The organism is Streptomyces malaysiense (assembly GCF_000980885.2).
GTDB classification, from domain to species: domain Bacteria; phylum Actinomycetota; class Actinomycetes; order Streptomycetales; family Streptomycetaceae; genus Streptomyces; species Streptomyces malaysiense.
In genome coordinates this window covers 1-95,042 of record NZ_LBDA02000086.1, presented here as the reverse complement: position 1 = coordinate 95,042, position 95,042 = coordinate 1, and the positions used below count along the sequence as shown (strand labels likewise).

Genomic DNA, 95,042 nt, shown 5'->3' with positions numbered 1-95,042 from the left:
GTCCGCACCCCCTACTACCGCCACAGCGAACAGCCCGAGCACTACCAGCAGTTCAACCGCGACCACGCCCGGCTCCGAGCCCCCGGCGAACGCGCCTTTGCCCGGCTCAAGTCCTGGCGCATCATGCGCAGAGCACGCTGCTCCACCCGCCGCATCAGCCGCACCGTCCAAGCCATCCACGTACTACTGACCTGCGACTATTCAGGATGAAAGAGGCTCACTGAGACAACTCTGAACTACAACTACTTCCGCTACTACGATCCGGAAGTCGCCCGGTACCTCAGTCCCGACCCGCTTGGGCTCGACGCCGCTCCCGATCACCACGCCTACGTCGACGCGCCGCTGCTGCTGGTCGACCCGCTTGGCCTGAAGTGCGAAGACGTAGTTCCCACACGCCGAACTGGGGTCAAGGGGCTCATCAAGGACGCTCAGCTCCCCCACGCGGGACGCATCCGCTTTGTCCCGGACAAGAGAGTGTCGGTCAGTACGGGCCTGCCTCGCGGCGCTCGGAAGGGTTACATCGACCGATTCGGTAACGAATGGATCAAGGGGCCATCTAGGACCGCCGGACAGCCGTTCGAGTGGGACGTTCAGCTCAGCAAGCTGGGCAAGGCCAAGATGGGATGGCTCAGCAGGGACGGTAGCCGCCTTAATGTGTCCCTCGACGGCGAGATCACCCATAAGTGATCGGAAAGGACTGACTCCAAGATGGCGGACACCCTCCCGTTCTACGGAGAAGTGCGCGTGCTCCGGGCCTCCGACAGACCCGCTCTGGAGGGCAGGGTCGGAGGCATCCTCGGTATCACTGAGCCGCCCGACGAAGCGACTCCGCCTGCCTACGCCGTGCTGATCGACGGAGAGGAGGAGGTGTACACGTTCCTCCGCGAGGAGATCGAGCCCACGGGGCATATGCGAAAGCAGGAGGACTGCTACTGGCGATCGTCGCCGACGGTCCGGGCGTCATTGTCCACGACACGGGTCTGCGGTGACGCCTGAGAAGCATGGCGTTGTCGCTCGGACGGCGAATCCTGGACCAGCTTCCGCGGTGTTGCACGCGGCGGAGGTCCTTGGCCGCAGTCCCGAAAGACAAGGTCGTATTCGGTCGGGGGGTGCTTGCTGAGTTCCGTTCCTCGTACTGGACCAGGACTTTGAATCAGCCCTGGGCCTGGAGCCGGCAGCTTGAATGATCCCCACAGCCCGAGGCCGGCATTCTGGCGCTCTGGTCTTGCGCACGTGGTTGTTGTCCGCCGACCGCCGGAGAGCACTGTCGGCTGGCGCGAGTTCTCTTCTGTCTAGAAGGCCGAGTGGGTGAACCAGTGGGTGAGCAGGTCTTGGTCGCCGAGCAGCCGGAGGGTGTCGTTCCGGCGGTCCAGACGGCCGTAGATGAGCAGGAGCAAGTCCGTTGCGGTTGCCTGGACCGTGGCGTCCGCGGTGCGGGACTCGGTGTCGGCAGGCATCAGCCCGAAGCCGTCGGGGCGCAGGCCGATCACCCAGTCGTCGCCGCTGTCCGTACAGCTGAATCGAATGGTCCGGTCCGGGCCGCGGAGTTCGGCGGTGAGCGGCGCGAAGGGAGATGCGAACGGCAGGTTGGTGAGGAACTCGTCGATGCCGTCGACCGCCAAAGCGCGGTCGATGTGCGGTGAGAGGCCGAGCGCGAGCTCGGCGTCTGCCCGGTGGACCAGGGTCTCGCAGAGCATGCGACGGACCCAGAACCGGGCGTGCTGGTCGAGTCCCCAGGCCCACATGGGTGCGTTCAGGTCGGTGGCGGCGAATACCTCGGTGGCCTCCGTGGCGCTCTCGGCGAGCCAGTCCGGGTAGCCGTCTGCGTGTTCCGGCAGGTGCAGTTCCACGTCACGGCTGGTCGGTGGGTGCTGGATACGTCGGCGGAGCAGTTCGGTGAACCAGCGCTGCACCTGGCCTGTGTGCTGCGTGAGGTCGGCCAGGGTCCAGCCCGGACAGGTGGGCGCGGGGGTGGAGAGGTCGGCCGTCTTGACCGTCGCGACGAACCTGGCGGTCTCGGCCGCGACGGCCGCGACGTGTTGTGCGGAATTCATATCGGATGTCCTTGTGGTGATGCCGCTGCGGGTGCCCAGGGCCTGAGAGGTGGGCACCGGGCTGGGTGCCGCGGTCCTGGAGACGACGAGCCGCTCGGCGAAGTCGGCCCACGGGGCGGAGCGGCCTCTCGGCATTGCCGAACGGGGTCATCCGGCGTCCGTCGGCGGGCGGCGGCTGCCGACGCGCAACGCGGAAGTCGTGACGCGTCCGGACTAATATTTAAGTGTCTAGATGATTCATGCGCTGAAGTAGTGTGGAGAAGGTAAACCTCAATGGTTGAGGATGTCAACTGATCCGGCATGCGGTGATGTGCGACCGGACGACCTGTCGGGAGCGCACGATGAGCGCCGTCGCGTCTCCTGCCCGCCGGGTGATCGCAGGAAGCCGACCGCTCCTGCGGCTGCGCGAGTGAGCCGCCCGTCCCGCTCCTCGCACGGAGCACCCGGCGGTTCGCGCAAGGCGTGTGGATCACGCCCGTGATCAACAGCGGAGTCCCGGACACCTCACACACTGTGAACCCCTCGGACGCGATTTCGGGTCGCTCCGCCTGTCCGCATGGTCGCTTCCGGTGTCCCGCGGGTCTGTTCGGGCGCAGGAAGTCGGCGGAACGAAAAGCCAGGCCGCGATCGGGTGCGGCCAGTGGTGAGCCCCTGGCCACGCGACTGTGGCGGGGGTGTGGGTCGGAAGGGGCTGGTGCCGGGTGCGCCGCGGTGGGCGACGTGGAGCTGATTGTGGAAGACGGCCAAGGCCGGGCTGGGCCGATCCGCGGTGCGGAGGCGGGGCGAATCTGAAGCCGCGTGCCCAGGTGCGGTCAGGGTTGTCCTGGTGCGGTTCGGAGTGGGCCGGCTGCCGCGGGTCAGGCCGTCACGGCCTCGCCGGAGCGGTGGCGGAAGGATGGGCAGACGGCCGGCGCCATGGGCGGGCACATCATCGAATGGGCGGACGGCTGGGAGGTGTCCGGCGCCACCGTCCTGATGGCCCACCCGAAGTCCGGTCCGTGGATCCGTGCAGGCTTTCCCCGTCGACCGCCGGAACGGCCGGCGGGTGCCGGACCCCGTGAGGATCGCGTGGATCGGATACCTGAGTGAGGCGCTCCGTCGGCTCTGGCGCCTCTTCCGGAGTGACTCCGGGATGCTCGCGGAGCTGGGCAAGGGCAGGCGGGATCGGGGGTGACGCGTCGGTGGGCACTCTTCCGGGCAGGTCACAGGGTGTCGAGAACTCCGTGATCTTGAAAGCCGGGCCTGTGCTGCTTCCCCGGCTGGATCAACCTGGCTCATCGTCGTGAACCGGGCGGCCGAGTGCTATGCCGAAGGTCAAGGCGGCGGCACCGTCCTTCCAGCAGGGTGCCATCGATCTGGGCGAGGCCCTGACCACTCTCATCAAGACGCTGGACGGTCTCGGTGAGCCCTGGCGGCATGACAAGCAGGGCAATCAGTTCGGTGGTGTCTGCAAGCCGCACCAGACGTCGGTCGAGAGTGCGGCGGGCGTCCTGGTGCTGGGGCTGACGACATTCACGAGGCCGTGGTGGACATGTCGGACGGTCACGTGGACGACGACGAGCTCATCGCGGCATGTTCACTGAAGTGAAGACCCTCAAGCAGGGGACGGTGCCGGTGAGCGTTGAGTCCAAGGCCCGCCACATCCTCCTCGACATGGGCCTGCGGTGCCGGAGGCCGACTCCGGCAAGCTGCGGGGCGCGGCGAAGGCGTGGCGTGCGTTCGCCGACTCGGTGGACGAGGTCCGTTCCCCGGTGCACCGCAGCGCGTCCGGGATCATCCACAACAACACGGGCGAGTCGATCGAGGCGTTCCACAAGTTCTGGGGCCGCTAAGCCCAGGAGCAATTGTCAAGCCCCGTGGATCGCTGAGGAACCCGCTGCCACCGCAGCAATTACACGCCGTAGGCGGGAAATGCCGCGGCTTCCTCGTGGAGTTCAGTGGCCTTGGCGGCGGTGTGCGTCGAAGCGGAGCAGTACCGACACCAGACGCCATATCCCGGCAGCCGCGCCGACCAGCGCACCTCCCATCAGCATGGCCTTCCTCGTCGGCGCAGACGCACCGAGGAGCAGTGCCGGGATCAATGCCACCGCAAACACGGCCGCGGCCAGCAGGGTGCCCGTCACGAGGGCGAAGACGATCTCCACCGTCATTGCGTCCTTCTCCCCGCGTGACTCCCGGCCCATGTCCATGCCACAAGTCTCACACGATGCGCATCCGCAACCGAGCAGTTGCACCGCGGCACTAATGGCCTTCTGGGTCATCAGGTCCACCCAGCTGAGCTGAGCGCTGTGATCACTTTGAGGAGTATGCGGTCGCCTGGGGGCCAACTTCGCCGAGGTCCGGTTCGCCGCGCCGGCGGAAGAACGAGCGGTGGGGATCGGCTGGCCACCAGTCTCTTGGAACTCGACCCGTCCCGGGAGGTGTCTGCCGGTGGCAGCGCGCGAACCGGATCAGTTCAACTGCGGCGGGACCCAGGTGTGGTGCCGAAGGATCATGCGTGTGGCCACGCGGGACGGTGTCAGCCGCATCGCCGTGTTCCGCAGGCTGACGGCCAATGGATGGGAGAGCTGCCGGCCCATGCGCCCGGCCTGCCGGGCAGCCTGCGCGACGGCTTGGCTGCGAGGCCGGCGCTCGGCGTCGTAGCGGGCGAGCGCGGTCTCGACGGTGGGCTCGGTGCCCAGGGCGACGGTCAGGGTGACCGCGTCCTCCAGTGCCTGGCAGGCGCCCTGTCCAAGGTTGGGCGTCATCGCGTGTGCGGCGTCGCCGAGCAGCGCGATCCGTCCGACCGTGTACGAGGGGAGTGGTGTGCGGAGTTCGTCGACGTCGTGGTGCAGGACGGCGTCGGGCCGGGTCGCGTCGAGCAGGGCGGGGATGGGGTCGTGCCAGCCGTGGAACCGTCGGCGTAGTTCGGCCAGTGGGTCGGCGAATCGCGTTCCGGCGGGGAGGTCGAGGACGGCGTGCCACTCGGCCCGCCCGTCCAGGAAGGCGATGTGTCCGAACTCCGCGCCTCGGCCCCAGGTCAGCTCGAAGTCGGTGCGCATTTCGACCGCGTGCTCGGTGATGGCGCGCAGCACCGTCGAGCCGCTGTGGACCGGGCCGGGGTGGTCCGGAAAGAGATTGCTGCGGACTTTGCTGCCGATTCCGTCGGCCGCCACCACCAGATCGGCGTCCAGGACCGTGCCGCCGCAGCCGACTTGAACCGTTCCGGGGTCGATCTGCTCGACCGAGGCCACCTCGGAGCCCGTCAGCAGTGATTCGGCAGGCAGGGAGTCGCGAAGCAGCCGATGCAAGGTGGAGCGGGGGATACCCATGATCGGCGTGCCCACCGCCTTCTCCAGCGCTGAACCGTCCATCCGGGTCAGCCAACCACCCCGGGGCGTGCGAGTTCCGCCGCTGTACTGGCCCCGCGAGGCATCTCGTACCGGCCCGCCAGCGCCGAGTTCGTCCAGTGCTCGCAGGCCGTTGGCGGCCAGTGAGATGCCCGCCCCGGCGTCCTCGAGTCTGGACGCACGCTCGACCACGGTCACGTCCCATCCGATTCGGCGCAGGCCGATCGCGGCGGCAAGCCCGCCGATGCCCCCTCCGACCACCACTGCCGTGCCGTCCATGCCGAAGCTCCGATTCTTCTACAGTTGTAGAAGATGATCCTATCCGAGTATCTACAGGTGTAGAAAGGGGCATGGCTTTGGATCGGCGCACACTCCTCGCAGACTCGGCTATCGACGTACTCGCCGACGAAGGGATCCGCGGCCTGACCCACCGCGCGGTCGACCGCAAGGCCGCCATGCCGCCCGGCACCACCTCGGCCTACTTCCGCACCCGAGCCGCTCTGCTCACCGCACTGGTCACACGCCTGGTCCAACTCGACCAAGCGGAACTGCAAGCGATGCCGGAGGAACTGCCACCCCTGCGTACCGTCGAGGAACTGGTGAACGGCATGGCACTGCTCACCCGGCAACGCCTCACCGGCGAAGGGCGTCGCCGCTCCCTCGCCCGCTACGCCTGCGCTGTCGAGAGCGTGCGCGACCCGGAACTGCGCGAGATCCTCCTCCCGCGCGAGAACGCCGGCCGCGAGGCCGTCCGGCTGTTTCTCGCCGCGCACGGCGTCACTGACGTCGAGAACCGCACCCACACCCTGCTGAGCTGCATCGACGGACTGGTCTTCGACGGGCTGGTGAGCGGCGGCGAGGTACCGCGCGAGGCCCTCGAAGGCCTGGTCGTCGCCGCCCTTCGCTAGGCCCCGCTCGAACTGGCTCCGAACTCTTCGGCCCGAATGAGGGAGCTGAGGCCGCGCCTCGTCGGCGCGGTTGGCTGGTGGATCGCTTGCCTGGCCGACCCTCAGGGCCGCCTGATAGGCGTCTGATGGACACGAACAAGGACAATCCCGAGCGTCAAGTGCGGCTGGGCTTCCTGGGCTGAAGCAGGTGTCGGGGCCGGCGCCTCGAATTCCGGCGTGAATGGATCAAGGGACGGTCCAGGACCGTCGGGCGGCGGGTCGGGTGGGATGTCCAGGTGAGTGACCTCGGCGGCATCCTCGGCATCAGCGGAGGCAGAGAGGTTGCTGCTGAGGGCGGACGGACCAGCCGGCGTTGTCGCCCCGGGAGGGGGGCACCGCGGCCCCGGCGCCAGTGCGTGCCCGGAAGCCGGTCGGGCTGGGTTGCCTCGGTGGAGGTCGGTGGATGCCGTAGGCGGCGGTTTCGCCGGACGGGTGCGGGTTCGTTTTCCGGGCGGTTCCGGGACGGCCGGGGGCGTCCGTCTTTGCCGTGGGGCGAACAAATGCTCAATCACGTACGGTGTGGTGGACGCAGCAAGCCGGGCTCGCCGCGACAGGAGTGGTTGCGCAGTACGCGGCAGTCCCGGTCCGTCCAGGCCGGGAGAGGAAGCATGAGAATACGCGTCCGGCAGCGGCCCAGGAGTCGCCGCACAGCCTTGCGCACCGGGGTTCCGCTGGCCACTCTGGCGCTCGCCGTCGCCGGGTGCGGGGCATCGGTCACGCCCGGGGCGACCACGAGTTCCCTGCGCACCTCCGCCGTTCCCCAGGGCACACAGACCCCGGGCACCGCGAGCCCCACGCCTAGCGGCACCGGCACGGCCACCGCGCACACCTCCCCGATGGCGACCGCCACCACCTGCACCGACCGGACCCTGGCCGGGATGACCACGGCTCAGCGGGTCGGGCAGCTCTTCATGGGCGGGATATCCGCGGCCAAGCCCGACCCGGCCCAGCTGCGCATCCTGCGGGAGAACCACGTCGGCTCCGTCATGCTGACCGGCCGCAGCTCCGCCGGTACGGCGGCGACCCGGAAGATCGTCGACGGCTTCCGGGGCCAGGCGGACCGGGTCGGCGGCACCCAGGTCGGCCTGCTGGTCGCGACGGACCAGGAGGGCGGCAAGGTGCAGGTGCTCAACGGCCCCGGCTTCTCGGCCATGCCCAGTGGTGTCGTCCAGGGCGGCAAGTCCACGACGATGCTGCGTGCCGAGGCCGCCATCTGGGCCCAGCAGCTCAAGAGGGCCGGGGTCGACCTGAACCTGGCGCCGGTCGCGGACGTGGTCCCGGCCTCGCTGGGCACCCGCAACATACCCATCGGCTCCTTCCAGCGCGAGTACGGCAACACCCCGGGCACCGTGACCTCCCACACCGGTGCCTTCGCCGCCGGCTTCAAGCAGTCCGGCGTGATGACCACGCTCAAGCACTTCCCCGGGCTCGGACAGGTGATCGGCAACACCGACACCACCGCCAATGTCGTGGACTCGGTGACGACCAGCACCAGTTCCAGCCTCGATCCGTTCAAGGCCGGGATACAGGCCGGGTCGCCCTTCGTGATGGTCTCGTCGGCCACCTACAACAAGATCGACCCCAAGCACATCGCGGCCTTCTCGCCGATCGTCATCGGTCAACTGCTGCGCGGTCAGATGGGCTTCAAGGGCGTGGTCATCTCGGACGACATCGGGAACGCGGTCGCCGTACGGTCCTTCACCCCTGCCCAGCGGGCACTGAACTTCACCTCGGCCGGCGGTGACATGATCCTCACGGTGCGGCCGGACGTCATACCCGCGATGGCGCAGGCCATCCAGACCCGGATGGGGCAGGACGCCTCGTACCGGGCCAAGGTCGACGACAGCGTGCGCCGGATACTCGACGCCAAGCACAACGCGGGCCTGCTCGAATGCGGCTGAGGCACCCAGGCACCCAGGCACCCAGGCACCCAGGCACTGAGGCGCTGAGGCGCTGAGGCGCGGGCCGGCCGCGTGGCGTGGTCAGGACGACGACCAGGCGGTCAGGCACAGGGCGCGGTCCAGTTCGCCCGTGTAATGGGCCGCGGCCAGCCAGGCGCGGGCGAAGCGCTCGGGGTCGGTGGGGCGCAGCCGGCCGAAGACGTCATGGGTGCGGTCCGACGCGGCGGAGTGCAGGTCCGTGAGGAGTTCGGCCGCCGTCGTGAGCCCGCACCCGCGCAGGCGCCGGGCGTCGGCGCGGGTGTCGCCGGGCAGCGCGAGGACCGGGCGGCCTCCCGAGACCGTCTGGTGGACGCGACGGCGCAGCAGGTGGACCGGCGCCTCGTCGGGCAGGGGTGGGGGTACGGGCTGGGCCGCCGCGCCGGCGGGCACATCGGCCCGCTGGAGCCGGTCCAGGCCGATGTCGAGACGGGTGCCGGCCCGCGTCGGATGTTCGGTGGCGAGCAGGTGGGCCCGGGGGTGCGGGGCAGGGGTCAGACGGGCCACGACGCGGAGCCGGGTGCCAGGGGCGGCGGCCAGCAGGCGCAGGTTGTCGCGGTGGGGGAGCGCGGGGTCGTCGTGCGCCGCCGTCAGGCGCAGGGGTACGCCTGCGCAGTCGGCGAGGAGGCAGTCGCCCGCCGCCTCCGTCACGGTGCCGGTGAGGGTGACGTCCAGGAACAGCAGGTCGTGGCCGCCGGTCAGGGCGCGGGTGATCTGGTCGGGCACCGGCTCCGCCCAGAGCCGGGCCACCGGGTCCTCGTGCCAGCCGGCGCCGGGGGCCCGTACGGCCCGTACCCCCGCACCCGCCCCGAGCCGGCCCGCGGGGGAGACCGTGGCGCCCGACACCGCGAGACCGGCGCGGGCCAGTTCCCGGTGGGTCAGCGCGGTGTCGCCGATGCGCACGGTACGGTCGGCCGCGCCCACCGCCCGCCCGGCGCCGCCCGGGGCCACGTCGGACACCTGGTACAGCCGGCCCGCCGCGTCGGCGGTCCAGGTCACCGTGCCCGCGTAGCCGCTCGCGGTGAGCACCGGCTCGGAGAACAGGCCGTACAGGCGCAGTGAACCGTCCGGGCGGTAGGACTGCCGCGCGGTGCCGCGCAGCGCGGCCAGTTCGCCGTCGGACGCGCTCGGCAGACGGTGCGCCACGGAGAGCGCCTCGTACAGGCCGGCGGCGAGATCGGTCAGGTGGTACGCGGGATCGGCCGCGCGGGCGGCCCGCAGGGCGGTGACCACGGAGACGGCCGCCGCCGCTGCCCGGTGCAGGCCCGCGAGCCGCGCGGTGTGCGCGGCGCGCAGCAACTCCGCCTGCAGCACGGCGCCCGCCCCGTCCGTACCGGCCTCCAGCACGGCGGAGGTGGCCAGTCGCACGGCGCGGACGGCGGTGCGCTGCTCCGGTGTGGCCGTCTCGGGGGCCTGGGCGGGTTGCTGGTCCGTGTCCGAATCGTCCGGCGGGGTGGGGGAGACGGGGTCGTCCGCGACCGGGGCCAGGGCGGCGGCCGCGGCGCGGTGCAGGCAGTCCGGTGCCAGCAGGCAGCCGCAGCGCACGGCGTCCGCCCCTCTCACCGCGCCGTCCGGGGCGTGCAGTTCGAGGTCGGTGTCGTCGTCCACGGCGATGCGTACGACACCGCCGTCGCGGACCACGGGACGGTCGGCCAGCTTGGCGACGCCGGCGTCGAGGCGTTTGCGCAACCGAGGTGAGAGCGCCGCGACGAGTTCGGCGGTCACGGCCGGGGCGACCGGGGGCAGTTGCGTGCTCATGCGATCTTCTCCCCTACCCAGCGGGCGAGTTCGAGCGGACTGAGGGCGGCTACCGGCATGCCCGCGGCGACCAGCCGGCCTGCGACACCGGTCGAGTAGCGGGGGCGGCCCGAGTCGTCGAGGCTCGCGCAGCCCAGGACGTGGCAGCCGGCGCCGACCAGGGCGCGGGCCTCTGCGAGCAGCCCGCCGAGCGGGTAGCCCTCCTCGAAGTCGCTGACGACCACGACGAGGGTGCGCGAGGGCACCGTGACCAGTTCGCGCGCGTGGCGCAGCGCGGCCGCGATATGGGTGCCGCCGCCGACCCGGACCTCCAGGAGCAGCGACAGCGGATCCTCGACATGGTCGGTCAGATCCATCACCTCGGTGGAGAACGCCAGGAAGTGCGTGGCCAGCGTGGGCACCCCCGCCAGTACGGAGGCCGTGAGCGCCGCCCAGATCGTGGACGCCTCCATGGAGCCCGACACGTCGGTGACCAGCACCAGCCGCCAGTCGGCCGCCCGCCGGGCGCGGCCGTGGAAGACGGGACGTCCGGGGACGACGAGGACCGTGCCGTCCGGGCGGCGGCGGGCCGTGGCCAGGTTCGCCCGCAGCGTACGGGGCAGGTCCAGGCCGCCGCCGGGGCGCCGGCTGGGCCGGGGCAGGGCGGTGCCGTGCAGCGCGGGGCGCAGCCGGGTCGCCAGCCGGCGGGTCAGCGCCTCGACCAGCCGGCGCACCAGCGGACGCAGCGCCGCCAGCCGGGCCTCCGGCAGCCCGCCCGCGTGCCGCAGCACCGAGCGCAGCAGGTCCACGGAGGGTCGCACGGTGTCCGGGTCCAGCTCCATGAGCACGTCCCGCCGCCCCGCGGCGGCCGCGGCGGCCAGCACTTCCTCCCGGATGCCCGGTCCGAACAGCGCGGCCAGTTCCTCGGACCACTCCCGGGCACCTGGGTACGACGCCTCGCGCCCGCCGCGTCCCGGCCCCGCCAGGTCACCCCGGCTGCCCTCGCCGCGCCCCCGGCCGTACAGCTCGTCGAGCGCGGTCGCCATGGAGCGGGTGGAGGCGGGGAGCCGGTCGCTGCGGCGGCCCAGGAGCAGACGCCAGCGGTCGGCGGGGGAAATGGCGGCGGCGGACGCCGCCGGGGCGCGGGGGCCGGTGGGGCCGGCCGTGGGGGCCGGGGCCGTGTCCTCGGTGGTGCCGTCCCCCTCGGGTCGGCCGGCCGGCAGCAGGCCCAGCCCGGCCAGCGCCTCGCGGGCCGCCAGGTCGGCGCGGGTCCAGCGGGCCAGGGCCGTGGGGTCGATGTGGCCGGTGTCGGAGGCGCGTTCGCCGCCCAGGCGGTCCTCGACGGCGGACAGGAGCCGTTCGCGGGCGGCCGGGCTGAGGGTGTCGAAGCCGCCGCGCAGGGCCGGGAGCCGGTCGAGGAAGTCGCGGTCGGACAGCTCCGAAACCCGGCTCAGCAGCGGGTCCAGCGCGGTCGCCGCCGACTCGAGCAGTGGTCCGGCCGCGGTCAGCAGTCCGGTGAGGCGGGCGGTGAGCGCCGTACGGGACTCCGGGTCGACGGCGCCGTCCACCCAGGAGGCCACGCGGTCGCCGAACGCCCGTGCCTCCTCCTGCCCCAGCAGCACCCGTACGGCCCCGGCGGCGCCGCGCATCAGCGGGGAACCGCCGGCCGCCAGCCGGGCCAGCGCGTCCACGAGCCGGATGCCGCCCAACCGGTCGGCGCGCTGGGCGAGTTCCAGCAGGGCGCGGGCGTCGGCCGGGTCCTCGGAACCGGTGAGCCCGTCGAGCTGCCGTACGGCGGCGGAGGTCAGCGCCTCGGCGGTGGTCACCGCGAGTCCGATACGCTCCCCGGCCGCGTCCAGTCCGGGGATGTGCCCGGCCCGCAGCCGGTCCGACAGCGCGAGCCCGGCGAGGAGTTCGGGCAGGGTGGCGGTGTCCGGGAGCACCTCGGCGGTCTCGGTGAGGCGCTCGTCGGCGAGGGCGGGCAGACCGCACTCGGCCGCTTCCGCCAGACCCCGCAGGATCTGCGCGGCCGTGGCGCCGCCCGCGTCCCGCTCCTGGCGCCGCCGCTCCCGCAGCACGCCCTCGGCAGCCTGGGCCGGGGTGACCCCGCGGATGCCGGCCACGCCCAGCACGGCCGCCGTGGCCGGGGTCCAGCGCACCTCCCAGCGCGAGGTGAGCGCGTCGGCGCCGCCGACGGCGGTCACCGTCCTCGGCTCGGCGTACGGCACCGAGCACACCGCGAGGCGGCGCAGCAGGAGTTCGCGGCGCCGGTCCAGGTCGGAGCGGAGCGGGTCGAGGCGCAGGTCCCGGGAGGTGCCGGGGGCCGGATCGGCGGGTCCGGGCAGATTCAGCGCGGCCAGCTCCGCCTCCACCGCGGGCACCAGTCCGCTGCGCGGCGCGGCCGGCGCGGGCCGGCCGGTACGGGTCCCGACCAGCACCTTCTCCATCGCCATCGCCACGGCCCGCCCGCGTCCGTACGGCTCGCCCTGGGCCAGTACCGTCTGCACGGCCTCGACCAGTTCGCCGCGGCCCGCCGCGGGCAGGTCCCGCAGCCGGGCCAGATCACCGGCGAGCCGTGCGATCTCGCGGGCGTCGGCGGGCCCGGACGGATGCCCCAGAGCCCGCAGTTCGGCGCAGATCCGTACGGCGGCGCCGGTCAGCGCGTCCTCCAGGGCCGCGGGATCACCGGCCGCGTCCAGCACCAGGTGCTGCCACTCCGGGTCGCGGATCCCCGCCGGGTAGCCGGAACGCGAGTCCAGGAGGGCGTAGGTGTAGGGGATGAGGGAGGTCGTCCAGGCCGGGGTCCTCCCGGGTGCGGCGCCGGCGCCCGCTTCGTCGTCATCAGCCGGTTCCAGCAGCGCCGGGGCGTGGAACGCGCCGACCACGACCGCCGCGCGCTCCCCGTGTGCCGTGGCACGGGCGAGACACGCCCGCATCCACCGCTCCCGCCGCAGATCCAGCGGGGGCACGCCGCCCGCCGCCACCGCCTCCTGCCGCAGCGCCCACCCCGTCAGCAACGCGGCCCGGCGCAGCGCCTCCGGCGGCGAACCGGGCGCTGCGGCCTCGACCAGCCGGTCCCACAGGTCGTCCCCCGGGCGCCCGGTGAGACGGGAGCGCAGCGCGGAGGCGATCCCCGGCCGGTCCGCGACGGCGTACGGCCGCGGTGCCTCGGGCGGGCCCTGGCCGGCCGACGGTCCGTCCTCCTCCGGCGCCTCCGCCCAGGCCCGGTCCGCCAACGGCAGATCACACGCGAGCACCGGGGTTCCGCGCCGCGCCGCCCACCGTACGGCCGCGAGTTCCGGGGAGAAGTCGGCGAAGGGGTAGAACGCGGGGCCGCTCGCCCCGGTCGCCGGCGCGGCGGCGAGGGCGACCGGGGCGCGGGTGTCCTCGTGGGCGAGCCAGGGCAGCCACTCCTCCAGTTCGGCGGGGAGTTCCACCAGGAGCACGTCCGGCTCGGCCGCGTCCAGCAGTTCGGGCACGGCCGCGGCCAGTGAGGGCGCGTGGTGGCGCACTCCGATGAGGCAGGGCGCCGCCGGGTCGGTCAGAGCGGCGACGGCCGCGTCCGGGGTGTCGTACGGCACCGTCCTCAGCCCTCCAGGACGGTGCGCAGGTCCCACAGGGTGCGCCAGGTGGCGGAGCCCTGTTCGGCGCGGCGCCGGACCGGGCCGTCCCAGTAGCCGCGCAGCCGTGCCGCGTCCGCCGGATCGTCCTTGCGCACGACACCGAGCAGATGGCCCGGCAGCAGGCCGAGGACGTCACGGTCGCCAGGGAAGTACGCGGCGGCCAGCCCCAGCGCGCCCGCGACGGAGACGGCCTCCGCCGTGCTCATCACCGTGGACGGCCGCTCCACCTCCCAGCCCTCCGCCGAGCGCCCCTCCCTGAGGTCGCGGAACACGGTGACCAGAGCCTCCAGGACCGCGTCGTCGACCTGGAACGGCGCGCCCGCCCGCTCCACCGCCGCCCGTGCCTGGCCGCGGACCAGCGCGGTCTCGGCGTCGAGGTCCGCGATGGGACCGACCGTCTCGAAGTTGAAGCGGCGCTTGAGGGCGGCCGACATCTCGGAGACGCCCTTGTCCCGCAGGTTGGCGGTGGCGATGAGGTTGAAGCCGGGCGCCGCGTGGGCCAACGCGTCCTCACCGCCCGCCAGTTCGGGGATCGCGATGCGCCGCTCCGAGAGCAACGACACCAGGGCGTCCTGCACTTCGGGCAGGCACCGGGTGACCTCCTCGACACGGGCGAGTGCGCCCCGGCCCATCGCGGTGAGCACCGGTGACGGCACCAGCGCGGTCCTGCTGGGGCCCTGCGCGAGCAACAGGGCGTAGTTCCAGCCGTACTTCAGCTGGTCCTCCGTCGTACCCGCGGTGCCCTGCACGACCAGCCCGCTGGTCCCGCACACGGCGGCGGACAGCAGTTCCGACAGCATGGACTTGGCCGTGCCGGGCTCGCCGACGAGCAGCAGGCCCCGCTCCCCGGCGAGCGTGACGACACAGCGCTCCACCAGCGCGCGGTCGCCGACGAACTTGCCGCCGATCTCCAGCCGCCGGGGCACGCCGTCCGGTACCGCGGCGTCCTCGGGCAGACGCAGTGCCTGCCCGCCGCTGCCCATCACGAAGGTGACCACGGCCCGGGGCGTGAGCCGCCAGGCGGGCGGCCGCGGACCGGCGTCGTAGGCCGCGAGGAACGCCAGTTCGGCGGCGTACCGGTCCTCCGGCGGGACGATCTGTCGAGTGGCGTCGGGGACGAGGACGGTGGTCATCGGAGGGAGTCCTTCGAGGGGGTTCGGGTGGGCCGGGGAGCGGAGGCGTGGGGGGAGGAAGGCGGACGCCGGGCGGTACGGACGGAGCCGGGGCGGGTCCGCCCGCGCCCCGGATCGGAGGCGGCGTGGCCGGAGAACCCCCCGGCCGCGGTCCCGCCCCAGCTCCTCACCGGCGCCTCCTCTTCCGGGTCGCTCGCGTCCGCAGCTCCTCGTAGGCCGGTGGGTCGCCCGCCCGGACGCGCTGCCACGCCCGGGCGAACAGCTCGGGCACCGGAAGCAGCGGTACCGCGGGCCGGCGCGGGGGCACCGGGTACAGGGACTCCTTCCAGGTCTCCACCGGCAGCGCCGGGGAACTCAGGTCGCGCCAGCCGCAGGGCAGGAACAACGTCCGTCCGGCGCGCGGGCGTCTGGCCTCGACCACCAGGTCCGTCGCGGCCAGTTCGGCGCGGGCCTTCTTCAGCCGGGCCGGCCGCCAGCCGGTCCAGCGGGCGCGGTTGCGGTCCGTCGGGTCGGGCAGGGCGAGCAGCTGGAGGTAGAGCGCGGCCGCGTCCTCGCCCAGCCCGTGCGTCCCGGCCACCTCGGCGACCAGCGCGGGCACACTGACCGTCGGGTCCTGCGCGTACCCCGGAGCGCCCCCGGCACCGACCGCGCGGTCCAACTCCTCGCCGAGCAGCGTGCGTACGGCGTGCAGCGGCCGCCCCTGGTGCGGTCCGACCAGCCCCGCCAGCAGCCCGAACACGGCGTCGTCGGGTCCGTCGAGCCCGGCCGGCCGGATCAGGACCGTCTCCACGTCCCGGTACCAGGGACGCAGCACGATCGCCTCGCCCAGCCGGGTCAGTCCGTGCGCGTCGGCGCCACCGGCCGCGGGCATCCCGTACGCCTTGCGCAGCTCGGCCGCGGTCGGGGCGCCCTTCTCCGTCCGTTCCACGCCGAGGCCGAGTATCAGCCCTGGGTCGGTCAGCCGGCGGCGTACGGCGGCGAGCCCGGCCGGGAGGGACGCGCGCAGCGGGTGGCCGTGAGGCAGGCCGTAGGCGAGGGAGGCGAGCCCGTCGACGGCGTTCACCAGATCGCGTCCGGACGGCACCGCGGCGGGGTCCTCGGGGACGAGGCTGCCGTCCTTGTCCGGCCGCAGGACCGTGGTGCGGCTCAGCCACGGGGTGCGGGACGGGTTGAGCACATCCTCCGCCCGTCCGGCGGGGAGCCCGGCCAGCTCCCTCCTGACGTCCTCGGGCACGCGGACCAGCGAGCCGAGCCGCTCGGCCCACACCCGGCCCGCGGCCTCCGTGTCCGGACCGGTCGCCCACAGGTCGGCCGGGTCGCCGGGCAGCAGCGCCCCGAGCAGCGCCGTGCGCGCCGCCGCGTCGAGGCCCTGCAGCAGGGCGTCGCCGAACTCGCACTGCCTGGGCTTGAGCCCGATCACGGCCAGGCCCTCGGCCTCGATGCCCTGCGGCTGCCCGGCGAGCAGGACGGTGGCCTGGGCGGGGCCGAGGCCGCCGCCGCTCGCCGCGACCAGTGCCTCGGGCGCCCCGGCCGACCAGGGCGCGGCGCCCTTCTCGCGGACCAGGCGGGTCAGCGCGGCCAGGTCCTCGGCGCCGATCGCCGGGTCGTACCGCGCCTCCCGGTCCAGCGTGAAGTGGGCGACGGCGCCGAACGCGCCGCTCGGGTCGTGGTCCAGCGCCAGCCAGTTGACGCGGCCCCGCTGGGTGTCGACGTTCTCGCAGCCGAGGATCACCACCGTGCGCCCGGCGCGGCGCAGCACCTGGCCGACGCGCCGCTGCTTGTCGTGCGGTTCGCCGAGGACCATCCGGCGCACAGTGGCGCCGGCTCCGGCGAGCGGCCCCTCGGTGAGGGCTTCGAACAGCAGGAGCAGCGGCTCCCGCCGGGCCTCGGTCAGGGCGGGCGACGCGGCCCGGTAGGCCAGCGCGCGCAGCCGGCCCAGCACCTGGGGCCACACCATGCCGATGCCCGGGACGGTGAACTCCTCGCTCTGCCAGCCGTCCGTGAGGGCGCCGAGCCGCTCCCGGTCGGGCAGCGGCGTGCCGTCGGCCGGCCGGCCGGACAGCACATGGTTCACCGAGCGGATCTGGCGCAGCGCGCTCCACATCTCGCGCTGCCACCAGCCCTGGAGGGGGCCGAGGCCGGAGACGGCCGCGTACACGCTGTGGTCGTCGCCGTGTGCCGGGTGGTGGTCGGCGAACATGCCCTCGGTCCGGTTGCGCGGCAGCCGGGGCCGCTCCGGCGGGGGAAAGGCGAACGCGGTCGCCGAGTCCGCCACGCGCAGCGCCGACCTGACCAGCGCGGCGACGCCGGTGAGCAGCCGCGCGTCGGTCAGCCCCGGCAGGACCCGGGCCACGGTTCGCCGGACGAACCGGTCCGCGCTCGGCACGGCGGCCCTGGCCTGCTCGTCGTCCCCGGCGTGGGACAGCGCCTCCTGTCGTTCGGCCAGTGCCTCGGTGGCCGAGCGCAGCATCTCGCCGGCCAGTTCGTCGGTCAGGGCGCGCAGCACGGCCGAACCCCGCACGTCGCGCGGGCGCAGGGCGTGCCAGAAGGGCAGCGGGGGCACGAACGGGGTGCCCGCGGCGAACTCCCCGCCCGGAGCCTGGGGCGAGACGCGCCCCAGCTCACCGGGGCCGAAGCCGTCGCCGCCCGGGGTCATCAGCCCGATGCCGCGGTACCGCTCCACGACGACCGGCTCGGCGCCGCCCGGCAGCCGCAGCGCGCCCACCGGGACACCGCCCGGCCGGCCGGCGGTCGCCGGCACGGACACGGTCCGCCCGTCCGGCGTACCCGCCGTCCGCAGCCTGGCGTCGCCCTCGCCCTCCGTGCGCACCCAGTGCCCGAGCACCGTCCCGTCGGTCCCGAACGGGCTGTCCTCCAGGCCGGGTCGCAGCGGCAGCACCTCGCAGCGCTCCGGCAGCAGCTCGGCGTCCTCGCGGATGCCCGCGCGCAGCAGGGCGGGCAGGGAGGCACGGCCGTGCGTCCCGGTGGCCGGGTCGTACTCCAGCCACACCGTGCGCAGGCCGTCCCTGCCCCGGCGCCACAAGGTGCTGCCGTCACCGAGGAGGCTCCGCGCCGGCGGCAGGACCGTGTCCCCGGCGTGCAGCGCCTTGCCGCCGCTCGCCCGGCCGCCGTCGGGCAGCGGGAGGGAGGGGACGACCGTCTCGTTCGGGTTCCACCAGGAGGGCAGCTGCTCGCCGCCGAGCTCGAACACGTCGGCCGGCCGGGACGACCAGTAGCCGTACTGCTTGCTGCCCTGCCGCCACATGACGAGCAACTCGCCGTCCGCGTACCGGAATCGGGGTTGCTGCCGGCGGTCCGGGTCGTGCGGCAGGCGCAGTTCGTGGTCCAGGAGCACCTCGCGCGGCCCGACCACGAGCGCCCGGTGGCCGCGCGCGACGATCAGCGCCGGCCATGCCTCGTACACGGCGATCGAGTCGGTGTGCCGATGGCCGGGTCCCTGGGCGCGGGGCTGCGCGTCCAGCACGGCCAGCGCCTCCTCCAGGGCGGGCCAGCCCAGCTCGTCCAGGATGCCGGCGCGCAGCGTGCGCGCGAGCAGCGGCGCCGCCGGGTGGGCGGCGATCCGGGCCACCGCCTCGGGGCTGACCTCGGGGGCGACCGCCCGGAAGGCGTGCAGCCGGCTCAGCGCCTCGGCGGCGCCGGGCAGGCCCACCGCGTCCGTGAAGGCGTCGGCCGCCTCGTCCAGCCACTCCCGCAGCACCTCGGAGAGGACCGGGTGCCCGGCGACCGCCCGCAGCATCTCCGTGGCTCGCGTATGGCCACCCACCGGGCCCAGGGCCGTGTGCAGCAGCCGGCGCAGCCGCGGGTCGGCCGCCACCGCGGCCAGGTCGCGCGCGCCCTCACGGGTGTCCGTCAGCCAGCCGGCCAGCGGCAGGAACATCCGCTCGCCGCTGTCCGGCACCGTGAGCGCGATGCCCTCGGTGAGACACAGGTCGAGCAGGTCGAGGTCGGCGCCCGCATGCCGGCCGCCCGCGAACAGGGCCACCGGCCGCCCGGCGGCGACCAGCCCCGGGGTCATCCGCCCGACCAGCGCGAGCGTCTCCGGCGAGCGCGGGGAGTACGACCCGCCGTGCTTGCGGAAGGACGCCCAACGGCCCAGCCAGTCCGCCGGATCGACCCCGTGCGCCGCGGCCTCCGACGGCTCGGTCAGCAGCCGCTCGGCCCCCGTCTCCGCGAGCAGCGCGAGCCAGAACCCGTCGTCCGCCACGTCCCGGCCGAGCCCGGCCGGCATGATCTCCAGCAGCCGCGTGCGGGTCTCGGGCACGCGCTCGGCGAGGACCGGCAGCACCGCGCGGTAGGCCGTCCAGAAGGACCGGGGCGCCCGCACCGCGGCCGGGGACGCGATCAGGTCGGCGAGCAGACCGCACTCCTCCGTCACCCGGTCCAGGCCCGCCGCCCTGATCAGCCCGCGCGCGTCCTGCGGCAGCGACGCGTAGGGCGGCATCCCGGCCGCGCAGCGCTCCACCGTCAGCTGCCGGAACTGCGCCCAGGCCACGGCCGGTTCGAGCCGCGCGGCGAGATCCTTCACGTACTCCTTGAGGGCCTTGACGGTCAGGGCCCCGGCGAAGGCGAACTCCAGGAACACCGCGCGCCGCCGCTCCTCGTCCACCGCCAGCGCGTGCACCCGCTCGGCCTCGCGCGCCCGGCCGAAGAACGCCGCCGCGTACGTGGTGTTCTCGTGTTCCAGGAAGACCCGCGCGGCCTGCTCGTAGAACGTCGGAAGGAAGTGCGGCACCGCCCGCCCCAGCCGCTCGCCCAGCGCCTCGAAGCCCTCCTTGGCGGTGCCCGGACGGGACTTGGCCTGCCGGGCGAGCCGCTCGACGTCCTTCACCAGGGCGAGCGCGTGGTGTCCGTTCGCCGGGTCGTGGACCAGCGGCCAGGCCGGGAAGCCCAGTGTCTCCCGGCGCACCTGCCCGACCACGGGCGACCCGGGCTCCCGGGCCAGGCCCAGGAACTCCAGCGCCAGGTCCTCGGCCTCGCCCAGCGTGTCCGGCACCAGCCGGACCACCCGGCGGCCGTCCAGCGCGGGATGCGTATAGGCGCGCAGGGTCAGACCGTCGGCGTTCTCGCGGGCCGTGCTCCCCGGCGGCAGCACGGCACCGGCGTCCAGCAGCGCGGTGACCGTGTTCTCGTCGTACGTCATGCGGCCCGCTCCTCGTCCTCGATGTCCCGCCCCGCGTACAGCGCCGCCGCCATGCGCATGCCCTCCGACCAGGCCACCGGCCCGACCTGGTCGAGCCTCAGCACCCGGCCGCCCGGCTCGGACCAGGCCAGCGGGCCGGTCTCGGTCCGCGCGTAGCCCTCGTGGTCACCGATCCAGACGCGGGCCTCGACGGTGCGGCCGTCCTCCACCACGGAGCACACCGCGTAGCCACCCCGCGCGCGGTAGCCGAGCTGGGCGGTCCGGCCGTGCAGGAAGCGCAGCTCCTTGAAGACGCCGCCGGCGTACTCCTCGATCTGGGTCGCGTTGGCGTCGAGGGCGGCCGGGCGGTGCCAGACCTCGCGGAACAGCTGCCGGGCGCGCTGCTCGACGCCCAGTTCCACCGCGAACTCCCGCAGCTCCTCGAGGTCTTCGAGGAGTACGGGGTGCGGGATGCGTACCAGGTCGGGGGAGATGCGGACGGTGTCGCCGTCCAGGTCCACGAGGCCGAGGCCGCGCTCGGGGTCGGCGTCGCGCAGGAATCCGGCGACCGCTCCGTCCGCGCCGGTGACCACGAGGTCGCGCAGCGCCGACTGCCAGGCGGGGTCCGGCCATACGCCGGTGAGGAGGGCCGGTGGTACCGGCAGCGAGCGGACCATCCACCGCTCGGCGTCGGCCAGGCACCGCGACTCGTGCCGCTCCAGCCACTCGACGAGCTGCTTCAGACCGACGACCGCGGGATCGTCCGCGATCTTCGGCGGCACCGACTTCAGCAACCGCCCGGACGCGTTGCGGCACACCACCTTCGCGCCGTCGAGGGCGACCTCGTAGTCACCGGCCGACACCCACCCCATACGTGCCTCCCGCACCGCAGTGATCAAGTGACGGGAACTCTAGGGGCGACCACTGACAACGCCCTCCGGAGGACGGAGGGCGCTGTGGGGAAGGCTGCGGGGAGGCGGGCGATCAGCTCCGGGAGGAGTCCTCGGCCGACTCCTTCTGCTGCTTCAGGTTCTTGATCCGCACCGCTTCCTTGCGGACCTCGACCTGGGTGGCCTGCTCCTTCCGGAGCCACTCGGGCCGCTCCTGCTTGAGCGCCTCGATCTGCTCCGTGGTCAGCGCCTCGGTGACGCCGCCGCGCGCCAGACCGGCGATGGACACGCCGAGCTTCGAGGCGACCACCGGACGCGGGTGCGGACCGTTGAGACGCAGCTCGCGCAGCCACTGGGGCGGGTCGGCCTGGAGCTCGTTGAGCTCGGCACGCGAGACCACACCCTCCTGGAAGGAGGCGGGGGTGGCGGGGAGGTACACACCCAGCTTCTTCGCCGCGGTCGCGGGCTTCATCGTCTGGGTGCTCTGCTGCGACTTCATGAGGACAAGGGTATCGGCCGTGCGTGCGGGAGCCGACCACGAACCGGGCGGCGGACGCGGGGGAGCCGGCCGGTGACCGTGGGCGGCGCCCGTGGCCGGTAACCTGGCCTGGTGACAGGCTCGGAGGAATCACCGTCGTTCCGGCTCGCGTACGTCCCCGGAGTGACGCCCGCCAAATGGGTGAAGGTCTGGCACGAACGCCTGCCCGACATCCCGCTCACCCTCATCCAGGTCCCCGCCGCGAAGGCGCCGGAGCTGATGCGCGCGGGCGAGGCCGACGCGGGCCTCCTGCGGCTGCCCGTCGACCGCGACCACTTCAGCGCGATCCCGCTCTACACCGAGACCAGCGTGGTCGTCGTGCCCAAGGACCACGTGATCACGGCCGCCGACGAGGTGACCCTGGAGGATCTCGCCGACGAGGTGCTCTTCCACCCCCTGGACGACGTGTTCGACTGGGACCGGCCGCCCGGCGAGGCCGCGTTCGAGCGGCCCGCGACGACCCAGGACGCCATCGAGCTGGTCGCGGCGAACGTCGGCCTCCTCGTCGTCCCGCAGTCGCTCGCCCGCCTCCACCACCGCCGCGACCTCACCTACCGCCCGGTCACCGACGCGCCCCGGTCCGGCGTCGCCCTGTCCTGGCCGGAGGCGGCCACCACCGACCTGGTCGAGGAGTTCATCGGCATCGTCCGCGGCCGCACGGTCAACAGCACCCGGGGACGCGGGGCGGCGGGGCGCCCGGCGGACGGCGGTACGGCGGGGGGTCGTACGGCCACGCCGGGGGCCAAGCCGGCGGGCAAGTCCCAGGGCGACAGGAAGTCCCGGGGCGCCGGACAGTCCGGTGCCCGGCAGCAGCCCGGGGGTGCCAAGTCCTCGGGCGCCCGGGGCGGGCGGGCCCGCGCGGGCGGGGCCAAGCCGGCGGCGAAGCGCGGGAAGCCGAGAAAGCGTTCCTGAGGTCGCGCGGTGGTGTCGGCGGGCCGTGCGGGGGCACCCGTGGACCGTCGAGGACGGCCGCCGGCCTTGGCCGCCGGCACGGTCTCAAACCGCCTGATCGTGTTCCTCCGGCCGCGCCGCATCACGCACCGCGCCCAGCGGCTCCGTCCGCCGTTCCCGCAGGTCGGCCACCGCGAGGACCAGGGCGAGGACGATGATGCCCACGGCCGTCAGCAGGCCCAGCTGGAGCGCGGTCGCCGGGCTGCCGTGGTTGGCCAGATGGGCGAAGTACACGGCGCCCACGGCGGCGATGCCGGCTGCCGAGCCGATGCGCTGCGCGGTCACCAGCACCCCGCCCGCCGCCCCGGCCCGCTGCACCGGAACGCTCGCCAGGGTGAGCGTGGTGTTGGGGGAGATGGTGATGCCCGAACCGAGGCCCGCGACCAGGAGGGGCAGCGCCGCCGCCCAGGCCACGCCCTGCCCCGGCACCAGCTGCACCGCCGCGATCACCACGAGCAGGCCCAGCGCCACCACGGCGAGCCCGGCGATCACCAGCTTGCGTCCGTGCCGCACGACGAGTCGGCCGCTCATCGCCGCGCCGATCGCCGAACCGCACGCGAACGGCAGCGAGGAGAACCCGGCGGCGAGCGCGGTGTAGCCGACGCCGTTCTGGAGGAACAGCGTGTAGACGAAGAAGAGCGTGGTGAAACCCGCGAAGTAGACCAGATTCAGCAGCACTCCGAGCGAGAAGGACCGCTGGGCGAACAGCCGCATGTCCAGCAACGGCGCCCGGCCCCACCAACCCTGCCACCGCTCCCACGCCCAGAACCCCGCCAGCAGCAGCGCGGCCACCGGCAGCAGCGCCCACTTCAGCCGGCCCGTCCACTGCTGCTCCTGCACCAGGGGCAGCATCAGCGCCAGCACGCCCGTGCCGAGGAGCAGCACACCGGGCAGGTCGACGCCCTCGCGCCTGCCGGTCGCGCGCGGGGTGCGCGGCAGCAGCCGCAGCGCGGCGCAGAAGGCGGCGACCCCGATCGGCAGGTTGACGTAGAACACCCAGCGCCAGCCGTCGTCGGTGCCGAACAGATGGATCAGCAGTCCGCCGGCGGGCGGGCCGATCGCCGTGGACAGCCCGACGACGCTGCCCAGCATGCCGAACGCCCGCGCCCGCTCGGTGCCCCGGAACATCTGCTGGATCAGCCCCGTGGTCTGCGGCGCCAGGATGCCCGAGGCCACGCCCTGCGACAGCCGGAAGAACACCAGCCAGCCGGCGTCGGTGGCCAGCCCGCACGCCGCCGAGGCCAGCGTGAACAGGGCGAGCCCGTACAGGAAGACCGTCCGGCGCCCACGCAGGTCGCCGAGCCGCCCGGCGGGCACGAGAGCGAGTCCGAAGGTGAGCGCGTAGCCCGAGACGACCCAGGACAGGGCGGCCGTGTCGGCGCCGAGGCCGCGTTCCATCGAGGGGAGGGCGACATTCACGATCGAGCTGTCGAGCAGCGTCATGAAGCCCGCCGTCAGACAGACCCAGAGCGCCTGCCAGCGGCGCCGGTCGTCGGCCGGCCGGGCCGTGTCCATGGTCATGGGGCCACGCTAAGCAGCGGCCGGGCCCTCGGCGGGTAACAGGGGAAAATCCGGCGCGTCGGTGTTTGTCCTGCCATGAGCGGCCCATATCGGGTCGTGCGCGGCGACTTACCCGGCGGCCGGTTCCCGGAGCCACGCGTACGCCGAGCGGGCCGTGAACTCCTTCTGCCCGCCGCGCAGCAGCAGGCTCGCCGTGGCGAACCCCGGATCGTCGGCCTGCCCGTCGACGTAGGGGACGGCGATGCAGCGCATCCCGGCGGCGTGCGCGGCGGCCGCGCCCGGCGCCGCGTCCTCCAGCACCACGCAGTCGTACGGATCGGCGCCGAGCCGCCGGGCGGCCTCCAGGAAGGTGTCCGGTGCCGGTTTGCCGCGCGGGACGTCGGCCGCCGAGACCACCACGCGGACCAGGGCGTCCAGGCCCGTGCCGGCGAGGACCGCGGCCATGGCCTCGGGGGAGGATCCCGAGGCCACCGCCGTCGGTACACCGTCGGCGGCCAGCAGTTCCAGCAGCGCCCGCATCTCCGGATACACGCGGGTGCGGGCGCGGGCCAGCTCCAGATAGCGCCGGTCCGCCGCGGCCAGCAGCTCCCCGGCGGGTACCCGCAGCCCGTAGCGCTCCCGCCAGAGCAGGACCGTGTCCCGGGTGCTGACGCCGACGTAGCTCTCGTGGTCCGCCCAGGTGTAGTCCGGGACGCCGTACTCGGCCAGGGTCCGGCGGCTCGCCGCGAAGTAGTTCGGCTCGCTGTCCACCAGCGTTCCATCGAGATCGAAGATGACCGCGAGGGCGCCGAGATCGCTCATGCGCTCCAGGATGCCCGGGTCAGGCGCGGGCGGCTCGGCCCACCGACGCCACCAGGGGCCCCAGCCGGTAGGGGACGCGCTCGCGCAGCGCGACCTCGGTGCGGGTGCGCACCACGCCCGGCAGACTGATCAGCTTCTGGATGACGTCCTCCAGATGGGCGTTGTCCCGGCCCACCACCCGCGCCAGCAGGTCACCCCCGCCCGTGATCGAGAACGCCTCCACGATCTCCGGCACCGCCGCCAGCGCGTCCCCGACGTCGTCCAGGTGGCCCTGGGTGACCTCGATGTGCACGAACGCCAGCACCGGGTGGTCCAGGGCGGCGGGGGACAGGGAGGGGCCCGTACCGGTGATCACGCCGTCCCGCTCCATGCGGTCGAGCCGGGCCTGGAGCGTGCCCCGGGCTATGCCGAGAATCCGGGCGTACTCGCGCACGCTGGTGCGCGGCTGCTCCAGGAGCAGCCGCAGGATGCGGGTGTCGAGCTCGTCCACGGCCATGATGTACGACTGTACCAATGGCCCAGTACCCGTTCGGCCCACTGCACCGCTCGACCTGCGCCGTTGGCGTTGCGCGATGTCCGAGAGAGGGCTCGTTGATGGACCATTGGCCCACTGGATCGGGCTTCACTTGAGCCAGTGCGGCAGGGGATGCTCTCATGGGCATGTCGATGGCGCTGCGGACCCCCGCGGCGCCTTTTGTTTTCCGGTCTTCCTTGGTCCTCCAAGGTGTCCGTCGGGAGGACGGCAGTGCTGAAGAAGGTGTTCGTGGCTCCGGACCCGGGCCGGGCGCGACCGCGCCGGGTGTCCCGGGCCGTCCTCGGTATCGGCCTCGCCGCCGCGGTCTGCCTGCTCGCCGGGCACTTCGTCGTCGGCGCGGTCGCCGGCTGCCTCGCCGTGCTGCTCGCGCTGTTCACGGTCGCCGACCCCACCGTGCGCGGGCAGGCGGTCCACCGCGCTGCTGCAGGTCGTGGGCCTGCCGGTGCTCGGCGCCGCGGCCGCGCCGCACCCGTGCCCGGTGGCCCGGGACGTCGCCTTCCCCGCCGCCGTCGGGGCCGGGGCATGGGGCGTGTTTTCGCAGACCAGGCGCGGTTTTCTTGGCGTCGCTCGATGTGCGAGGGCGGGCATGTTCGGCAGTCCGTGGGTGGACGGATGCCGACCTTTTGCCGACCTTCCTGACTGTGTGTCGGTTTCGTGGATTGATCGTTTTGGGCGTCGGGGAGATGTCGTGTTGAAGCGGGTGTTCGTCGCGCCGGATCCGGGGCGGCTGAGGTTGCGCAGTGCCGCGCGGGGTGTCCTGGGTGTCGGTCTGGCGGTGACGGTGTCGGATCTGGCGACGCGGTCGCTGCCGGCGGCGATCGCCGGCGGGCTTGCCGCACTGCTCGCCTTGTTCACGGTGGCCGATGGTTCGGTGCGGGGGCAGGCGGTCACCACGGTTCTCCTGCCGGCGGCGGGTTTCCCGGTGCTGGCTCTCGCGGCGGTGCTGCACGAATACGCGTGGGCGCGGGACGTGGCCTTTGTCGCCGTCCTCGGCGCGGGGATGTACGCCCGCCGGTGGGGGCCGCGGGGCCACGCGCTGGGGACTTTCGCGTTCATGATGTTTTTCGCGGCGCAGTTCCTGCGTGCGGTGACGGGCCAGTTGCCGGAGCTCTGTGCGGCGGTGGCCCTTGCCCTGCTGGCGTCCTCAGCGGTGCGCTTCGGCCTGTGGTGTTTCGAGCGGCGGCTGTCGCCGCCCGCTGTCGCGGTGGCAGGGCCGGGTGGTACGGGCTTTGCCCGGGTGACCACGCGCCACGCGATCCAAGGGATGGCGGGCGGCGCTTTCGCTCTGCTGGTGGGGCAGCTGGTGTCGCACGAGCGCTGGTACTGGGCTGTGGGCGCGGTGTGGTGGATCTTCGTGAACACCACCTCGCGGGGCGAGACCCTGGTGCGGGGCTTTCGCAGGGTTCTGGGCACGGTGATCGGTATCGCCATCGGCCTGGTGATCGCTGTGCCGCTGGATGGGGCCGGTGCTCCCACCGCGGCGCTTGTCGCGGTCTGCGTGTTCGGCATCTTCTATACGGCGGCGGTGTCGTACACGTGGATGATGCTTGCGGTGACGGTGATGGCCGGGCTGTTGTACGGCCTGTTGGGGGTGCTGAGTCCGGGGCTGCTCGCTCTGCGTGTGATGGAGACGGGAGTGGGGGCGCTCGGCGCGGGGCTCGCGGTGTTGTTGGTCCTGCCGGTGACCACGCACGCCACCACCGACGCATGGATCCAGCGAGCGCTGCACTGTGTCCATGCGTGCACTTCTGAGGCCGCGGCCCGCCTGGCCGGCTCTCCGGCTGCGGATCCGGCCCGGTACGTAGCCGAACTGGAGCTGCTGTTGGGCAGGGTGAGGCTGTCGCTGGCGCCGCTGGTGCACCCGTTCACTCCGCTGCGGGCGCGTAAGGCGCGGGCCCGTCAGGTGATCGAGCTGCTGGACCGGTGTGCCCGCGAGGTGCGTGGCCTGGCATCGGTCGCTGCTGATCCGGACGCTTCCCACGACGCGAGGCTTGCGGCGGCTTGCTGGCGGGTGGAGGCAGCGGTGGAGGCACTCATCACGCCCGGTGTCACGCCGAGCGAGGGTCATGCCGCGGTTGCGACACCACATCCTTCCGGTGGCGAACTGGCCCTGGCCCATCTGCATGGCCTGGAACAGGCACTGAAAGCGCTCGCGGTCCCGCTGCAAGGCCCCGTCACGGCCTGACGGCCGCCGCCCCGTGTCGCCCTGCAGGTGATGCGCTACGAAGGAGCTCGGCCAGGCGGGCCGCCGGCCGCGCTCGCGGAACCCTTGTGGGCGCCGGGGGATCGAGGCCGGTGGGGGCGTGATGCCCGGCGGCCGGTGAGAAATCACCGGGGCGGCAGGTGAGCGGGGTGCGGGCGTGGTCCGCCGTGGCCGGTCGCACGGCTCCCGGCGCCCCTGGGGAACCGCCGCGCCGCCGGCCGCGGCTCCGCCTCGCGGGATGCCGCACCGGAGTGAAGGACTCCCGGCCCACGCCGTCCTCTTGGTCTAGACCGACGCGGGTCGGCTGCTACCGTCGGCCCGTGACGGGCTCGACCGAGAGGGGACAGCGGTGGTGCGGAGCGGCGGCAGGGCGTTCATCGGGTCGTTCACGGCGGCCGGCGGCCCGGGGCTGGTCACCGCCGAGGTCGCGGCGGAGGGCGGCGCCCTGGCCCTCGTCGCCGCCGTCAACGACGTACCCGATCCCTCCTACCTGACCGTCTCCCCGGACGGCGCCATGCTCTACGCGGTCAGCGAGACCGCCGAAGGCGCCGTGGCCGCCTACCGCGTCGACGGCGGCCGTCCGGAACTCGCCGGACCGTCCGTGCCGGTGGACGGCAGCGGACCCACCCATCTGAGCCTGTACGCCGGGCACGTGCTGACCGCCAACTACGGCTGCGGCAGCGTCACCGCCGTACCGCTGCGCCCGGACGGCACCCTCGCCGCGAAGCCTTCCGGGCGGCTCCAGCACACCGGCTCGGGGCCGCACGACCGCCGGCAGCGCGGCCCGCACGCCCACCAGGTGCAGCCGGACCCGAGCGGCCGCTGGGCGGTGAGCGTCGACCTCGGCACCGACTCGGTGCGGGTGTGCACGCTGGAGGCCGGCGCCCCGGCGCTGCACCGCGAGTGCGCCCTGAGGCCCGGCTCCGGGCCCCGCCACCTGGCCTTCCATCCCGACGGTGAGCGCGCCTACGTCGTCAACGAACTCACCCCGACGGTGACCGTGTGCCGCTGGGACGCCTCGGCCGGCTCCCTGAAACCGCTCACCGAGGTCCCGCTGCTGCCGGGCGCCCCGGCCGGCGACGCCTACCCCTCGGGGATCGTGGTCGCCCCCGACGGCCGCTTCGTGTGGGCCGCGACCCGGGGCGAGGACGTCCTGTCGGTGCTGGCTGTCGAGGCGGACGGCCTCAGGCCGCTCGGCACCGTGCCCTGCGGCGGCCACTGGCCCCGAGCCCTGGCCGAGCGCGACGGCTTCCTGTACGTGGCGAACGAGCGCTCCGGCGACGTCAGCTGGTTCGCCGTGGACGGGGCGACGGGCGTTCCGCGCTACGACGGCTCGGTGCAGGTCGCCGCGGCTTCGTGCGTCGTCTTCGGCTGAGCGGGGCGCGCCACCGGACCCGGCACGGCGAAGGGCCCGCCCCCGTGGGGAGTGGGCCCTGCTCGTCCGGATCTCCGTGCGGTCAGCGGACCGGGGTGCCCTGCGCCTGCTGCGGCGCGATGCCCAGGGCCGTCGTGTACTTCGCGAGGGCCAGCTTGCCGATCGCCGGGTAGGCGCCCAGCGGCTCGGCCATCGAGCAGCCCGCCTCCTCGGCGGCGGCCGCGAGCAGCGTCGCGTCGATCTCCGGGCCGACCAGGTACGGTGCGAGCGCCAGCTGCTGCGAACCGGAGGAGCGCAGCTGATCGGCGACCGAGGAGATGGAACCCTCCTGGTCCAGGGCCGCCGCCATCACCGGCACGGCCAGGCGCGCGGCGAGCAGCATGCCGGTGATCCCGGCCGCCTGCACGGCCTCCTCGCCGCCCACGGAGGCGAGCACGATGCCGTCGGCGGCCGTGGCCACGGTGAACAGCCGGGCACGGTCGGCACGGGCCAGGCCCGCCTCGGACAGCCGCACGTGCAGCGCCTCGGCGAGCAGCGGGTGCGGGCCGAGGACATCGGTCAGCTCGGCCGCGACCCGGCTCTCGTTCACCGACTGGCGGATCTGCCGCAGCAGCGCGTTGTCCGGACCGGCCAGCAGCGGTACGACGACGGCGACCGGGCCGTCGGGCTCGCGAAGGCCCTCGACACCGGCGGCGACCGCCTGCTCGTAGCGGGCCGTGCGCTCCCCGGCGGCGTGCGCCAGCACCGACCGCAGGGAGGGGAACTCGGCGTCGTCACCGTCCAGGTAGCCGATCCGGGCGTCCAGGCCCGGCAGCTCGGAACGGGCGATGCTCACGACCTCCTCGGCGAGGCCACGCGTGGCAGCGCTGGGCACACCGGGCACCGCGAGGACGAGCGCGGGCGCGCCCTCGGGAGCCACCAGCGGTTCGGGCCGGCGGTGCCGTCCGGGCTGGCGGGGTCGCGGCATTCGTACTGGGAGGCCGGACTCGGGTCCAGTGGAGGAGCTCATGGCGCCGCATGTTACTGGTTTCCCGGATGGCCCTGTTCGGGGAGGGTGCAGGTGAGCGGTATCCGTCCGGTTTTGTCTGCTCGTTTACGGGCGGCGGCCGTGACGTGCAGCATCGCGGGTTCAGCCGGCAGTGAGAGCCGTCCGCTCGCCAGCTCGGCCGCGATCCGCACGGCGCCGTGCAACGGGTCACCCCCGGGCGGCACCTGGCGGGTGTGCGGCAGCCGCCGTGCCAACTCCTCGCGCAGCGGCGCGAGCAGGGCGTCGCCCATCTTCGACAGGCCACCCGTGAGCGCCACTTCGGGAGTCCCGTCCGCCGGGCACACGGCCGCCGCGGAGTCGGCCATGTGCCGCGCCGCCGTACGCAGGATGTCCGCCGCCACAGGGTCGTCGGCTGAGCAGTCGGCCACCCTGGGCGCGAACGAGGCGAGCACGGCGGGCCGGTCGGTCCTCGGGTAGAGCCGGCCCGGCAGTTCGCGTACCGGCCCGAACTGGTCCTCGGCGCACCTCAGCAGTGCGGCCGAGCCGCCCGAGCGGCCGTCGTGGGCCCGCAGCGCCGCCTCCAGACCGGCCCGGCCGATCCAGGCGCCGCCGCCGCAGTCGCCCAGCAGATGCCCCCAGCCGTCGGCCCGCCGCCAGCCGGTGAGGTCGGTGCCGATCGCGATCAGTCCGGTGCCCGCGGCGAGCACCGCGCCCGGCCGGGAACCGAGGGCCCCGGCGTACGCGGTGACGGCGTCGGCGGCGAGCGCGACCCGTCGTACCCCCAGTTCGCGGGCCAAGGCGTCCGGCAGTTCGGCGCGCAGGGCGTCGCCCAGGGTGGCGAACCCGGCGGCCCCGACGACGGCCGTACCCAGCTCGGCCACGCCCGCCTCCGCCGCAGATTCCCTCGCCAGCGGCACGAGTCGGGACATCAGATGGCCCGGGTCGATGCCGCGCGCGCCGGTGCGGACCGGCTCCCGGGTCTCCCGCTGCGCCGAGGGCGCCCGCCCCGGCACGCCGACGGCGATCCGCAGGCCGGAGCCGCCGGAGTCCACGGCGAGATACCCGGCGACGGTCACGGCAGGCGCCAGTCCACGGGCTGTCCGCCCTGCTGGATCAGCAGGTCGTTGGCCCGGCTGAAGGGACGCGAGCCGAAGAAGCCGCGGTCGGCCGACATCGGTGAGGGGTGCGACGACTCCACCGCGGGCAGACTCCCCAGCAGCGGACGCAGATTGCGCGCGTCACGGCCCCACAGGATCGACACCAGCGGTTTGCCGCGGGCCGCGAGCGCCCGGATCGCCTGTTCGGTGACCTCTTCCCAGCCCTTGCCCCGGTGGGCGCCCGGACTGCGCGGCGCGGTGGTCAGCGCCCTGTTGAGCAGCAGGACGCCCTGCCGGGTCCAGGGCGTGAGGTCGCCGTCGGACGGCTGGGGCAGCCCCAGGTCGTCGCCGAGCTCGCGGTAGATGTTGATCAGGCTCGGCGGCAGCGGTCGTACCTCGGGAGCGACCGAGAACGACAGGCCCACCGCGTGCCCGGGGGTGGGGTAGGGGTCCTGACCGACGATCAGGACCCGCACCTCGTCGAAGGGTTGCTGGAACGCGCGCAGGACGTTGCTTCCCGCCGGGAGGTAGGTACGTCCCGCGGCGATCTCCGCGCGCAGGAAGTCGCCCATCTCGGCGATCCTTCCGGCCACGGGTTCCAGGGCCTTCGCCCAGCCGGGTTCGACGATTTCATGCAAGGGTCGTGGTGCCACGGTCGTCACCCTACTGCCGTACGGCCGCCGGTGATCAACCGGTGGCCCGAACCCGGCCGGACGCCCCGTGCCCCCGGTCCTCTGGAACCGCGTCCTCCGGACACCGCTGTGCACCCCTCCCCGGTCATGCCTCTCCCTCCTGCCTCTCCGGTCCGTTCCTCAGCCGACCAACGCCGCGCGCACGCACAGCACGTCCGGCAGGTGCGCGGCCAGCTGCCGCCAGCTGTCGCCGTCGTCCGCGGAGGCGAACACCTCTCCGTTGCGGTTGCCGAAGTACACGCCCGCCGGGTCGGCGTCGTCGGTGCACAGGGCGTCGCGCAGCACCGTGCCGTAGTGGTCCCCGGTCGGCAGGCCCCGGGCCAGGGGTTCCCAGGTCCTGCCCGCGTCGGTCGTGCGGAAGACCCGGCAGCGGCGGTCGGCGGGGACCCGGTCGCTGTCCGCGTTGATCGGGAAGACGTACGCCGTGTCGCCGCGGTGCGGGTGGGCGGCGACCGCGAAGCCGAAGGTGGACGGCAGGTCCGCGCCGATGTCGCTCCAGCGCGCTCCCGCGTCGTCGCTCCGGTACACCCCCCAGTGGTTCTGGAGATACAGCCGGTCCGGGTCGGCCGCGTCCCGGGCGACCTTGTGCACGCACTGGCCGAACTCCGGGTTCGGGTCCGGCAGGAACACCGCGGCCACACCGGAGTTGGACGGCGCCCAGCTCGCCCCGCCGTCGGTGGTGCGGAACACCCCGGCCGTGGAGACGGCCACCGTCAGCGCCGCCCTGTCGCGGGCGTCGGTGAGCACCGTGTGCAGCCCCTCACCGCCGCCGCCGGGCACCCAGCGGGAGCGGGTGGGGTGCTCCCACAGCGGTCGCACCAGCTCGAAGCTCTCGCCGCGGTCCACCGAGCGGTAGAGCGCGGCCGGTTCCGTGCCCGCGTACACCACGTCGGGCTCGGCGGCGGCGGGGTGCAGCTGCCAGACGCGCTCCAGGGAGGCGCCGGTGTCCTTGGGGAACCTGACGGCCGGGCGGGGCGGTTCGGTCCAGGTGCGGCCGAGGTCGTCGGAGTGGAACACCGACGGCCCCCAGTGCGCGCTGTCGCCCCCCGCGAGCAGCCGCGGCCGCGGTCCCCGGGGGTCGATCGCGACCGAGTACACCGCCTGCGCGTTGAAGTACGGGCTCTCGTCGAACTCCCAGGGGCCGTGCCCCCGCCGCCGTCCGATGAACAGGCCCTTGCGGGTGCCCACCGCAAGCAGTACCTCGGTCATGCCGATCACCTCCGGGGCGCCAGTGCCCAGGGTCGACGTCAGATATCGGCCAGTCTGCACCCCACCACTGACAGTCTGCTCTGGAGCGCCCGTCGCCCCAGCTCAGCGGGGTGTCGCCGGCCTTCGGCGAGGATTGGCGGGGTCCGTTCCCCGATGTGCCTGCGCGAGGCGGCCCTCTCGTGCGAACGTCGAGGACGGCTTGTCATGAGCAACGGAACGATCCCTCCCCCGAGGAGGACGGTCCGGCCGGTCTTTGCGGTCGCGAGGAGGATGCCCTCGATGGCGTTCCGAGGTCCCAGGGTGTGGCTGTGGCGGTGGCGGCGCAATCCGCTCAGGCGCCGCGCGGACGTGGTGGAGGGCTGGCTGGTGCTCGGCGTCGGGCTGCTGACCGTGCTCGCCGGGGTGGTCGCCGGGCTCCTGACGGATCGCTCGGTGGCGCAGGGGCTGGCCCGCGAGCGCGCCGACCGGCGCCCCGCCGTCGCCCGTGTCGTCGCCGAGGTCCCGCAGGGGCCCGCGGGGCGTCGGCACATGTCCCACAGGGCCTGGGGCTGGGTGGAAGCGCGCTGGAGGGTGGCCGACGGTTCCGTGCGCACAGGCCGGGTCCGGGCGGCGGCCGGCAGCGGGGCCGGCACCAGGGTCACCGTCTGGACCGACTCCCGGGGCCACCTCGCCGACAGCCCCGTCACGCCCGGCCAGGCCGCCTTCCGGGCCGACCTCGTCGGGGCCCTGACGGGGCTCAGCGCCGCGCTCGTCCCCTTCGCGGGCGGATCATTGCTGCGCGCCCGGCTGGAGCGCCGCCGGATGACCGCCTGGGACACGGAATGGGCCCGGCTGGGGCCGCGGTGGGGACGCACGGTCTGAGCGGCTGTTCGCCGGCCGTTCGCCGGCCGTTCGCGGGCGAGCCGTCGATCTACCCGGTCGGCTCGTCGATGTATCCGGTCGGCTTGCCGGGCTGCCCGGTCGGCTTGTCGATGTACCTGGTCCGCTCGGTGGCTGGTCCTGCCGTGCCGCCCCCGGACGGGGCAGGACCGGGCCTGGAGTGGGGCCTGTCCGGAGCCGGCCGGGCCGGACAGGCCCCGCCGGCTTCAGCCGCGGTCGGGCAGGGCCCGCTCCAGGACGGCGTCCGGGTCCGTTCCGGAGGGCAGGGTCCCGAAGGAGTGGCCCCAGTCGCCGCCCAGACGGGTCGCGCAGAAGGCGTCCGCGACCGCCCCGGGGGCGTGGCGGACCAGGAGGGACGCCTGGAGAGCGAGGGCCATGCGCTCGACCAGGCGGCGGGCGCCGAACTGGTCGGCCCGGGGCAGTTCGGTCCGGAGGGCGGCCACGGCGGAGTCCAGGCGGGCGTCCGCGCCTCGGGCGAGGGCGAGTTCGGCGAAGAGGGCGTCGGCGGCGCCCGGTTCGCGGCCGAGGGCGCGCAGCACGTCCAGCGCGTTGACGTTGCCCGAGCCCTCCCAGATGGACAGCAGCGGGGCCTCGCGGTAGTGCCGGGGCATGCCGGAGTCCTCCACGTACCCGTTGCCGCCCAGGCATTCCAGGGCCTCGGCGGTGAACGCGGGACCCCGCTTGGTGACCCAGTACTTGCCGACGGCGGTGGCGATCCGCCGGAAGGCGCGCTCCCCTTCGTCCCCGCGCACCGCGCGGTCCGCGGCCCCGGCCAGCCGCAGGGTGAGGGTGGTCGCCGCCTCGGACTCCAGCGCGAGGTCCGCCAACACGTTGCGCATCAGCGGCTGTTCGAGCAGGCGGGCACCGAACGCGCTCCGGTGGCGGGCGTGATGACCGGCCTCGACCAGCGTCTTGCGCATCAGCGTCGCCGAGGACATCACGCAGTCCAGACGCGTGCAGTTGACCATCTCGATGATGGTCTTCACACCCCGCCCCTCGGGCCCCACCAGCCACGCGACCGTCCGGTCGAACTCCGGTTCCGACGAGGCGTTGGAACGGTTGCCCAGCTTGTCCTTCAGGCGCTGGATGCGGAAGGCGTTGCGGCTGCCGTCCGGCAGTACGCGCGGCACCAGGAAGCAGGACAGTCCGCCGGGGGCCTGCGCCAGGACGAGGAAGACGTCGGACATGGGCGCCGACGTGAACCACTTGTGCCCGCGCAGCGTGTACACCCCGGGCTCGCCGGTCGGCGTCGCCGTGGTGGTGTTGGTCCGCACGTCCGAGCCGCCCTGCTTCTCGGTCATGCCCATCCCGGCGATCAGGCCGGGCTTCTCGGCCGGCACCCGCAGTCCGGGCTCGTACTCCCGGCTGGTGAGCAACGGCTCGTACACCTTGGCCAGTTCGGGCTGCGCGCGCAGGGCGGGTACCGCGGCGTACGTCATCGACGTCGGGCAGCCGTGTCCCGCCTCGGTGTGCCCCCACACCAACCCGCCCGCGGTACGGGCCACATGGGCGCCGGGCCGCTCGTCCGCCCAGGCCGAACCGGCGAGGCCCGCCTCGACCGCGGCCCGCATCAGATGGTGCCAGCTGGGGTGGAAGTCCACCTCGTCGACACGGTTGCCGTAGCGGTCGTGGGTGCGCAGCACCGGCTCGTTCAGGTTCGCCTGCTCGCCCCATTCCTGGGCCGTCGCGCTGCCGGCGCGGGCGCCGAGACGGCGGATCTCCTCCTCGGCCCACCCGGCCCCCTCTCGGCGCAGGCCCTCCAGGAGGGCGGCGTCGTCGGAGGAGTCGTAGGGGGCGAGGGGCGGGGGCTGGTTGGTGACGTCGTGGGTCGCGACCGGCGGCTGCGGCTGCGTTTGCGTCTGGGTGGAGGCCATACGCGTCATGTTGCACTTTCCCTGCGGCTGTAGCAATAGCGCAACACCGGGTCGCCCGTAAAGTACGTGCCCATGCGCATGAACGTGTCGTCCGGGCCGGAGGCGGCCGGCCTGCGGCCCCTGTCCGCCCGGTCGGTCGTGCTCAGCCTGCTCCTGGCCGTGCACCCGCCCGAGCTGCCCGTGAAGGACCTCGTGCGGCTGGTCGAACCCTTCGGAGTCGGCGGCTCCACGCTGCGGGCCGCGCTGAGCCGCATGGTGGCCGCGGGCGACCTGTGGCGCACCGACGCGGTCTACGGGTTGAGCGAACGGCTGCTGGCCAGGCAACGCCGCCAGGACGACGCGGTCCATCCCCGCACCCGGGTGTGGGACGGCGACTGGGAGATGGTGGTCATCACGGCGACGGGACGCGGCGCGGCCGAACGCGCCGAGCTGCGCGCCCGGCTGACCGGCCTGCGCCTGGCCGAGCTGCGCGAGGGCGTGTGGCTGCGTCCGGCCAATCTCGACCGGCGCCTGCCGGCCGCGCTCCACGAGGTGGCGGCGACGTACACCGCCCGCCCGGACGAGCCCGCGCACGACCTCGTCGAGCGACTGTGGCCCCTGTCCGCCTGGGCGGTCACCGCCCGCGCCCTGCTCGCCTCCGCCGCCGACGCCCCCCGCCCCGCCGACCGTCTGACCGCCTTCGCCGCGGTCGTCCGCCACCTCCTGGGCGACCCCGTTCTCCCCCCGGCCCTCCTCCCCCCGACCTGGCCGGGCCCCGACCTGCGCACGGCGTACGCCGGTTACCAGCGGGAGGTGGCGGCGTCGGTCGGGGTGGAGGGACGGGTCCGGGGCTGAGGGGCCGCTGACCGGGCGGTGCCTTCGCTCCGGCGGCGGTACGGCGCGGGTGGTTACGAGGGGGAAGTCCTGTTGTCGCGCGTGGCACGCCCATCGAGCCGCCCCGCGCCGCCGGGCGTGGGGGTGTCTCGGATGCCGTGCCGACCAGGCCGCCGGCTCCCCGGTTCCATCCGCACCTGGTTCCGGCCCGCCCGCGCGCCCACCGCCTCCGCGCCCGTCGCCACCCCGGCCCGCCGGACGGGCCACCCGCACGTGCTGTCGTACGACGTCGGCTCGCTCGACCACACCCGCCCCGGCGCCGCCGCCGGCCGGCCCCTCGATCGCCCGAGAGCCCGGCTTGGCCTCATGCGGAGCAGTCCCCGCGCCCTTCCTGAGCCGGCCCACCGGGCATGCGGGCCATGACGGCTCGACGCCCCCGGCGACCGAACGGCCCGCCGGCCCCCTCCCAGCGGGTGGCGCACCCGACGTGCAGGGCGTTCCCTGGGAGGCAGGAGGAGGACCGGCACGGTCGGGGGTACTCGGTGGGGCAGTCGGACGACGATCTCACCCGAGGAGAGTCATGGCTGAGCAGAACGCGTCGTCGGCCCTGTCGTCGACCCTCAGGGCGCCCCTGCGTGGTGCCGCCTCGGTGCTGCGCAAGGTGCCGGGTGCCGCGGCGGTGGGAAGCGCGGCTGAGAAGACCCTGGACAAGGTGGGCGCCGTCTCCCCGCGCGGGCGGCGCATCGCGGTGTACGCGGGAGCGGGCGTGCTCGGCGCGGCGGGCGTCGTGGAGTGGCCCGTGGCCCTGACCGGCGCGGCGGTGGCCTGGCTCACCCAGCCCCGGCCCGGCGCCCGCGGCGACGGGACCGGCGAGGGCCGGCCGGCGGCTCCGCACGATCTCGGTACCGCCGCGCTCCGGTCCGGCGCGGACACGCCGGCGCACGGACCCCAGGAGCAACCCCACCGGCACCACGGCGAAGGCGGACACGGACACGGGCATCGCCCCGGACCCGTCCCCGCCGACGGCTCCCAGGACACCACCCCGAAGACGGTGACCGGCCCCTTCGGCCCCACCGCGCGCCCCGACCGCACCACCCGCTGAGGAGAGCCCCTTGCCAGGTCTGTTCACCGTGCCGCGGGCCACCCTGCGGCTGCTGCCCGCGGCCCCACGCCTGCTCGCCCGCGCCGCCGTGCCCGCGGTGGGAGTGGCCGCCGGCGCGGCCGCCGGCACCGCGCGGGCCGGCGTGCGTGGCGTGGACGCCGCCGTACGGGTCGCCCGTGTCGCCCGCAACACCCTCCCCGGCTCCGGGGACCACTGGCGCTCCGGCACCCGCGCCCACCTCGCCCTGCGTCCCGTCGCGCCCGCGCCCGCCGCCGGACCGGCCGGCCCGCAGGCCCCGCCCCCGGCTCCCGGGACCGCCCCCGGTCCCGCGGAGAGGACGGCACCTCCCGTCCCCGGACATCCCGCGACCGCAACCCCGCCCCCGGCCGGTGCGGGGCGCCCGGGACCCGGGACACCACCTCCCAGCCCGACCCCGCACCTCGCCCGCCGTATCGCCCGGACCCTCGCCGATCGCCCCGACGTGCTCTTCGCCTACTGGGACGACGGTCTCGCCCGGCTGGTCGTGAGCGCGACCGAGGAGGAGGCCACCGACGAGGTGGTCGAGCACGCCGCGCGGCTCGCCGCCCGGCACGGGCTCGAACTGGCCGCCGGCGACGTGGAGGAGAGCACCCACCCGGCCGACCCCGCGGGGGTGCGGACCGCCGTGGCCACGTTCGGGGTCGACGCGCTGGGCACCGCCGTCGCGGTGACCGGGTACGCGCTGCGGCTGCCGCCGTCGCCCCGGCTGCTGACCGCCGTGGTGACGCTGCTGCGGGAGAACCCCCGGTTCCGCGCCTGGCTGCGCGCCCGCCTGGGACCCGACCGGATGGACCTGGTGCTGGCCACCGCCAACGCCGCCGCGCACGGCGCCGGGCAGACCCCCGCGTCGCTGCTGCTCGACGGCACCCTGCGCGCCTGCCAGATCGCCGAGACCGTGGCCCGCGCGGTCGCCTTCGACGCGGTGCACGACGAGCTGTGCGCCCCCGACCGCGTCAGCCTCGCCCCCGGCGCCGAGCCACGGCCGCCGCTGCGCGAGTCGCCCGCCCAGGAGTACGCCTCCCACGCCTCGGCCGGCAGCCTGCTGGGCGCCGCGGCCACCCTGCTGGTCAAGCACGACGGCACCGAGGCGGCCGAGGCGGTGCTCGCCGGTTCCCCCAAGGCCGCCCGGTACGGCCCCGCCGCCTTCCACGCCGTGCTCGGCGCCGCCCTGTCCAGGACCGGAGTGCTGGTCCGCGACCCGGAGCGGCTGCGCCGGCTGGACCTGGCCGGGACGGTCGTCCTGCACGCCGGAGCACTGCGCGGCGCGGACGGCGAGGCGGACCCGTGGGCCGAGCCCGTGCTGGACGCCGCCCGCCGGGCCGGGCTGCGGGTGGTGCTGGTGGACGACCCCGCCCTGGAGGACTTCACGGGCCTCGCCGACCAGGTCGTGGACGCCCGCCGGCCGCTGGACGACGTGGTCCACGAGGCGCGCGGCGAGACGCACACCGTGCTCACCGTCGCCCGGGTGCGCTCGGCCGAGGAGAGCGACGTCCTGGCCGCGCTGCGTGCCAGCGACGTCGCAGTCGCCCTCACCGACCGCGACGGCGCGGTGGTGTGGGGCGCGGACATGCTGGCCCTGCACGGCCTGCCCGACGTGTGGCGGGTACTGATCGCGATTCCGGCCGCCCGCGCGGTCGGCGGGCGGTCCCAGACCCTGGCCCGGTCCGGCGCGGCGCTGTCCGGACTGCTGGTGGCCGTCGGCGAGGCGAAGGGCGGCCGGGGGCGGCTGGCCGTGCTGCCGGGGCTGCGGCACGCGCCCGTCGACGTGGGCGCCGCCGTGGCACTGCTGTCCGGGATGCGCGCCGCGCTCGGCGTGGCGGTGGCCCGCGCCCCGCACCCCCGCCCCCGGGTGCACTGGCACGAGCTGGACCCGGAGCAGACCAGGGACCGGCTCGAACACCGACCCGAGGCCGTGAGAACGCCGTTGGGCGCGCTGGCCGAGGGGCTGCGGGAGGCGGCCGACGGGGTGTCCCGGCATCCGCTCGTCGCCCCCGTGCGCTGGTCCTACCAGCTCGGCCAGGCCGTCCGCGGCGAGCTGCACGACCCGCTCACCCCGGTCCTCGCCGTCGGCTCGGCCGCCTCCGCGATCCTCGGCTCGGCGGTGGACGCCCTGCTCGTGGTCGGCGCCCTGGATCTGAACGCCCTGGTCGGAGGCGTCCAACGGCTGCGCGCCGAACGGGCGTTGTCCGGTCTGGTCGCGGACCAGAAGCGCAAGGCGCGCCTGGTGCCCCCGGAGGAGGAGGCACCGGCCGGCGGCACCCGGACCGTGGAGGCGGGCAAGCTCACGCCGGGCGATGTGATCCAGCTCAAGGGAGACGACGTGGTGCCCGCCGATGCCCGGCTGCTGTGGCAGGAGGGCCTGGAGGTGGACGAGTCCGCGCTGACCGGCGAGTCCCTGCCGGTGGAGAAGGACACCGATCCCACCCCGCACGCGCCCGTCGCCGACCGCAGCTGCATGGTCTTCGAGGGCACGACCGTGGTGGCGGGCGAGGCCCGTGCCGTCGTGGTCGGCACCGGTGAGCACACCGAGGCCGCCCGCGCCGTGCACCTCGCCGCGCGCATGCCCCCGGCGGCCGGCGTCCAGGCCCGCCTCCAGGAACTCACCCGCAAGGCGCTGCCGTTGACCTTGGCGGGCGGCGCCGCGGTGACCGGCATCGCGCTGCTGCGCGGCACCCCGATCCGCGAGGCGGTCAGCGGTGGTGTGGCGGTCGCGGTGGCCGCCGTGCCGGAGGGGCTGCCGCTGGTGGCCACCGTCGCCCAGCTGGCCGCGGCCCGCCGGCTCAGCCGCGGCGGCGTCCTGGTGCGCACCCCGCGCACCCTGGAGGCGCTCGGCCGGATGGACACCATCTGCTTCGACAAGACCGGCACCCTCACCGAGAACCGGCTGCGCCTGGTGCGGGTGTCCGACGCCGAGGGCACCGTGCGCGCCGTGGCCGCCGCCGGGTCCGCGGGCACCGTACGGGCCGCCGCGCGGGCCTGTCCCCGCTTCAACGGCGGCTCCGAGCGGCCGGTGCACGCCACCGACGAGGCGGTCCTGGACGCGGCCCGCCCCGATCCCGACTGGATCCAGCTCGCCGGGCTGCCCTTCGAGGCCGCCCGCGGCTACGCGGCCGCCGTCGGACGCACCGGGGACGGCTCCCGCGTCCTCGTGGTCAAGGGCGCCCCCGAGACCGTACTGCCCGCCTGCACCGGTCTCCCGGCGGGCGCCGCCGACGCGGCCCAGGAGCTGGCCGGTTCGGGGCTGCGGGTCCTGGCGGTGGCCGAACGGCGTCTCGGGGATGGGGAGGACGAGGCCGAGGTGCTCGAACAGCCGCTCCAGGAGCTGGAGTTCACCGGCGTGCTGGCGCTGTCCGACGTGCCCCGTGAGACCTCCACGGCGCTGGTCAAGGGGCTGCTGGAGGCGGGCGTACGACCCGTCGTGCTCACCGGCGACCATCCGCAGACCGCGCGGGCCATCGCCGCCGAACTGGGCTGGCCCGAGGGCACCGTGGTGGTCACCGGTGACGAGCTGGCCGCCGCGAACCGGGCGGCGCGGGCCCGGATGCTGCGTGACGCGGGCGTGGTGGCCCGGGTGGCGCCCGAGCAGAAGCTCCAGGTCGTGGAGGCGCTGCGGGACGCGGGGCGGGTGGTGGGCATGGTCGGCGACGGCGCCAATGACGCCGCGGCCATCCGCGCCGCCGACATCGGCGTCGGCATCAGCGCCCGCGGCTCGGCCGCCGCCCGCAACGCCGCGGACATCGTGCTCACCGACGACGACCTCACGGTCCTGATCGACGCGGTCGGCGAGGGCCGCGCCCTGTGGCACAGCGTGGCCGACGCCATCGCCATCCTCATCGGCGGCAACGCGGGCGAGGTCGGCTTCGGCCTGATCGGCACCCTGGTGTCCGGGCGGGCGCCGCTGTCCACCCGGCAGATGCTCATGGTGAACCTGTTCACCGACCTGTTCCCGTCGATGGCGGTCGCGGTCACGGAGAAGGAGGGCGAGGCGGACCTCGCCCATGTCGAGGAGGCCGCCGGGGTGCTGGGCGACCCGCTGCTGCGGCAGATCAGGCACCGGGCGCTGACCACCTGCCTGGGCGCGCTCACCGCCTGGCTGATCGGCCGCTTCACCCCGGGCACCGACCGCCGCTCCAGCACCATGGCGCTGTGCGGGGTGGTCGGCACCCAGCTGGTGCAGACCCTCCTCGACCGGCGCGACAGCCGGCTGGTGCAGATCACCTCGCTGGGCTCGGCCGCGGTGCTCGTCGCCGTCGTCCAGACCCCGGTGCTCAGCCGGGCCTTCGGCTGCACCCCGCTCGGACCGGTCGCCTGGGGCGGCGTGGCCGTCGCCATCGCCCTCGCCCTGGCGGGGCAGCGTGCGCTGCCCCGCCTGGAGGAGACGGTCGTGCGACTCCTGCCGGCCTGAGGCTCACACCGAGCGCAGGTACTGCTCCGGCACCCGCACGTCGCCGCCCAGCTCCCGCGCGGTGTGCCGGGCCCAGGAGGGGTCGCGCAGCAGCTCGCGGCCGAGCAGGACGGCGTCGGCCTCGCCGTTCGCCACGATCTTCTGCGCCTGCTCGGCCTCGGTGATCAGGCCGACCGCCGCGACCGGAAGGCCGGTCTCGGCCTTCACCCGGGCGGCGAACGGAACCTGGTAGCCGGGCCCGACCGGGATGTCGACGCCGACGGCGTTGCCGCCGGTGGAGACGTCGAGGAGGTCGACGCCATGGTCGCGCAGGTCGCGGGCGAGACGGACCGTGTCGTCCGCGGTCCAGCCGCCCTCCTCCAGCCAGTCCGTGGCCGAGACACGGAAGAACAGCGGCTTGTCCTCGGGCCACACCGCCCGTACGGCGTCCACGACCTCCAGCGCGAAGCGGACGCGGTTCTCGTACGAGCCGCCGTAGGCGTCGGTGCGGTGGTTGGAGTGCGGGGAGAGGAACTCGTGGACCAGGTAGCCGTGGGCGCCGTGGATCTCCACGACCTCGAAGCCCGCCTCCAGGGCCCGGCGCGCGGCCCGCCCGAACTGCTCGACCATGTCCTTGATCTGATCGACCGTCAGCTCGGTCGGCACCGGGTGGCCCTCGGCGAAGGGCAGCGGGCTCGGGGCGAGGGGCTGCCAGCCGTGCCCCTCCGGACCGACGGGCGCGCCACCCTTCCAGGGCCGCTCGGTCGAGGCCTTGCGGCCGCTGTGCGCGAGCTGGACGCCCGGCACCGTGCCCTGGGCGGAGAGGAAGCGGGTGATCCGGCGGAACGCCTCCACCTGGGTGTCGTTCCACAGGCCGAGGTCGTAGGGGGAGATCCGGCCCTCCGGGGAGACCGCGGTGGCCTCCACCACGATCAGGCCGGTACCGCCGGTGGCCCGCGCCCCGTAGTGGGCGAGGTGCCAGTCGTGCGGGGCGCCGGTGAGCGGCCCCTCGGGCTCGGCCGAGTACTGGCACATCGGCGGCATCCACACCCGGTTGGGGATGGTCACTCCACGCAGGGTGACGGGCTCGAACAGCACGCTCACGACAGACTCCATTCGTCACGGACCGCAGATCTGCTCGTACGATAGACCTCGTAGTACGAGGAGTGTCAAACTACGATGACTCTCGTACATTGCCGTACAATGCGAGGCGCGTAGAGCTTCCCGAATCCAGCGACGAAGGTGGGCCGCCGTGACCGAGACCGCCGCCCCCGGCCGGGTGCTGCCGCACCCCGATCGGGCGGAGATCCGACTGGAGACCGTGCTGCACGCGCTGTCCGACCCGGTGCGGCTGCGCATCGTCCGTGAACTCTCCACCGCGGCCGACGAGTTGTCCTGCTCGCGCTTCGACCTGCCGGTCACCAAGTCCACCACCACGCACCACTTCCGGGTGCTGCGCGAGAGCGGCGTCATCCGGCAGTGCTACCGGGGCACGGCCAAGATGAGCGGCCTGCGCCGGGACGACCTGGACGACCTCTTCCCGGGCCTGCTCGACGCCCTGCTCGCCGCCGCCAGGGGCCAGCACGCCCGACTCGGCGAGGACACCTGAGGGCGCGGCCTCAGGGCTGCGGCGACCGCGCCACCGCCAGCAGGGTGTCCCAGTCGGCGAGCTTGACCACGCCCCGGCCGAGGCGCGCGCCCAGCTCGGCCTCCGCCCGCTCGATCGCCAGCCAGCCGCCCCAGGGCACCGGCTCGGCCCCCGCCGCCAGCAGCGCGGGGACCGCGTCAGCGCGCATGTCCGAGCGGGCCGGCCCGGCGGCGTCCGCGAGCAGCGAGGCCACCGTCTCCTTGGCGCAGGGCCGGTTGCTGCCGATCACGCCCGACGGACCCCGCTTGATCCACCCGGCGACGTACTCCCCGGGCGAGACCACGCCGTCGCGCACCACCCGCCCCGCCGAGTGCGGGACCGTGCCGCTCGGCTCGTCGAACGGCAGCCCCTCCAGCGGCACCCCGCGATAGCCCACCGAGCGCAGCACCAGCTGCGCCGGCACCTTCTCGTACCGCCCGGTGCCCGTCACCCCGCCCCGTCCGTCCGGCGCCGTGCGCTCGAAGCGGACCGCGCCCACCCGGCCGCCGTCCGCCAGCAGCTCCACCGGGCGCAGGAAGAAGCGCAGCCGGATCTGCCGGCCGGCCACCGCCGGGGGCCGCTCCGCCCAGCCGCGCAGCACGTCCAGATTGCGCCGCCGCGCCGCCGGCAGCGTCTCGGTGTCGACCGGGTCGAGCGCCAGGTCCTCCTGCGGCACCACGACCCGGGTGCCGGGCAGGGTGCCCAGCTCCCGCAGTTCCTTGGTGGTGAAGCGGGCCTGCGCGGGACCGCGCCGCGCCACCATCCGCACCTCGCGGACCCCGCTCCGCGCCAGGGTGTCCAGTGCCCCCTGCGGCATGTCCGTCGGCCACAGCTCGGCCGCGCCGCGCATCAGCATCCGGGTGACGTCCACCGCCACGTTGCCCGCGCCGATCACCACCGCCGAGCGCACGTCCCGCAGGAAACCCGCGTCGGCCGCGTCCGGGTGGGCGCTGTACCAGGCCACGAACTCGGTCGCCGACCAGCAGCCCGGCAGCTCCTCGCCCGGAATGCGGAGGTGGCGGTCGGTCGCGGCGCCCACGCAGTACACCACCGCGTCGTACAGCCCGCGGAGCACCTTCACCGGCACCCCGCCGGGCCCGCCCACCCGCACCCCGCCGAGGAACCGCACCCGCTCGTGCTCCAGCACCGTACGCAGGCCGTCCTGGAGCGACTTGATCTTCTCGTGGTCCGGGGCGACGCCGTACCGGACCAGTCCGTACGGGCAGGGCAGCCGGTCCAGCACGTCCACACGCACCTCGGGGTCCCGCTGGACGAGCTGCTGGGCGGTGTAGCACCCGCTCGGCCCGGATCCTACGACGGCGACTCGCAGCACGGCGGTGCTCCTGACGGCGAAAGGAGAGTGCGCGGACGTCTCAAGGGTCCCACCGACGGGCCCCCTGGGGCAGAGCCCGCCGGGGTGACGTGGGCGCGTGTCCCACCGTATGGAGGGCGCGTGCGCCGATACGTTGCCCAGGTGCTCGAAGCATCCTTTCTTGATCTTTCCGAGCGGAACGCGGAGGACGGCGCGCTGTCCGTGTGGCCCGCGTGGGAGGTGCGCGAGCACGGCGGCACCCTGTCCTGGCTGCACGTCCGGCTGGACTTCCCGGACGGCGCCGGGGTGGACGCCCTGGCCGTCGTGAGCGACGGGGGCAGCGTCTGCGTCGAGGAGATCCGGGCCCGCCCCGCCCTCTCCCTGGACGACCTCACCGTCCTCGCCGACTGGATCGAGGAGCCGCTCCTGGAGGCGTTCTGGACGGGGGAGCGGGCCGCGGGCCGTGCGCCGGGCCCGGCGGCGCACCACGACGGTCCCGGCCCCGGTGCCCCCCGCGCGACCCGGCGGCGGGCCCGCCCGACCTGGCCGCGCGGGGCCGAGGGCCGGCGGCTGCTCGCCCGGGAGTACCGCGCGGCTCAGGAGGCGGGCGCCGACCCGGTGCTCGCCGTGATGCGGGCGACCGGCCACGGCCGCCGGCGCACGCTCGGCCTGATCGCCCAGGCCAGGGACGCGGGCCTGCTCACACCCAGGCACGCCCGCCGATAGACGGTCCTCCCGCGTCCGCTACGACCCCTCCGGGCGCTCCCCGGTCGCGAAGAACCGCGACAGATCGCGTTCCACGGCCTCGCGTCCGGAGTCCCGCTCCGGCGGCACCCCCAGCTCCCAGTCGAGCCCGTAGCGCCGGAACAGCTCGGCGCGCAGCGCGGGGACGGGCATGGGCACGCCCGGGACCAGGACCGCGTACACCGCTCCCATCAGCTGGGCCCGCAGCATCGGATAGTCGGCCGTCACGTCCGCGGAGCCGTACCGGGCCACGGTGTCGCCGAGCAGCTCCGACAGCCGCCGCTGCTCCGGGCACTCCACGAAACCCTCGGCGTGGAGCAGTCCCGCCATGTGCTGGCGCATCAGCACCGGCCGGTCGCGGGCCAGCCCGAGGATCGCGTCGACGGCGCGGGCCAGCCGCTCCCGGCCGTCCTCGCTGCGCGGCTCCCGCTCCAGCGCCTCCTCCAGCGTGCGGTGCATCAGCCGGTGCACGGCGGACTGCACCAGCTGGCGCTTGCCCGGGAAGTAGTACGACACCAGACCGCGGGCGGAACCGGCGCGGTCCGCGATGTCGCCGAGCGTGGTGGCCTCGAAGCCCCGCTCGTCCACCAACTCCACGGCGGCCTGGAGCAGCCGCTCCCGGGAACGCCTTCGCAACTCTTCATTGACCGAGGCGCTGCGCGGGGACATGCTGGACTCCTGCGTTGACTGGCTGCCAGCCAACTATACTCAACGCATCCGGAACCCATGGGTCCGGTCCGAGCTGCCGTCTGCCGGGGTGACGCGGGGGATCACCTCGGCGGACGGTGCGCGTTCGCCGGACACCGGGGTACCGGTTCCGGGGAACGTCAGGCCAGGTCCGGGGCGAGGCGCGGGACCAGGTCGAGAACCGGCAGCAACGCGTCGGGACGGTCGGCGGCCGGCAGATGGTCCACGAAGTGCACCCGGCAGCCGAGCGCCGCCGCGCCCCCGTCCGCCTCCCTGCTGTCGCCGACCATCAGCGTCCACCGGGGATCGGCGCCGAGCGCCGCGCAGGCGACCGAGAACAGCCGGGCGTCGGGCTTCTGCACCCCGTGCTCGTACGACAGCACATAGGCGTCCACGAACGGGTCGAGGCCGTGCGCGCGGAAGACCGGACGCGGATCCCAGCCGATGTTGCTGACCACCGCCACGCCGACACCGCGCTCGCGCAGGGCGCGCAGCACCTCCGGGGCGTCCGGGTAGGGGGTCCAGGCTGCGGGGGACATGTGCCGCGCGTAGAGCGCGTCGTGCAGAGCCGGATCGGGCAGCGGAACCAGCCGGGACATGCCCGTGAACGCCGCCCGGTGCAGTTCCGCGCTCTCGTCCCGGCGCGCCCACAGCCCGGCCAGCTCCTCGGGTACCCGCACCGGCGCCACCCCGCCCGGCAGCGCGCCGGCCGCCTCCAACGCCCGAGCCGCTTCTCTCAGTTCATGCTCGGGAAGGTCCCGTCCGGTCTCGTCCAGCGTCGCACGCAGCCAGGACTCGGTGGACTCGACGCGGAACAGCGTCCCGGAGAAGTCGAACAGCACGGCGGTCATGGGCCGGACTCTATCCGGAGCGATGGGCGCAGGAGCCGGGTCGCGCTCAGCCCAGTGCCCGCAGTCCCGGTACCAGGGTCAGCAGCACCGGGAGCGCCGGCACCAGCGCGGCGGCCGCCGTGAGCCGCAGCCGGTGCAGGGCGGGGAGCCGACCGGCCGGCGTGAGCAGCCGGTCCACCCGCTGCGGCAGATGCGCCTCGGGAGTCGGGCTGGGCCCGAACACGCCCCGCTCCTCGTTGAGTTCGACCAGCGCGAGCGCGGTGGTCAGCCGGCCGAAGCGCCGTGCGGCCGTGTCGTCCGCGGCCAGCTCCACCAGCCGGTGCATCTCGTCCCGGAACGCGGCGAACACCGGCACCTGGGGGAACCCCTCCGCGAGCGCGGCCGAGCAGTGCAGCAGCCAGTCGTGCCGCGCCCGCGCGTGCCCCCTCTCATGGGCGAGCAGCGCGTCCAGCTGGCGCTCCTCCAGGCGCCGCAACGCGGCCGTGGTGACGACCAGTCGGGGTGTCGCACCGGCCAGCCACCAGGCGTCGGAGCGACTGTCCTCCAGCACCACGAGCCGCCCCCCTCCCGGCTCCTCACCAGGCAACAGCGGTGCGCGCAGGAGGAGTTCGGCCCGCCGCGCCCGCCGTCGCGCGCCGGATCGCGCGACCTCCCGCACCAGCATGGCCGCGCTCCACAGCCCCGCGCAGGCCAGCAGCACGGCGGTGGCGGCCGCCCAGGGGTTCGCGGTGCCGAGGGCGTAGGCGTCCACGACCGCGCGCGGCGCCCGCCCGAACACCCGCCCGCGCACCGGCGCCCAGGCCGCGGCGGCGCTCAGCGTCATCGACAGCGCGCAGCACAGCAGTACGCCCGCCACGACGCACTGCCACGCCCACAGGGCGACGACCGGTTCCCGGTCCGGCCAGCCGGCGCGGGCGAGCAGCCGCGGACCGAGGGCGGCGGTGAGGGCGCCGAGCAGTAAAAGGGCCACCGGGACCATCATGGGCAGCACCCTATGAGCGCCGGGCCGCCCGGCGGTACGGTCCGTCACCCCGAAGTGACGCAGGCAACGCGCCCGGACGCCCGTACGGTCGTACCGCGGCGCCGGCGCTACGCCCGGTTCGCCGCCTGCTTGACGGTCCTGATCGCCGGCGCCGTCTCCAGGTGGGCGACGGCCGGGAGCGCGGCGACCCGGGTGGTCAGGTACCGGTACAGCTCCCGCTGGTTCGCGCACACCACGCTCGCGTACAGATTGGTCGGGCCGGTCGTGGCCGCGGCGAACGCGACCTCCGGGTGTCCGGCCAGCGACAGACCGGCCTCCTCCAGGTGTGCGGGGGCGACCGAGAGCCAGAGCAGGGTGCGGATGTTCCCGCCGAACAGGCGCCAGTCGACGTCGAGGTCCAGATAGAGCACGCCGTGTTCGCGCAGTTCCGTCATCCGGCGCCGCACCGTCGTCGGCGACCAGCCGGTCGCCGCGGCCAGCTGCTCGAACCCGGTCCGGCCGTCGGTGGCGAGCAGGGCGAGGAGCCTGCGGTCACCGCTGTCGAGCCGTACCGGTCCTGGCCGGTGCGGCACCGTCGGCGGACGCAGTCGCTCGACCGCCTCCGCGTCCAGCCACCCGAGCTTTCCGACCAGGTTGTCCGGGCCGCCGTAGAAGGCGTGCAGCACGCAGTGCGCGGTCACGCCCTCCACGCGCGGGGTGCGGGGGAGTTTGGCGAGCAGCAGCGCCTCGCTGTCCGTCTCGCTCTCGGTCCGGACCACGCAAGTGATCTCGGTGCCACCGGAGTTGAGGCTCACCCAGGACGTGTCGGGGCGCCCGGCCAGCGCCTCGGCGACCGGGAGGGACGCGGCGGGCGCGCAGCGCACCCGCAGGAACCAGAGGACGGCGCCCAGCGCGATGGGATCGACGCCACCGAGCACCCGTACCACCCCGGCCGACCGCAACCGGGCGTAGCGGCGGGCGACGGTGCGGTCCGAGACGCCGAGAGCCTCGGCGATGGTGCTGAACGGGGCGCGGCCGTCGATCTGCAGGGCGTGTACGAGCCGACGGTCCAGCTCGTCGTAGTCGGATTCCACCGAGTCGAGGTTAGACCTTGTCGGATACCGGCGCGATCGGGCCGGTTCCTGGTCCCGGTGGCCCGGCGGGCGGAGCGTTGCCCCTGTCCCGATCGACACAGACGAAGGAGAGTCCGTGGACACCGATGTGATCGTCGTCGGCGCCGGTCCGACCGGCATGACGCTGGCCAACGAACTGCTGCTGGCGGGGGTTTCGACCGTGCTGGTCGACAAGCTCGCGCGGCGCAGCGACCTGTCCAAGGCGGGCGGCGTGCAGTCCCGCACACTGGAGGTGCTCGACCAGCGAGGGCTGCTGGAGCCGCTGCTGGCCACCGGGGAACACCCCGTCACCACCGGCCACTTCGCCGGAATCCCGCTGCCGCTCCAGTCCGAACGGCACTGTCTGCCCTGGCGTTCCGTGCCGCAGGTGGTGATCGAGGGTTTCTTCGAGCGGCAGCTCGCCGCCCGCGGTCTGCACGCCCGCAGGGGCCGTGAACTGGTCGGCCTCGCCCAGGACGACGACGGGGTCACCGCGGCCTTCGCCGACGGCGCCGCCCTGCGCTCCCGCTACCTCGTCGCGGCTGACGGAGCCCACAGCACCGTACGGTCGCTGCTGCGGGCCGGTTTCCCCGGCGAGCCCGGTACGCTGACGATCATCGCCGCCGACGTGCGGCTCGGCGGTGCCGATCCGTCCACCTCGCACACCTGGAGCGAGGACGGGCACTGGGCCGCGCTGTTCCCGCTCGGCACCGATCCGCAGGGCAGGCAGCTGCGCCGGCTGGTCCTCGGCGGGCCGGACCGGTCGCTGCCGAGGGAGGTCCCGGTCACCGAGGACGAGATCCGCGAGGGCCTGAGCGCCGTGTTCGGAACGCGGGTGCACCTGCTCGAACTGCGCTACGCCCGCCGGGTCACCAACGCCTCGCGGCAGGTCGAGCGGTACCGGCACGGGCGGGTGTTCCTGGCGGGCGACGCCGCCCACGTCCATCTCCCGCTCGGCGCGCAGGGGATGAACACCGGGATGCAGGACGCGTTCAACCTCGGCTGGAAGCTCGGCGCCGCGGTGCGCGGCTGGGCGCCCGAGGGTCTGCTCGACACGTACCACGCGGAACGGCATCCGGCCGGGGCCGCCGTACTGCGCAACGTCCGGGCGCAGAGCCTGCTGATGGACTGGGCCGGCACCCGCGATCCGGAGGTGCTGGCCGCCCGGGAGATCTTCACGGCCCTGGCCCGGCTCCCCGACGTGCAGCACCAGCTCGGCGATCTGATGTCCGGGACGGCCGTCCGGTATCCGATGCCGGGTTCCGGATCCCATCCGCTCGTCGGCCTGCCCGCACCGGACCTGGACCTCGGCCCGGCCCGGGTGCACGAACTGCTGCGATCCGGGCGCGGCGTCCTGCTGGACCCGGCCGACAGGTTCGCCGAGGCCGCCGGTCCCTGGTCGGACCGGGTGGACCGGGCGGGCAAGGGCGCCGGCACCGAGCCGGTCCTCGTCCGGCCGGACGGCTACGTCTGCTGGGCGGGCGAGGGCGATCCGGAGCCGGCGCTCCGGCACTGGTTCGGCGAGCCCCGCTGAGCGGGACGGCCGCCCCGGGCAGCGCCGGGGCGGCGCCCTGACGCCACGCCGGTGCGGGCGGCGGGACGGCGCCGGTCCGCGCGGACCGGAGGCCCGTCCCGACGACGCTCCGCACGGCCTTCGGCGCCGCGTTCGCCGGCTCGCGGGCCGCGAGCCGGCCGCGGCGCGGGTCGGCGCCGAGGACGCGGGCGGACGGCCCGCCCGGGACTCACATCGTCAGGAGCATGGCGACCATCCCGATCGCCATCGACAGCCGGCAGGCGAGGGCCAGTTCCGGGCGGTCGCCCCAGCGGGCGGGCGGCGGCGGGCCGTCGACGGCCGGGACCAGACGGGCGCCGGACAGCAGTACGTAGCCCGTGAAGTACAGGAGCAGCACGCCGGTCACCGCGGGGACCCCGGTGCCGCCGTGCATGCCCTCCATGGACATGCCCTCCATGGAGTGGGCGGCGGGCGGGGCCGCGGCCATCGCGGCCGCCATGTAGGCCATCGCCCCCGTGCCCACCAGGTGGTGCAGATGGTGCCGGTCGCCGCGCGCGGCCCACAGCGCGCGCAGCGCGGCGAGGCCGAAGAAGGCCGCGTACGCCGGCCAGGCCCACCAGGGCGGGGTGAACGCCGCCGCGGGCACCGCCATCGCGGCCATCCCGAAGCCCATCAGGGCCTCCCCGCCGGCGGACCGGCGCTGTTCCTCGACGGCGCTGCCCATCCGCAGCAGGCAGTAGGCCCCGGTCGCCGCGCAGAGCGCGACCAGCAACCAGGCGGCCGACACGGGTCCGTGCACGGGTACCTCCCCCGCTCGACGGTCGGTCGAGGGATGCGATGCCCAGCGGGGGTGGGGCGCATGCGGGCGCAGAGGGGTGCACGGGAGCGCCGAGTGGGGGCACGACGGTGGGCGCGGGGGACGGGCACCCGGCGCGAGGATGCGGCAGGGGCGATCGCCCACCATGTGTTTTACAGATAAAACACATGCTAAATTCAATGAATGAGCAGCGCGACCCGCCACCGACTTCCCCTCGCCGGGACACTTCGCCTCGGCCGCCCCTCGGACATCTGGTTCAAGCCCGCCCTGAGCGCGGTCGCCGCCGTCACCCCGCCCAACCTGATCCTGCTGGCGCTCGGCCGCCTCGACCTCGCCATGTACACGATGGCCGGTTCGCTGTGCGCCCTCTACGGCCACAACCGGCCCTACGCGGCGCGGGCGCGGACCCTCGGCCGGGCGGTGCTCGGCATGGTCGCCGGGCTCGCGGTCGCCCTGGTCACGGCCTCACTCACCTCCGACGCCGTGATCCTCGTGACCGTCGGTGCCGTGCTCGCCGCGGTCCAGAAGGCCGTGTGCGACGCCACCCGGATCGGGCCGCCGGCCAATGTGGTCTTCACCTTCATCAGCTCCGCCTCCCTGTTCGTGCCGGGGACCCTCGGCGAGGTACCGGGCCACCTCGGACTCGCCCTCGCGGCCGGCGCCTGGTCCTGGCTGGTCGGCATGGCGCCCGGACTGGTCCGCCCGCACGGCCCCGAGCCCCGGGCCACCGCGGGGGCCCTGAGCGCCACCGCCGCCTACGCGGACACCCGCGGCACCGGCGAGGGACACGCTTCCGCCCGCGCCGCGAGTGCCGCCGCCATCCACGCCGCCTGGCAGTCGCTGCTCGCCGCCGGCGGCGGCCCCGGCACCACCCGGCGCGCCCTGGAACGCCTCCTCGTCCGCGCCGAGGCCGCCCTCGCCGCCCCGGCCGACACAGACCCGGCGCGGCTGCGCGCCTGGGCCCGTGAGCTGCGCGGCCCGCGCCGCGCCCCGAGCCTCGACATCCCGGGCGAGGACGCCGACGAACTCCTCGGCCTGGACACCGTGTCGGCCCTCCCGCGCCCCCCGCTGCGCCACCGCCTCGCGCCGCTCCTCCCCATCGCCGTCCGCACCGCCGTCGGCTGTGCCCTCGCCGGGTACGCCTCCCTCGCCCTCGGCGTCGGCCGCCCCTACTGGGCCCTGGTCACCGCGGCCTCCCTCTACCAGGCCAACCTCACCCTCACCTGGCGCCGGGGCGTCCAGCGCGTCGTCGGCAACGTCCTCGGCGTCCTCGCCTTCGCCGTGCTCGCCCCGCTCGCCCATGTCGACGCGGTGGCCCTGGTGCTGTGCTGCGCCGCCCTGAACTTCGGCGCGGAGGCGCTGATGGGCCGCAACTACTGGCTCGGCAGCATCTGTGTCACCCCGATGGCCCTGCTCGTCACCGAGTTCGCCCGTCGGCAGGACCCCACCGACCTGATGACCGACCGGGTCGTCGACACCCTCGTCGGGGCACTGATCGGCTTCGTCGCGGCCGTCGCCGTCACCAACCGGCGCGCCGGCGACCGGCTGGAGCACGCGCTGACCGAGGCGGAACGCGCCCGTGAGCGGGCCGCCCGGCTGCTCGCCGAGGCGCATCCGGAGCCCCGCGCCCTGGACGGGGCCCGCCGCGGGCTCGCCACCGCCCTGGTGGACCTGCGCGCCACGGCCGACGCCGCGGCCGGCGAATGGTGGCAACGCGCCTCGCCCGCGGACCGGGTCGTGCTCGCCGAACAGTCCGGACACCGTACGCTCGCGGCGACGGTACGACGCCAGGGGCTCGCGCCGCGTCAGCACGACCCGGGTACGACGACGGAGGACATACGGCCATGACGGCGACGAACGGCACACCGGCAGCCGGGGACGCGAGCGGCACGTCAGCGCGGCACGAGGCGTCCACGGCCGACACGGTCGCCGCGGTCGTACGGCAGTGGCGGGCCGTCCATCCCGGGCTGGACACCGGCCCGATGGAGGTCATCGGGCGGATCAACAGGTGCGCGGCGCTGCTCCAGCAGGCCGAGGACGCGCCGCTGCGCCGGGCCGGGCTCAGCCGCCCCGAGTTCGACCTGCTCGGCGCGCTGCGCCGCACCGGGCACGAGCTGACGCCGGGCGAGCTGGCCCGGGAGACGTTCTCCTCCGGGGCCGCCGTGACCAAGCGGATCAAGCAGCTGACCGGGCGGGGACTCGTCGAACGCCGCGGTGACACCCGGGACCGCAGGGTGGCCCACGTCCGCCTCACCGACGCCGGGCGCGAGCTGGTCGACGGGGTCCTGCCCGAGCAACTCGCCTACGAGACCGCGGTCCTCTCGGTCCTGGCGCCGAGCGGGCGCGCCGACCTTGCCGGTCTGCTGGCGGAGCTGCTCGGCCGACTGGAGGGCACCATGGGCGCGCTGCGGGCCGGGGGCTGAGCCCCCGGCCGTGCCGCAAGGGGTACGGGCCGTACGCCGTGCCCGCGCGCAAAGTGCCCGCGGGCCCCGCTAGATCCCGGGCCGGTGCCGCAGCGGATGGTCCGCCGGCACCTCCACCAGGACGATCCGTGTGCCGTCCGGATCCGCGAGCCACATCTCGATCAGCCCCCACGGCTCCCGCACCGGCGGCCGGGTGATCTCGACGTCCCTCGCCCGGAGTTCCCGGTACGCCGCCGCCACGTCCTCCACCTGCATCCACAGCGCCACGGCGGGCGAGGGCGGAGCCGAGGCGCGTCCCGAGATCTCCAGGAAGCCGCCGCCGAGGAAGTAGACCGTCCCCCGTTCCGGGCCCGTGCCGAACTCGCGGTACACGGGAAGGCCCAGCCGTTCGCCGTAGAAGGCGCGGCTGCGCTCGGGGTCGGTCGGTCGCAGGAGTGTCCGGCTGCTGAGCACATGCACCATGCCCACGCAGCCTAGTGGCACAGTTACCCTCGTCCCAGGCTCAGCCGCGCCCGAGATCGGAGAACCGCCCCCATGCACAGCGCCGCCGCCCCCGGCCTCACCTTCCGAGACGCCACCGACGCCGACGTCGACGCGCTGGTCGCGCTGATCGAGTCCGCGTACCGCGGTGACGCCAGCCGGGCCGGGTGGACCACGGAGGCGGACATCCTGGAGGGGCAGCGCACCGATCCCGAGGGCGTCCTGGAGGTGATCGAGTCGGCGGACAGCCGGCTGCTCACCGTCGAGCGCGACGGCCGCGTCGTCGCCTGCTGCCAGCTCGAACACCGCGGCGACCACGCCTACTTCGGCATGTTCGCGGTCAGCCCCACCCTCCAGGGGGAGGGCCTCGGCAAGACCGTCATCGCCGAGGCCGAGCGGCGCTCCCGTGCGGCGTGGGGCGTCAGCGAGATGCACATGACCGTGATCTCCGTACGGGAGGACCTGATCGCCTGGTACGAGCGCCGCGGCTACCGCCGTACCGGACGGATGTCCCCGTTCCCCTACGGCGACGAGCGCTTCGGTGTCCCGCAGCGCGCCGACCTCCAGTTCGAGCTGCTGGTCAAGAAGCTCGGCTGACCCACCGGGGCGCCCGCGCGGACCGGCCCGGTCCACACCGCGTCCGAGCGGCGCCCGGCTACGCCGTGAACCGTCCCGTGCGCTTGATCTCCGGGAAGTCCGTGGTGGCGCCGTCGAGTTCGAGCGCGCGGACCAGCCGCAGATGTTCCTGCGTGTTGACCGTCCAGCCGATGATCCGCAACCCGGCCGCGCGCGCGTGCTCCACGGTCTCCAGGGTGATCCGGCGGATGTCCAGACACAGGGTCGGCGCGCCCACCGCGACCGCGCGCTCGACCACCTCGGGGCCGTAGCGCCCGGCGATCAGCGCGGTGCGCACCCCGGGCACCAGCCGGGCGATCTCGGCGACCGCCTCGTCGTGGAACGAGGACACCTCCACCGTTGCGACCAGGTCCCGCTCCAGCATCACCCGCGCCAGCTCCCGCGCCGCCGCCACGTCCTTGATCTCGGCCTGGAGCGGTGTCCGCACCGCGTCCAGGACCTCCTCGAACACCGGCACCCGCTCGCCGCGCCCCGCGTCCAGCGCGCGCAGCTCGGAGAGGGTCTTCTCGGCGATCGGCCCGGAGCCGTCGGTCGTGCGGTCCACCTCGGCGTCGTGCATGACGACCAGGGCGCCGTCCTTGCTGAGGTGCAGATCCAGTTCGATCAGGTCGAGGCCGGCCCGTTGCGCGGCGACGAAGGAGCGAAGGGTGTTCTCGGGCTCCACGCCCATGACCCCGCGGTGACCGATGGTAAGGAAGTTCAAGGTTCGACTCGCTTCCGTCGACGGCGGCTCGGCACGCGCGGCGACGGGCGGACGCCGTCGTCCGTGCGGGCAGGTCGCAGCCTAACGGCCCCGACCCGGGATGAACCCGCATGCGCGCGGACGATCTGGGCGCGTCCTGGGTGGTGACGGGCCGCTACCCCGTCGCGGCATCACCCACGCGTGGGCGAGTCCCCGCGCGCTTGACAGGCCGGATCTCGTCCCTGCCGAGGTCTCCGGGGCGACGGCCGAAAGTGAGCGCCGTCACGGTTTACGACAGGAAAAATGTCGGTGACCATGTCCCCGGACAGAAAAATCTCCTGCGCCGCCTCTTGATGGGGGAATCGGGGTATGCGTACGGTGTCCATACGCGAGGTTGTCCCGTGGAGGATGGAAAATGACGGAAATTCTTGTGCAGTCGGGTATGGAGGAGCAGGTTTCTTCGCAGGCCAGGGTGGTTGAGCACCCCGCCTGGCCCATGCTCAAGGATGCCGTGGAGCAGATTCGGCCATGGCAGTCGGCGGACGGCTCGATCGATTTCGACGCCGAGGGCGCGCCCGCCAGGACCGACGCGGAGGCCGCCGTGCGCCGTGTCGCCGAGGCCGTCGAGCAGCTCTCGCCGCTCCTGCCGTACGACGCCGCCTACCACGAGGCCGTGGTGAAGGACCTGCACCGCTGGGCCGAGGGCGGCTTCGAGGTGCCGGACTTCCTGGACAGCCTGCTGGCCTTCCACCCCGCGGCGCGGCGCGCGGACGGCCTCCAGCACCTGGTCGTCTTCCCGATGTACACCCAGAACGGCAACCTGGACCGCAACCTCGAAGCGCTCGTGCTGCGCATGGTCTGGCCCGACTGGCTGGCCGAACTGGAGCGCACCCGGTACGACAACCCGCTGTTCTGCGGCATCACCTTCGAGGACTTCACCTCGGGCTACGACACCAACTCGGCCGTCCTCTTCCCGGAGACCATCGCCGTCCGCGAGGCGCCGGAACGTTTCTCCTGGGGTGGCATCTTCTGCGACCGCGAGGCCGCGCGCTTCCGCCGCGTCACCGACGCCGCCGTCGGCATCCTGGGCCTGGAGCTGCCCGAGGACATCGCCGCGATGGTCCACGACCAGAAGCGCTGCGAAGAGGCGTTCGTGCTCTGGGACATGGTCCACGACCGGACCCACAGCCACGGCGACCTGCCGTTCGACCCCTTCATGATCAAGCAGCGCCAGCCGTTCTGGATGTACGGCCTGGAGGAGCTGCGCTGCGACCTCACCGCCTTCAAGGAGGCCGTGAAGCTGGAGGCGGACGGCGTCCCGCAGGCCCGTGACGTGCAGTACGCGGTGCTCTTCGACCGCATGTTCCGCTTCCCCGTCACCGGCGACCGGATCCGCAACTACGACGGTCTCGGCGGCCAGCTGCTCTTCGCCTACCTGCACAAGCACGACGTCGTGCGCTGGACGGACAACGAGCTGTCCATCGACTGGCAGCGCGCCCCGCAGGTCACCAACCAGCTGTGCGCCGACATCGAGAAGCTGTACCGGGACGGCATCGACCGCCCCAAGCTCGTGCACTGGTTCGCCGGCTACCAGCTGGTGTCCGAGTACCTCGCCCCGCACCCCGGCTCCAAGTGGGCCAAGGGGCCGGACGCCCTCGACCTGACCCTGCCGCCGCGCAAGCTGGTCGACGACGTGCTCCCGGACGAGTTTCCGCTGAGCATGTTCTTTGAGGCCCTGTCCAAGAAGCTGAAGAATGTGATCGCCTCCACCAAGGGCATCACCGCGGACAGCGCCGAGCGGCTCGCCGCGTGACTGACGGCGCACCGTCCACACACATCACTGCTGCAGAGGGGAAGAACATGGGGAACGGGTCGAACGGGGCGCTCAGCGGTGCGGTGATCGCGGTGGCGGGCGCGGGCGGACCCGCCGGCCGCGCGGCACTGCTGCGCCTGGCCGAGGCCGGGGCGACCGTCGTCGGAGCGGACAACGACCCGCAGCGGCTGTCCGAGGCCGTGGACGCGGCCCGCTACGCCTCCGGCGGTGCCACGGTCACGGGCGACACCGTGGACCTGCTCGACCTCCAGTCCACCCGTGAGTGGGCCCAGCACATCGAGAAGGACTTCGGGCGGGTCGACGGCCTGGTGCACCTGGTCGGCGGCTGGCGCGGCAGCGAGACCTTCACCAAGACCAGCCTCGACGACTGGGACTTCCTGGAGCTGCTGCTGGTGCGCACCGTGCAGCACACCTCGCTCGCCTTCCACGAGGCGCTCCAGCGCAGCGACCGCGGCCGCTACGTGCTGATCAGCGCGTCCGGCGCGTCCAAGCCCACCGCGGGCAACGCCGCCTACTCCGCGGCCAAGGCGGCCGCCGAGGCGTGGACGCTGGCCATGGGGGACTACTTCCGCAAGGCGGGCAAGGCGGAGGGTGCCGAGGGCCCCACCTCCGCGGCTACGATCCTGGTGGTCAAGGCGCTGGTGCACGACGCGATGCGCGCCGAACGCCCCAACGCGAAGTTCGCGGGCTTCACGGACGTCAAGGACCTGGCCGAGGCCATCGAGGGCGTCTGGAGCAAGTCCGCCGCCGAGTTGAACGGAAACCGTCTGTGGCTGACCGAGAAGCCGTGAACCCTCCCAAGACCGACGCGCGTCGCCATCACGACCCGGAGGTCCGCGGTTTCGCCAGTGACAACTACGCCGGGGCGCACCCGGAGGTGATGGCCGCCCTGGCCCTGGCCAACGGCGGCCACCAGGTGGCCTACGGCGAGGACCAGTACACCGAGAACCTCCAGCGGATCGTCCGCAGCCACTTCGGTGCCACCGCGGAGGCATTCCCGGTCTTCAACGGCACCGGCGCGAACGTGGTCGCGCTCCAGGCGGTCACCGACCGCTGGGGCGCGGTGATCTGCGCCGAGAGTGCGCACATCAACGTGGACGAGGGCGGGGCACCCGAGCGGATGGGCGGGCTCAAGCTGCTCACCGTGGCCACGCCGGACGGCAAGCTCACCCCCGAGCTGATCGACCGGCAGGCCTGGGGATTCGAGGACGAGCACCGGGCGATGCCGCAGGTCGTCTCGATCACCCAGTCCACCGAGCTGGGCACGCTCTACACGCCCGAGGAGATCCGCGCGATCTGCGAGCACGCCCACGCGCACGGCATGAGGGTGCACCTGGACGGCTCCCGGATAGCCAACGCGGCCGCCTCCCTGGACGTGCCGATGCGCACGTTCACCAGCGCGGTCGGTGTCGACATCCTCTCGCTCGGCGGGACGAAGAACGGCGCCGTGTTCGGCGAGGCGGTCGTGGTCCTCAACCAGGACGCGGTGCGCAGGATGAAGCACCTGCGCAAGCTGTCCATGCAGCTCGCCTCCAAGATGCGTTTCGTCTCGGTGCAGTTGGAGGCGCTGCTGGCCAAGGACCTCTGGCTGCGCAACGCCCGGCACGCCAACGAGATGGCCCAGCGGCTCGCCGAGGGCGTGCGCGCGGTGCACGGCGTGGAGATCCTCTACCCCGTGCAGGCCAACGGCGTCTTCGCCCAGCTCCCGCACGACGTGAGCGAGCGGCTCCAGAAGCACTTCCGCTTCTACTTCTGGGACGAGGCGGCGGGCACGGTGCGCTGGATGTGCTCCTTCGACACCACGGAGGAGGACGTCGACACCTTCGTGGCGGCGGTCAAGGAGGAGATGGCGCGCTGAACCAGGCGCCTGACTAGTCGCATAGGTATGCGGTCACCCGAAAAGTCATTGACTACTGGGTGGCCGCATTCCTACGCTCTGCGGGCATGCGACCGATCCAGGAAACCGCCGATCTCTCCGCCTATCTGGCGGCCGACGAGGTCATAGACCATCACCACCCGATGGTCCGGGAGACGGCCGGCCGGCTGGCGGCCGAAGCGACCGACTCGTATGTCTATGCGCGCCTCGCCTATGAGTTCGTCCGCGACGGCGTCCCGCACTCCGCCGACACCGGAGACCTCCGCGTCACCTGGCGCGCCTCCGACGTCCTCGCCGAGCGGACGGGCATCTGCCATGCCAAGGCGCACGCGCTGACGGCGCTGCTGCGGGCCGAGGACGTCCCGACGGCCCTGTGCTACCAGCGCCTGCGCGACGACGAGGGCGCCGGACACACGCTGCACGGCCTGGTCGCCGTCCGCTTCCACGGGTCCTGGCACCGCCAGGACCCGCGCGGCGGCAAGCCCGGCGTCGACGCGCGCTTCTCCCTGACCGGTGAGCGGCTCGTCTGGACCCCCGACCCGGCCGCCGGCGAACTGGACCACCCGCTGCTGTACGCGTCCGCGCACCCGGCCGTCCTCGACGCCCTGCGCACCGCACCCGACCGCGAAGCCCTCGGCCGGGCGCTGCCGAGCGCCCTGTGAGCTCCCCGGCGTGACGCACGGGGAGCGGAGCGGCGGAGAGGGCCGAAGCGTCCGCCGGGCCGCTCGGCGTGGGGCGCACGGCGCGCGGTTCCCCGGTCAACGGCCGTCGCGGGAGCCGCACCGTTCCCCGGACGGACCGCGTAACGGCCCCGGTTCACGCCGTCCGGGCAGTCGTGGCGGTCCGGGCCGGGGCCGGGGCGTCGCCCTGGCAGGCGCTCGGACCGGACGGGGTGCCGGGCGGCGGCACGGCCCCGCGTCCGCTTCGGCGGTGGGGGTGCCGGCGCACGGGTGCGTCGGGGGCCCGGGGGTGTGCGGGGTCCCCGTGGCGCCGAGCGGGTCTGGTTCGCCCGTTGTCAGTGGACCTGTGCGGTCCGCAGCGCCTCCGCGGTCGGTGCCGTACCGCCCAGGTGGGCCGGCAGCCACCAGGAGTCCTCGGGGCCCTTCGGGCGCCCCGGGTAGGCGCGCTGGGCGGCGTCCAGCAACTCCTGGACACGCTCGCGCAGCCGGCGGGTGATCGCCCCCGCGTACTGGTCGCGCGGCGCCTCCACGGCCTCGCCCACACGGATGGTGACGGGCAGGTGGCTGCGCTTGAAGTCGCGCGGGTGCCCCTTGGTCCACAGCCGCTGCGTGCCCCACACCGCCATCGGGACGAGGGGCACCCCGGCCTCCTGGGCGAGCCGGGCCGCGCCCGACTTGAAGCTCTTCAGGGTGAACGACTGCGAGATGGTGGCCTCGGGGAAGACGCCGATGACCTCGCCGGAACGCAGCGAGTCCAGCGCGTGCGCGTAGGCGGCCTCGCCCTGCCCGCGGTCCACCGGGATGTGCTTCATGCCGCGCATCAGCGGGCCCGAGATCTTGTGCCGGAAGACCGACTCCTTCGCCATGAACCGCACCAGGCGGTTCTGCGGCAGCGCGGCCAGGCCGTTGAAGATGAAGTCCAGGTAGCTGATGTGATTGCTCACCAGCACGGCGCCGCCGGAGCGCGGGATGTTCGAGGACCCCTGGCAGTCGATCTTCAGGTCCCAGACCTTGAACAGCGTCTTGGCGAATCCGATGACGGGACGGTAGACCAGCTCTGCCATGGGTGGGATGAACCCTTTCTGCTCTGCTCGGGAAAGGGGGCTCCCGGCGGACAAGTTACGCAGCCGTAGGTTTACGGCGTCTCGCAGATCGTGCCCCAAGAACGTGCGGGTAGCCAGCTCTGGTGCCCGGCCGGGGCGAGATTCTCGTCACGTCCGCACAGGATTCACCCGGGCGCCGGGAATCTTGGCGGCGCGCCGGTTGTTGGCACCCCGACGCCCGTGGAAGCGGGCGTCCCTGGAGTGCCGCACCGGCGGCGGAGCGGGAGGACGAGGGTGAGCGGGCGCGACGAAGCCGAAGCCGGCGGGTGCGGAACCGGGCCGGGCGCGGCCGGACTCGGCGCCCCGCTGGGCGAACGGGCCACGCTCGTCCAGTTCTCCAGTGCCTTCTGCGCGCCCTGCCGGGCCACCCGGCGCGTCCTCGGCGAGGTCGCCGCGATGGTGCCCGGCGTCGCCCACGTCGAGATCGACGCCGAGGCCCGGCTCGACCTCGTACGCGCCCTGGGGATCGTCAAGACACCCACCGTCCTCGTGCTGGACGCGCACGGCAGGGAAGTGCGCCGCGCAGCCGGACAGCCCCGCAGGGCCGACGTCATCGCGGCGCTGGGGGAGGCGGTGTGAGGGCCCCGGCGCAGGTGAGAGACATCCCAGTTCCCGGATCGCACTTGACTGTGCGCGCCGCTTGTCGTCAGCCTGACCGGATGCCGACCGAACTCCTTCTCCACGGGCGGGCCCACGTCGACCTGGTGCGTACCGCGAGCGCCCGCTGTCCGGGCCGCTGAGCCGCCACGGACCCGCTCGCCCTCCCGATCAGAAGGACAACTCCATGACGGCTCTGCCCGGACTCGGCACCCCCCAGCTCGCCTCTCCCGATCTGCTGCGCTCCACCTTCCGCCGGCACGCCGCCGGTGTCGCGGTGATCACCGCGCGCGGCGCCACCGGGCCGGTCGGCTTCACCGCCACCTCCCTCACCTCGGTCTCCGCCGAGCCCCCGATGATCTCCTTCGGCGTCGGCACCGGCTCCTCCAGCTGGCCCGCGATAGCCGCGAGCGACCACATCGGCGTGCACGTACTCGGCGAGCACCAGGGCGACCTGGCCGCCACCTTCGCCCGCAGCGGCGCCGACCGCTTCGGCGCGCCCACCGGCTGGTGCGAAGGTCCCGAGGGCGTGCCCGTGCTCGACGACGTGCTCGCCTGGCTGGTCTGCCGGATCGTGGCCCGCGTTCCCGCCGGGGATCACCGGATCGTGCTCGCCGAGGTCGTCCTCGGCGATCCCGCCGGCCGCGGCCGCCCCCTCCTCTACCACCAGGGACGCTTCACCGCGCTGCGCGACTGACTGCGGCGCGGATCACGTTCCGTTCCCCTGCGCGGCCGTCGAGTTCCGGTTACGCTGCGTTGCGAAGGTCACAGTTCAAAGCGCTTGCTTAGCGGGGACGAACTGGGTGTACTGACGAGTAATATTTCGGCCGGAGCGCGCTGACGCCCCGATCGGGATCGGCCGCTTCAGGCGCCTATGCTGCCTGCAAGAGGCAGCCAGGAAATCACGATGCAGTAGGAGAGCCGGCGTGAGCTTGAGGATCGTTGTCACTGTGAAGTACGTGCCCGACGCCACTGGCGACCGGCACTTCGCCGATGACCTGACCGTCGACCGTGACGACGTGGACGGTCTGCTCTCCGAGCTGGACGAGTACGCGGTCGAGCAGGCGCTCCAGATCGCGGAGGACGCGGACGACGCCGAGGTCACCGTGCTGACGGTGGGCCCCGAGGACGCCAAGGACGCGCTCCGCAAGGCCCTGTCGATGGGTGCCGACAAGGCCGTCCACGTCGAGGACGACGACCTGCACGGCACCGACGCCATCGGCACCTCCCTGGTGCTGGCCAAGGCCATCGAGAAGGCCGGCTTCGACCTGGTCGTCTCCGGCATGGCCTCCACCGACGGCACCATGGGCGTCGTTCCCGCGCTGGTCGCCGAGCGTCTCGGTGTGCCGCAGGTCACCCTGCTGTCCGAGGTCTCGGTCGAGGACGGCACCGTCAAGGGCCGCCGCGACGGCGACGCCGCCTCCGAGCAGCTGGAGGCGCAGCTGCCGGCCCTGGTCTCCGTGACCGACCAGTCCGGCGAGGCCCGCTACCCCTCCTTCAAGGGCATCATGGCGGCCAAGAAGAAGCCGGTGGAGTCCTGGGACCTGTCGGACCTCGACATCGAGGCGGAAGAGGTCGGCCTGGACGGCGCGTTCACCAAGGTCGAGACCGCGGACGCGCGTCCGGCCCGTACGGCCGGAACCATCGTCAAGGACGAGGGCGAGGGCGGCAAGCAGCTCGCCGAGTTCCTCGCGGGCCAGAAGTTCATCTAAGGGTTCGCGCCCGCCGACCGCCCCTCAACTTCGTTACGCAGGAGAGCAATCCCATGGCTGAAGTCCTCGTCTACGTCGACCACGTGGACGGTGCCGTCCGCAAGCCCACCCTCGAACTGCTGACCCTGGCCCGCCGCCTCGGTGAGCCCGTCGCCGTCGCGCTGGGCAACGGCGCCGCCGACACCGCCGCCACCCTCGCCGAGCACGGCGCGGTGAAGGTCCTCACCCACGACGCGTCCGAGTACGCCGACTACCTGGTCGTGCCGAAGGTGGACGCTCTCCAGGCCGCCCACGAGGCCGTCTCCCCGGCCGCCGTGCTGGTCCCGTCCTCCGCCGAGGGCAAGGAGATCGCCGCCCGCCTGGCGCTGCGCATCGGCTCCGGCATCATCACCGACGCCGTCGACCTGGAGGCCGGCGCCGAGGGTCCGGTGGCCACCCAGTCGGTGTTCGCCGCGTCCTTCACCACCAAGTCGCGTGTCGTCAAGGGCACCCCGGTCATCACGGTCAAGCCGAACTCGGCCGCCGTGGAGGCCGCCCCGGCCGCGGGCGCGGTCGAGGCCCTCGCCGTGACCTTCTCCGACAAGGCCACCGGCACCAAGGTCACCGGCCGCACCCCGCGCGAGTCCACGGGCCGCCCGGAGCTGACCGAGGCCGCGATCGTGGTCTCCGGCGGCCGCGGTGTCAACGGCGCCGAGAACTTCGCGATCATCGAGGCCCTGGCCGACCAGCTCGGCGCGGCCGTCGGCGCCTCGCGTGCCGCCGTCGACGCCGGCTGGTACCCGCACACCAACCAGGTCGGCCAGACCGGCAAGTCGGTCTCGCCGCAGCTGTACATCGCCAACGGCATCTCCGGTGCGATCCAGCACCGCGCCGGCATGCAGACCTCGAAGACCATCGTGGCCGTCAACAAGGACGCCGAGGCCCCGATCTTCGAGCTGGTCGACTACGGCGTCGTCGGCGACCTGTTCGACGTCGTGCCGCAGCTGACCGAGGAGATCAAGACCCGCAAGGGCTGATCGGCCGACCGGCTGTCCGAGGCCCCCGTGACCCGCGCGGTCATGGGGGCCTCGGTGCATCCTGAAGGCGACGCGGGGGTGTCGAGGGGGTGTTGACCAGCGGGAAGGGCGCCGGATAACTTCATTCTACGGATTGTTGATTCCGCACTGCGGAATTGCAGTGGAGCGCAGTGGATATTGGAGGGTGTGGGATGGGTCAGCAGGAGAAGGTGGCGACGAGCCTCGCCGGCGCCGTCGGCGAGGAGATCAGCGCCTCGCTCGCACCGGTCGACGCGGAGCTGGCGCGCCGCTACCCCGGGGACCCCGGCACCCGGCAGCCCGTCCACACCGTCTACGTCCCCGGTGACGCCTTCACCGCCGACACCGTCCGCTCCTGGGGCGACGAGGCCCTCGCCGCGCTGGACGAACACGCGCCGGACGCCGCCTCCTTCGCCGCCGTCCTCGGCCTCGCCGACTACCTCGCCGAGCCCGTCCACTCCCGCGTCCGCGCCAAGCTGGAGCGCGAGCCGATCGAAGACCTGCGGGTCGACTTCGAGGACGGCTACGGCCCCCGCCCCGACGCCGAGGAGGACGCGACCGCGGCCCGCGCGGCCCGGCTGATCGCCGAGGCGTACGAGAAGGGGACCGCCGCCCCGTACATGGGCATCCGCATGAAGTGCATGGAGGCCCCGGTGCGCGCGCGGGGCATCCGCACCCTCGACGTCTTCCTCACCGGCCTGATGGCGGCGGGCGGACTGCCCGACGGGTTGGTGCTGACCCTGCCGAAGGTGACCTACCCCGAGCAGGTGAGCGCCTTCGCGCGGCTCCTGGCGGCCTTCGAGGAGGCGCACGGCCTGGACGCCGGACGGCTCGGCTTCGAGATACAGATCGAGACCAGCCAGGCCATCCTGGCGGCCGACGGCACCGCGACCGTCGCCCGCATGATCGAGGCCGCGGGCGGCCGCGCCACCGGGCTGCACTACGGCACCTTCGACTACAGCGCCTGCCTGGGCGTCTCCGCGGCCTACCAGGCCGGCGACCACCCGGCCGCCGACCACGCCAAGGCGGTCATGCAGGTCGCCGCCGCGGGCACCGGCGTACGCGTCTCGGACGGCTCCACCAACGTCCTCCCGGTCGGCCCCACCGAGCAGGTCCACGCCGCCTGGCGGCTGCACTACGGCCTCACCCGGCGCGCCCTCGCCCGCGCCTACTACCAGGGCTGGGACATGCACCCGGGCCACCTCCCGACCCGCTACGCGGCCGTCTTCGCCTTCTACCGCGAGGGCTTCGAGCAGGCCGCGGCCCGCCTCGCCCGCTACGCCAACCGCACCGGCGGCGACGTCATGGACGAGCCCGCCACGGCCAAGGCCCTCGGCGGCTATCTGCTGCGCGGCCTGGACTGCGGCGCCCTCGACCTCGCGGAGGTGACCGGGCGTACGGGGCTGACGCGCGCGGCACTGGAGGGCTTCGCGGCGCCGAGGCGCGGCGACCTCACGGCCTCCGCGCAGTAGCCGGCGCCCGCCCCGGGCACCGGGCTACGGGGCGACGTACGGTTCGAGCCCCGAGTCCGTCACCCACCGGTGCTCGGCGAACAGCCGGGTGCCACGCGCGCACAGCCCGATGTCGCCGCGCGCCCGCTCGCTGAACTCCTCCGGGGTCGTCCCGAACAGCTCCCTCAACCGCGCGGAGGAGCCGAGGAGTTCGGTGAGCAGCGGACGCTGGCCCGGGTGGCGCCGGGGCGCGCCGGTGCCGCCGCGCAGGACCCCGTGCCGGTTGACGTACGCGTACGCCCCCGACAGCACCGTGCCGTCGGCCAGCCGGACCCGGACGTCCGGCGCGGGCAGCCAGGCCCGCCGGAAGTTGCCGTCCGGCAGTGGCACCCCCTCGCTGGCGTCGATCACGTCCAGCTGCCGCCGGTCCAGCCAGAGCACGAACAAATCCCGCGTGCCGTAGGAGGATTTGACCGGTGAGGCGGAGACATAGCCCATGCGGCTGACGTGCGCGGAGACGCCCACATCGAGGCCGGTCACCCGGGACAGCGCCATCGGCACGGGGGAGTCGAGCCCGAACTCCGCCATCTTGTGCCGTAGTTGGCCGGGGCAGGCGTTGGAACCGACCGCGAGCACCGGCACCCGGTCGTCGTACACCAGCCGGGTCAGCGGCAGCATCAGGTCGCCGTGCAGCAGCCCCGAACGGGCGGGCCAGGCACCCGGATACGTCAGCGGGTGGTCGCGCGGCACCCCGGCCAGTCCCAGTTCCTCCAGAGTGGCCACGGGTGCCTCAGCGGGCCGGGGGCAGTTCGCCCGAGCCGCGGGCGATCAGCCGGGTCGGCAGCTCGATCCGCTCCGGCGTGACGGGACCGCCGTCCAGCCGGCGGAAGAGCCGCTCCGCCGCCGTACGGCCGAGGGCCGCCGAGTCCTGGGCGACCACCGTGACGCCCGGCCGCAGCAGATCGGCCAGCTCGAAGTCGTCGAACCCGACGAGCGCCACCTGCCGGGACTGCTCGGCGAGGACCCGTACCACGGTGACCGTCACCCGGTTGTTGCCCGCGAACACCGCCGTGACGGGTTCGGGTCCGGTCAGCATCTCCTGTGCCGCCCGGCGCACCCGCTCCGGGCTCGTCACCCCGAGCGACATCCAGCGGTCCTCGACCGGTATCCCCGCGTCCTCCATGGCCGCCCGGTACCCGCGCAGCCGCTCGGCCGCCGTGTGGATGCGGGGCATGTCCCCGATGAACCCGATCCGGCGGTGGCCGTGCGCGATCAGATGGGCCACGCCGTCGCGGGCGCCGCCGAAGTTGTCGGACAGCACCACATCGGCGTCGATCCGCCCGGCCGGGCGGTCCACGAACACCGTCGCCACGCCCGCCCGGATCTCCGGCTCCAGATAGCGGTGGTCGTCCCCGGCCGGGATCACCACCAGGCCGTCCACCCGCCGCGCGCACAGCGCGAGCGCCAACTCCCGCTCGCGGTCGGGGTCCTCGGCGCTGGAGCCGTTGATCAGCAGGGCGCCGTGCGAGCGGGCGACCTCCTCCACCGCGCGGCTCAGCGGGCCGTAGAAGGGGTCCGCGAGATCCTCCAGGACGAGGCCGATGCTCGCGGTGCGGCCCTTGCGCAGCACCCGCGCGCTGTCGTTGCGGCGGAAGCCGAGCGCGTCGATCGCCTCCTGCACCCGGCGCTCGGTGTCCGGGGTGACCCCGGGCTCGCCGTTGACCACCCGGGACACCGTCTTCAGTCCGACCCCGGCCCGCGCCGCCACGTCCTTCATCGTCGGCCGGTTGCCGTAGCGGTTCCCAGGGTGGCCATCTGCGCGGCGGGTGGTTTTGGGCACGATGCGCTGTCCTGTCCTGTCGTCCGTGTCCCCATGGGGATGTGATGCGGCTGGCCCATGGGCTTGTATGAGGATGTGGCGTCGAGCATAGAGCCTGGACAACGTTGTCAGGTGCGCGAGAGACTGGCCACCGCATCGCGCGGGACCCCGCCCCCACCACCCGGCCGGCCCGCTCGGGCCCATGGTTTTCGATCGTTCGACGGGGAGATCAGACTCTGATGCGCACCGACCTCGTGGCAGCCCTGGACATCGGCGGCACCAAGATCGCCGGCGGACTGGTGGACGGCCGCGGAGTGATCCTGGAGCGGGCCCAGCGCGCCACGCCCGCCCGGCAGGACGGCGAGACGGTCATGCGGGCCGTCGAGGAGGTGCTCGGCGAACTCGCCGCCTCGTCCCGGTGGGAGCACGTCCGCTCCGTGGGCATAGGCAGTGCCGGCCCGGTGGACGCCTCCGCGGGCACCGTCAGCCCGGTGAACGTGCCGGGCTGGCGTGACTTCCCGCTGGTCGAGCGGGTCCGGGCGACCACCGGGGGACTGCCGGTCGAGCTGATCGGCGACGGGGTCGCGATCACCGCCGCCGAGCACTGGCAGGGCGCCGCCCGGGGCCACGACGACGCGCTGTGCATGGTGGTGTCCACGGGCGTCGGCGGCGGCCTGGTCCTCGACGGGCGGCTGCACCCCGGCCCGACCGGCAACGCCGGGCACATCGGGCACATCAGCGTCGACCTCGACGGCGATCCCTGCCCGTGCGGCTCGCGCGGCTGTGTGGAGCGGATCGCCAGCGGCCCCAACATCGCGCGTCGCGCCCTGGAACAGGGCTGGCGGCCGGGCCCGGACGGCGACGCCTCGGCCGCCGCGGTGGCGGCGGCCGCGCGGGCGGGCGACCCGGTCGCCACGGCCTCCTTCCGGCGGGCCGCGCGGGCGCTCGCCGCCGGGATCGCGGCCACCGCGACGCTGGTGGAGATCGACATCGCGGTGGTCGGCGGCGGGGTGGGCAACGCGGGCGACATCCTCTTCACCCCGCTGCGCGAGTCGCTGGCGGAGTACGCCACGCTGTCGTTCGTACGGCGGCTGACGGTGGTGCCCGCCCAGACGGGCACGGACGCGGGACTGGTGGGGGCCGCGGCGGCGGCGCTGCTCAGGGGGCCGGGGCTGGTGCGGCTCTAGGTGTTCTCTCCGGGGTCCTGCCGGGCTCGGCATGGTCCGGACGAGAGCCCCGGCAGGTCGGCGGTGCGGCTCAGTCGGGGTCGGCCGAGACGCGCAGCAGGGCCGTGCCGTGTGCCGGGACGGTGGCCGTGATGGTCCCGCCGGTGTGGCCGCTGGTGTGCCGCCACAGGTCCCGCAGGGTGTAGGCGGCGGCGCCCGGCAGGCCCACGGCACCTGCGGTGGTGCTGATCCGCTGGGCGGTGCCGGACTCGTTGAACAGGGCGATCGCGCGGCTGCCGTCGGCCATCTCCTTGGCGATCACCCAGCGCCCGTCCGTGCTGGAGACGACCGTGCCCTGCCTGCCCAGCGGGTCCTGGTCGACCGCGACGACCTCCTTGTCGCCCAGGATGTCGAAGGTCGCGGGCGACGCCTTGCGCAGGTCCGTGCCGATGAGCAGCGGGGCGGCCATCACCGACCACAGGGAGAAGTGGGAGCGGTACTCGGTGTCCGTCATCCCGCCGTTGCCCACCTCCAGCATGTCGGGGTCGTTCCAGTGGCCGGGACCGGCGTACCGGGCGAGCGGGAGGTTCTGCTTGACGATGGAGAGCACGGAGGACCAGTTGTCGCTGATGTCGCCGGTGGTGCGCCACAGGTTGCCCACGTCCGGGGCCCACTCCCAGGGCTTGTTCTCGCCCCATTCGCAGATGCTGTAGACGATCGGCCGCCCGGTCGCCTTCAGCGCGTCCCGCATGGTGGTGTAGCGCGACCGGGCGTCGATGCCGAGGCTGGCGCAGTTGTCGTACTTCAGGTAGTCGACGCCCCAGTCCGCGAACTGCCGTGCGTCGCCGTACTCGTGGCCCAGGGCGCCCGGCATGCCGATGGCGTCGCAGGTACGCAGTCCCGCGCTGGTGTAGATGCCGAGTCGGAGCCCCTTGGCGTGGACGTAGTCCGCGACCGCCTTGATCCCGTGCGGGAACCGGACCGGGTCCGGCACGAGTTCACCGGTGAGGCTCCGGAACGGGAAGGCCCAGCAGTCGTCCAGGTTCACGTACCGGTAGCCCGCGTCCTTCAGGCCCTTGGCGACGATGAGGTCCGCGACGCCCTCGACCATGGCCTCGTCGAAGCCGGGCCCGCACCCAGTGGAGTTCCAGTTGTCGAAGCCCATCGGCGGGGTGCGGGCGAGGCCGTTGTCGAGGCCGGGCGTGGCGGCGGCGGCCGGCGCCGTGACGAGGCCCGCGGCACAGAGCAGCCCGGCGAGCAGAACTCCGGCCGCTCTGCGCGGGGTCGTGCGGTTCGAGGATGTACGCATGGTCGACGTTCCTCCAACTCGCTGAGTTTCGGCGGGCGTTCACGGTAGAACGTGTCCGAGTGTGTTGGAAGGCCCGCGGCCGGTGCGCCTGTCCCCGTTCGGACGTGTGCGCTTCGGCGGCTCACCCGCCGTCGCCGGCGCGGCCCCAGCCGGGGAGCGGGGGCTGGGGCCAGGGGGGAGGCGCGGGCAGGGCGCAGGACGTCCGCAGCCCGTCGGCCGGGAGCCGCCCGGTGAGCCAGCCGAGAATCCGGTGCCCCTCCCCGCTCACCTCCGGCCCCTCGGGCGCGAGGGTCCAGCGGCGGTCCGGACCGGTGTCCGTCACGGCGGCGAGCGGGAAGCGTCGGGCGCCCAGGGTGGTGAGGGTGTCGTCCAGAGCCCAGGACACGTACCGGTCCGGCCAGTCCTCGGTGCCGTACCCGGTGCCGAGGTCGAGGTGGTGGGTCTCCAGCTCGCGCAGGCCGCGCAGCAGCAGGTACCAGGCGGGATGGCGCCAGCCGGCCAGTGCCGTGACCAGCCGCTCCCAGGCGGGCGCGGGCAGCGCGCGGGCCCCGTCCGTGAACCCGCCGAGGCTCGCCCGCAGCCGCTCTGCCAGCCGCCCGGCGGGCAGAGCGGCGTCCCGCGCGACCCGCGCCGGATCCGCGCGCGGACCGGGTTCCCGGCCGGTGCGCGCGAGCTCCAGCATCCGGGTGTACGCGTCGGCGCTGTAGGCGACGTGGGCGAGCACCTGCCCGCGCGTCCAGTCCGGAAGCCCCGAAGGCGCCCGTACCGCGGCATCGGACAGCCCGGCCGCGGCCGAGGCGAGCCGGCCGGCGGACCGTGCGAGATCCTCGATCACGTCACCGAGTCCGGCGTCGGAGGGGAAGGCTGGGGACACATGTGCTCCTTGTGATGTCATGTGCGGGTGCCGCGGCTCACCGAAAGGCGCGCACGACCTCGATCGGCCCCACGATATGGGCGTTGAACTCGTCCAACTCCTCGGCCGGCACCCACAGTTCCAGGATCGTCTCGCCGCCGGCCCGCCGCACCGGATAGCGGCGCAGGAACTCGGTGTCGACCTCGAAGCGGGTCACGAACCCGGCGCCGTCGTGCCGTACGTTCCAGCCCTCGGCGATCCGGATCGCGTAGTCCTCGTTGAGCACCGGGTAGAAGATCGGCTGCTCGGGCAGCCTGGGCGGCCAGGCCCGCCAGTCCGAGGCGCGCACCAGATCGAGTTCCGCGGGACCGGTGGGGCGCCAGAGAGTGGTGGTCGGGCGGGTGTGGGTCATGGTGTCGTTCCTTCGGGTCGTCGTCCCGGACGCTACCGGCCCCGTCGGGGCACCGGCCAGGGGATTTCGCCGTTCCGGCGGTATCCGCGTGACCCCGGGCCCCCTCGGGGAGTTGAGCCGAGCATGAAGAAGCGCAGCATGCTCGCCCTCGCCTCCCTGGCCACCGGTTTCGTCGTGGCCGCCATCACCCCGTCCCACGCCGCGGACAGGGGACCCCTGGACGGTCTCGACGTCTCCGGCACCCTGCACTCGGCCGGTGACCTGGTCGGCCACGACAGCCTGGCCCCCGCCGACGCCCCGGCCGACGGCGGGGAGTAGGCCGGCGGCCTATGCGCGCCGGTGCCCCGCCGCGGGGGCACCGGCGCCGCGCTTCACCGCCCCCTCACCGCGGCGGGGTTTCCGTGGCAGGGTGGAGCGGGCAAGCCTCAGGGGGCCAACAGAAGAGGGGGAAGTCCGTGACCGTCGTCTGGATCAACGGCGCGTTCGGTGCGGGAAAGACCACGACCGCACGGGAGCTGATCGAACTGATCCCGCACAGCACGCTCTTCGACCCCGAGGTCATCGGCGGGTCGCTCGCGCACCTGCTGCCGCCCAAGCACCTTGCCGAGGTCGGCGACTTCCAGGACCTGCCGATCTGGCGCCGGCTCGTGGTCGACACGGCCACCGCGATGCTCGCCGAACTGGGCGGCACCCTGGTGGTGCCGATGACCCTGTTGCGCCAGGAGTACCGCGACGAGATCTTCGGCGGCCTCGCCGCCCGCCGGATTCCCGTGCAGCACCTGGTCCTCGCCCCGGCCGAAACGATCCTGCGTGAGCGAATAGCCGGACGGGAGGTGCCGCCCGACCTACCCGACGGGGAGATGCGGGTACGGCAGTGGTCCTACGACCACATCGAGCCGTACCGCGCCGCCCTCGCCTCCTGGCTCACCGCCGACGCCCATCTGGTCGACACCAGCGCGTTGACCCCGTACGAGACCGCCGCGCGGATCGCGGAGTCGGTCGGCAGGGGCGACTTCGCCCCCTGCGACATCGTGCAGACCCCCGAGCCCACCGCCGAGACCCTCGCCGCCGGTGTGCTCCTCTTCGACGAGCGGGACCGGGTGCTGCTCGTGGACCCCACCTACAAGCCCGGCTGGGAGTTCCCCGGCGGTGTGGTGGAGCGCGGCGAGGCCCCGGCCCGCGCGGGGATGCGCGAGGTCGCCGAGGAGACCGGGATACGACTGCGGGAGGTGCCCCGGCTGCTGGTGGTGGACTGGGAACGGCCCGTGCCCCCGGGCTACGGCGGGCTCCGGCTGCTCTTCGACGGGGGCCGGCTCCCCTTTGACGAAGCCGCCCAAGTGGTCCTTCCCGGACCGGAGTTGCGCGGCTGGCGGTTCGCCACCGAGCAGGAGGCCGCCGGCATGCTGCCCCCGGTCCGCTACGAGCGTCTGCGCTGGGCCCTGCGCGCCCGTGAGCGCGGGAAGGCCCTGTACCTGGAGGCCGGGGTGCCGCTCGGCTGACGTCACATCGCGGCGGCCCCGCGCAGTTCGGCGGTGGCACCCCGCAGCACGGGGTCGCCGTGGCCGAAGCACGCCACCTCGGCGCCGAGATCGGCCAACCGCCCCACGGAGTCGAGGAGCCGGGGCCGGTCGAGGTTGAACACGCCCGGGATCACCGTCCGCTCGACGGGGGTCGCCGCCACCGTGTCGCCGGTGAACAGCACGCCCTCTGCGGGCAGGAAGAGCGCGATGCTGCCGTCCGTGTGCCCGGGGACGTGCACCACGTGGGCGCCGCCGCCGAAGCCGAGCACCTCGCCGTCCGCCACCTCCGTGACGGACGGCGGCGGCAACGGGATGCCCTCGGGCAGCTGCCGGGCGACCTCCGCCCGGATCGGCAGCTCCCACTCCGCGAGCCGTGGATCCGGGCCGGGCGCCTCGCCTCGTACGAACGGCGCGTCCAAGCGGTGCGCCAGCACCTCGGCCCCGCTCAGCGCGGCGAACTCGCCCGCCCCGCCCACATGGTCCTCGTGGAAGTGGGTCAGCACGACGCGTCGTACGTCCTCGGGCGCGCGGCCCAACGCCCTGATCGCGTCGGCGATCACCGGTCCCGCCCCGATCGTCCCCGCGTCGATCAGCGTCAACTCCCCGCCGTCCCGCCAGAGATACGCCTGGCCGACCGGGAAGCGCAGCAGATGCAACCGGGGGAGAAGCTCGATCACGTCCATGCCCCGACCGTAGGCCGGGGCGGGAACGGGAAGGAGGGGTCTACGCCCTGGGCGGACGCGTGTCAGCCCGGGGCGGAACCCCACGGCCAGGACGGCTCCGGCGCGGCCTGTCGCGCCCTATCCCGCGTAGTTCCGCAGGAACAGCGCCTCCGCCACCGACAGGCGCTCCAGTTCCTGCGGCGAGACGCTCTCGTCGAGGGCGTGGATCTGGGCCTCCGGCTCGCTCAGCCCGATCAGCAGGATCTCGGCGTCCGGGTAGAGGCCGGCGAGGGTGTTGCACAGGGGGATGGAACCGCCCTGGCCGGCGTACTGCATGGTCTCGCCCGGATAGGCGACCGCCATCGCGTCGGCCATCGCCTGGTAGGCGGGGCTGGAGACGTCGGCGCGGAACGGCTGGCCCTGGCCGACCTGTTCCACGGTGACCCGGGCGCCCCAGGGGGTGTGCGTCTCCAGGTGGGCCTGGAGCAGCTTGCTCGCCTCCGCCGCGTCCACGCCCGGCGGCACCCGCAGGCTGACCAGTGCGCGGGCTCCGGCGTGCACCGAGGGGGTGGCGCCGGTGACCGGCGGGCAGTCGATGCCGAGCACGGTGACCGCGGGGCGGGCCCACAGACGGTCGGCGACCGAGCCGGAGCCGGTCAGACCCACGCCGTCCAGCACCTTGGCGTCCGAGCGGAACTGCTCCTCGGTGTACTCCAGGCCGTCCCACTCGGCCGACGCGTCCAGACCGTCCACCGTGGTGGAGCCGTCCTCCGCGCGCAGCGAGTCGAGCGCCCGGATCAGCGCGGCCAGCGCGTCCGGCGCCGCGCCGCCGAACTGGCCCGAGTGCAGATTGCCCGCGAGGGTCTCGACACTCACCCGGACCAGTGTCATACCGCGCAGGATCGTGGTCACCGTCGGCAGGCCCACCCGGAAGTTGCCCGCGTCGCCGATGACGATGGTGTCCGCGGCCAGCAGCTCCGGGTGCTGCTCGGCGTACCGCTCCAGGCCGCCGGTGCCCTGCTCCTCGGAGCCCTCCACGATGATCTTGACGTTCACCGGGACGCCGCCGTTCGTCCTGAGCGCGCGCAGCGCGAGCAGGTGCATGATCACACCGCCCTTGCAGTCGGCGCTGCCCCGGCCGTACCAGCGCCCGTCCCGCTCGGTCAGCTCGAACGGCGGAGTCGTCCAGCCGGCCTCGTCCAGCGGCGGCTGCACGTCGTAGTGCGCGTACAGCAGAACCGTTTTGGCACCCGCCGGGCCGGGCAGCGAGCCGTACACCGACTGGGTGCCGTCGGGGGTGTCGAGCAGGGCGATGTCGACGAATCCCTCGGCACGCAGTGCGTCGGCGATCCAGTTCGCGGCGGCCTCGCTCTCGCTCTTCGGGAACTGCTCGAAGTCCGCCACGGACCGGAAGGCGACGAGCTCGGCAAGCTCCGCCTTGGCCCGGGGCATCAGAGAGGCGACGGTCTCGGCGACCGGATTCGACGACATGGGCACGCTCCTCGTAGGTGCGACGTTGTACCGCTGGGTGGATCGATCCTCCCACAGCGGCGCACTCCGCTCGCGGTCGTAGGATGCGAGTACATCGGGTAACCCCCTGCTCGCGGCATGTCGCGGGTACGGGGAGCGGCAGCGGCTTGATCGGAGCAGTAGACCATCGTGAGCGGCGAGAACTCTTCGGCGGACGACGTGCAGCGAGTGTGGGACGTCGTCGTGGTGGGCGCGGGACCCGCGGGGGCGTCGGCCGCCTACGCGGCGGCGGTCGCGGGGCGGCGCGTCCTGTTGCTGGAGAAGGCCGAGTTGCCCCGGTACAAAACCTGCGGCGGCGGCATCACCGGACCTTCGCGCGACTCCCTGCCACCGGGCTTCGAGCTGCCCCTGCGGGACCGGGTGCACGCGGTCACCTTCTCCAACAACGGGCGCTTCACCCGCACCCGGCGTTCCCGGCAGATGCTGTTCGGGCTGATCAACCGGCCCGAGTTCGACCAGCAGCTGGTCGAGCACGCCCAGAAGGCGGGCGCCGAACTGCGGACGGGCGTCACCGTGCAGCGCGTCGAGCAGCACGGCTCGGCGGTCCCCGACCGGCGCACCGTCGCCGTCGTCCTCCAGAGCGGCGAGACGGTCCTGGCCCGCGCGGTCGTGGGCGCGGACGGCAGTGCCAGCCGGATAGGCGCCCATGTGGGCGTGAAGATGGCCCAGGTGGACCTCGGCCTGGAGGCGGAGATCCCGGTCCCCGAGTCGGTCGCCGAGGACTGGAAGGGCCGGGTGCTCATCGACTGGGGCCCCATGCCCGGAAGTTACGGCTGGGTGTTCCCCAAGGGCGACACGCTGACGGTCGGGGTGATCTCCGCCCGCGGCCAGGGTGCGGCGACCAAGCGCTACCTGGAGGACTTCGTGGCCCGGCTGGGCCTCGCCGGTTTCGAACCTGCCGTCTCCTCCGGGCACTTGACCCGCTGCCGGGCCGATGACTCGCCGCTCTCCCGCGGCCGGGTCCTGGTCTGCGGCGACGCGGCCGGGCTCCTGGAGCCCTGGACCCGCGAGGGCATCTCCTTCGCGCTGCGCTCGGGCCGGCTGGCCGGCGAGTGGGCGGTGCGCATAGCGGAGGCGCACGACGCCGTCGACACCCGCCGTCAGGCACTGAACTACGCCTTCGCGGTCAAGGCGGGGCTCGGCGTCGAGATGAGCGTGGGCAGGCGCCTGCTCGCGGCGTTCGAGCGGCGGCCCGGCCTCTTCCACGCCGCCCTCACCGGCTTCCGCCCGGCCTGGAACGCGTTCCGCAACATCACCCGGGGCGCCACCTCCCTCGGCGAGCTGGTCCGCTCCCACCCGCTCGCCCAGCGCGCCCTGACCGTGCTGGACCCGGGCCCGGCGCGGGCCGAGGAGACCGCGGAGCCCGCCGAGCCGGAGGAGGAGTCCGTCACTTCGTGACGGTGATCCGGAAGACGGGGTGGTCGCCGGCGCATGCGGCGATCTCCTCGTCCGAGGAGGCGGCGGTCACCCCGGCGAAGTACTGGTTGACCTCCCAGCCCCACTTCTCCAGGTAGGTGCGCAGGACGGGGAGCTTCTCGTCGTCGGGAAGCTCCACCGCGGTGAAGGCGCGCACCTTGCGCCCGACGCGCAGCTCACCGCCGCCGGCGGCCCGCATGTTGCGCACCCACTGCGAGTGGCCGCGCGCCGAGACCAGGTACTGCGCGCCCTCGTAGGTGTGCGGGTTGACCGGGATGCGCTGCATCGCACCGCTCTTTCGGCCCCTCACGGACAGTTCGGCGGTCCCCGCGAGGCTGACCCCGTGCCGGGCGAGCCAGCCGATCACGCTGTTCAGGCGCACGTTCAGCGGGCTGCCCTTGAGGTAGTACGGCGCGGACGACGACATGGTGGACCCCCATGGTTCGGGAGAGCGGTGCTCTCGGTCGACACCAGCATGGGGGAGATCGGTGCTCCATTGCAAGAGCACTGCTCTTTTTTGTGTGCACCGCTCTCGCGCATGGCAGGATGACGGGTATGACCACCGCACAGGGAGCCCGCGAACGGGCCAGGAACGAGGTAACCGCGGCCATCAAGGAAGAGGCCCGAAGGCAACTGGCGGCCGAGGGCGCGGCCAAGCTCTCCCTGCGGGCCGTCGCCCGCGAGCTGGGCATGGTCTCCTCCGCCCTCTACCGCTACTTCCCCAGCCGGGACGAGCTGTTGACGGCCCTGATCATCGACGCGTACGACGCCCTCGGCGCGGCCGCGGAGCGGGCGCGGGACACCGCGGGCGACGCCGCGCCCGTGCCCCGCTTCACCGCGGTCTGCGAGGCGGTGCGGACCTGGGCGCTCGCCCATCCGCACGAGTACGCGCTGATCTACGGCTCGCCCGTGCCCGGCTACGCCGCTCCCGAGACCACCGTCCCGGCCGCCGCCCGTACCGGCATGGTCCTCATCGGCATCTTCCGCGACGCCCGGCGGGGTCCCGGCCTCGCCGAACTCCCGCTGCCCGCAGAACTGCGCCCCGAGGCCGAGCGGTTGGCCGCGGACCTCGCCCCCGATCTGCCCGCCGAGGTGGCCGCCGCCCTGGTCGCCGTCTGGGCGCAGCTGTTCGGGCTGGTGAGCTTCGAACTGTTCGGCCAGTTCAACAACGTGATCGAGGACCGGGAGAGGTTCTTCCGGCACGCGGTGACGGGGCTGGCGCGCGGGGCCGGGCTGCGGTAGCCGTCTTGGGCGTACCGCTCCGGCTTTCTTTACCCGCCCATGGGACTGCTACGGTGCGTCGATGACGTCGACGACACAGGAGCGGGCGCTCGTGGCGCGCTGGCGGGGCCTGCTGGCCCTGCATGCCCGCACCCAGTGCGAACTGGACCGGACCCTGGGCGCCCACGGCCTGTGCGCCAGCGACTTCGAGGTCCTGGACCTGCTGGCCGGGCACCGGGGTCCGCACGGCCGCGCCTACCGCGTCCAGGAGATCTCCGAGCGCGTCCATCTCACCCAGAGCGCGCTCTCCCGGCTCATCGGCCGCCTGGAGCGGGAGGGTCTGGTCGAGCGGGGTGTCTGCGCGGAGGACCGCCGGGGCGTCCGGGTGGCCCTCACCCCGAAGGGCCGCGCGCTGCACACGGAGGTGCGGCCGGCTCAACGCGCGGTACTGGCCCGGATGCTGACGGAGGGGACGGGCTGAGCCAGCTAACCGACGGCGCGTCAGATACCTGACGTCTCCTTCCACAGGGCGGCGAGGGACCGGTCGCCGGAGACCTCCGGGACGGGAGCGCGGTTCCACAGGGCCAGATACAACCGGGCTGCCGGGCCGGAGAGTTCGGCATCGGCCTCATCCGTGGCCTGACGCACTGTCACCGGCGGCCCCTCCGGGCCGAGTCGTACGGTCCACACCGCGTCTTGCCCCGCGTCGGCGGCCCGAACCCGCAGCGCCCTCGGCTCCGTGGTGCGCACCCGGCTCCTGGCCCGCGCGTGGAAGCCGCGCAGCAGCTCGTCGATGCCGTCGGCCGCGAATTCGGCGGCGATCGGGGAGGGCGCACCGCCCCGGGCGGCCTCCGCGTCGTACCGGTGCACGGTCGTCTCGTGCGCCTGCCGCCGGGCCCAGAACTCCAGGGGGGAGAGGCCGGGCAGCGGGAGGAAGGTCCAGCACCGCAGGTCGGCGGGAGCGGCGGACAGGGTCTCGACCAGCAGGCGGTGGCCGTCCCGGTACCAGGCCACCAGTTCGGCGCCGGCGAGGTCCGGGGCCTCGCCGGCCGGCCGTGGTTCGGTGTGCCCCTCGGCGACGAGGCCCGCGGCCCACCGGTGGACCGCGCCGATGTGCCGCAGGAGGTCCCGCACCTGCCACTCGGGGCAGGTCGGCACCTTGGCGTCGGTGCCGGCCCGCTCGGCGGCCGCGGCGAGCAACTGGCCCTCGCGATCGAGGGTATGGAGGAAGTCGACGGTCTGCATGAGGTGATCCTGCCGGACCGGCCCGCCGCGCCGCACCGGGTTTCAGTAGTCGCCGCTCATCGCGGCACGCACCTCGGCGAGGGTGGCGTCGGCCACGGCGTTGGCCCGCTCGTTGCCCGCGCGCAGGATTCGGCGCAGCTCGCCGCGGTCCCGGGCGTACTCGGCGCGGCGGGCCCGGATCGGGGCCAGGTACTCGTTGACCGCCTCCGTCACGGTCTTCTTCAGCGCCGCCGAGCCCGCGGCCCCGATGCCGGCGGCGACCTCCTCGGGGGTCCGGCCCTGGCACAGCGCGGCCAGCAGGAGCAGCGAGGAGACTTCGGGGCGGGTGGCCGGGTCGTAGGTGATGTGGCGTTCGGAGTCGGTCTTCGCACCCTTGAGCAGCCGTGCCGTCTCGTCGGCGTCGGCGGCCAGGACGACGGAGTTGCCCCGGCTCTTGCTCATCTTGGTGCCGTCGGTGCCCAGCAGCAGCGGAACCTCGGACAGCAGGGCCTCCGGCCGGGGGAAGACGGAAGTGCCACGGCCGTAGCGGTCGTTGAAGCGGCGGGCGATGGCCCGGGTGACCTCCAGGTGCGGGAGCTGGTCCTGGCCGACCGGGACCAGGTTGGCCTTGCAGAAGAGGATGTCGGCGGCCTGGTGCACGGGATAGGTGAACATCAGCCCGCTGACGGCGGACTGGCGGGAGTGCGCGATCTCGTCCTTGACCGTGGGGTTGCGGTTCAGCTCGGCGACGGAGACCAGGCTGAGGAACGGCAGCATCAGCTGGTTGAGGGCGGGGACGGCGCTGTGCGTGAAGATCGTGCTGCGCTCCGGGTCCACGCCGATGGCGAGGTGGTCGAGGATCAGTTCGTCGACGTGGGACCGGAGGTCGTCCGCGACGTCGCGGTCGGTCAGCACCTGGTAGTCCGCGATGATCACGAACAGCTCCACGCCGAGGTTCTGGAGCCGGACCCGGTTGTGGAGGGTGCCGAAGTAGTGGCCGAGGTGCAGTCGTCCGGTGGGCCGGTCGCCGGTCAGGATCCGGAACCTCCCCGGGTCCTCGGTGATCAGCCTCTCCAGCTCCGCGCTGCGGGCCCGCGCGGCGCAGGTGCCGAGCGCGTCGGGGGCGGCGGGGGCCTCGGAGGGCGCGGCCTGCGGGTGGGGATTCATCTCGGTCTCCTGGTGGTGGGTCGGAAGGGCCGTCGGGACGCCCCGCCCCCTGGTACCAGGGACATGAAAAAAGGGCCGTCCGTGCGAACGGCCCGCTTCATGCCTGTGTGGCGGCCGCTCCTACGAGGAGCGCCACCAGCACAGGCACGACGGATGATGCATACGCCGATGATAGCGAGGCGCGCGGTGGACGGCCGCCGTGGGCCCGGCCTGCGGACGTGTCGCCCGCTGCGCGCCCGTGGGCAAGCCGTCAGCCGTCGAGGCCCCGGCGCGTCCCCACCCCGATCAGGGCGGCCACGGCGGCCAGCGCGGCCACGCCGGTGAGCCCGGTGGGCAGGGAGAACCAGTCGGCCATGAACCCGATCATGGGCGGCCCGAGGAGCATGCCGCCGTACCCGAGGGTGGAGGCGATCGCGACGCCGGACGCCCCGGCCAGCGCGCCAGCCCGCTCGATGGCGACCGGGAAGATGTTGGCGAGCCCGAGTCCGGTGACCGCGAAGCCGGCCAGCGCCACCCAGACCGACGGGGCGAGCGAGCCGAGCAGCATGCCCACCCCGGCGACCGAGCCCCCGGCGATCAACGTACGGGCCCGGCCGAGGCGCCCCAGCAGCGCCGTGCCCGAGAGCCGCCCGGCGGTCATGGCGAGCGCGCCGACCATTCCACCGAGGCTGAACGCGGCGTGGAAACCGGGCATGATCGGCCGTCATCGGCGGCATCTCGGCCGGCGCAGCCGCTGCGGTGACCGCGGTTCAGGACGGTGGGATCACGTTCGCCGAGGCGGTCACGATCGCAGTGGCCGTGCTCGGCTCGGCCGGGCTGACATGGGCGGTGCCGAACCGGGGGACCAAGGACCAGACACGACCGCAGCCCTGGACCCGACGACGAACGTCGCTGTTGAGCTGGCGCGCGCCTTCCCCACTGACGCGCCAGTAGAGGGCCGCCCAACAGAGCCCCGCCGTACGTGTGGCGGGGGATCTTCGGTATGCCCGCGGGAGGCTACTGTCTTGACGTGCCAGGGCGGTAGAAGGGCTGTGCAGGTCGCCAGGGCTCCGGCGCAAGCGGCAGCTTGCCGAACGTTGGCAGGGGAACTCGCTCGGCGCGGGCGTTCGCGTCCCGTCCGGTAACAGCAGCCGCAGCGGACTGATCCTCGGCGACGCCGGCGGGTGTCCACTGGTGCCCGTCCCACTCCTGGATGCCGCGCGGAGTGTCCGGGCCTCTGTGCGCGCCTCGCTCCGGCCGGTCGCAGAGCGGGGCGGCCCGTCGCTCCCCGCGCGCCGGACGCCGCAGCTCGCGACGCTCCGCCCATTCGTGAAGGGGCTCGTCGTCCATCGCTCTCTCCCTCATCGGCCGCCCTTCAGTGTGCCGCGCCGCTATGCGCCCGGGTACCCCGCGCGGGTCACAGCGTGGCCGCCCAGCCGCCCCGCGACAGCGTTGTTTCGCCGTCAGAGCTGATCGTCACCTGCGCCCCGTACACCGGGAGTTCGCCGTGCTCCGGCCACCGCCAGCGGATCTCATCGAGCATGTCGTACAGGCGGCGCGGGCCGCCCTGGTGGACGGTGGCAGTGCCCTCGTCTGGCGCGGTACGGGCTCGGGCCCAGGAGCCATCCGGGTGCAGCATCCACGTCATGCGGCTCCCGTCTTCATCGGTGCCGGTGCGATGTTCGATCCCCGGCGCCATCAGGGACAGCATCGACCACACTTCCCGCGCCCGCATGACGTTCAGCACCGGGAACGGTGACAGCGTCACCTCTCCATCCGCTTCCGCGCTGTGGGCGAATAGCGCGTCGAGGAGGGGCGGGTAGTCGAGGCCGGACCGGGTGGTCATGAAGGAGGCCCGATCCCACTCGACGCGTCCGACGGCGCCGCCGTCGGGGGGTCTTGTCGGCGGTGATGATCAGCCCGGTGTTCGCGATGGTCGTCACCAGGCGCCCCTGCGGAGCGAGGCCCCGCAGCCACGAGGCGGGAATCCGGGGCATCGACACCATGGACACGATCCGGTCGAATACGCCGGGCAACTCGGTGGTGGCATCCGCGCAGACGACCTCGGGACGGCAGCCGAACAACTCCATGCGTTCGGCGGCCATCTGGGTCAAGTGCGCATCGACGTCCATGGTCGTGACGCGCCTGTCTCCGAGCCGGTGGCAGGCCAGAGCAGCGCTGTAGCCGGAGCCGGTGGCCAGGTCCAGCAGCCGCACGCCGGGGGTGATGCGGCCGTGGCGGAGCATGGTGAGGACCAGGCTCGGATGCGATCTGTGGACTCATGAGGGTCTCCTCGGGGTGCGAACAGGGACGGGCTGAACCGACCCTCCTGACGTTCGCAAGCTCCGAAAGGTGACACCCGTGCCGATCACGGTCGAGGACTACCGTCGAAGTGGTGGCCGGAAAGCGGGGTTTGGCTGAATGGCGGGCCGAATCGGCGGGCCGGGTCGTTGCATTGTGTTCGTACACGTGTACGGGAGCGTCAACCCCCTCCGGATACAGGTCGGTTAATGCTCGCTCACGCGCTGGTTGCAACGGGGTGAGCGCGTCATGATGGGCCCATGACGTTGGCCTCGCGCGCGTTCGCGCAACTGGCGACCTGGCCGGACCTGAGACAGGCCGTGCCGAGCTGCGGTCAGGGACAGGCGGTGGTCTCCGCCAAGGGGGAGATCGTCCATTTCCACTCCGACCGCGATGTCGATCTGCGGCTGACCGACCGGGCCATCCGGCGGTTCGCCAGGGATCTCAAACGCTCCGGAGTGATCAGGATCGTGCCCGGATCGCCGTGGGTGACCCTGCGCCTCGACGCCGCGAGCGACGTCGATCTGCTGCTGACCCTGGTCAGCGTGGCGCTGCAGGCGCAGCAGTTCCCGCCCGACACGGTCGACCGCCCGCTGATGGGTTGCAACGACCAGCGCGGCGCGGGGTTCGTGAAGGCGGACCTCGGCGCCTTCTGGTAGCCGGGCGGCTTCCGCCTCATACGGTGACGACGCGGATCCCGGCCTCCTCGAAGCGGTGGGCCGCCTCCCGGTCCACCGCCGTGTCCGTCACCAGGGTGTCCACCAGGTGCGCGGGGCAGATCCGGGCGAACGCCCGCTTGCCCAGCTTGCTGGAGTCCGCGGCGACCACGACCCGTTCGGCGCGTTCGCACAGCAGCCGGTTGATCGCCGCCTCCGCCTCGTCGTGCGCGGCCGCGCCGTGCACCACGTCGAAGGCGACCACCCCGAGCACCGCCACGTCCAGCCGGATCTGCCCGAGCACCCCGTCCGCGAGCGGCCCGATCAACTCGTACGACTGCGGGCGGGCCACCCCGCCGGTGACCACGATCTTGAACTGGGGCCGCACCGCCAGCTCGTTGGCGATGTTGAGCGCGTTGGTGACCACGGTCAGCGCCGGGGAGCCGGCGGCCAGGTCACCGCGCACGGCGAGGGCGCGGGCTACCTCCGTGGTCGTCGTGCCCCCGGTCAGTCCCACCGCCTCGCCCGGCGCGACGAGATCGGCCACCGCGGCGGCGATGCGCTGCTTCTCGGAGGCCCGGCGTGCCGTCTTGTAGCGCAGGGGGAGTTCGTACGACACCCCGTGCACCACCGCGCCGCCCCGGGTGCGGACCAGCATCTGCTGCTCGGCGAGCTGGTCGAAGTCCCGCCGGATCGTCGCCGCAGACACCGCCAGCTCGGTCGCGGCCTCCTCGACGTCCAGCCGGCCGCGCTCCACGAGCAGTTCCAGCAGCGCCTTCCACCGGGCGTCCCGGGACATCCACGGCCTCCGTTCTCCGATCGTTCCTCGATCGGTGACCCTAGCGCACCCCCGTAGTGCGCCCCCGGTCCCACCAGGATGCTTGATTGTGCTCGAAAGCTCGCTATATCTTGCAGGAACAATCAGCCAGGCCAGGGGAGGGTGTGGGCATGACCCATGTCGAGGACGAGCTGAACAGCCAGCCCGCGTGCTGGACGCGGGCCGCCGGGGAGGCGGGGCGGCACCGGGACGCGCTGCCGGCGGCGGGCGAGCGGGTCGCCGTCGTGGGCTGCGGCACCTCGTACTTCATGGCGCAGGCGGTGGCCGCCCTGCGCGAGGGCGCCGGGCAGGGCGAGACCGACGCCTTCGCCGCCTCGGAGTTCCCCCACGGGCGCTCGTACGACCGGGTGGTCGCCCTCACCCGCTCCGGCACCACCACCGAAGTGCTCGCCCTGCTGGGCCGGTTGAGGGATACGGCGATCCGTACCACGGGCGTCACCGCCGACCCGGCGACGCCCGTGGCGGGCGCCGCCGACGATCTCGTGGTGCTGGACTTCGCCGACGAACGCTCCGTCGTGCAGACCCGCTTCGCCACCACCGCCCTTACCCTGCTGCGCGCGCATCTCGGCCTGCACACGGACTCCGTCGTCGCCGACGGTCGCACCGCGCTCACCATGGAGCTGCCCCAAGGGCTGGTCGACCGTACCCAGTTCACCTTCCTGGGGCGCGGCTGGACGGTCGGGCTCGCGAACGAGGCCGGGCTGAAGATGCGCGAGGCGTCCCTGTCCTGGACCGAGGCGTACCCGGCGATGGAGTACCGGCACGGCCCGATCAGCATCACCACGAAGGGCACCGCCACCTGGATGTTCGGCGAGGCGCCCGAGGGGCTCGCCGAACAGGTCCGGGAGACCGGTGGGACGTGGGTCGCGGGTGTCCTCGATCCGCTCGCCGAACTCGTCCGCGCCCAGCGGCTCGCGGTCGCGGTCGCCGCCGCGCGCGGCCTCGATCCGGACCGGCCGCGCCACCTCACGCGCTCGGTGATCCTCACGGCGGATGCGGCGGATGCGGCCGACGTCGCTGATTCCGCCGGTGCGACCGGGGCCCCCGGGGCTGCCGGAGTCCCCGGCCCCCGCGATCCCCGCGAGGCCGCCGGCTCCGCCGACTCCTGTGGCCCCGCCTGACCCGTTCCCGCCGTACCGCGCCCCGGAAGGACACCCGAAGTGCCTCTCGCGCTCACCGGCGAGCTGGTCGCCCGCGCCGTCGAAGACCGCTCGGCCGTCGCCGCCTTCAACGTCATCACGCTGGAACACATCGAGGCCGTCATCGCCGGCGCCGAGGCGGCCGGTTCCCCGGTCGTCCTGCAAGTCAGCGAGAACGCGGTCAAGTTCCGTTACGGACGGCTGCTGCCGCTCGCCCGCGCGGCCGCCGTCGCCGCCGAACGGGCCGCCGTACCCGTCGCTCTGCACCTGGACCATGTGCAGAGCGACGACCTGCTGCGCCAGGCGCCCGGCGCCGGGTTCAGCTCGGTGATGTACGACGCGGCCCGGCTGGCGTACCCCGACAACCTCGCCGCGACCCGGGCGGCCGCGGACTGGGCGCACTCGCAAGGGCTGTACATCGAGGCCGAACTGGGGGAGGTCGGTGGCAAGGACGGGCAGCCCCCGCTGGACGCGCACGCGCCCGGCGCCCGTACCGACCCCGCGCAGGCGCGGGACTTCGTCGGTGGCACCGGGGTCGACGCCCTGGCCGTCGCCGTCGGCAGTGTGCACGCCATGACCACGCGTACCGCCGCCCTCGACCACGCCCTGCTCAAACGGCTGTCCGCCGCGCTGCCCGTCCCCCTGGTGCTGCACGGCTCCTCCGGCGTGCCGGACGCCGGCCTGGTGGACGCGGTCGCGGGCGGCATCGCCAAGGTCAACGTCGGCACCGCGCTCAACATCGCCATGACCGGCGCGATCCGGGAGTTCCTCGCCACCCGCCCGGAGGCGGTCGACTCCCGCAAGTACCTCAGCGTCGGCCGGGAGGCGATGGCACGGGAGGTGCGGCGCCTCATCGCGGTCGTGACCGGCGCCGCCGGGCCCGCTATGCCTTCCTGACCGCCTTCAGCAGTACGAACTTCGGATCGCTGGCGACCAGTTCGCAGTTGCCGAACACCCGCTTCAGGGTGATGTGGTAGCCCAGGTGCCGGTTGCCGATCACCCACAGCTCACCGCCCGCCCGCAGTGCGCGCCGCGCGCCGGTGAACATCCGCCGCGCGGTCGCGTCCGTCGTCGCCTGGTGCGAGTGGAACGGAGGGTTGTTCAGGACGAGGTCCACGCTGTCCGGCGCCACCCCGGCGAGCCCGTCGCCCACCCGGAACTCGGCGTGTCCCGGCACCCCGTTGGCCTTGTAGGTGGCCTCCGCGGCGGCCACCGCCTGGAACGACTCGTCCACGAACAGCACTTCGGCCGCCGGGTCGGCCAGCGCCACCGCCGTACCGACCACGCCGTTGCCGCAGCCGAGGTCCACCACCCGGGCCGGGCCGGGGCCGGGCAGGTGCTGGAGCAGGAAACGGGTGCCGATGTCCAGCCGGTCCGCGCAGAAGACGCCCGCGTGGTTGACCACCGGGCGGCCGGAGATCGCGCCGACACCGGCCGGGAGGTCGTAGCGGTACGGCCACGGGTTGGCGGGCCGCTCTGTCGCCGGGTCGGGGGTGCAGAAGATCAGCCGGGCCTTCTGCCTGGCCAGCGACGTCCGGGTCGGGCCGAGGATCCGCTCGAAGAGCTGAAGCGTGGAGGTGTGGATCTCCTTCACCATGCCGGTGCCGATCACCACCGTGCCCGGGTGCACGGCGGGCGCCAGCCGCAGCAACTGGTCCTCCAGCAGCGCCAGGCTCTTCGGCACCCGCACCAGCAGCACGTCCACCCGCTCGGGCGGCTCGTCCTGGGTGGTCAGCAGCGGCACCGCGCCCGGTTCGACACCGGCCCGCGCCAGGTTGGCACGGCTCGCCTCCTGGCCGAGGAACGAGTCGGTGATCTGCGTCGGCCGGTGTTCCGCCAGCGCCGTCACCAGCGCGCCCCAGCGGTCCCCGAACACCACCACCTCGCCGGTCAGCGGCACGTTCTCCTCCGCCAGGTGGCGCAGCAGATACGTGTCGGACGCGTCCCAGGCACGCAGCCGGTCGCGGGGGTCCTCGGGGAAGCGGGACAGCTCGGCCTCGCCCCACGGTGTCGTCATACGGTCGCTCATCGCGCTCCAGGCTAGCGGAACCGCAGATCAGAGCCCGTACGGCCGGTGCTCCATGGGGGCTTCTCGGACAAGAGGCGGTCACCGGGAACGACCGCTCGCCGGCTTGCGCCCGTGCCCCGGAACCGGCGGGGCGCCGGTCCGCGCCCCTCAGCCCGGACCGCCGCCCACCAGCGCCTCGCCGAGCGGGGTGCGCCGGTAGAGCACCGACCGTCCGGAGCGCGCGCGGACGAGCAGCCCCGCCGCGCGCAGGACGGCGAGATGATCGCCCACCGCCCCCGGCGCCATGGCGAGGGTGCGGGCGAGATGGCTGGTGCTGGCCGGGGCGTCCAGCGCCACCAGCAGCCGGGCCCGCGCCCGGCCGACGAGCGCGGCCAGCGCGTCCGGACCGGGCGCGGTCTCCTGCTCGCCCCACAGGGCCGCGGTGCCACGGGCGGGGTAGACCAGGGTCCTGGGCCAGGGGTCCTCCAGATGGGCGGCGACGGAGGGCCCGACGCAGACCGAGGGGATCAGCAGGAGCCCGTCCCCGACCAGCCGGACCGTGCCGCCCCGGAGGAAGAAGCCGAGCTCGATACCGTCGGCGCGCCAGGCGATGCCCGGGTGCAGGCTCTCGATGGCCGTGGCCCAGCCGTGCTCGCCGATCACACCCACCCGGTGTACGACGTCGCGCTCGCAGATCGCGCGCAGCTGCGGCCAGTCCGCGGCGAGCAGCTCCCGCCAGGCACGGTCCATCGCCTCGGCGATCCGGGGGACGGCGTCCGCCGAGTCCAGCACCGCGCGTACCCGGGGATCGCGTGCGGCCGGCCGGTTCGCGGCGGCGGCGAGCTCGCGGCGGGCCGCGGCCGGCGGGGTGGCCCGGATCGCGGCGAGGTCGTCCGCCCAGGTCTGGCTGAGGCCGCGCGGGGGCGGGGCGACGAAGTCGGCGCCGGACCGCGCGGTGTGCAGGGCAAGGACGGCGTCCAGCTCGGTCTCGCGGCGCAACCGTTCCCAGGCCGGCCCGAGCCGGGCCGCCCAGGCGCGCGGCAGCGGCCGGTTCCAGCCGGCCAGCGAACGCAGCAGCGCGGAGAGCTCCATCGCCGGCGACAGCGCGAACCGGCTGCGCAGCAGATCATCGACACGGACTTCGAAGCGGAGCACCGCGTCACGCTACCGCGCGGCGCCCGCCCGGATTCGTCCAGGGACGAACCATTGGCGACCGGAAAGGGCGCAGCCGAGGCTGTCCCGCGTGACCACAACCGCCGAGCCCGCGCAGGGCGACCACCGTGCCACCTACCGGGAGGTGCTGGCCGAGCCGCGCTTCCGGCTGCTCTTCACGACCCGCGCCGTCGCGGTCACCGCGGACTCGCTGCGGATCACCACGTTCTCGGTGCTGGTCTTCACCGCCACCGGCTCCGCGCTGTTCAGCGCGCTGGCCTTCGGCATCAGCTTCCTTCCGCAGCTGTTCGGCTCGCTGCTGCTCGGCTCACTGGCCGACCGGCTGCCGCCCCGCGCGCTCATCGCAGGCGGCTACGCGCTGGAGTGCGCCGCCGCCCTGCCGCTCGCCCTGGTACGGATGCCGATCGCGGCGAGCCTCGCCGTCGTGGCCCTGATCGCCCTCGCCACCCCGCTGTTCAGTGGTGCGTCGAGCCGGCTGGTCGCGCAGTGGCTGGAAGGCGACGCCTATGTACTTGGCCGCTCCCTGAACAACATCGCCTCCTCCGGCGCGCAGCTGGCCGGCCTGGCCCTGGGCGGCGCGGCCGTCGCCGTGCTCGGCGCCCACCGGGCGCTCGCGGTGAGCGCCGCGCTCCACCTCGGCTGCGCGCTCGCCGTCCGCCTGCGGCTGCCCCGGCTGGAGCCGGGAGCGTCCGGCGTCACCTCCGGCGCAGCCCGGGGCGGCGCCGTCCGGGACAGCCTGCGCGGCGCCGGTCTGCTGCTGCGCGGGCGTACGGTACGGCGCCTCATGCTGGCCCAGTGGCTGCCGTCCGCGTTCGTGGCGGGTGCGGAGGGACTGATCGTCGCCTACGCGGGCGGACGGCACTTCGCGCCCGGCTGGTACGCGGTGCTGATGGGCTGTCTGCCGGTCGGCATGCTGATCGGCGACCTGCTGGTGGGCCGGCTGCTGCGGCCGTCCACCCGGGAGCGGCTGGTCGTCCCGTTGGTGGTTCTGCTGGGGCTGCCGCTGGCCGGCTTCGCCGCCGGGCCCGGCGCGGGCGTCTCGTGCGGTCTGCTGCTGCTCACCGGCTCCGGCTTCGCCTACGGGCTCGGCCTGCAGCGGCCCTTCCTGGCCGCCCTGCCGCGGGACGGCCAGGGCCAGGCCTTCGGACTGCTCGGCTCCGGCAACATGACGCTCCAGGGCGTCGGCCCGGCCTGCTTCGGCCCGGTGGCCGAGGGCCTCGGAACGGGTGCCGCGATGGCACTCGCCGGCGCCGCGGCGGTGCTGACCGCGGGGTGGATCCTCAGCTGGCGGAGGGCCCCGTGAGGGAGGATGGGGGACGTGGACGCGGAACTGTTCCCCAGGGAGCGCGCGCGGATCGCGCCGGGCGCCGCGCACGTCCCGGACTGGCTGCCGGCCGGGCGGCAGCGTGAACTCCTCGCCGCCTGCCGGGACTGGGCGCGGCCCCCGGCCGGGCTGCGCACCGTGCGCACCCCGGGCGGCGGCACCATGACCGCCCGCCAGGTCTGCCTCGGCCTGCACTGGGGCGTCGTGCGCGCCTGCCCCGCCTGCGGACGGCCCGTACGGGACAACCCCGGTTGCCCCGGCCTGCACCAGTACCCCTACGCGTACACCCCGACGGCCGCCGACGGCGACGGCGCCCCGGTCAAGCCCTTCCCGGGGTGGCTCGACGAGGTGGCCCGGCGCGCGGTGGCCGACGCGCTCGGCGCGGAGGCCGTACCCGGCGCGCCGTACGACATCGCGCTGATCAACTTCTACGACGGCGCCGCCCGCATGGGCATGCACCGCGACAGCGAGGAGCGGGCCGACGCACCGGTGGTCTCGCTGAGCCTCGGCGACAGCTGCGTCTTCCGCTTCGGCAACACGGGGACGCGGACCCGGCCGTACACCGACGTCGAACTGCGCAGCGGCGACCTGTTCGTCTTCGGCGGCCCCGCCCGCGCCGCCTATCACGGGGTGCCTCGCGTCCACCCGGGCACGGCACCGCCCTGGCTCGGGCTGGCCGGGCGGCTGAACCTCACGCTGCGGGTGAGCGGGCTGTGACGGCGGCACGGGCCACGAGCGATGCGGATCATGGGAGACTCGCCCTCATGAGCGGCAAGGCGGAACCCCGGGCGGCGGGGGAGAGGACCACCACGAGGGCGCGGCTGGACCGGGGGCGGGGCGCGCTCGGTCCCGCGCTGGAGCTGGTGCACACCGGGCGGGCGCCGACCCGCGCGGTGCTCACCGCCGAACTCGGCGTCACCCGGGCGACGGCCGGCGCGGTCGCCGCCGAGCTGGAGGCCCTCGGCCTGATCCGGGTGGACGCCCGCCCCGCCGCGGCGGCCGGCTCCCAGGGCCGACCCTCGCACCGGCTCGACGTCGCCGAGGAAGGCCCGGTGGCGCTGGCCGCGCAGGTGCACGCGGACGGGTTCAGGGCCGCGCTGGTCGGTCTCGGCGGCCGGATCGTGGCCACCGCGCCCGGCTGCGAGACCGTGGCCGCGGACCCGGCGAAGGTGCTCGGCTCGGTGGTCGAGGCGGGCGCGGAACTGCTGCGCACCACCGGCCGTCGCTGTGTCGGCGCCGGGCTCGCCGTGCCGTCCGCCGTCGCCCAGCCCGACGGCCTCGCCCTCAACCCCCTGCACCTGGCCTGGCCCGTCGGGGCGCCGGTCCGCCGTCTCTTCGAGGAGCGCGTGCGCGCGGCGGGCATCCCGGGGCCCGCGTTCACCGGCAACGACGTCAACCTCGCGGCGCTCGCCGAACACCGGCACGGCGCGGGCCGGGGCGCCCGCGACCTGCTGTGCGTGGCCACCGGGCACCGGGGCGTCGGCGGAGCACTCGTCCTCGACGGCCGTCTGCACACCGGCAGTTCGGGACTCGCCCTGGAGGTCGGCCACCTCACCGTCAACCCCGAGGGCCGCCCCTGTCACTGCGGCGGCCGGGGCTGCCTGGACGTCGAGGCCGACCCACTGGCGCTGCTCGTGGAGGCGGGCCGTACGCCCGGCCCCGAGGTGTCGCTCCTGAAGCAGGCCGACGACCTGCTGCGCACCCGGTACGACGACCCCGCCGTACGCCGCGCCGCCGAGGCCCTGATCGACCGGCTCGGCCTCGGACTCGCCGGTCTCGTCAACATCCTCAACCCCGACCGGATCATCCTCGGCGGCCTCCACCGCACCCTGCTGGACGCCGACCCGAGCCGGCTGCGCGCCGTGGTCGCCGACCGCAGCCTGTGGGGCCAGAGCGGCGGTGTCCCGATCCTCCCGTGCACCCTCGACCACAACAGCCTGGTCGGCGCCGCCGAACTGGCCTGGCAGCCGGTCCTGGACGACCCGCTGGCCGCACTGCGCTGACCACCCTCGGCAGGGGGAGCCACGCCCGCCGCTCGGCCGCGGCACCGGACCGGCCGGGCGGGGCGGCCCGGCACGTTCCCGTACGCGGTGACGGCGATCCGCTCGTGGCGTGGTGACGTCAGGCCGGCGCCGGTGCCCCGCCTCTCACGCCCAGTCGGCCGAGAAGGCCCTGCCCGGGTGCTCGGTGAGGATCCGGGCGACCAGCTCCGTGCCCAACTCCGCCGCCAGACGGGGGCGCAGGCGCCGCAGCAGGTACGGCATCCCGGGCCCGCCGTCGACCGAGCGCGCCCCGGCGGTGACCGTGTCGCCCCCGAGCAGCAGGCGGTCGCCGAAGCCGGCCTCCGCGAGGGCGCGGACGCCGGCCGGGGTCCGCCAGTCGGTGGCGTGATGGGCGCGCGAGGGGCCGTCGAAGGCGAGCCAGCAGCCGGACGCGGCGGCCTGCCGCTGCGTCACCGGGTCGGGGAAGCGGTTCAGATGGCCGAGGATCACCCGGTCACCGGGCACCCCCAACTCGCCGCAGAGCAGGTCGAGTACGTCGAGGGCGCCGGTGCCCAGCTCCAGGTGGACGGCGATGGGCGCACCGGTCGAGTGCTGCGCCTCGGCGGCCGCGGCCATCGTCCAGCGGGCGTGCGCGTCGAGCGTGTGGAAGCCGCCGGCCACCTTGATCAGCCCGGCCCGCACCCCCGTGGTGCCGATGCCCTCGGTCAGCTCGGTGACGAAGACCTCGGCCAGCCGGCCGCGCAGCCCCGCAAGCAACTCCGGTGACACATGCGGCGCTTGGTGCAGTCCCGTCGCGCACACCAGGTGCACTCCGGTCGCCCGGGACAGGGCCGCGAGGTCGGCCGGGCGGCGGCCCATGCCGTGCGGCGTCCACTGCACGACGGCGGCACCGCCCGCGGCCCGGAACGCCTCCAGTTCGGCCCGCGCGGCGGCGGCGTCGTCCAGTTCCCTGCCCGGCAACCGCTCGCTGCGCAGGAAGAGGTGGTCGTGCGCGTCGCACACTCCCAGCTCCCGCGGGTGGATGTCGCCGAGGACGGTACGGATCACCAGTGCCGCCCGCGCGGGAGCCGGCCGCGGCCGGGGTCGGACAGATGCAGCACCTGGTAGAGCTCGCCCTCGGCCTCGGGGGTGTCGTGTTCCCAGAGGGAGAAGTGGACCAGCTCCCAGCGGTGCGGGTCCGCGGCCGTCGCGGCCAGCACGGCACCGTCCTCGGCGGCCAACCGCTCGGCCGCGCCTGCCGCTTCCGCCATCAGGGATGTCAAGTCGGCGCCTTCCGGGACCGGCTGTGTATGCCGTACGGCGAAGGCGGCACGGGTGCCGGTGCCCTCCGCGTAGCCGAGCCCCGTCCACCCGCGCACGGCCGGACGCCCGAAGTCATCGGCCAGGCGCTGGAACGCGCCGCCCCACAGGAAGCGGTTCATGCTCTCCACCGTGTGCCACAGGTAGAACGGCGCGTACCGGTTGACCGGCGAGCCGTGGACACCGCGTTCCCGCAGCAGGTACGCCTTGAGGCCGAGCCCCTCCCATTCGTCCAGCAGATGCCCGACGCGGTCGACACGGGCACGGATGATGTCGGTGTCGTAGTCCGCGGGGAGCGTCACCTCGTACTGCATGGCATGCATGAAGTGCTCCCTATCCTCAGGCGGTTCGGGGCGCGAGGAGGGCGAGCAGACCGTCGACGGCCGTGTCGAAGGCGGCCGGGGAGCCGGCGGCGCGGGCGAGCACGTAGCCGCCCTGAACGGTCGCGAGGATCGTCGCGCCGATCCGCCCGGCGTCCAGTTCCGGTGCGAACTGCCCCTGCCGCTGGCCCTCTTCGACGATCCCGGCGAGCAGCTCCCCGATCCGGGCGAGGGTCTCGTCGACCGGCGCGCGCAGCTCGTCGCTGGCGATCACGTCCGGGTCCATGGTCAGCCGCCCGATCGGGCACCCCCGCAGTACCTCGCGCTCGCGGCGCAGATACGCCTCGATGCGCTCGTACGGCGTGCCGGGGCCCTCCAGCGAGCGCTCGGCCGCCGCCCGCAACTGCTCGGCGGTCCGCCGGATCGCCGCCAGGGCGAGGTCCGGCTTGCCCTTGAAGTGGTGGTACATGCTGCCCTGACCCGCGCCGGCGCGCTCCAGGATCGCCTTGGGGCTGGTGCCGACGTAGCCGCGCTCCCAGAGCAGGTCGCGGGTCGACTCGATGAGTCGTTCGGAGGTGCTCATGAGATCAGTGTACATACTGGTAGATACAGAGATGCTCGTCCTATGAGCGCTCGTCCTGTGAACACGGAAGACATGGGTGAACGCGGCACGCGCGAGTGTACGGCGGGCGGTTGTTCGCCGCTCGCCGTACATCGCGCGCCTGGTCCGGGTCTGGTTCAGCCCGCCGCGACCGAGTGGGCCGCGGCCAGTTGCTGTCCGCCGGCGGCTGTCGTGGCCGCCGCCGGGACCGGAGCGCGTGGCGGGGCCGAGGAGGGTGCGGCGCTGACGGCGCCCGCCGTGACCGGGGCGGCTGCCGGCCGGTGTTCCGGGGTGCGGTACGGCACGCGGGCCGGAAGGCCGGGCGTCGCGGGCAGGGTGAACCAGACGACCTTGCCGTTGTCGCCGTCCGGCCGCGCGCCCCAGCTCTCGCTGACCGCGGCGACCATGGCGAGGCCCCGCCCGCAGGTGGCGAGCGGTGTGCCGCCCTCCGCGTCCATGCCGGCGTCGTCGGCCGGCACCGGCAATCGCGGATCGTGGTCGCGTACCGACACGGTGAGCCGGTCCGGTCGCAGCTCCAGCTCGACGGTGCACGACTTGTCGGGCCTGGCGTGCCGGTGGACGTTGCTGAGCAACTCCGTCACGCCGAGCGCGGCTCGGTCTATCAACGGGTCCAGATGCCAGTAGCGCAATTGCGCAGATACGATTCTGCGGACCTGGCCGATCCGCGACGGCAGGGCTTGGAGCTCCACCGTGCAGTGCCTGCTTGGGTGACTGATCACGGCTGCGACTCCCCGGTGTGAGGTCCGGAACGGAACCGGAAGAACACGGAGAACAACGGATCCAGCAGGCCCCCCGGAAAAGCGGCCGCCTGCTGTCGATGGCCGGCGGGCTGGTTCGCAGCGTTATCGCCGGTAAACCCAGAGTGACGTGAGACCAGCGTGGCGCAGGGGGCGTAGTGACGCAACTCGCCGCGTCCGGATGGACACGGGCGGTGGGTCCTGGTGGCTGACGGGTGCCTGGTGAGTACGGGGCGGAGCGGTCGGGGGAGGCCGGGGGGGGCGGGAGCCGGTGTCCGGAGCCACGCCGACGACCGAACACCGCGTGCCGGCCGAGGGGTTGGCGCCTGGCGGCACCGCGCGCACGGCGTGCCGCCCCGCCGTCGTGCGCCGTCCGGACAAGGCCTGCCGCTCGGACGTAACTTGCCGCTCGGACAGGGAC

The 95,042-nt window shown here is 74.0% G+C and carries 86 protein-coding genes and 5 pseudogenes; 43 read left to right on the top strand and 48 right to left on the bottom strand.

What is annotated here, in order from left to right; translation table 11 throughout:
• The 4 genes and pseudogenes from VT52_RS36260 to VT52_RS30260 form a co-directional block, all read left to right on the top strand.
• The coding region (locus VT52_RS36260; protein ID WP_143070941.1) for a transposase family protein at nt 1-210 on the top strand (210 nt) is incomplete at its 5' end.
• Nucleotides 211-222: 12 nt separating this feature from the next.
• Nucleotides 223-376 (top strand): annotated as a pseudogene (locus tag VT52_RS39790) (RHS repeat-associated core domain-containing protein); the annotation flags it as partial.
• 98 nt (nt 377-474) lie between these two features.
• On the top strand, nt 475-687 hold the full coding sequence (locus VT52_RS39785) for a polymorphic toxin type 17 domain-containing protein (RefSeq protein WP_420856316.1): 213 nt from the start codon (nt 475-477) through the stop codon (nt 685-687).
• Between the two features lie 21 nt (nt 688-708).
• Nucleotides 709-996 (top strand): hypothetical protein, encoded by a 288-nt coding sequence (locus VT52_RS30260; RefSeq protein WP_046425488.1) that lies wholly within the window; start codon nt 709-711, stop codon nt 994-996.
• Nucleotides 997-1,292: 296 nt separating this feature from the next.
• On the opposite strand, the gene VT52_RS30255 is transcribed toward VT52_RS30260, so the two are convergent.
• Nucleotides 1,293-2,054, bottom strand: coding sequence for a maleylpyruvate isomerase family mycothiol-dependent enzyme (locus VT52_RS30255; RefSeq protein ID WP_046425485.1), 762 nt, complete (start codon nt 2,052-2,054; stop codon nt 1,293-1,295).
• Nucleotides 2,055-3,358: 1,304 nt separating this feature from the next.
• Here VT52_RS30255 and VT52_RS30250 point away from each other — a divergent pair.
• Both VT52_RS30250 and VT52_RS37675 read left to right on the top strand, forming a co-directional pair.
• Nucleotides 3,359-3,637: a hypothetical protein gene (locus VT52_RS30250; RefSeq protein WP_240509935.1), complete on the top strand. Its 279-nt coding sequence runs from the start codon at nt 3,359-3,361 to the stop codon at nt 3,635-3,637.
• Nucleotides 3,638-3,718: 81 nt separating this feature from the next.
• Entirely contained in the window at nt 3,719-3,886 is a 168-nt protein-coding gene (locus VT52_RS37675; RefSeq protein WP_240509934.1) for a hypothetical protein, read from the top strand.
• A 102-nt stretch (nt 3,887-3,988) separates the two neighbouring features.
• Here VT52_RS37675 and VT52_RS30245 read toward each other — a convergent pair whose 3' ends face one another.
• Together VT52_RS30245 and VT52_RS30240 are read right to left on the bottom strand one after the other, a co-directional pair.
• Nucleotides 3,989-4,243 carry a DUF6332 family protein gene (locus VT52_RS30245; RefSeq protein WP_206306644.1) on the bottom strand — a complete coding sequence of 85 codons (255 nt, stop codon included), beginning with the start codon at nt 4,241-4,243 and terminating at the stop codon, nt 3,989-3,991.
• Nucleotides 4,244-4,504: 261 nt separating this feature from the next.
• A complete protein-coding gene (locus VT52_RS30240) occupies nt 4,505-5,662 on the bottom strand; it encodes an FAD-dependent monooxygenase (protein WP_046425484.1) in 1,158 nt (385 codons plus the stop codon).
• A 71-nt stretch (nt 5,663-5,733) separates the two neighbouring features.
• Here VT52_RS30240 and VT52_RS30235 point away from each other — a divergent pair, with 71 nt between their 5' ends.
• The gene (locus tag VT52_RS30235) at nt 5,734-6,291 is read left to right on the top strand and encodes a TetR/AcrR family transcriptional regulator (protein WP_046425483.1); all 558 of its coding nucleotides are present in this window, start codon (nt 5,734-5,736) and stop codon (nt 6,289-6,291) included.
• A 692-nt stretch (nt 6,292-6,983) separates the two neighbouring features.
• Nucleotides 6,984-8,231 (top strand): glycoside hydrolase family 3 N-terminal domain-containing protein, encoded by a 1,248-nt coding sequence (locus tag VT52_RS30230; RefSeq protein ID WP_240509933.1) that lies wholly within the window; start codon nt 6,984-6,986, stop codon nt 8,229-8,231.
• Between the two features lie 81 nt (nt 8,232-8,312).
• Here VT52_RS30230 and VT52_RS30225 read toward each other — a convergent pair whose 3' ends face one another.
• From VT52_RS30225 to VT52_RS30200, 6 genes are all read right to left on the bottom strand, one after another.
• On the bottom strand, nt 8,313-10,025 hold the full coding sequence (locus tag VT52_RS30225) for a hypothetical protein (RefSeq protein ID WP_046425479.1): 1,713 nt from the start codon (nt 10,023-10,025) through the stop codon (nt 8,313-8,315).
• The gene (locus VT52_RS30220) at nt 10,022-13,585 is read right to left on the bottom strand and encodes a vWA domain-containing protein (protein ID WP_046425477.1); all 3,564 of its coding nucleotides are present in this window, start codon (nt 13,583-13,585) and stop codon (nt 10,022-10,024) included. Before VT52_RS30220 ends, VT52_RS30225 begins: the two co-directional genes overlap by 4 nt.
• A gap of 5 nt (nt 13,586-13,590) precedes the next feature.
• Nucleotides 13,591-14,760 carry an ATP-binding protein gene (locus tag VT52_RS30215; RefSeq protein WP_046425475.1) on the bottom strand — a complete coding sequence of 390 codons (1,170 nt, stop codon included), beginning with the start codon at nt 14,758-14,760 and terminating at the stop codon, nt 13,591-13,593.
• Between the two features lie 166 nt (nt 14,761-14,926).
• A complete protein-coding gene (locus VT52_RS30210) occupies nt 14,927-19,921 on the bottom strand; it encodes a hypothetical protein (RefSeq protein ID WP_046425473.1) in 4,995 nt (1,664 codons plus the stop codon).
• Nucleotides 19,918-20,772: a DUF4132 domain-containing protein gene (locus VT52_RS30205; RefSeq protein ID WP_046425469.1), complete on the bottom strand. Its 855-nt coding sequence runs from the start codon at nt 20,770-20,772 to the stop codon at nt 19,918-19,920. The genes VT52_RS30210 and VT52_RS30205 overlap by 4 nt, the downstream gene beginning before the upstream one ends.
• A gap of 112 nt (nt 20,773-20,884) precedes the next feature.
• Entirely contained in the window at nt 20,885-21,289 is a 405-nt protein-coding gene (locus VT52_RS30200) for a DUF5997 family protein (protein WP_046425468.1), read from the bottom strand.
• A 111-nt stretch (nt 21,290-21,400) separates the two neighbouring features.
• Between VT52_RS30200 and VT52_RS30195 the strand changes: the two genes are divergently transcribed.
• The gene (locus tag VT52_RS30195) at nt 21,401-22,240 is read left to right on the top strand and encodes a LysR family substrate-binding domain-containing protein (RefSeq protein ID WP_046425465.1); all 840 of its coding nucleotides are present in this window, start codon (nt 21,401-21,403) and stop codon (nt 22,238-22,240) included.
• A gap of 84 nt (nt 22,241-22,324) precedes the next feature.
• On the opposite strand, the gene VT52_RS30190 is transcribed toward VT52_RS30195, so the two are convergent.
• The 3 genes from VT52_RS30190 to VT52_RS30180 form a co-directional block, all read right to left on the bottom strand.
• The gene (locus VT52_RS30190; protein WP_046425463.1) at nt 22,325-23,800 is read right to left on the bottom strand and encodes an MFS transporter; all 1,476 of its coding nucleotides are present in this window, start codon (nt 23,798-23,800) and stop codon (nt 22,325-22,327) included.
• 108 nt (nt 23,801-23,908) lie between these two features.
• Nucleotides 23,909-24,601 carry an HAD family hydrolase gene (locus VT52_RS30185; RefSeq protein ID WP_046425461.1) on the bottom strand — a complete coding sequence of 231 codons (693 nt, stop codon included), beginning with the start codon at nt 24,599-24,601 and terminating at the stop codon, nt 23,909-23,911.
• Nucleotides 24,602-24,620: 19 nt separating this feature from the next.
• Nucleotides 24,621-25,097: an Lrp/AsnC family transcriptional regulator gene (locus VT52_RS30180; RefSeq protein ID WP_063888366.1), complete on the bottom strand. Its 477-nt coding sequence runs from the start codon at nt 25,095-25,097 to the stop codon at nt 24,621-24,623.
• A 249-nt stretch (nt 25,098-25,346) separates the two neighbouring features.
• On the opposite strand from VT52_RS30180, the pseudogene VT52_RS39140 reads away from it, so the two are divergent.
• The 3 genes and pseudogenes from VT52_RS39140 to VT52_RS30170 form a co-directional block, all read left to right on the top strand.
• A pseudogene (locus tag VT52_RS39140) lies at nt 25,347-25,701 on the top strand (FUSC family protein); the annotation flags it as partial.
• Between the two features lie 123 nt (nt 25,702-25,824).
• Complete coding sequence (locus VT52_RS30175; RefSeq protein ID WP_046425459.1) at nt 25,825-27,321, top strand: FUSC family protein; 1,497 nt, start codon at nt 25,825-25,827, stop codon at nt 27,319-27,321.
• Nucleotides 27,322-27,688: 367 nt separating this feature from the next.
• Nucleotides 27,689-28,714: a lactonase family protein gene (locus tag VT52_RS30170; protein WP_046425457.1), complete on the top strand. Its 1,026-nt coding sequence runs from the start codon at nt 27,689-27,691 to the stop codon at nt 28,712-28,714.
• Nucleotides 28,715-28,796: 82 nt separating this feature from the next.
• Here the strand turns inward: VT52_RS30170 and VT52_RS30165 are convergent, their stop codons facing one another.
• From VT52_RS30165 to VT52_RS30150, 4 genes are all read right to left on the bottom strand, one after another.
• Complete coding sequence (locus VT52_RS30165; RefSeq protein WP_107481491.1) at nt 28,797-29,723, bottom strand: sirohydrochlorin chelatase; 927 nt, start codon at nt 29,721-29,723, stop codon at nt 28,797-28,799.
• An 11-nt stretch (nt 29,724-29,734) separates the two neighbouring features.
• Nucleotides 29,735-30,778 carry an N-acetylglucosamine kinase gene (locus VT52_RS30160; protein ID WP_079175368.1) on the bottom strand — a complete coding sequence of 348 codons (1,044 nt, stop codon included), beginning with the start codon at nt 30,776-30,778 and terminating at the stop codon, nt 29,735-29,737.
• On the bottom strand, nt 30,775-31,452 hold the full coding sequence (locus VT52_RS30155; protein WP_046425454.1) for a uracil-DNA glycosylase: 678 nt from the start codon (nt 31,450-31,452) through the stop codon (nt 30,775-30,777). Before VT52_RS30155 ends, VT52_RS30160 begins: the two co-directional genes overlap by 4 nt.
• A gap of 159 nt (nt 31,453-31,611) precedes the next feature.
• Nucleotides 31,612-32,700, bottom strand: a complete 1,089-nt coding sequence (locus tag VT52_RS30150; RefSeq protein ID WP_046425452.1) for a WD40/YVTN/BNR-like repeat-containing protein — start codon at nt 32,698-32,700, stop codon at nt 31,612-31,614.
• 279 nt (nt 32,701-32,979) lie between these two features.
• Here VT52_RS30150 and VT52_RS30145 point away from each other — a divergent pair, with 279 nt between their 5' ends.
• Entirely contained in the window at nt 32,980-33,561 is a 582-nt protein-coding gene (locus VT52_RS30145; RefSeq protein ID WP_046425449.1) for an Rv1733c family protein, read from the top strand.
• Nucleotides 33,562-33,785: 224 nt separating this feature from the next.
• On the opposite strand, the gene VT52_RS30140 is transcribed toward VT52_RS30145, so the two are convergent.
• Nucleotides 33,786-35,453 carry an acyl-CoA dehydrogenase family protein gene (locus VT52_RS30140; RefSeq protein ID WP_107481489.1) on the bottom strand — a complete coding sequence of 556 codons (1,668 nt, stop codon included), beginning with the start codon at nt 35,451-35,453 and terminating at the stop codon, nt 33,786-33,788.
• A 72-nt stretch (nt 35,454-35,525) separates the two neighbouring features.
• On the opposite strand from VT52_RS30140, the gene VT52_RS30135 reads away from it, so the two are divergent.
• From VT52_RS30135 to VT52_RS30125, 3 genes are all read left to right on the top strand, one after another.
• Entirely contained in the window at nt 35,526-36,287 is a 762-nt protein-coding gene (locus VT52_RS30135) for a PaaX family transcriptional regulator C-terminal domain-containing protein (RefSeq protein ID WP_046425445.1), read from the top strand.
• Nucleotides 36,288-36,846: 559 nt separating this feature from the next.
• Nucleotides 36,847-37,368, top strand: coding sequence for a hypothetical protein (locus VT52_RS38240; protein WP_046425442.1), 522 nt, complete (start codon nt 36,847-36,849; stop codon nt 37,366-37,368).
• 10 nt (nt 37,369-37,378) lie between these two features.
• Entirely contained in the window at nt 37,379-41,812 is a 4,434-nt protein-coding gene (locus tag VT52_RS30125) for a cation-translocating P-type ATPase (protein WP_046425440.1), read from the top strand.
• Between the two features lie 3 nt (nt 41,813-41,815).
• On the opposite strand, the gene VT52_RS30120 is transcribed toward VT52_RS30125, so the two are convergent.
• Entirely contained in the window at nt 41,816-42,895 is a 1,080-nt protein-coding gene (locus VT52_RS30120; protein ID WP_046425438.1) for an NADH:flavin oxidoreductase/NADH oxidase, read from the bottom strand.
• 148 nt (nt 42,896-43,043) lie between these two features.
• Here VT52_RS30120 and VT52_RS30115 point away from each other — a divergent pair, with 148 nt between their 5' ends.
• Complete coding sequence (locus tag VT52_RS30115) at nt 43,044-43,400, top strand: ArsR/SmtB family transcription factor (RefSeq protein ID WP_046425436.1); 357 nt, start codon at nt 43,044-43,046, stop codon at nt 43,398-43,400.
• Between the two features lie 10 nt (nt 43,401-43,410).
• On the opposite strand, the gene VT52_RS30110 is transcribed toward VT52_RS30115, so the two are convergent.
• Nucleotides 43,411-44,751: an FAD-dependent oxidoreductase gene (locus VT52_RS30110; protein WP_046425434.1), complete on the bottom strand. Its 1,341-nt coding sequence runs from the start codon at nt 44,749-44,751 to the stop codon at nt 43,411-43,413.
• 195 nt (nt 44,752-44,946) lie between these two features.
• Here VT52_RS30110 and VT52_RS30105 point away from each other — a divergent pair, with 195 nt between their 5' ends.
• Nucleotides 44,947-45,456 (top strand): DUF6214 family protein, encoded by a 510-nt coding sequence (locus VT52_RS30105; RefSeq protein ID WP_046425507.1) that lies wholly within the window; start codon nt 44,947-44,949, stop codon nt 45,454-45,456.
• A gap of 18 nt (nt 45,457-45,474) precedes the next feature.
• Here VT52_RS30105 and VT52_RS30100 read toward each other — a convergent pair whose 3' ends face one another.
• From VT52_RS30100 to VT52_RS30085, 4 genes are all read right to left on the bottom strand, one after another.
• A complete protein-coding gene (locus tag VT52_RS30100) occupies nt 45,475-46,143 on the bottom strand; it encodes a TetR/AcrR family transcriptional regulator (protein WP_046425432.1) in 669 nt (222 codons plus the stop codon).
• A 158-nt stretch (nt 46,144-46,301) separates the two neighbouring features.
• Complete coding sequence (locus VT52_RS30095; RefSeq protein ID WP_046425430.1) at nt 46,302-47,012, bottom strand: HAD family hydrolase; 711 nt, start codon at nt 47,010-47,012, stop codon at nt 46,302-46,304.
• Between the two features lie 46 nt (nt 47,013-47,058).
• Nucleotides 47,059-47,994 carry a M56 family metallopeptidase gene (locus VT52_RS30090; RefSeq protein ID WP_046425429.1) on the bottom strand — a complete coding sequence of 312 codons (936 nt, stop codon included), beginning with the start codon at nt 47,992-47,994 and terminating at the stop codon, nt 47,059-47,061.
• A 107-nt stretch (nt 47,995-48,101) separates the two neighbouring features.
• Entirely contained in the window at nt 48,102-49,067 is a 966-nt protein-coding gene (locus VT52_RS30085; RefSeq protein WP_046425427.1) for an Lrp/AsnC family transcriptional regulator, read from the bottom strand.
• Between the two features lie 115 nt (nt 49,068-49,182).
• On the opposite strand from VT52_RS30085, the gene VT52_RS30080 reads away from it, so the two are divergent.
• Nucleotides 49,183-50,619 carry an FAD-dependent monooxygenase gene (locus VT52_RS30080; RefSeq protein ID WP_046425425.1) on the top strand — a complete coding sequence of 479 codons (1,437 nt, stop codon included), beginning with the start codon at nt 49,183-49,185 and terminating at the stop codon, nt 50,617-50,619.
• Between the two features lie 208 nt (nt 50,620-50,827).
• Here VT52_RS30080 and VT52_RS30075 read toward each other — a convergent pair whose 3' ends face one another.
• The gene (locus VT52_RS30075; RefSeq protein ID WP_046425423.1) at nt 50,828-51,397 is read right to left on the bottom strand and encodes a DUF5134 domain-containing protein; all 570 of its coding nucleotides are present in this window, start codon (nt 51,395-51,397) and stop codon (nt 50,828-50,830) included.
• A gap of 201 nt (nt 51,398-51,598) precedes the next feature.
• Between VT52_RS30075 and VT52_RS30070 the strand changes: the two genes are divergently transcribed.
• Nucleotides 51,599-53,263: an FUSC family protein gene (locus VT52_RS30070; protein ID WP_046425420.1), complete on the top strand. Its 1,665-nt coding sequence runs from the start codon at nt 51,599-51,601 to the stop codon at nt 53,261-53,263.
• Entirely contained in the window at nt 53,260-53,838 is a 579-nt protein-coding gene (locus tag VT52_RS30065) for a MarR family winged helix-turn-helix transcriptional regulator (protein WP_046425417.1), read from the top strand. The genes VT52_RS30070 and VT52_RS30065 overlap by 4 nt, the downstream gene beginning before the upstream one ends.
• 69 nt (nt 53,839-53,907) lie before the next feature.
• Here the strand turns inward: VT52_RS30065 and VT52_RS30060 are convergent, their stop codons facing one another.
• A complete protein-coding gene (locus VT52_RS30060; RefSeq protein ID WP_046425414.1) occupies nt 53,908-54,300 on the bottom strand; it encodes a VOC family protein in 393 nt (130 codons plus the stop codon).
• Nucleotides 54,301-54,372: 72 nt separating this feature from the next.
• Here VT52_RS30060 and VT52_RS30055 point away from each other — a divergent pair, with 72 nt between their 5' ends.
• Nucleotides 54,373-54,915 (top strand): GNAT family N-acetyltransferase, encoded by a 543-nt coding sequence (locus VT52_RS30055; protein WP_046425412.1) that lies wholly within the window; start codon nt 54,373-54,375, stop codon nt 54,913-54,915.
• A 58-nt stretch (nt 54,916-54,973) separates the two neighbouring features.
• Here VT52_RS30055 and VT52_RS30050 read toward each other — a convergent pair whose 3' ends face one another.
• A complete protein-coding gene (locus VT52_RS30050; RefSeq protein WP_079175367.1) occupies nt 54,974-55,657 on the bottom strand; it encodes a glycerophosphodiester phosphodiesterase in 684 nt (227 codons plus the stop codon).
• A 394-nt stretch (nt 55,658-56,051) separates the two neighbouring features.
• On the opposite strand from VT52_RS30050, the gene VT52_RS30045 reads away from it, so the two are divergent.
• The 4 genes from VT52_RS30045 (at nt 56,052) to VT52_RS30030 (ending at nt 60,008) form a co-directional block, all read left to right on the top strand.
• A complete protein-coding gene (locus VT52_RS30045; protein WP_046425408.1) occupies nt 56,052-57,449 on the top strand; it encodes a DUF6421 family protein in 1,398 nt (465 codons plus the stop codon).
• A 47-nt stretch (nt 57,450-57,496) separates the two neighbouring features.
• On the top strand, nt 57,497-58,261 hold the full coding sequence (locus tag VT52_RS30040) for an SDR family oxidoreductase (protein ID WP_046425406.1): 765 nt from the start codon (nt 57,497-57,499) through the stop codon (nt 58,259-58,261).
• Nucleotides 58,258-59,328 carry a threonine aldolase family protein gene (locus VT52_RS30035; RefSeq protein WP_046425405.1) on the top strand — a complete coding sequence of 357 codons (1,071 nt, stop codon included), beginning with the start codon at nt 58,258-58,260 and terminating at the stop codon, nt 59,326-59,328. The genes VT52_RS30040 and VT52_RS30035 overlap by 4 nt, the downstream gene beginning before the upstream one ends.
• 86 nt (nt 59,329-59,414) lie before the next feature.
• Nucleotides 59,415-60,008 carry a transglutaminase-like domain-containing protein gene (locus tag VT52_RS30030; RefSeq protein ID WP_046425404.1) on the top strand — a complete coding sequence of 198 codons (594 nt, stop codon included), beginning with the start codon at nt 59,415-59,417 and terminating at the stop codon, nt 60,006-60,008.
• A gap of 353 nt (nt 60,009-60,361) precedes the next feature.
• Here the strand turns inward: VT52_RS30030 and VT52_RS30025 are convergent, their stop codons facing one another.
• Complete coding sequence (locus VT52_RS30025) at nt 60,362-61,090, bottom strand: lysophospholipid acyltransferase family protein (protein ID WP_046425403.1); 729 nt, start codon at nt 61,088-61,090, stop codon at nt 60,362-60,364.
• 219 nt (nt 61,091-61,309) lie between these two features.
• On the opposite strand from VT52_RS30025, the gene VT52_RS30020 reads away from it, so the two are divergent.
• From VT52_RS30020 to VT52_RS30000, 5 genes are all read left to right on the top strand, one after another.
• Nucleotides 61,310-61,708 carry a TlpA family protein disulfide reductase gene (locus VT52_RS30020; protein ID WP_079175366.1) on the top strand — a complete coding sequence of 133 codons (399 nt, stop codon included), beginning with the start codon at nt 61,310-61,312 and terminating at the stop codon, nt 61,706-61,708.
• A 205-nt stretch (nt 61,709-61,913) separates the two neighbouring features.
• A complete protein-coding gene (locus VT52_RS30015; protein ID WP_046425398.1) occupies nt 61,914-62,423 on the top strand; it encodes a flavin reductase family protein in 510 nt (169 codons plus the stop codon).
• Between the two features lie 229 nt (nt 62,424-62,652).
• The gene (locus tag VT52_RS30010; RefSeq protein ID WP_046425397.1) at nt 62,653-63,438 is read left to right on the top strand and encodes an electron transfer flavoprotein subunit beta/FixA family protein; all 786 of its coding nucleotides are present in this window, start codon (nt 62,653-62,655) and stop codon (nt 63,436-63,438) included.
• A 53-nt stretch (nt 63,439-63,491) separates the two neighbouring features.
• Nucleotides 63,492-64,454, top strand: coding sequence for an electron transfer flavoprotein subunit alpha/FixB family protein (locus VT52_RS30005; RefSeq protein WP_046425395.1), 963 nt, complete (start codon nt 63,492-63,494; stop codon nt 64,452-64,454).
• A gap of 191 nt (nt 64,455-64,645) precedes the next feature.
• Nucleotides 64,646-65,944: a DUF6986 family protein gene (locus tag VT52_RS30000; RefSeq protein ID WP_046425393.1), complete on the top strand. Its 1,299-nt coding sequence runs from the start codon at nt 64,646-64,648 to the stop codon at nt 65,942-65,944.
• A 24-nt stretch (nt 65,945-65,968) separates the two neighbouring features.
• Here the strand turns inward: VT52_RS30000 and VT52_RS29995 are convergent, their stop codons facing one another.
• A complete protein-coding gene (locus VT52_RS29995; RefSeq protein WP_046425391.1) occupies nt 65,969-66,706 on the bottom strand; it encodes a hypothetical protein in 738 nt (245 codons plus the stop codon).
• 7 nt (nt 66,707-66,713) lie between these two features.
• On the bottom strand, nt 66,714-67,763 hold the full coding sequence (locus tag VT52_RS29990) for a LacI family DNA-binding transcriptional regulator (RefSeq protein ID WP_046425388.1): 1,050 nt from the start codon (nt 67,761-67,763) through the stop codon (nt 66,714-66,716).
• Between the two features lie 218 nt (nt 67,764-67,981).
• On the opposite strand from VT52_RS29990, the gene VT52_RS29985 reads away from it, so the two are divergent.
• Nucleotides 67,982-68,929 (top strand): ROK family protein, encoded by a 948-nt coding sequence (locus VT52_RS29985; protein WP_046425385.1) that lies wholly within the window; start codon nt 67,982-67,984, stop codon nt 68,927-68,929.
• Between the two features lie 79 nt (nt 68,930-69,008).
• Here VT52_RS29985 and VT52_RS29980 read toward each other — a convergent pair.
• The 3 genes and pseudogenes from VT52_RS29980 to VT52_RS29970 form a co-directional block, all read right to left on the bottom strand.
• Nucleotides 69,009-70,217, bottom strand: a pseudogene (locus VT52_RS29980) (glycoside hydrolase family 27 protein); the annotation flags it as partial.
• 121 nt (nt 70,218-70,338) lie between these two features.
• Nucleotides 70,339-71,091 (bottom strand): maleylpyruvate isomerase family mycothiol-dependent enzyme, encoded by a 753-nt coding sequence (locus VT52_RS29975; RefSeq protein WP_240509932.1) that lies wholly within the window; start codon nt 71,089-71,091, stop codon nt 70,339-70,341.
• A 37-nt stretch (nt 71,092-71,128) separates the two neighbouring features.
• A complete protein-coding gene (locus tag VT52_RS29970; protein ID WP_046425384.1) occupies nt 71,129-71,482 on the bottom strand; it encodes a hypothetical protein in 354 nt (117 codons plus the stop codon).
• Nucleotides 71,483-71,605: 123 nt separating this feature from the next.
• Between VT52_RS29970 and VT52_RS29965 the strand changes: the two genes are divergently transcribed.
• Complete coding sequence (locus tag VT52_RS29965) at nt 71,606-71,800, top strand: hypothetical protein (protein WP_079175365.1); 195 nt, start codon at nt 71,606-71,608, stop codon at nt 71,798-71,800.
• Nucleotides 71,801-71,937: 137 nt separating this feature from the next.
• Complete coding sequence (locus VT52_RS29960; RefSeq protein WP_046425382.1) at nt 71,938-72,981, top strand: NUDIX hydrolase; 1,044 nt, start codon at nt 71,938-71,940, stop codon at nt 72,979-72,981.
• Between the two features lie 2 nt (nt 72,982-72,983).
• Here the strand turns inward: VT52_RS29960 and VT52_RS29955 are convergent, their stop codons facing one another.
• The gene (locus VT52_RS29955) at nt 72,984-73,685 is read right to left on the bottom strand and encodes an MBL fold metallo-hydrolase (RefSeq protein ID WP_046425379.1); all 702 of its coding nucleotides are present in this window, start codon (nt 73,683-73,685) and stop codon (nt 72,984-72,986) included.
• 117 nt (nt 73,686-73,802) lie between these two features.
• On the bottom strand, nt 73,803-75,155 hold the full coding sequence (locus VT52_RS29950; RefSeq protein WP_046425377.1) for a dipeptidase: 1,353 nt from the start codon (nt 75,153-75,155) through the stop codon (nt 73,803-73,805).
• Nucleotides 75,156-75,323: 168 nt separating this feature from the next.
• Here VT52_RS29950 and VT52_RS29945 point away from each other — a divergent pair, with 168 nt between their 5' ends.
• Nucleotides 75,324-76,592 carry a geranylgeranyl reductase family protein gene (locus VT52_RS29945; protein ID WP_046425374.1) on the top strand — a complete coding sequence of 423 codons (1,269 nt, stop codon included), beginning with the start codon at nt 75,324-75,326 and terminating at the stop codon, nt 76,590-76,592.
• On the opposite strand, the gene VT52_RS29940 is transcribed toward VT52_RS29945, so the two are convergent.
• The gene (locus VT52_RS29940; protein WP_046425373.1) at nt 76,582-77,037 is read right to left on the bottom strand and encodes a nitroreductase family deazaflavin-dependent oxidoreductase; all 456 of its coding nucleotides are present in this window, start codon (nt 77,035-77,037) and stop codon (nt 76,582-76,584) included. The genes VT52_RS29945 and VT52_RS29940 overlap by 11 nt on opposite strands.
• Before the next feature lie 128 nt (nt 77,038-77,165).
• On the opposite strand from VT52_RS29940, the gene VT52_RS29935 reads away from it, so the two are divergent.
• Together VT52_RS29935 and VT52_RS29930 are read left to right on the top strand one after the other, a co-directional pair.
• Nucleotides 77,166-77,852 (top strand): TetR/AcrR family transcriptional regulator, encoded by a 687-nt coding sequence (locus VT52_RS29935; RefSeq protein ID WP_046425370.1) that lies wholly within the window; start codon nt 77,166-77,168, stop codon nt 77,850-77,852.
• Nucleotides 77,853-77,913: 61 nt separating this feature from the next.
• The gene (locus VT52_RS29930; protein WP_046425368.1) at nt 77,914-78,312 is read left to right on the top strand and encodes a MarR family winged helix-turn-helix transcriptional regulator; all 399 of its coding nucleotides are present in this window, start codon (nt 77,914-77,916) and stop codon (nt 78,310-78,312) included.
• Nucleotides 78,313-78,332: 20 nt separating this feature from the next.
• Here the strand turns inward: VT52_RS29930 and VT52_RS29925 are convergent, their stop codons facing one another.
• The 6 genes and pseudogenes from VT52_RS29925 to VT52_RS39780 all read right to left on the bottom strand — a co-directional run.
• The gene (locus VT52_RS29925) at nt 78,333-79,076 is read right to left on the bottom strand and encodes a maleylpyruvate isomerase family mycothiol-dependent enzyme (RefSeq protein ID WP_046425366.1); all 744 of its coding nucleotides are present in this window, start codon (nt 79,074-79,076) and stop codon (nt 78,333-78,335) included.
• A 42-nt stretch (nt 79,077-79,118) separates the two neighbouring features.
• Complete coding sequence (gene trpS, locus VT52_RS29920; protein ID WP_046425364.1) at nt 79,119-80,222, bottom strand: tryptophan--tRNA ligase; 1,104 nt, start codon at nt 80,220-80,222, stop codon at nt 79,119-79,121.
• Between the two features lie 250 nt (nt 80,223-80,472).
• A pseudogene (locus VT52_RS29915) lies at nt 80,473-80,910 on the bottom strand (MFS transporter); the annotation flags it as partial.
• Between the two features lie 308 nt (nt 80,911-81,218).
• On the bottom strand, nt 81,219-81,551 hold the full coding sequence (locus tag VT52_RS39130) for a DUF6087 family protein (protein ID WP_240509931.1): 333 nt from the start codon (nt 81,549-81,551) through the stop codon (nt 81,219-81,221).
• A 67-nt stretch (nt 81,552-81,618) separates the two neighbouring features.
• Nucleotides 81,619-82,047, bottom strand: a complete 429-nt coding sequence (locus VT52_RS39125) for a hypothetical protein (RefSeq protein WP_053055633.1) — start codon at nt 82,045-82,047, stop codon at nt 81,619-81,621.
• Between the two features lie 142 nt (nt 82,048-82,189).
• Nucleotides 82,190-82,447 (bottom strand): annotated as a pseudogene (locus VT52_RS39780) (methyltransferase domain-containing protein); the annotation flags it as partial.
• Nucleotides 82,448-82,762: 315 nt separating this feature from the next.
• Between VT52_RS39780 and VT52_RS29900 the strand changes: the two are divergent.
• Nucleotides 82,763-83,161 (top strand): luciferase domain-containing protein, encoded by a 399-nt coding sequence (locus VT52_RS29900; protein ID WP_046425362.1) that lies wholly within the window; start codon nt 82,763-82,765, stop codon nt 83,159-83,161.
• A gap of 16 nt (nt 83,162-83,177) precedes the next feature.
• Here the strand turns inward: VT52_RS29900 and VT52_RS29895 are convergent, their stop codons facing one another.
• Complete coding sequence (locus VT52_RS29895; RefSeq protein WP_046425360.1) at nt 83,178-83,957, bottom strand: DeoR/GlpR family DNA-binding transcription regulator; 780 nt, start codon at nt 83,955-83,957, stop codon at nt 83,178-83,180.
• 149 nt (nt 83,958-84,106) lie between these two features.
• Here VT52_RS29895 and VT52_RS29890 point away from each other — a divergent pair, with 149 nt between their 5' ends.
• Both VT52_RS29890 and VT52_RS29885 read left to right on the top strand, forming a co-directional pair.
• Nucleotides 84,107-85,117 (top strand): SIS domain-containing protein, encoded by a 1,011-nt coding sequence (locus VT52_RS29890; RefSeq protein WP_107481487.1) that lies wholly within the window; start codon nt 84,107-84,109, stop codon nt 85,115-85,117.
• Nucleotides 85,118-85,156: 39 nt separating this feature from the next.
• Entirely contained in the window at nt 85,157-86,032 is an 876-nt protein-coding gene (locus VT52_RS29885; RefSeq protein ID WP_046425357.1) for a class II fructose-bisphosphate aldolase, read from the top strand.
• Here the strand turns inward: VT52_RS29885 and VT52_RS29880 are convergent.
• Together VT52_RS29880 and VT52_RS29875 are read right to left on the bottom strand one after the other, a co-directional pair.
• Nucleotides 86,019-87,152 (bottom strand): methyltransferase, encoded by a 1,134-nt coding sequence (locus tag VT52_RS29880; RefSeq protein ID WP_046425355.1) that lies wholly within the window; start codon nt 87,150-87,152, stop codon nt 86,019-86,021. The genes VT52_RS29885 and VT52_RS29880 overlap by 14 nt on opposite strands.
• Before the next feature lie 159 nt (nt 87,153-87,311).
• Nucleotides 87,312-88,298: an ArsR/SmtB family transcription factor gene (locus VT52_RS29875; protein WP_046425352.1), complete on the bottom strand. Its 987-nt coding sequence runs from the start codon at nt 88,296-88,298 to the stop codon at nt 87,312-87,314.
• 88 nt (nt 88,299-88,386) lie between these two features.
• Here VT52_RS29875 and VT52_RS29870 point away from each other — a divergent pair, with 88 nt between their 5' ends.
• Genes VT52_RS29870 through VT52_RS29860 form a run of 3 tightly spaced genes read left to right on the top strand, consistent with a single transcriptional unit; the run spans nt 88,387 to nt 91,643 of the window.
• Nucleotides 88,387-89,619 (top strand): MFS transporter, encoded by a 1,233-nt coding sequence (locus tag VT52_RS29870; protein WP_046425350.1) that lies wholly within the window; start codon nt 88,387-88,389, stop codon nt 89,617-89,619.
• Nucleotides 89,620-89,634: 15 nt separating this feature from the next.
• On the top strand, nt 89,635-90,357 hold the full coding sequence (locus tag VT52_RS29865; protein ID WP_046425495.1) for an alpha-ketoglutarate-dependent dioxygenase AlkB family protein: 723 nt from the start codon (nt 89,635-89,637) through the stop codon (nt 90,355-90,357).
• Between the two features lie 47 nt (nt 90,358-90,404).
• The gene (locus VT52_RS29860; RefSeq protein ID WP_046425347.1) at nt 90,405-91,643 is read left to right on the top strand and encodes an ROK family protein; all 1,239 of its coding nucleotides are present in this window, start codon (nt 90,405-90,407) and stop codon (nt 91,641-91,643) included.
• A 144-nt stretch (nt 91,644-91,787) separates the two neighbouring features.
• On the opposite strand, the gene VT52_RS29855 is transcribed toward VT52_RS29860, so the two are convergent.
• The 4 genes from VT52_RS29855 to VT52_RS36225 all read right to left on the bottom strand — a co-directional run bounded on the left by VT52_RS29855 (nt 91,788) and on the right by VT52_RS36225 (nt 94,603).
• Nucleotides 91,788-92,693 (bottom strand): phosphotriesterase family protein, encoded by a 906-nt coding sequence (locus VT52_RS29855; RefSeq protein ID WP_046425492.1) that lies wholly within the window; start codon nt 92,691-92,693, stop codon nt 91,788-91,790.
• Complete coding sequence (locus VT52_RS29850; protein ID WP_046425345.1) at nt 92,687-93,265, bottom strand: DUF4865 family protein; 579 nt, start codon at nt 93,263-93,265, stop codon at nt 92,687-92,689. The genes VT52_RS29855 and VT52_RS29850 overlap by 7 nt, the downstream gene beginning before the upstream one ends.
• Nucleotides 93,266-93,281: 16 nt before the next feature.
• Entirely contained in the window at nt 93,282-93,845 is a 564-nt protein-coding gene (locus VT52_RS29845; protein WP_240509929.1) for a TetR/AcrR family transcriptional regulator, read from the bottom strand.
• 155 nt (nt 93,846-94,000) lie between these two features.
• A complete protein-coding gene (locus VT52_RS36225) occupies nt 94,001-94,603 on the bottom strand; it encodes an ATP-binding protein (protein ID WP_206306643.1) in 603 nt (200 codons plus the stop codon).
• Between the last annotated feature and the right edge of the window lie 439 nt (nt 94,604-95,042).

Coding starts and splice junctions, on each gene's coding strand:
- VT52_RS39130 (WP_240509931.1), bottom strand. CDS start 81,551: ATGGACGACGAGCCCCTTCACGAATGGGCGGAGCGTCGCGAGCTGCGG.
- VT52_RS30210 (WP_046425473.1), bottom strand. CDS start 19,921: ATGACGTACGACGAGAACACGGTCACCGCGCTGCTGGACGCCGGTGCC.
- VT52_RS30215 (WP_046425475.1), bottom strand. CDS start 14,760: ATGACCACCGTCCTCGTCCCCGACGCCACTCGACAGATCGTCCCGCCG.
- VT52_RS29935 (WP_046425370.1), top strand. CDS start 77,166: ATGACCACCGCACAGGGAGCCCGCGAACGGGCCAGGAACGAGGTAACC.
- VT52_RS29970 (WP_046425384.1), bottom strand. CDS start 71,482: ATGACCCACACCCGCCCGACCACCACTCTCTGGCGCCCCACCGGTCCC.
- VT52_RS29880 (WP_046425355.1), bottom strand. CDS start 87,152: ATGACGACACCGTGGGGCGAGGCCGAGCTGTCCCGCTTCCCCGAGGAC.
- VT52_RS30240 (WP_046425484.1), bottom strand. CDS start 5,662: ATGGACGGCACGGCAGTGGTGGTCGGAGGGGGCATCGGCGGGCTTGCC.
- VT52_RS39125 (WP_053055633.1), bottom strand. CDS start 82,047: ATGACCACCCGGTCCGGCCTCGACTACCCGCCCCTCCTCGACGCGCTA.
- VT52_RS30260 (WP_046425488.1), top strand. CDS start 709: ATGGCGGACACCCTCCCGTTCTACGGAGAAGTGCGCGTGCTCCGGGCC.
- VT52_RS30180 (WP_063888366.1), bottom strand. CDS start 25,097: ATGGCCGTGGACGAGCTCGACACCCGCATCCTGCGGCTGCTCCTGGAG.
- VT52_RS29965 (WP_079175365.1), top strand. CDS start 71,606: ATGAAGAAGCGCAGCATGCTCGCCCTCGCCTCCCTGGCCACCGGTTTC.
- VT52_RS38240 (WP_046425442.1), top strand. CDS start 36,847: ATGGCTGAGCAGAACGCGTCGTCGGCCCTGTCGTCGACCCTCAGGGCG.
- VT52_RS29930 (WP_046425368.1), top strand. CDS start 77,914: ATGACGTCGACGACACAGGAGCGGGCGCTCGTGGCGCGCTGGCGGGGC.
- VT52_RS30045 (WP_046425408.1), top strand. CDS start 56,052: ATGACGGAAATTCTTGTGCAGTCGGGTATGGAGGAGCAGGTTTCTTCG.
- VT52_RS29895 (WP_046425360.1), bottom strand. CDS start 83,957: ATGTCCCGGGACGCCCGGTGGAAGGCGCTGCTGGAACTGCTCGTGGAG.
- VT52_RS29955 (WP_046425379.1), bottom strand. CDS start 73,685: ATGGACGTGATCGAGCTTCTCCCCCGGTTGCATCTGCTGCGCTTCCCG.
- VT52_RS30100 (WP_046425432.1), bottom strand. CDS start 46,143: ATGTCCCCGCGCAGCGCCTCGGTCAATGAAGAGTTGCGAAGGCGTTCC.
- VT52_RS29860 (WP_046425347.1), top strand. CDS start 90,405: ATGAGCGGCAAGGCGGAACCCCGGGCGGCGGGGGAGAGGACCACCACG.
- VT52_RS30005 (WP_046425395.1), top strand. CDS start 63,492: ATGGCTGAAGTCCTCGTCTACGTCGACCACGTGGACGGTGCCGTCCGC.
- VT52_RS30025 (WP_046425403.1), bottom strand. CDS start 61,090: ATGGCAGAGCTGGTCTACCGTCCCGTCATCGGATTCGCCAAGACGCTG.
- VT52_RS30205 (WP_046425469.1), bottom strand. CDS start 20,772: ATGGGGTGGGTGTCGGCCGGTGACTACGAGGTCGCCCTCGACGGCGCG.
- VT52_RS30070 (WP_046425420.1), top strand. CDS start 51,599: ATGAGCAGCGCGACCCGCCACCGACTTCCCCTCGCCGGGACACTTCGC.
- VT52_RS29985 (WP_046425385.1), top strand. CDS start 67,982: ATGCGCACCGACCTCGTGGCAGCCCTGGACATCGGCGGCACCAAGATC.
- VT52_RS30200 (WP_046425468.1), bottom strand. CDS start 21,289: ATGAAGTCGCAGCAGAGCACCCAGACGATGAAGCCCGCGACCGCGGCG.
- VT52_RS30040 (WP_046425406.1), top strand. CDS start 57,497: ATGGGGAACGGGTCGAACGGGGCGCTCAGCGGTGCGGTGATCGCGGTG.
- VT52_RS30255 (WP_046425485.1), bottom strand. CDS start 2,054: ATGAATTCCGCACAACACGTCGCGGCCGTCGCGGCCGAGACCGCCAGG.
- VT52_RS30145 (WP_046425449.1), top strand. CDS start 32,980: ATGGCGTTCCGAGGTCCCAGGGTGTGGCTGTGGCGGTGGCGGCGCAAT.
- VT52_RS30235 (WP_046425483.1), top strand. CDS start 5,734: ATGGCTTTGGATCGGCGCACACTCCTCGCAGACTCGGCTATCGACGTA.
- VT52_RS29940 (WP_046425373.1), bottom strand. CDS start 77,037: ATGTCGTCGTCCGCGCCGTACTACCTCAAGGGCAGCCCGCTGAACGTG.
- VT52_RS29950 (WP_046425377.1), bottom strand. CDS start 75,155: ATGTCGTCGAATCCGGTCGCCGAGACCGTCGCCTCTCTGATGCCCCGG.
- trpS (WP_046425364.1), bottom strand. CDS start 80,222: ATGAATCCCCACCCGCAGGCCGCGCCCTCCGAGGCCCCCGCCGCCCCC.
- VT52_RS29890 (WP_107481487.1), top strand. CDS start 84,107: ATGACCCATGTCGAGGACGAGCTGAACAGCCAGCCCGCGTGCTGGACG.
- VT52_RS30030 (WP_046425404.1), top strand. CDS start 59,415: ATGCGACCGATCCAGGAAACCGCCGATCTCTCCGCCTATCTGGCGGCC.
- VT52_RS30090 (WP_046425429.1), bottom strand. CDS start 47,994: ATGATGGTCCCGGTGGCCCTTTTACTGCTCGGCGCCCTCACCGCCGCC.
- VT52_RS30060 (WP_046425414.1), bottom strand. CDS start 54,300: ATGGTGCATGTGCTCAGCAGCCGGACACTCCTGCGACCGACCGACCCC.
- VT52_RS30065 (WP_046425417.1), top strand. CDS start 53,260: ATGACGGCGACGAACGGCACACCGGCAGCCGGGGACGCGAGCGGCACG.
- VT52_RS30150 (WP_046425452.1), bottom strand. CDS start 32,700: ATGACCGAGGTACTGCTTGCGGTGGGCACCCGCAAGGGCCTGTTCATC.
- VT52_RS30250 (WP_240509935.1), top strand. CDS start 3,359: ATGCCGAAGGTCAAGGCGGCGGCACCGTCCTTCCAGCAGGGTGCCATC.
- VT52_RS30140 (WP_107481489.1), bottom strand. CDS start 35,453: ATGGCCTCCACCCAGACGCAAACGCAGCCGCAGCCGCCGGTCGCGACC.
- VT52_RS30165 (WP_107481491.1), bottom strand. CDS start 29,723: ATGAGCTCCTCCACTGGACCCGAGTCCGGCCTCCCAGTACGAATGCCG.
- VT52_RS29850 (WP_046425345.1), bottom strand. CDS start 93,265: ATGCATGCCATGCAGTACGAGGTGACGCTCCCCGCGGACTACGACACC.
- VT52_RS30000 (WP_046425393.1), top strand. CDS start 64,646: ATGGGTCAGCAGGAGAAGGTGGCGACGAGCCTCGCCGGCGCCGTCGGC.
- VT52_RS29900 (WP_046425362.1), top strand. CDS start 82,763: ATGACGTTGGCCTCGCGCGCGTTCGCGCAACTGGCGACCTGGCCGGAC.
- VT52_RS30135 (WP_046425445.1), top strand. CDS start 35,526: ATGCGCATGAACGTGTCGTCCGGGCCGGAGGCGGCCGGCCTGCGGCCC.
- VT52_RS30225 (WP_046425479.1), bottom strand. CDS start 10,025: ATGAGCACGCAACTGCCCCCGGTCGCCCCGGCCGTGACCGCCGAACTC.
- VT52_RS29925 (WP_046425366.1), bottom strand. CDS start 79,076: ATGCAGACCGTCGACTTCCTCCATACCCTCGATCGCGAGGGCCAGTTG.
- VT52_RS29845 (WP_240509929.1), bottom strand. CDS start 93,845: ATGAGCACCTCCGAACGACTCATCGAGTCGACCCGCGACCTGCTCTGG.
- VT52_RS30055 (WP_046425412.1), top strand. CDS start 54,373: ATGCACAGCGCCGCCGCCCCCGGCCTCACCTTCCGAGACGCCACCGAC.
- VT52_RS30190 (WP_046425463.1), bottom strand. CDS start 23,800: ATGACCATGGACACGGCCCGGCCGGCCGACGACCGGCGCCGCTGGCAG.
- VT52_RS30015 (WP_046425398.1), top strand. CDS start 61,914: ATGACGGCTCTGCCCGGACTCGGCACCCCCCAGCTCGCCTCTCCCGAT.
- VT52_RS30245 (WP_206306644.1), bottom strand. CDS start 4,243: ATGGACATGGGCCGGGAGTCACGCGGGGAGAAGGACGCAATGACGGTG.
- VT52_RS30095 (WP_046425430.1), bottom strand. CDS start 47,012: ATGACCGCCGTGCTGTTCGACTTCTCCGGGACGCTGTTCCGCGTCGAG.
- VT52_RS30185 (WP_046425461.1), bottom strand. CDS start 24,601: ATGAGCGATCTCGGCGCCCTCGCGGTCATCTTCGATCTCGATGGAACG.